At 59.6% G+C, this 91983-nt stretch carries 85 protein-coding genes and 2 pseudogenes (1 of these 87 running past the window's edge); 27 read left to right on the top strand and 60 right to left on the bottom strand.

All coding sequences use genetic code 11. The features are described 5' to 3' along the window. The first annotated feature begins 88 nt into the window (after positions 1-88). A complete protein-coding gene (locus tag VCA57_RS07320) occupies positions 89-532 on the top strand; it encodes an acyl-CoA thioesterase (RefSeq protein WP_411184310.1) in 444 nt (147 codons plus the stop codon). A 94-nt stretch (positions 533-626) separates the two neighbouring features. Here the strand turns inward: VCA57_RS07320 and VCA57_RS07315 are convergent, their stop codons facing one another. From VCA57_RS07315 to yrfG, 7 genes are all read right to left on the bottom strand, one after another. Continuing rightward, positions 627-1052 carry a glycine zipper domain-containing protein gene (locus VCA57_RS07315; RefSeq protein ID WP_411184309.1) on the bottom strand — a complete coding sequence of 142 codons (426 nt, stop codon included), beginning with the start codon at positions 1050-1052 and terminating at the stop codon, positions 627-629. Between the two features lie 144 nt (positions 1053-1196). Beyond that, positions 1197-3518, bottom strand: a complete 2322-nt coding sequence (locus VCA57_RS07310; protein ID WP_411184308.1) for an FdhF/YdeP family oxidoreductase — start codon at positions 3516-3518, stop codon at positions 1197-1199. Further along, complete coding sequence (gene fdhD, locus VCA57_RS07305; RefSeq protein ID WP_411184307.1) at positions 3515-4360, bottom strand: formate dehydrogenase accessory sulfurtransferase FdhD; 846 nt, start codon at positions 4358-4360, stop codon at positions 3515-3517. Before fdhD ends, VCA57_RS07310 begins: the two co-directional genes overlap by 4 nt. A gap of 124 nt (positions 4361-4484) precedes the next feature. Then, on the bottom strand, positions 4485-5378 hold the full coding sequence (locus tag VCA57_RS07300) for a LysR family transcriptional regulator (RefSeq protein WP_411184306.1): 894 nt from the start codon (positions 5376-5378) through the stop codon (positions 4485-4487). A 3-nt stretch (positions 5379-5381) separates the two neighbouring features. Then, positions 5382-6107: a hypothetical protein gene (locus VCA57_RS07295; protein WP_411184305.1), complete on the bottom strand. Its 726-nt coding sequence runs from the start codon at positions 6105-6107 to the stop codon at positions 5382-5384. Positions 6108-6121: 14 nt separating this feature from the next. After that, entirely contained in the window at positions 6122-6709 is a 588-nt protein-coding gene (locus tag VCA57_RS07290) for a biosynthetic peptidoglycan transglycosylase (protein WP_411184304.1), read from the bottom strand. A 1-nt stretch (position 6710) separates the two neighbouring features. Further along, a complete protein-coding gene (yrfG, locus tag VCA57_RS07285; RefSeq protein ID WP_411184303.1) occupies positions 6711-7415 on the bottom strand; it encodes a GMP/IMP nucleotidase in 705 nt (234 codons plus the stop codon). 133 nt (positions 7416-7548) lie between these two features. Here yrfG and nudE point away from each other — a divergent pair, with 133 nt between their 5' ends. Together nudE and cysQ are read left to right on the top strand one after the other, a co-directional pair. Next, a complete protein-coding gene (gene nudE / locus VCA57_RS07280; RefSeq protein WP_411184302.1) occupies positions 7549-8115 on the top strand; it encodes an ADP compounds hydrolase NudE in 567 nt (188 codons plus the stop codon). An 8-nt stretch (positions 8116-8123) separates the two neighbouring features. Next, entirely contained in the window at positions 8124-8957 is an 834-nt protein-coding gene (gene cysQ, locus VCA57_RS07275; RefSeq protein ID WP_411184301.1) for a 3'(2'),5'-bisphosphate nucleotidase CysQ, read from the top strand. A 288-nt stretch (positions 8958-9245) separates the two neighbouring features. Here cysQ and VCA57_RS07270 read toward each other — a convergent pair whose 3' ends face one another. Continuing rightward, complete coding sequence (locus VCA57_RS07270) at positions 9246-11177, bottom strand: beta-ketoacyl synthase (RefSeq protein WP_411184300.1); 1932 nt, start codon at positions 11175-11177, stop codon at positions 9246-9248. A 242-nt stretch (positions 11178-11419) separates the two neighbouring features. On the opposite strand from VCA57_RS07270, the gene VCA57_RS07265 reads away from it, so the two are divergent. The 5 genes from VCA57_RS07265 to gcvH all read left to right on the top strand — a co-directional run bounded on the left by VCA57_RS07265 (position 11420) and on the right by gcvH (position 17762). Further along, on the top strand, positions 11420-13066 hold the full coding sequence (locus tag VCA57_RS07265) for an acyl-CoA synthetase (RefSeq protein WP_411184299.1): 1647 nt from the start codon (positions 11420-11422) through the stop codon (positions 13064-13066). Between the two features lie 128 nt (positions 13067-13194). Further along, a complete protein-coding gene (locus tag VCA57_RS07260; protein WP_411184298.1) occupies positions 13195-14196 on the top strand; it encodes an extracellular solute-binding protein in 1002 nt (333 codons plus the stop codon). Positions 14197-14360: 164 nt separating this feature from the next. After that, a complete protein-coding gene (locus tag VCA57_RS07255; RefSeq protein ID WP_411184297.1) occupies positions 14361-15977 on the top strand; it encodes an ABC transporter permease in 1617 nt (538 codons plus the stop codon). Positions 15978-16147: 170 nt separating this feature from the next. Then, a complete protein-coding gene (gcvT, locus tag VCA57_RS07250) occupies positions 16148-17230 on the top strand; it encodes a glycine cleavage system aminomethyltransferase GcvT (protein WP_411184296.1) in 1083 nt (360 codons plus the stop codon). Positions 17231-17372: 142 nt separating this feature from the next. Beyond that, positions 17373-17762, top strand: a complete 390-nt coding sequence (gene gcvH, locus VCA57_RS07245; RefSeq protein ID WP_411184295.1) for a glycine cleavage system protein GcvH — start codon at positions 17373-17375, stop codon at positions 17760-17762. A gap of 66 nt (positions 17763-17828) precedes the next feature. On the opposite strand, the gene VCA57_RS07240 is transcribed toward gcvH, so the two are convergent. The 5 genes from VCA57_RS07240 to rpiA all read right to left on the bottom strand — a co-directional run bounded on the left by VCA57_RS07240 (position 17829) and on the right by rpiA (position 22607). Next, entirely contained in the window at positions 17829-18437 is a 609-nt protein-coding gene (locus tag VCA57_RS07240) for a GNAT family N-acetyltransferase (protein ID WP_411184294.1), read from the bottom strand. Further along, positions 18434-18883, bottom strand: a complete 450-nt coding sequence (locus VCA57_RS07235) for an NfeD family protein (protein ID WP_411184293.1) — start codon at positions 18881-18883, stop codon at positions 18434-18436. Before VCA57_RS07235 ends, VCA57_RS07240 begins: the two co-directional genes overlap by 4 nt. A gap of 3 nt (positions 18884-18886) precedes the next feature. Beyond that, a complete protein-coding gene (locus tag VCA57_RS07230) occupies positions 18887-19807 on the bottom strand; it encodes an SPFH domain-containing protein (RefSeq protein WP_411184292.1) in 921 nt (306 codons plus the stop codon). Positions 19808-20023: 216 nt separating this feature from the next. Then, complete coding sequence (locus tag VCA57_RS07225) at positions 20024-21808, bottom strand: GspE/PulE family protein (protein ID WP_411184291.1); 1785 nt, start codon at positions 21806-21808, stop codon at positions 20024-20026. Positions 21809-21932: 124 nt separating this feature from the next. Next, positions 21933-22607: a ribose-5-phosphate isomerase RpiA gene (gene rpiA / locus VCA57_RS07220; protein ID WP_411184290.1), complete on the bottom strand. Its 675-nt coding sequence runs from the start codon at positions 22605-22607 to the stop codon at positions 21933-21935. Between the two features lie 156 nt (positions 22608-22763). On the opposite strand from rpiA, the gene ilvA reads away from it, so the two are divergent. Beyond that, a complete protein-coding gene (gene ilvA, locus VCA57_RS07215; protein ID WP_411184289.1) occupies positions 22764-24278 on the top strand; it encodes a threonine ammonia-lyase, biosynthetic in 1515 nt (504 codons plus the stop codon). Positions 24279-24296: 18 nt separating this feature from the next. After that, the gene (locus VCA57_RS07210; protein WP_411184288.1) at positions 24297-24737 is read left to right on the top strand and encodes a DUF2269 family protein; all 441 of its coding nucleotides are present in this window, start codon (positions 24297-24299) and stop codon (positions 24735-24737) included. A 95-nt stretch (positions 24738-24832) separates the two neighbouring features. Here VCA57_RS07210 and VCA57_RS07205 read toward each other — a convergent pair whose 3' ends face one another. Continuing rightward, positions 24833-25486, bottom strand: coding sequence for an HAD family hydrolase (locus tag VCA57_RS07205; protein ID WP_411184287.1), 654 nt, complete (start codon positions 25484-25486; stop codon positions 24833-24835). Positions 25487-25761: 275 nt separating this feature from the next. Here VCA57_RS07205 and VCA57_RS07200 point away from each other — a divergent pair, with 275 nt between their 5' ends. Further along, entirely contained in the window at positions 25762-26241 is a 480-nt protein-coding gene (locus VCA57_RS07200) for an RNA pyrophosphohydrolase (protein ID WP_411184286.1), read from the top strand. Between the two features lie 18 nt (positions 26242-26259). Beyond that, positions 26260-28539 (top strand): phosphoenolpyruvate--protein phosphotransferase, encoded by a 2280-nt coding sequence (ptsP, locus tag VCA57_RS07195; RefSeq protein WP_411184285.1) that lies wholly within the window; start codon positions 26260-26262, stop codon positions 28537-28539. A 19-nt stretch (positions 28540-28558) separates the two neighbouring features. On the opposite strand, the gene VCA57_RS07190 is transcribed toward ptsP, so the two are convergent. Together VCA57_RS07190 and VCA57_RS07185 are read right to left on the bottom strand one after the other, a co-directional pair. Further along, entirely contained in the window at positions 28559-29305 is a 747-nt protein-coding gene (locus VCA57_RS07190) for an NRDE family protein (protein ID WP_411184284.1), read from the bottom strand. A gap of 3 nt (positions 29306-29308) precedes the next feature. Then, positions 29309-29677, bottom strand: a complete 369-nt coding sequence (locus VCA57_RS07185) for a hypothetical protein (protein ID WP_411184283.1) — start codon at positions 29675-29677, stop codon at positions 29309-29311. Positions 29678-29798: 121 nt separating this feature from the next. On the opposite strand from VCA57_RS07185, the gene VCA57_RS07180 reads away from it, so the two are divergent. From VCA57_RS07180 to VCA57_RS07165, 4 genes are all read left to right on the top strand, one after another. Next, the gene (locus VCA57_RS07180; RefSeq protein ID WP_411184282.1) at positions 29799-30581 is read left to right on the top strand and encodes a sulfite exporter TauE/SafE family protein; all 783 of its coding nucleotides are present in this window, start codon (positions 29799-29801) and stop codon (positions 30579-30581) included. A gap of 9 nt (positions 30582-30590) precedes the next feature. Further along, positions 30591-31391 (top strand): prolipoprotein diacylglyceryl transferase, encoded by an 801-nt coding sequence (lgt, locus tag VCA57_RS07175; protein ID WP_411184281.1) that lies wholly within the window; start codon positions 30591-30593, stop codon positions 31389-31391. Then, the gene (locus VCA57_RS07170) at positions 31388-32182 is read left to right on the top strand and encodes a thymidylate synthase (protein ID WP_411184280.1); all 795 of its coding nucleotides are present in this window, start codon (positions 31388-31390) and stop codon (positions 32180-32182) included. Before lgt ends, VCA57_RS07170 begins: the two co-directional genes overlap by 4 nt. A 113-nt stretch (positions 32183-32295) precedes the next feature. Continuing rightward, the gene (locus VCA57_RS07165) at positions 32296-32823 is read left to right on the top strand and encodes an REP-associated tyrosine transposase (protein ID WP_411184279.1); all 528 of its coding nucleotides are present in this window, start codon (positions 32296-32298) and stop codon (positions 32821-32823) included. A 58-nt stretch (positions 32824-32881) separates the two neighbouring features. Here VCA57_RS07165 and VCA57_RS07160 read toward each other — a convergent pair whose 3' ends face one another. Next, a complete protein-coding gene (locus tag VCA57_RS07160; protein ID WP_411184278.1) occupies positions 32882-33796 on the bottom strand; it encodes a LysR family transcriptional regulator in 915 nt (304 codons plus the stop codon). Positions 33797-33885: 89 nt separating this feature from the next. Between VCA57_RS07160 and VCA57_RS07155 the strand changes: the two genes are divergently transcribed. Beyond that, positions 33886-34767 (top strand): DMT family transporter, encoded by an 882-nt coding sequence (locus tag VCA57_RS07155; protein ID WP_411184277.1) that lies wholly within the window; start codon positions 33886-33888, stop codon positions 34765-34767. 61 nt (positions 34768-34828) lie between these two features. Here the strand turns inward: VCA57_RS07155 and VCA57_RS07150 are convergent, their stop codons facing one another. The 3 genes from VCA57_RS07150 to VCA57_RS07140 all read right to left on the bottom strand — a co-directional run bounded on the left by VCA57_RS07150 (position 34829) and on the right by VCA57_RS07140 (position 38406). Further along, complete coding sequence (locus VCA57_RS07150; protein WP_411184276.1) at positions 34829-35338, bottom strand: hypothetical protein; 510 nt, start codon at positions 35336-35338, stop codon at positions 34829-34831. Between the two features lie 161 nt (positions 35339-35499). After that, positions 35500-36879: a DUF3482 domain-containing protein gene (locus VCA57_RS07145; RefSeq protein WP_411184275.1), complete on the bottom strand. Its 1380-nt coding sequence runs from the start codon at positions 36877-36879 to the stop codon at positions 35500-35502. A 132-nt stretch (positions 36880-37011) separates the two neighbouring features. After that, entirely contained in the window at positions 37012-38406 is a 1395-nt protein-coding gene (locus tag VCA57_RS07140; protein WP_411184274.1) for a DUF2868 domain-containing protein, read from the bottom strand. 171 nt (positions 38407-38577) lie between these two features. On the opposite strand from VCA57_RS07140, the gene VCA57_RS07135 reads away from it, so the two are divergent. The 3 genes from VCA57_RS07135 to VCA57_RS07125 all read left to right on the top strand — a co-directional run bounded on the left by VCA57_RS07135 (position 38578) and on the right by VCA57_RS07125 (position 40548). Continuing rightward, positions 38578-39090: a dihydrofolate reductase gene (locus VCA57_RS07135; RefSeq protein ID WP_411184273.1), complete on the top strand. Its 513-nt coding sequence runs from the start codon at positions 38578-38580 to the stop codon at positions 39088-39090. A gap of 190 nt (positions 39091-39280) precedes the next feature. Further along, positions 39281-39919 carry a YitT family protein gene (locus VCA57_RS07130; protein WP_411184272.1) on the top strand — a complete coding sequence of 213 codons (639 nt, stop codon included), beginning with the start codon at positions 39281-39283 and terminating at the stop codon, positions 39917-39919. Positions 39920-39987: 68 nt separating this feature from the next. Then, positions 39988-40548, top strand: a complete 561-nt coding sequence (locus VCA57_RS07125; RefSeq protein ID WP_411184271.1) for a hypothetical protein — start codon at positions 39988-39990, stop codon at positions 40546-40548. Between the two features lie 76 nt (positions 40549-40624). Here VCA57_RS07125 and VCA57_RS07120 read toward each other — a convergent pair whose 3' ends face one another. After that, a complete protein-coding gene (locus VCA57_RS07120) occupies positions 40625-42001 on the bottom strand; it encodes a nucleobase:cation symporter-2 family protein (protein WP_411184270.1) in 1377 nt (458 codons plus the stop codon). Between the two features lie 139 nt (positions 42002-42140). On the opposite strand from VCA57_RS07120, the gene VCA57_RS07115 reads away from it, so the two are divergent. The 3 genes from VCA57_RS07115 (at position 42141) to VCA57_RS07105 (ending at position 46274) form a co-directional block, all read left to right on the top strand. Next, a complete protein-coding gene (locus VCA57_RS07115) occupies positions 42141-42680 on the top strand; it encodes an RNA polymerase sigma factor (protein ID WP_411184269.1) in 540 nt (179 codons plus the stop codon). Beyond that, positions 42677-43609 carry a FecR family protein gene (locus tag VCA57_RS07110; protein ID WP_411184268.1) on the top strand — a complete coding sequence of 311 codons (933 nt, stop codon included), beginning with the start codon at positions 42677-42679 and terminating at the stop codon, positions 43607-43609. The genes VCA57_RS07115 and VCA57_RS07110 overlap by 4 nt, the downstream gene beginning before the upstream one ends. A gap of 289 nt (positions 43610-43898) precedes the next feature. Next, positions 43899-46274: a TonB-dependent siderophore receptor gene (locus VCA57_RS07105; RefSeq protein ID WP_411184267.1), complete on the top strand. Its 2376-nt coding sequence runs from the start codon at positions 43899-43901 to the stop codon at positions 46272-46274. 150 nt (positions 46275-46424) lie between these two features. Here the strand turns inward: VCA57_RS07105 and gloA are convergent, their stop codons facing one another. The 35 genes and pseudogenes from gloA to VCA57_RS06930 form a co-directional block, all read right to left on the bottom strand. Beyond that, the gene (gene gloA, locus VCA57_RS07100) at positions 46425-46952 is read right to left on the bottom strand and encodes a lactoylglutathione lyase (RefSeq protein WP_411184266.1); all 528 of its coding nucleotides are present in this window, start codon (positions 46950-46952) and stop codon (positions 46425-46427) included. 266 nt (positions 46953-47218) lie between these two features. Further along, positions 47219-47677, bottom strand: coding sequence for a metallophosphoesterase family protein (locus VCA57_RS07095; RefSeq protein WP_411184314.1), 459 nt, complete (start codon positions 47675-47677; stop codon positions 47219-47221). A 193-nt stretch (positions 47678-47870) separates the two neighbouring features. Further along, the gene (locus tag VCA57_RS07090; protein ID WP_411184265.1) at positions 47871-51818 is read right to left on the bottom strand and encodes an NACHT domain-containing protein; all 3948 of its coding nucleotides are present in this window, start codon (positions 51816-51818) and stop codon (positions 47871-47873) included. A 110-nt stretch (positions 51819-51928) separates the two neighbouring features. Next, the gene (gene ilvD, locus VCA57_RS07085; RefSeq protein WP_411184264.1) at positions 51929-53767 is read right to left on the bottom strand and encodes a dihydroxy-acid dehydratase; all 1839 of its coding nucleotides are present in this window, start codon (positions 53765-53767) and stop codon (positions 51929-51931) included. Between the two features lie 615 nt (positions 53768-54382). After that, positions 54383-55441 carry a protein-glutamate methylesterase/protein-glutamine glutaminase gene (locus tag VCA57_RS07080; protein WP_411184263.1) on the bottom strand — a complete coding sequence of 353 codons (1059 nt, stop codon included), beginning with the start codon at positions 55439-55441 and terminating at the stop codon, positions 54383-54385. A 21-nt stretch (positions 55442-55462) separates the two neighbouring features. Further along, complete coding sequence (locus VCA57_RS07075) at positions 55463-55957, bottom strand: chemotaxis protein CheD (RefSeq protein ID WP_411184262.1); 495 nt, start codon at positions 55955-55957, stop codon at positions 55463-55465. Beyond that, a complete protein-coding gene (locus VCA57_RS07070) occupies positions 55950-56771 on the bottom strand; it encodes a CheR family methyltransferase (protein ID WP_411184261.1) in 822 nt (273 codons plus the stop codon). Before VCA57_RS07070 ends, VCA57_RS07075 begins: the two co-directional genes overlap by 8 nt. Before the next feature lies 1 nt (position 56772). After that, positions 56773-57300 carry a chemotaxis protein CheW gene (locus VCA57_RS07065; protein WP_411184260.1) on the bottom strand — a complete coding sequence of 176 codons (528 nt, stop codon included), beginning with the start codon at positions 57298-57300 and terminating at the stop codon, positions 56773-56775. Positions 57301-57303: 3 nt separating this feature from the next. After that, a complete protein-coding gene (locus VCA57_RS07060; RefSeq protein ID WP_411184259.1) occupies positions 57304-58959 on the bottom strand; it encodes a methyl-accepting chemotaxis protein in 1656 nt (551 codons plus the stop codon). Positions 58960-58994: 35 nt separating this feature from the next. Then, positions 58995-59543, bottom strand: coding sequence for a chemotaxis protein CheW (locus VCA57_RS07055; RefSeq protein WP_411184258.1), 549 nt, complete (start codon positions 59541-59543; stop codon positions 58995-58997). Between the two features lie 4 nt (positions 59544-59547). After that, the gene (locus VCA57_RS07050) at positions 59548-61719 is read right to left on the bottom strand and encodes a chemotaxis protein CheA (RefSeq protein ID WP_411184257.1); all 2172 of its coding nucleotides are present in this window, start codon (positions 61717-61719) and stop codon (positions 59548-59550) included. Between the two features lie 5 nt (positions 61720-61724). Next, entirely contained in the window at positions 61725-62045 is a 321-nt protein-coding gene (locus VCA57_RS07045; protein ID WP_411184256.1) for an STAS domain-containing protein, read from the bottom strand. A 10-nt stretch (positions 62046-62055) separates the two neighbouring features. Then, positions 62056-62424, bottom strand: coding sequence for a response regulator (locus VCA57_RS07040; protein ID WP_411184255.1), 369 nt, complete (start codon positions 62422-62424; stop codon positions 62056-62058). Between the two features lie 7 nt (positions 62425-62431). Next, entirely contained in the window at positions 62432-63142 is a 711-nt protein-coding gene (locus tag VCA57_RS07035) for a methyl-accepting chemotaxis protein (protein WP_411184313.1), read from the bottom strand. Between the two features lie 630 nt (positions 63143-63772). Continuing rightward, positions 63773-64411: a response regulator gene (locus VCA57_RS07030; protein WP_411184254.1), complete on the bottom strand. Its 639-nt coding sequence runs from the start codon at positions 64409-64411 to the stop codon at positions 63773-63775. Between the two features lie 10 nt (positions 64412-64421). Continuing rightward, on the bottom strand, positions 64422-65117 hold the full coding sequence (locus VCA57_RS07025) for a sensor histidine kinase (protein ID WP_411184253.1): 696 nt from the start codon (positions 65115-65117) through the stop codon (positions 64422-64424). 742 nt (positions 65118-65859) lie between these two features. After that, complete coding sequence (locus tag VCA57_RS07020) at positions 65860-66714, bottom strand: ABC transporter permease (RefSeq protein WP_411184252.1); 855 nt, start codon at positions 66712-66714, stop codon at positions 65860-65862. 133 nt (positions 66715-66847) lie between these two features. Next, on the bottom strand, positions 66848-68080 hold the full coding sequence (locus VCA57_RS07015; RefSeq protein ID WP_411184251.1) for an ABC transporter permease: 1233 nt from the start codon (positions 68078-68080) through the stop codon (positions 66848-66850). Between the two features lie 193 nt (positions 68081-68273). After that, the gene (locus VCA57_RS07010; protein WP_411184250.1) at positions 68274-69347 is read right to left on the bottom strand and encodes an ABC transporter substrate-binding protein; all 1074 of its coding nucleotides are present in this window, start codon (positions 69345-69347) and stop codon (positions 68274-68276) included. Between the two features lie 26 nt (positions 69348-69373). Then, a complete protein-coding gene (locus tag VCA57_RS07005; RefSeq protein WP_411184249.1) occupies positions 69374-70489 on the bottom strand; it encodes an ABC transporter ATP-binding protein in 1116 nt (371 codons plus the stop codon). A 434-nt stretch (positions 70490-70923) separates the two neighbouring features. Continuing rightward, positions 70924-71991 (bottom strand): protein-glutamate methylesterase/protein-glutamine glutaminase, encoded by a 1068-nt coding sequence (locus VCA57_RS07000; RefSeq protein ID WP_411184248.1) that lies wholly within the window; start codon positions 71989-71991, stop codon positions 70924-70926. Next, positions 71988-72500, bottom strand: a complete 513-nt coding sequence (locus tag VCA57_RS06995; RefSeq protein ID WP_411184247.1) for a chemotaxis protein CheD — start codon at positions 72498-72500, stop codon at positions 71988-71990. Before VCA57_RS06995 ends, VCA57_RS07000 begins: the two co-directional genes overlap by 4 nt. After that, positions 72493-73302, bottom strand: coding sequence for a CheR family methyltransferase (locus VCA57_RS06990; protein WP_411184246.1), 810 nt, complete (start codon positions 73300-73302; stop codon positions 72493-72495). Before VCA57_RS06990 ends, VCA57_RS06995 begins: the two co-directional genes overlap by 8 nt. A 17-nt stretch (positions 73303-73319) precedes the next feature. Further along, positions 73320-73832: a chemotaxis protein CheW gene (locus tag VCA57_RS06985; protein WP_411184245.1), complete on the bottom strand. Its 513-nt coding sequence runs from the start codon at positions 73830-73832 to the stop codon at positions 73320-73322. A gap of 60 nt (positions 73833-73892) precedes the next feature. Beyond that, positions 73893-75518, bottom strand: coding sequence for a methyl-accepting chemotaxis protein (locus tag VCA57_RS06980; protein ID WP_411184244.1), 1626 nt, complete (start codon positions 75516-75518; stop codon positions 73893-73895). Continuing rightward, positions 75515-76072 (bottom strand): chemotaxis protein CheW, encoded by a 558-nt coding sequence (locus tag VCA57_RS06975; RefSeq protein WP_411184243.1) that lies wholly within the window; start codon positions 76070-76072, stop codon positions 75515-75517. Before VCA57_RS06975 ends, VCA57_RS06980 begins: the two co-directional genes overlap by 4 nt. A 3-nt stretch (positions 76073-76075) precedes the next feature. Further along, positions 76076-76915: pseudogene (locus VCA57_RS06970) on the bottom strand (methyl-accepting chemotaxis protein); the annotation flags it as partial. Between the two features lie 18 nt (positions 76916-76933). Beyond that, positions 76934-77695: pseudogene (locus VCA57_RS06965) on the bottom strand (methyl-accepting chemotaxis protein); the annotation flags it as partial. Between the two features lie 323 nt (positions 77696-78018). After that, entirely contained in the window at positions 78019-80151 is a 2133-nt protein-coding gene (locus VCA57_RS06960) for a chemotaxis protein CheA (protein WP_411184242.1), read from the bottom strand. After that, positions 80151-80456, bottom strand: a complete 306-nt coding sequence (locus tag VCA57_RS06955) for a lipid asymmetry maintenance protein MlaB (RefSeq protein ID WP_411184241.1) — start codon at positions 80454-80456, stop codon at positions 80151-80153. The genes VCA57_RS06960 and VCA57_RS06955 overlap by 1 nt, the downstream gene beginning before the upstream one ends. 15 nt (positions 80457-80471) lie before the next feature. Further along, positions 80472-80840 (bottom strand): response regulator, encoded by a 369-nt coding sequence (locus tag VCA57_RS06950; RefSeq protein WP_411184240.1) that lies wholly within the window; start codon positions 80838-80840, stop codon positions 80472-80474. A 9-nt stretch (positions 80841-80849) separates the two neighbouring features. Continuing rightward, positions 80850-82037 (bottom strand): methyl-accepting chemotaxis protein, encoded by a 1188-nt coding sequence (locus tag VCA57_RS06945; protein ID WP_411184239.1) that lies wholly within the window; start codon positions 82035-82037, stop codon positions 80850-80852. A 105-nt stretch (positions 82038-82142) separates the two neighbouring features. Continuing rightward, positions 82143-82772, bottom strand: a complete 630-nt coding sequence (locus VCA57_RS06940) for a response regulator (RefSeq protein WP_411184238.1) — start codon at positions 82770-82772, stop codon at positions 82143-82145. Continuing rightward, a complete protein-coding gene (locus VCA57_RS06935; protein WP_411184237.1) occupies positions 82769-84574 on the bottom strand; it encodes a PAS domain-containing protein in 1806 nt (601 codons plus the stop codon). Before VCA57_RS06935 ends, VCA57_RS06940 begins: the two co-directional genes overlap by 4 nt. A 71-nt stretch (positions 84575-84645) precedes the next feature. After that, positions 84646-85842, bottom strand: a complete 1197-nt coding sequence (locus VCA57_RS06930) for a class I SAM-dependent rRNA methyltransferase (RefSeq protein ID WP_411184236.1) — start codon at positions 85840-85842, stop codon at positions 84646-84648. Positions 85843-86085: 243 nt separating this feature from the next. Between VCA57_RS06930 and VCA57_RS06925 the strand changes: the two genes are divergently transcribed. The 4 genes from VCA57_RS06925 (at position 86086) to VCA57_RS06910 (ending at position 88911) form a co-directional block, all read left to right on the top strand. Then, entirely contained in the window at positions 86086-86898 is an 813-nt protein-coding gene (locus tag VCA57_RS06925; RefSeq protein WP_411184312.1) for an HDOD domain-containing protein, read from the top strand. 141 nt (positions 86899-87039) lie between these two features. Beyond that, complete coding sequence (gene mutM, locus VCA57_RS06920) at positions 87040-87852, top strand: bifunctional DNA-formamidopyrimidine glycosylase/DNA-(apurinic or apyrimidinic site) lyase (protein ID WP_411184235.1); 813 nt, start codon at positions 87040-87042, stop codon at positions 87850-87852. A gap of 68 nt (positions 87853-87920) precedes the next feature. Further along, on the top strand, positions 87921-88499 hold the full coding sequence (locus tag VCA57_RS06915; RefSeq protein ID WP_411184234.1) for a lysophospholipid acyltransferase family protein: 579 nt from the start codon (positions 87921-87923) through the stop codon (positions 88497-88499). Positions 88500-88575: 76 nt separating this feature from the next. Continuing rightward, positions 88576-88911: a multidrug transporter gene (locus VCA57_RS06910; protein ID WP_411184233.1), complete on the top strand. Its 336-nt coding sequence runs from the start codon at positions 88576-88578 to the stop codon at positions 88909-88911. Positions 88912-88959: 48 nt separating this feature from the next. Here VCA57_RS06910 and ggt read toward each other — a convergent pair whose 3' ends face one another. From ggt to VCA57_RS06890, 4 genes are all read right to left on the bottom strand, one after another. Beyond that, positions 88960-90666 (bottom strand): gamma-glutamyltransferase, encoded by a 1707-nt coding sequence (ggt, locus tag VCA57_RS06905; protein WP_411184232.1) that lies wholly within the window; start codon positions 90664-90666, stop codon positions 88960-88962. An 83-nt stretch (positions 90667-90749) separates the two neighbouring features. Further along, complete coding sequence (locus VCA57_RS06900; RefSeq protein WP_411184231.1) at positions 90750-91001, bottom strand: YfhL family 4Fe-4S dicluster ferredoxin; 252 nt, start codon at positions 90999-91001, stop codon at positions 90750-90752. Positions 91002-91114: 113 nt separating this feature from the next. Next, the gene (gene coaD / locus VCA57_RS06895) at positions 91115-91594 is read right to left on the bottom strand and encodes a pantetheine-phosphate adenylyltransferase (protein ID WP_411184230.1); all 480 of its coding nucleotides are present in this window, start codon (positions 91592-91594) and stop codon (positions 91115-91117) included. 121 nt (positions 91595-91715) lie between these two features. Beyond that, a protein-coding gene (locus VCA57_RS06890) for a GMC family oxidoreductase N-terminal domain-containing protein (RefSeq protein WP_411184229.1) crosses the window boundary here: on the bottom strand, positions 91716-91983 show its end. Its footprint extends 1328 nt past the window's final position; 268 of the gene's 1596 nt are visible here — the last part of the coding sequence; the start codon falls outside the window, past its right edge; the stop codon is at positions 91716-91718.

The following is a 91983-nucleotide window of genomic DNA, read 5'->3' as shown; positions in this document are numbered from 1 at the left end:
CTAAAGCCCCTCCCACATGAAACCGGTGCCCGTGGGAGGGGCTTTAGCCGCGACGCTTGCCGATTGCTGTCCATTTCAAGGAGCTCCAATGAGCCAACCTCAACACTTGCGTGATGACTACCGGCACTTTCAGCCGATCACCACGCGCTGGCACGACAACGATATCTATGGCCATGTAAACAACGTCACCTACTACAGCTTCTTTGACAGTGCGGTGAACACCTACCTTATCGAAGTCGGCGGCCTTGATATCCATGACGGCAGTGTGGTGGGTTTTGTGGTCAGCTCCAGCTGCGACTATTTCGCGTCTATCGCCTTCCCCGAGCGAATCGAGATCGGTTTGCGTGTCGGCAAACTGGGTAACAGTTCGGTGCAATACGAGCTGGCGGTGTTTAAGGCGGGAGAGGATGAAGCCTGTGCGGCAGGGCGTTTCGTGCATGTATTTGTCGACCGCAGCAGCAACCGCCCGGTGAGCATTCCTGAGAATCTGCGGGCGGCGCTGACGGTGCTACTGATGCAGTCGGCTGCCTAAGCGGCGTTTGAGCGGCCAGTTTTCAAATTGCATCCCCTATTACACAGAGTGAAAAGCCGCTGATTAGCGGCTTTTCACTCTGTGTATATGGCGCTTAGTGGTGTTTGTGCTTTTTACGCTTCTTGTGTTTCTTGCCTTGGTAATGGCCGCTGTCGCGCGCACTGCCGCCGGCATATTCATTGGCCAGAGCGCCGCCGGCTGCACCGCCGAGGCCGGCACCGATGGTCGAACCCGTGCTGCCACCGACCTTATTACCCAGCACCGAGCCACCTGCGGCACCCAGGCCGCCGCCCAGTGCGGCTTGCGTTTTGTTGCCGTCACGCGCGGTAATCACCCCACCCGCTGCGCCGCCTAGGCCTGCGCCAATGGCTGCACCAGTGCTACCGCCGACTTGCTGACCGATTACATTGCCTAAGGCGCCGCCAACACCGCCACCAATGGCGACCTTACCCGTATCGCCAGCAACGGCCAGCGGGGAGACTAGGGCGCTGAATACCAGCGCAGAACATAATGTACGCATACGGCAGACCTTCTCGACTAAGTGGGATGCGAACCTAAGCCTTTGGTTTTAAAGGCTAAGTGCCGCACGTAGTCTTAGAGCCCAATGTAGGGAAAAATTCCCTGCCGCTGGTCGCCGTTGTGATCGTCGCCACACAACCCGAGATTAAAGAATGCGCGCCTCGGCATGATGCGCCTGCAGGCGGATCGCCACGTATTTCGAGGTTGGGGTAAAGCTACCTGTGCCGAAGCTCTGCAGGGGCACCAGCGGGTTAGCTTCCGGGTAGTAAGCAGCGGCCTGGCCGGCGGGAATATCGAAGGCCAGTAGGGTGAAGCCGGTTACCTTGCGCTCGATGCCGTCATCCCAGATGGATTGAATATCGACCTTCTGGCCCGGCTGATAACCCAGGCGCAGGATGTCGGCCTCGTTGACGAACAGCACCTGGCGCTGACCTTTGACCCCACGGTAGCGGTCATCCAGGCCGTAGATGGTGGTGTTGTACTGGTCGTGAGACCGCAGTGTCTGCAGGATCAGGTCCGGTGTTTGCCCAGTGCTGCGCACCTGCGGTGGCAGCAGGTCGGTGGGTAGCGGGTTGGCCTTGAAATTGGCCTTGTGGCTGGCGGTCAGCCAGCGGCGTTCAGCAGCAGCGTTGCCCAGGTAGAAGCCACCGGGGTGTTGCACGCGCTGGTTGAAGTCGGCAAAGCCAGGAATGGTATCGGCAATCAGGCTGCGAATGCCACTGTAGTCAGCAATCAGTGCATCCCACTCGACGGGATGGTTGCCCAGGGTGGCTTTAGCGATACCGGCAATGATCGCCGGCTCCGAGCGCATCTGCGCCGACAGCGGTTCGAGTTGGCCGTAGGAAGCGTGGATCATGCTGAATGAGTCCTCCACGGTCACGGCTTGCGGGCCGTTAGCCTGGTGGTCGATATCAGTACGGCCGAGACAGGGCAGAGTCAGCGCGTCGCCGCCGGTGGTCAGGTGGCTGCGGTTGAGCTTGGTGCTGATCTGCACGGTCAGTGCGCAGCGGCTTAGTGCTACATGGCTGCGCGGGCTGTCCGGGGTGGCTTGGGCGAAGTTACCGCCCAGGCCGATAAACACCTTGGCTTGGCCATCGAGCATGGCGTTGATCGCTTCAACCGTGTTGTGGCCCTGGGCGCGTGGCACCTGGAACTGAAAGCGTTGCTCCAGTGCATCGAGAAACGCCGCTGTTGGCCGCTCATTGATGCCCATGGTGCGGTCGCCCTGCACGTTGCTGTGGCCGCGCACCGGGCACAGGCCCGCACCGGGCCGTCCAAGGTTGCCGCGCAGCAGTTGCAGGTTGACGATTTCCTGGATGGTCGCCACCGAGTTGTGGTGCTGGGTGATGCCCATGGCCCAGCAGATGATCACCCGTTCAGCGCGGCGATAGAGCAGGGCGGCATGTTGCAAATCATCCAGGCTCAGGCCGGATTGCTCCACGAGGGATTCCCAGCTGCTGGCATCCAACAGCGCCAGGTAGTCATCCACGCCGTCGGTGTGTTCAGCGATAAAGGCCAGGTCGAATACCGCCGGCTCACCTTTGGCCAGCGCTTCGCGGTGCCATTGCAGGAGGAACTTGGCCATGCCGCGCAGGGCGGCTAAATCACCGCCCAGGGCTGGACGGAAGAATGCGGTGTTTAGCGGTTCAGAGCCATTGGTGAGCATTTCCAGGGCATGCTGCGGATGTTGGAAGCGTTCCAGGCCGCGCTCTTTTAGCGGGTTAAAGCACACCACCTGTGCGCCGCGTTTGACCGCCTCACGCAGCGGTTCGAGCATGCGTGGGTGGTTGGTGCCGGGGTTTTGCCCAAGTACAAAAATTGCGTCGCTGTGCTCGAAATCGTCGAAGGTCACGCTGCCTTTGCCCACACCCACGCTCTGGCCGAGGGCCACGCCGCTGGCCTCGTGACACATATTCGAGCAATCGGGGAAATTGTTGCTGCCAAAGGCGCGGACGAACAGTTGATACAGGTAAGCCGCTTCGTTACTGGCCCGCCCCGAGGTGTAGAACTCGGCCTGGTTGGGGCTTTCCAGTTGTTTCAGGTGCTCGGCGATCAGGGCAAAGGCAGCGTCCCAGCTGATTGGCAGGTAGTGATCACTGGTGGCGTCATAGCGCATCGGCTCGGTCAGGCGACCCTGGTATTCAAGCCAGTAATCGCTCTGCTCACGCAGCTGGCTGACGCTGTAGCGAGCGAAGAAGGCGGCATCCACACGGCGTTTGGTGGCTTCCCAGTTGACCGCTTTGGCGCCGTTCTCGCAGAACTTGATGTGGCCGTCTTCCGGCGAGTCGCCCCAGGCGCAGCCGGGGCAGTCGAAGCCGCCGTGCTGATTGGTTTTGAGCAAGGCGCGGAGGTTTTTGAACGGCTGCTTACTGTCCAGCCAGAAGTGCGTGACGCTGCGCAGCGCGCCCCAGCCAGCGGCGGCGCCTTTGTAGGGTTGATAGCGTGGGTTGATCGGTTGCAGGCTCATAAACGGGCGACTCCGGGCGCGGCTGCTGGGCTGTACACCCGTGGCGCGCTCTGCTGGGGAATATGGATCAGATTGAGGTTGTGCTGGCGTGCCCATTGCACGCTCAGGCTGGTCGGTGCCGACAGGCTGACCAGGGTGCCGATACCCGCGCGCAGTGCCTTGTGGATTAGTTCCAGGCTGCAGCGGCTGGTGACCACAGCAAAGCCCTGGCGCAGCTCTTCACCTTCGCGGTGCAGAGCGCCAAGCAGTTTGTCGAGGGCGTTATGCCGGCCGATGTCTTCGCGACATAGGCGGATCTGCCCTTGAGCATCGACAAACAACGCCGCGTGCACCGCGCCGCTGTGACGGGCCATGGTTTGTACGCTTTGAATGCGTTGACGCAGGCCCTGCAGGTGGGCCGGTGCGGGCAATGGGCTGGGCGGCAGGTCTTGCAGTTGCGGCAGCGCCTGCTCTAGCGCCTCGACCCCGCACAGGCCACAGCCGCTGTTGCCGGCCAAGGTGCGGCGTTGCTGCTTGAGCGCCCAGAAAGCGCGGTTGCTGACCTGCACCTCGGCGCTGATGGCGCTGTCATGCTGCTGGAGGCTGACGTCGTAGATCTCATCGAGCGAATCGATCAGGCCAGCGCTCAGGCTGAAACCGTAGATAAAGTCCTCAAGGTCGCTGGGCGAAACCATCATCACGCTATGGCTGATGCCGTTGTAGCTGATCGCCAGAGCGGTTTCGCTGGCCAATGCGGCTGCGCCATCCTGCTGCTCGGCTGCCAGTTCGACATAGCTGTAGGTCGGCGCAGGCACGAGTGCGGCAACGGAGTCCTTTGGGCTGAGCGGCACGTGGCGTGGCATGGGCAGGCCTTTTCGGCGACATAATAGTTGTTCTATCAGCCTAGGCCGCTCAGGTAGAGGCGTCTAATCGCTGTTGCCGATGTAGTGATCGATTTGCTCTATCGGTACGTCAAGCTCGCACCTTTTAGCGCACTGCTGGCAATAAAAGCTTATGCGCTTCGGCAAAACAGGCTTCGGCCAGCGCCGAACGGGGCGCACTGCGGCGCATGATCAAACCCAGCGGTGCGAGGGTGTGGGCGTCCTCAATGGGGGTTAGCGCCAGGTGTTCGGTGAATTCGGCCATGCCGCTGTTGAGCGGCATGATCGCGCAGCACAAGCCGGCGCTGACCGCTTGCAGCAATTGATGCACGGCATCGGTTTCCAGCCGTGGGCTGGGCGTCAGGCTGCGCGAGCGAAAGCTGTGATCGATTGATTGGCGAAAGTGCATGCCCGCCGAAAGCAGTCCGAGCGGTAAATCGATCAGGCTTTCCCAGCGCAGAGCTGCGCTGGCGAATTGGAAGTGGCGGCGGTCGTACAGCAGGCCCATGCGCGTTTCGGCCAGTTCTAGGCTGTCGAAGTGCTCAGGGTTGAGACGGTCAAGATAGGACAGACCGAGGTCGAGCTGGTTGCGTCCTAGGCGTTCGAGAATCTGCTCGCTGCTCAAGGCAAACAGCTGAAAGCGCAGCCCCGTATGCTGCTCGGCAAAAAACTGTACTAAACGCATGGGGTCGAAGCCCGCCAGCGGCACTACGCCCAAACGCAGGGTGCCGACCAGTTGGCCACGGCAGGCGGCCGCTTCGGCATATAGCCCGTCATGCGCGGCCATCAGGCTGCGCGCCCAGGCCAGAATGCGCTCACCTTCGGCGCTGAAACCCTCGAAACGCTGGCCGCGATGCACCAACTCCAGGCCCAGTTCTTCTTCTAACTGGCGCAGGCGCATCGACAGGGTCGGCTGGGTGATATGACAACGCGCAGCGGCCTGGCCAAAGTGGCGGGTTTCATCCAAGGCGATGAGGAACTTCAGCTGCTTGATATCCATGAATTACCAAGTGTCCGGGAGGGTTCTTGTCGCTAATAAAACCTTGTTTTTAGGTTGTAGTGTAGTAAGTGCTTTATTTAGGTTAGTCATAAGTTGCTTGCTAAAAGAACTCCAGTCTTTGTATATGCGCAGACTGCATTTTCTAAAAATTAATCTTTCATCCGAGGCGCTCAGTCGCCCTTTTAATGCCCAGAGTTTTTGAGATATATGTTTGCTGGTTTCGTATCTGTTTGGGATTTTATTTGGGTCGATAAATCCTTTCTGGATGCAGGTTGGTAGCCATCTGGTATTTTCCTTCCAATAAGATTCCTCTGTTGGATTGTTAGGTTTTGTTTTTCCTAGTGAGAATTCATCGGCCCATGTTTCGTAAGTTTCAACTAGGTTGTTGAATAGTTTTTCAGATATTACAGTTAGGTCTAAGTCGGACTGGGGTGTGAATAACTTCCCGAAGTCTGGATGTGGTGCCGGCGAAAAGCCTAATTTAGCACTCCCAATAGTAACAATTTCTGATGGGTTTACTTTTAGCTCCCGTGCGAGCCAAGATCTCATGGTTTCGTATATAAGTGGTTGTTTTTTAAAAATGAATGGTATGTTTTCTACATAGCGTGATCTTATGAATGCGGTGAGTTCTTCAGGGCTAAGTTTTTCTGAGATATCGATAAGAGTATATGGGGTCATGTATTCAAAAAAATAATCGCTTGGTATTTCTGTTACCTCAAATGGCTGCATTTATTTCTTCCCTATCAATTGGCGGTGGGTGTATTTTTTTCTATAAAGTCTGCTCTTCCAGATATTTTTTTTATTCTAGCTATGCTTGGGTTTCGGGGTTCCGGGTATCGTAATCTTGCAATAATTTCGGATGCTTGGCGAGTTGTGATCTTGTCGCTATTGAATTGTAGTCTTTTATATGCCTGGCTTAGGTTGTTCATTTGCCAGCCATAATAAGCAATGGTTATATAGCAATAAGCTATTTCTTTTTTAGAGAATTTTCTCTTTAGCGATGATGCTATGATTATTTCTTTTATTTTCCTCTTTAATGATATTTCGTAATTACCAGTTATAGTTCTGGTTAGTTGCTGTTCAATTGTACTTGCGCCTTCTATTCGGCTGTTTCTTAGGTTGTTTATAATCGCTCTGGCGATGGCTGTGAAGTCATAGCCGTTGTGTCGCATGAAGCGCCTATCCTCTCCAGTAATTAAAGCGCTCAATAGCGTCTCATGTACTGCTTTTTGGTAGTCATCAGTTAATAATGTTTTTGCGACTACATTGCGGGTTAGCTGAATTTCTTTTGGGGTGAAAATTTTCCCTGCCAGTAAAAATAAAATATGCATTCTAAATCTCATCGCCCACTCTTCGGTTCGTATGGTGAAAATCACCTATATCGACAATCAGCTCCTGATAATCCTCAACAGCCGCAAACTCTTCGGTGTCCTTCGGCCCGGCCTGGCTATCCGGCTGGCGCACGGCGAGCAGGTGGCCAACGCCAAAGTGCCCGGCGCTACGCAGAATCGGCAAGCTGTCATCAATAAACAAGCTGCGTGCCGGCGTGAACGGGCAATCCTGTTGCAGGGCTTGCCAGAACTGCTGGTCTTCCTTGGGGAAGCCATAGTCGTGAGAGCTGATCAGCCGATCGAAGTACGGTGCTAGCTCAATGCGTTCTAGCTTCAGCGACAGTGAATCGCGGTGCGCGTTGGTGATCAGCACCACCTGCTTACCGGCATCGCGAATGGCGCGGATAAAGGTGTCGGCATCCGGGCGTAGGGCGATCAGGTGCGCCACTTCGCGTTTAAGGTCGCGGATCGACAGCTTTAGCTCGCGGCTCCAGAAGTCCGTGCAGTACCAGTTCAGCGTGCCGGCGTGCTCGCGAAACAGCGGCAGCAATTCGGCATCGGCCAGCGCGCGGCTGATGCCGTGGTGTTCGGCATAACGCTGCGGCAGGTGTTGCAACCAGAAGTGGTTGTCGAAGTGCAGGTCGAGCAGGGTGCCGTCCATATCCAGCAGGACAGTATCGATGGTGTTCCAGGGCAAGGCGGGCATGCGCAGTTCTTCGGGCTGATGCGCAGAGGGTCGCGATTTACGCCTTCGGCGTGGTGATCGCGCAATCTCCTACGCTGATAATCGGAAAAGCCGCGTTATGATAACCCGCTATGTCCTGCCCAGGAGCCGCCCAATGCGTCAGAAACCCACCGTACTCGCTCGCGAAATTGTCGCCAGCAGCCACTTGTTCCGTGTTGAGGAACTGCAGTTGCGCTTCAGTAATGGCGTGGAACGCACCTATGAACGGCTGGTGGGCAAGGGCTCAGGTTATGGCGCGGTGATGGTGGTGGCGATGGCCGATGCCGAGCATGCCCTGCTGGTCGAGGAGTATTGCGGCGGTACCGATGACTACCAGTTGTCACTGCCCAAAGGGCTAATCGAACCGGGCGAAGATGTGCTGGACGCGGCCAATCGCGAGCTCAAGGAAGAAGCCGGTTTTGGCGCGCGCAAGCTTGAGTTGCTGGCCGAACTGAGCCTGTCGCCGGGTTATATGAGCCAGAAGATTCAGGTGGTGCTGGCCATGGACTTGTATGAAGAGCGCTTGCCCGGCGATGAGCCGGAGCCGATGCGGGTCGACAAGACCAGCCTGCGCGAACTGTCGAGCTTGATCCAGCATCCGCAATTCACCGAAGGGCGTGCCTTGGCGGCACTTTACCTGGCCCGCGATGTACTGACTCAGCGTGGGGTTTTCAAGGTATGAGCCAAACCATGAGCCAAGCCATAAGCCACCCACTGATTCCTGCGGTGATCGAGTTGGTGCGCCAGGCTGGCGCGGCGACGCTGCCTTTCTGGCGCGCCGATGTGAAGGTCAATGAAAAAGCCGATGCTTCGCCGGTCACTGCCGCTGACATGGCCGCCCACCATATTCTTAACGATGGCCTGCTGGCACTCGCCCCAGATATCCCGGTGCTTTCTGAAGAGGCTGCCGATATTGCCCTGAGCGAACGCGGACAATGGAGCCGCTGGTGGCTGGTCGATCCGCTGGATGGCACCAAAGAATTTATCGCCGGCACTGAAGAGTTCACCGTCAACGTCGCGCTGATTGAGCACGGTCGGGTGGTGTTTGGCGTGGTCGGCATTCCGGCCACAGGTCAATGCTATTACGGCGGTGCCGGCCTGGGGGCCTGGCGCGCCGATGCGGCGGGTATGGCTGAGTCGATCAGTGTGCGTCTGGCACCGCAGGAGGCGTTTACCCTGGTCGCCAGCCGGCGACATTCCAGCCCTGCGCAGGAAGCCTTGCTTGCAGGCTTGAGCGAGCGCTTTGGTGATCTGCAACTGGCGAGCGTCGGTAGCTCGCTGAAGTTCTGCCAGTTGGCCGAGGGCAAGGCCGATTGTTACCCACGCCTTGCACCTACTTCGCAGTGGGACACGGCAGCGGCGCAGGGCGTGCTGGAAGGAGCGGGCGGCGAGGTGCTGACGCTCAAGGGCGAGGCGTTGACCTATGAGGCTCGGGAGTCGCTGCTCAATCCCTACTTCCTGGCTTTACCGGCGGCTGCCGCCTGGCGTGATGAGCTAATCCAACTGGCCCGCGCGCTGGATTAAAGGCTTTGCTCGGTTGATGGGTATCGCTGCGCGCCACCTACGCGGCCCGACCCATCCGACGCGGCTGGCGTGAGTCGCGAATCTGCCGTTACCTGGCAGGCTCAATCGCGGCTAAAGCCCCTCCTACAAATCGCGGCGCATCTGCACAGACACATCCTGTGGGAGGCGCTTTAGCGGCGTAACCAGCAGCGGCAGGTTGGCCTTGAGCGCAAGCATGTAGGATGGGTTAGCCGCAAAGCGGCGTAACCCATCACTGCCCATAGCCCGGTAATTCGGCGCTGGCTCGGTTTACTCGAGCATGTCGCCGTAGCGCTCGTCCTTCTTGAACACCAGTGGCTGGGCAAAGCCCGGCACTTTGATCTGTTCGGGGCTGATCTCGATGTGCTGATCGTCGATCAGGTCGTGGCCAAAGTTGTAGATAATCCCCAACTCACCCAACAGAGCTTGCGCATCGTAGGCCTGGGCGGCGGCGCGGGTGGTCTCGCGGCGCTGCAGGTAGGCGGCAAACGCGGCTTCACCATGGCGCTTGCGCAGCATGCGTTCGGCCACGTGCGGTGCCAACAGCAAGGCGCTGGCGTTGTTGCCGCCAAAGCCTTTGGAGTTGATCACGCACATATCCAGCTGTTCTGGCGCACGGCTACGGTCAGCGGTGGCAAAGCTCAGGTGCTGTTGATGCACATCGCCGGCCACGGCATCGATGGTTTTGATCCCCGGAATAATCCCGTACTTGAATGTGCCCAACGCGGAGATCACCTGGTCGCCACTGGCGGTGGCCAGGGAGTGGCCGACAAAAGCCTTCACGGCAGTTACCGGCCATTGGTCGATAGCGAAGGCGCTGGCGATGCGGTCGAGAATGGCCGACTCGGTTGTGCGGTTAGCCGGGGTGCTGGAGCCGTGGGCGTGGACAAAGCTGCGCTCACGCACGGCATCGATACCCAATAGCTGCACGGCGCTGGCCACGGCCTTGGCAACCGTCAGGTAGTTGCCTGGGCCGGGGGCGGAAATGGATTTCTTGAAACCGTCGGCATTGATAAACACATCCGGCACTGCGCCGTGGATGTCCGCGCCCAGCTCTAGAGCCAGTTCGTCGTCCATCAACACCACGAACTGACAGGCTTCGGCCAGGGTGAAACCGCAGTTCTCGCCAAAGGGGCGGCTGGCGCGACGCCAGTCTACCTCGCTCTCGCTCTGGGCCACCTTGTCCTTGCCTTGGATCTGGCGCAGGCCCTCTTCGGTGGCCAGGGCGCCCATGGCACCGTAACCCTCAAGACATTCCTGATTTATCGGCGCTTCGCTGTTGCCGACGATGGCCACCCGCGCTTTGCCCGAACTGATCAGCTCGATGCCTTTTTGCAAGTTATACAGGAAGGTGGCGCAGGCCCCGGTGACGCTACCGGTGGTGCCGACGCTGCCCAGCACATAGGCGTTAATAAAGTCCGCCGGCATGGTGTTCAGGCCCAGGGCCAGCTGCTTGGCGGTAACGCGGCCGCCCTTGAGGCGTGACTGCATCAGGCCGCCGAAGCCGTTTTCATCGAGCTGACTCATGATGCTGCCGGCGAACACCGCGACTTCATCCGGTGCTACGCGCTGCATGATGGCCTGCCAGTCGATACCAGTAGCGCGCAATGCATCGGTGACGCCAACGATGGTCATGGCCAGGCCGCGCGGGTGGAAGCGGGCGTTGTACAGCTCGCTGGGCTCGAAGCCGGTAGGCAGCTGCCCGGCGGATTTCACCGGCAGGGCACGGTAGCTGTCGACCTTGAATTCGCAGTTGTCATGCAGGGTGACCAGCACTTCGCTGGCGTTCAGCTCGTCCACTGTCCAATCCGACGGCAGCGGGTCCGGCAGGTGCTTGCGCAGGGTGATAAAGCTTAGCGGTTGGCCGGCAGTGGCGCTGATGTCGATGGTCTTCTGCCAATGCGCAGCGTCTGGGTCGAGGTGCTGCTTCTCGATGCGCCGTACCAGGGTTGAGGCAAGAATCTGTGCGCTGAAGCGGCTGTCGATCTCGGTCAGGCTGAGTGGCTTGCCTTCGTCATCCTGGTAGCCGCCGTCGACCACCTTGACCAGTTTCATCATTACCGCCAGGCCGGCCAGGGTTTGCTGGCGCGCGGCGGTATCCATCGACTCGATTACGGTACGGCGGAAACCATGGTGGAAGGAGCTGCGCCCGGCCGCGTTATAGCCACCAAAACCAACGATCACAGGTAAACGTGAGGTCACTCGATAACTCCTTCAGAAAATGACGGCGGACAAGCTGAGATGACGCTGTAACTGCTTGTCATGCGGGCGGAGCGCTCTGCGGCGGGTAGTATGCCGCGATCAAGCGCCCAGCATGGCTGCACGGGTGCCTATGCTGACGTGATTACTGACTTGTAAGTCACTGTTTCGACCAAGGTAGCGCATCACTAAAACCCCACCACTGCTATGGTTTCTCCAGCCCAAGGTCCTGCTGGAGAACAATAATGCACAGCGTTAACCCTTACGAATACGGCATGCCGCGCGATGCGGCGAATTTTCAGGCACTCAGCCCACTGAGTTTTATTGAACGTGCGGCCAGTGTGTACCCACAACGCCTGGCGCTAATCAATGGCAGCCTGCGGCAGACCTGGGGTGAAACCTATACCCGCAGTATCCGGCTTGCTTCAGCCTTGGCCAAGCGCGGCATCGGCCTGGGCGATACCGTGGCGGTTATTGCGCCTAACGGTCCGGCAATGTTTGAAGCGCACTTCGGCGTACCGATGTGCGGCGCGGTGTTAAATGCCATCAACACGCGGCTGGATGCTGAGGCAGTGGCCTTTATCCTGCAGCATGGCGAAGCCAAGGTGCTGCTGGTAGACAAAGAGTTTGGTGAACTGGCGCAGCGCGTGGTCGGGCATTTGCCGCAACCGCCACTGGTGATCGGCATTGATGATCCGCAATATGCTGACGGCTTGCTGATTGGCCAGCTGGATTACGAAGCGCTGCTGGCCGAAGGCGACGCCGACTATGCCTGGCAGATGCCAGAAGACGAATGGCAGGCCATCTCCCTGAATTACACCTCCGGCACCACCGGCAACCCCAAAGGGGTGGTCTATCACCACCGGGGTGCACACCTGAACTCGCTGTCGAATGCCATGTGCTGGGACATGAGCCGCTTCCCGGTGTACCTGTGGACGCTGCCGATGTTCCATTGCAACGGCTGGTGCTTCCCCTGGGCGCTGGCAGCCTATGTGGGAGTCAATGTGTGCTTGCGGCATGTCCGCGCTGAGGCCATCTACCCGGCCATTGCCGAGCATGAGGTCGATCACTTCTGCGGTGCGCCTATCGTGCTGAATATGCTGGCCAATGCAGATGACTCGCTAAAAGCCCTGAAAACCCGACCGGTAAAAGTGCTGACCGCTGGTGCTGCGCCACCTGCGGCGGTGATCGAGGCGATGGAAGCGCTGGAGTTCCGTGTTACCCACGTTTACGGCCTGACCGAAACCTACGGCCCCAGTGTGGCGTGCGAGTGGAAGAGTGAATGGGACGGCGAAACGGCAGAGCAGCGTGCGCGCTTGAAATCCCGTCAGGGCGTGCGTGCGCCGCTGCTTGATGGCCTGATGGTGGCCAATCCAGATACTTTGCTGCCTGTGCCGAAAGATGGCCAGAGCATCGGCGAGATCATGATGCGCGGCAACGTGGTGATGAAGGGCTACCTGAAAAACCCCACCGCCACGGCTGAAGCCTTTGCCGGCGGCTGGTTCCACTCCGGCGACTTGGCCGTGTGGCACGCCGATGGTTACGTGGAGATCAAGGATCGCTCCAAGGACATCATCATTTCCGGTGGCGAAAACATTTCATCCATTGAGGTGGAAGACGTGTTGTATCGCCATCCGCTGATTCTCGAAGCCGCCGTGGTGGCCATGGCCCATGACAAATGGGGCGAGACGCCCTGCGCCTTTGTCACCCTCAAGCCAGGAGCCGAGCTGTCGGCCGAAGAGGTCATCGCCTTCTGTCAGCAGCGCATGGCGCGCTTCAAAGTGCCTGGTTGTGTGGTGTTCACTAACCTGCCCAAAACCAGCACCGGCAAAGTGCAGAAGTTTGTTCTGCGTGAGCAGGCTAGGCTGCTCGCGGCGCAGGCGGTGGCTTAATCAGCCCGGTTGCTGAAACCAAGGACTGAAGGCACTTGTTACAGGTTTACTTGGCTGGCGAGTTGAGAAGCTAAATGCCATTCACTACTATTTGGCACCTTAACTCGTCTACCCAAGAGGCAGTCTTCATGCAGGTAAGCAAGCGTCTACTCGCTGCATTCACTCTCACTGCGCTGGCCGGAGCCGCGCAGGCCGCAGACGAAGTAGTGGTCTATTCCTCACGCATTGATGAACTGATCAAGCCGGTGTTCGATGCCTACACCGCGAAAACCGGGGTCAAGGTAAGGTTTATCACCGACAAAGAAGCGCCACTGATGCAGCGCATCAAGGCCGAAGGCGAAAACGCGGTGGCCGATATGCTGATCACCGTTGATGCCGGCAACCTCTGGCAGGCTGAGCAGATGGGCATTCTGCAGCCGTTCACCTCGCCAACCATCGAGGCCAATATCCCTGCGCAGTATCGCTCCAGCAGCAACAGCTGGACTGGCCTGTCGCTGCGTGCGCGGACCATCTTCTACTCCACCGAGCGGGTTAACCCGAGCGAGCTGTCGACCTACGAAGCCTTGGCCGACAAAAACTGGGAAGGCCGCCTGTGCCTGCGTACCAGCAAGAAGGTCTACAACCAGTCACTGACCGCCACCCTGATCGAAACCCATGGCGCGGCAAAAACTGAAGAAATCATCAAGGGTTGGGTCAACAACCTGGCCACTGACGTGTTCGCCGATGACATCGCTGTGCTGCAGGCCATTGATGCCGGCCAATGCGATGTGGGCATCACCAATACCTACTATTACGGCCGTCTGCACCAGCAGCAGCCTGACCTGAAGGTGAAGCCGTTTTGGCCAAACCAGAACGACCGGGGTGTACACGTCAATCTGGCGGGTGCCGGTTTGACCAAGTACGCGCCGCATGCTGCTGAAGCGAAAAAACTGCTGGAGTGGATGACCTCTACGGAGGCGCAGAGCATCTTTGCCGGCGTTAACCAGGAGTATCCCGCTAATCCATCGGTAGCACCGTCCGCTGAGGTTGCTGCTTGGGGCACTTTCAAGGCCGACTCGATTGCCACCGAAGTGGCCGGCAAGCGTCAGGCTGAAGCCACCATGCTGATGGATCGCGCTGGCTGGAACTAAGCCTGCGCATGCCGTCAGTACGTAGGATGGGTTGAGCACAGCGATACCCATCGCGTTCTGGTGCGATGGGTATCGCCGCTACGCGCCTCAACCCATCCTACATCGTTATACTCGACGCCCCGGCTCAGTCCGGGGCGTTGTGTTTTTTGTTTTGAGGATTTTGCGTGGCCCATCCTGCCCAGCGTCGCTGGTACCCCATCGCCTTTGCCGCTGCCTTGTTGGTGCTGCTGCCGCTGAGCGTGCTGATGCTCAGTTGGCATGAGGTTGACCAGCAGATTTGGGCGCACTTGTGGCAAACCCAGTTGCCACGCTTGCTCGGCAACACCTTGGTGCTGGTACTGGGTGTTGGCGTTGGGGTGACGCTGCTTGGGGTCAGCTTGGCCTGGCTGACCAGCCTCTGCGAATTCCCCGGGCGGCGCTGGCTGGACTGGGCGCTGATGCTGCCGTTTGCCATTCCGGCTTATGTACTGGCGTTTGTGTTTGTCGGCCTGCTGGATTTTTCCGGTCCATTACAAAGCCTGCTGCGCGAGTGGTTCGGCAGCGCTGTGCGCTTCCCCCGCGTGCGTTCCACCGGCGGGGTGATTATCGTCCTGGTGCTGGTGTTCTACCCCTACGTCTATCTGCTGGCGCGCAATGCCTTCCTGGCTCAGGGCAAAGGCCTAATGGAAGCCGCGCGGGTGCTTGGCCTGAGCCCGTGGCGCGCCTTCTGGCGCGTTGCCCTGCCGATGGCGCGACCGGCGATTGGTGCCGGTCTGGCGCTGGCAATCATGGAAACCCTGGCGGATTTTGGCGCGGTGGCGGTGTTTAACTTCGACACCTTTACCACCGCTATCTACAAAACCTGGTACAGCTTCTACAGCCTGACCAGCGCCACCCAGTTGGCCAGCCTGCTGCTGCTGGCGGTGATGCTGGTGCTCTATGGTGAGCGCCGTGCCCGTGGTGCGGTACGCCCGGTAAATGAACGGCCGCGGAGCAAGGCGCTGTATCACCTGCGCGGGGGCAAGGCCTTGGCGGCCAGCGCCTGGTGTGGACTGGTATTCGCCTGCGGCTTTGTTATCCCGGTGCTGCAATTGATTGTTTGGTTCTGGCAGCGCGGCCGTTTCGACTTGGATGAGCGCTACACCGCGCTGATTCTGCACACCCTTTATCTGGGGGGGCTGGCGGCGCTGGTTACCGTTAGCGTGGCGCTGCTGCTGGCTTTTGCCCGGCGTTTGGCACCTACGCGGGTGATGCGTGGCGCGGTTGGTGTGGCCAATCTGGGTTATGCCTTACCGGGCTCAATGTTGGCGGTGGCGATCATGCTGGCGTTCAGCTACCTGGACCGCGAACTGGTGATTCCGCTGTCCAGCTGGCTCGGCGGGGCCGGCAAGCCGATGCTGCTCGGCAGCCTATCGGCATTGTTGCTGGCTTACATGATCCGCTTTATGGCGGTCGCTTATGGGCCGCTGGAAAACAGCCTGGCGCGCATTCGGCCATCGCTGCCAGAAGCCTCGCGCAGCCTGGGTGTTGGTGGTGTCGGCCTGTTCTTTAAGGTGTACCTGCCGTTGCTGCTGCCGGGGGCGTTGTCGGCGGCGCTGTTGGTGTTCGTTGATGTGCTCAAAGAAATGCCAGCCACACTGTTGATGCGGCCTTTTGGCTGGGACACCTTGTCCGTGCGGATATTTGAGATGACCAGCGAAGGCGAGTGGGCCCGCGCCGCATTGCCGGCCCTGACGCTGGTACTGGTGGGGCTGTTGCCGGTGATTCTGCTGATCCGCCGTTCGGCGCGTCGTCCAGGGTAGCTGGTCGGTTTGGCGCGACAGGCTGCCGCGTTGGGATGACCGCCCCCAGCGTTGCGGCTACAATGCGCGCCATTCGCAGCGGCCCGTCATTCTGATAGCCCGTGCCAGCGCCCGGTTTATCGGGCTCAGCCAGGTTGCCGCTGCACTGCCCAGCCCGCAAGGAGACACATATGGGACAGCGCACACCGCTCTACGATCTGCACCTCGCGTTGGGTGCCAAGATGGTCGATTTCGGCGGTTGGGACATGCCGTTGCACTATGGTTCGCAGGTCGAGGAACATCACGAGGTGCGCCGCGACTGTGGGGTTTTCGATGTGTCGCACATGACTGTAGTGGATGTCACGGGCAGCCAGGCCAAAGCCTACCTGCAGCACCTGCTGGCCAACGATGTTGAGCGTTTGCAGAGTGTAGGCAAAGCCCTCTACAGCGGCATGCTCAACGAGCAGGGCGGGGTGGTGGATGATTTGATTGTCTACCTAACGAGCTTTGGTTACCGCGTGGTGGTCAATGCCTCGACCCGTGACAAGGATCTCGCCTGGATGCGCTTGCAGAGCGTCGACTTCGACGTGCAATTGCACGAGCGTGCCGAGCTGGCCATGCTGGCCATTCAGGGGCCTCATGCACGCCTCAAGACGGCTGAGCTGGTCACTGCGTCGCGGGCCAGCCTGATTCAAAGCCTTAAGCCGTTTGAGGGCCAGCCGGATGGCGACTGGTTTATCGCCCGTACTGGTTACACCGGCGAGGATGGTTTGGAAATCATGCTGCCTGCCAGTGAAGTAGTGGCTTTTCTCAATGACCTGGTCGGTGCTGGTATTTCCCCCATTGGCCTCGGCGCGCGCGATACCCTGCGCCTGGAAGCCGGGATGAACTTATACGGCCAGGACATGGACGAAAGTGTTACCCCGCTGGTCGCCAATATGGCCTGGACCATAGCCTGGGAGCCTGCCAGTCGTGGTTTTGTCGGCCGCAGCGTATTGCATAAACAAAAAACCGAAGGTGTTAGCGCCAAGTTGGTTGGTCTGGTGCTGGAAGAGCGTGGCGTGCTGCGTGCTCACCAGGTGGTGCGGGTCGAGGGTGTTGGTGAGGGGGAAATCACCAGTGGCAGTTTTTCGCCAACTCTGGGTAAATCTATTGCCTTGGCGCGTGTGCCGGCGGCAACGGGTGAGCGGGCCGAAGTGGAAATTCGCGGTAAGTGGTACCCGGTGCGGGTGGTCAAACCGACCTTTGTGCGTAACGGCAAGCCCCTGATCTGAACCCTGAATTGATCATGGATGGTCGTAAGCGTGGCTGCCTGTGCGGCGCGCTAGGTTGTTTAAGACTTTCTTTCGGTATGGCCAAGGCCTGCTAAATTTCCATGACGGCGTAGTCGCCGTCATGTCAGATGAGGAGCGACACATGAGCAATATCCCCGCCGATCTGCGCTACGCCGCCAGCCATGAGTGGGCGCGACTGGAAGCCGATGGCAGCGTTACCGTAGGTATTTCCGACCACGCTCAGGAAGCCTTGGGCGATGTGGTGTTCATCGAGCTACCGGATGTGGGTAAAACCCTGACTGCTGGCCAGGAAGCGGGCGTAGTGGAGTCGGTCAAGGCCGCTTCCGACATCTACGCACCGGTTTCGGGTGAAGTGATTGCGATCAACGACGGCCTGGCCGACAGCCCGGAAAGCGTTAACAGCGACCCGTACGGCAGCTGGTTCTTCAAGCTCAAGCCAAGCGATGTCAGCGAGCTGGATAAGTTGCTTGATGCGAGCGCTTATAAGGCTGTTGCCGATAGCGACGCCTGATCGGCTCTCTGCTGAAGCAAAAGGCCCTGCAATGCAGGGCCTTTTGCTTTATGGGGCGTCAGTTGCCTATATCCAGATCTGCTGCAAGTAGTGCTGCAGCAGGCCTGGCAGCGCTAAGGTTGCTGCTGCTTGAAAACCATGGCGCTGATACAGCGCCAGATTGCGCGCCTCTCCCGTTTCCAAGGCTGCGCCTGGGGCTCCATGGTTGCGTAGCTGTGTCAGAGTGGCACTGAGCAGGGCGCTACCGATGCCCTGGCCCTGATGTCCGGGTGCCACGGCAATGAATTCGATGCACGCCAAGTCAGGTCGCTGCAGGCGCTGGTCGAAGGCAGCCAATAGCTGATCCAGGCGGGCCAGGCAGTCGGCACCGCAGTGCTGGCTAATATGCTGCCCTAGCGCATCGAGGCTGGCGCTATCGGTTATGTCGCTGCCTGAACTGAAAAAACTGAGCCCCAACAGCTCGTCGCCTCGCCAGGCCCCTAAGACTGGCAGGTTGTTGAGCTGATGAAAGTGCAGGTAACCCGTCAGATAGTCACGCCGGCGCTGTGCATAACCCGCGCGTTGGCTGAATAGATACCAGCCCAGGTTCGGGTCATGGGCAAAGGCCTGATCCAGCAGGTCCAGGCTGATTGAGGCGTGCGTCGAACTCAGCGGCACAACGCGCAGTGAGCTCACTGGCAGGCTTCAACCAACAGAATCACACCGTTCTGACCAACTACCCGTACCTGGCTGCCTGCCGGCAGATCCTGGCCGCTGACCAGCCATAACGAGTCGCCGGCTTTTATCTTGCCGCGCCCTTCATGGATGGCCTCGTGCAGGACGAACTGGCGGCCCTGCAATTCGCTGCCGCGCTGGTTCAGCCCCGGTTGGTCAGAGGGTTTGGCGGCGCTGCGCTGGCGCTGCCACCAGAACACCGCCGTCAATACCGAGAGCAGCCCGAACAGCACGAACTGGGCGGCCCAGGGTAGGCCCGGGAAAATCAGCGTCAGCAGGCCGACGCTGGCGGCGGCCAAACCAATCCACAGCAAGTAACCACCGGCACCGAAGACTTCGAGAATCAGCAGCAGCGTGCCGAATGCCAGCCAGTTCCAGTACGACAGGTGCTGTAAAAAGTCCCACATGGCTTAACCCTTGTGCTCGCCGAAGGTGGCTTTGACGATTTCGCCAATGCCGCCGACTGCGCCGATCACCTGGCTGGCTTCCAGCGGCATTAGGATCACTTTGCTGTTGTTGGCGCTGGCCAGTTGGCCGAGTGCTTCGATGTATTTCTGCGCGACGAAGTAGTTGACCGCTTGCACGTTGCCGCTGGCGATGGCTTCGGAAACCATGCGCGTGGCTTCAGCTTCCGCTTGGGCGGCACGTTCGCGGGCTTCTGCTTCGAGGAAGGCGGCCTGGCGTTGGCCTTCAGCTTTGAGAATATCGCCCTGCTTCTGCCCTTCAGCGGTGAGGATGGCGGCGGCGCGCAGGCCTTCTGCTTCGAGAATCTGGGCGCGTTTGATCCGTTCGGCTTTCATCTGGCCCGACATGGCGGCCATCAGGTCGGCGGGCGGGCTGATGTCCTTGATCTCGATGCGGGTGATCTTGATGCCCCACGGCGCGGTGGCTTCATCGACGGTGCGCAGCAGCCGCTCGTTGATCGCGTCGCGCTGGCCGAGCATGGCGTCCAGCTCCATGGAGCCGAGTACGGTACGGATATTGGTCATCACCAGGTTGCGAATGGCGTGTTCGAGGTTGTTCACCTCGTAAGCTGCCTGGGCCGAATTGATGATCTGGAAGAAGCAGATGGCGTCGATCTGCACCGTGGCGTTATCGGCGGTGATGACTTCTTGCGGCGGAATATCCAGCACGTTTTCCATCACGTTGAGCTTGCGACCAATCTTGTCCATCACCGGCACGATGATGTTCAGGCCTGGCTTGAGGGTGTTGGTGTAACGGCCGAAGCGCTCCACCGTCCACTCGAAGCCCTGCGGTACGACTTTGAAGCCCATAAAAACGATGGCGACGGCGAGGCCGACAAAGAGAAAGATGACGCTGCCGATTTCCATGTGGTGGTGTTCCTTGGCTGAGTGAGGTTTGCTGACTAATCATCTAAGCACAGTTGCTCGTGGCGCTGCTGTCGATGGTGTTGCAAGGTGCGCCGATCAACGGCATATGCAATAGCAGTTTAGGCTGCTGATGCCATCTTGCCGGCCGCGAGGATTTTGCCGCGCTGGATGGCATCACGTGGCTATGTGAGCGGATTGAGGGGTAGCCTGACGCAGCTATTTTTGCTCGCTTTGCGGGGTGACCCGCAGCACTTCCTCAACGGTGGTCAGGCCGGCCGCGACCTTTTGTGCGCCGGACAGGCGCAGGCTGCGCATGCCTTCTTTAAACGCATGCCGACGCAGGGCGACCAGGTCGGTGTCGGCGGTGATCAGCGGTTTCATCGCATCATTGATCAGCATGATTTCATACACCCCGGCGCGGCCGCGGTAGCCGGTATCACGGCATTCTAGGCAGCCCACGGCGCGACAAGCCTGAGTTGGCAGTGGCGCACTCCAGGGTTTGGTCAGGCTCTGCCAGCCGTCTTCGTCCAGCTCCTGCGGGGCCTTGCAGTGCGGGCATAGGGTGCGCACCAGGCGCTGTGCCATCACGCCAAGCAGTGTGGCCTTCAGCAAGTAGTGCGGTACACCCAGCTCGAGTAAGCGGGTGATGGCGCTGGGCGCGTCGTTGGTGTGCAGGGTGGAGAGCACCAAATGGCCGGTTAGCGCCGCCTGAATGGCCATTTCGGCGGTTTCCAGGTCGCGGATTTCGCCGACCATGATGATGTCCGGGTCTTGCCGCATCAGGGCACGTACGCCGCTGGCGAACGTCAGGTCGATATTGCTCTGCACCTGCATCTGGTTGAAGGCCCCTTCGATCATTTCAATCGGGTCTTCGATGGTGCAGACGTTGACCTCCTGAGTCGCCAGTTGCTTGAGCGTGGTGTACAGCGTGGTGGTCTTGCCTGAACCGGTGGGGCCGGTGACCAGAATGATGCCGTTGGGCTGGCTGGTCATGCTCTGCCAGCGTTTCAGGTCATCGGCGGAGAAGCCCAGCTGGTCGAAGCTTTTCAGCAGCACTTCCGGGTCAAAAATCCGCATCACCATCTTTTCGCCAAAGGCGGTGGGCAGGGTCGATAGGCGCAGTTCGACTTCACCGCCGTCCGGGGTTTTGGTCTTGATTCGGCCATCTTGCGGTTTGCGTTTTTCGGCGACGTTCATTCGCCCGAGGCTTTTCAGGCGGCTGACCACCGCCATGGTCACCTGTGGTGGGAACTGGTAGACGGTGTGCAGCACTCCGTCGATGCGAAAGCGCACGCTGCCCTGTTCGCGACGCGGCTCGATATGAATATCACTGGCGCGCTGGGTGAAGGCGTACTGGAACAACCAGTCGACGATATTAACGATGTGCGCATCGTTGGCATCGGGTTCCTGGTCTTGTGTGCCGAGGTTCAACAGTTGCTCGAAGTTGCCGACCCCGCTGATTTTGCTGTCGCCCGCCGAGGCACCGCTGACTGACTTGGCCAGGCGGTAAAACTCCACGGTGAAGCGCTGAATATCGCTCGGGCTGGCCACCACGCGCTTGATCGGGCGTTTGAGTACGTGGGTCAGGTTGGCTTCCCAGCTGTGCACCAGGGGTTGGCTGCTGGCGATGGTCACGCTGTCGTTATCCACGGCTACGGCAAGAATCTTGTGGCGCTGGGCGAAGGCGTAGGACATCAGTGGGGTGATGGCCGCGACATCGATCTTCAGCGGGTCGATGCGTAAAAAGGGTTGCCCGCATTGCTCGGCCAGCCAGCTGGTCAGCCCCTCCAGTTCGAGCTTCTTGCCGGGGTGTTTCTGGTCATCAAGTTGCTGAGCGGCGAGAAACTCCAGCGGATGCAGCTGGTTATTGACCGCGCTGCGGCGGATTGCCAGGCATTGCTCGGCACTGTCCTGATTAGTTCGGCCTTGGGCGACCAGCTCACGCAGCAGGTCGGCGAGCTCCAGCTGGTGGTCTTGGGCGGACGAGACGAATACGGACATAAAGCTCCCTGACGATCCTGAAAACTAAGGCAATGCCCAGCAGCATGACGCCAAGCAGCTAGGTTGTCTGCCGACTTGATTCATTTTTGCACAGCCGCTGTTTTTTGCTGCAGCGGCTGTTTACTCAGGCGCGCTTGAGGGTTTTTACCCCCTCGGCGGTGCCGAGCAGCAGCAGATCAGCTGGGCGTGCGGCGAACAGGCCATTGGTCACCACGCCGACGATGGCATTGATCTGGCTTTCCAGTTCTGCCGGATTGGTGATCGACAGATTAAACACGTCGAGGATGATATTGCCGTTGTCGGTCAGCACGCCTTCGCGGTACACCGGGTCGCCGCCCAGTTTGACCAGTTGCCGGGCCACATGGCTGCGGGCCATGGGGATCACTTCCACTGGCAGCGGGAAGGTGCCCAGCAATGGCACCAGTTTGCTGGCGTCGGCGATGCAAATAAAGGTTTGCGCCACTGCGGCCACGATCTTCTCGCGCGTCAGGGCTGCACCGCCGCCTTTGATCAGATTGAGGTGCTCATCGCTTTCATCGGCACCATCGACATAGAACTCCAGGTCGCTGACGCTATTCAGTTCATACACCGGAATGCCATGGCCCTTGAGGCGTGCGGCGGTGGCTTCGGAACTGGCCACAGCACCATCGAACTCCATCTTGTGCTTGGCTAGGGCATCAATAAAACAGTTAGCGGTGGAACCGGTGCCTACGCCAATCACACTCTTGGCGTCGAGCTTGGGGAGAATGAAATCGACGGCAGCCTGGGCGACGGCTTGCTTGAGTTGATCCTGATTCATCATGGTGCCTGGCGTGGGAGTGAGGAGGGCGCGGATTATAGCCTGCCTGGGCTGCCAACGGGCTTGGAGCCGGGAAAACCCCTCGTGTTATATGGTCGTTCAGCACGACGCTGGGGTAGACTCGCGGACTCTCTGAAAGCCGCCTGCGATCACGCCATGCTCGAACAGTACGTCAAAAAGATCCTCACCTCGCGCGTCTATGACGTTGCGGTGGAAACGCCGCTGCAAGCCGCCAACCAGCTTTCCGAGCGTCTGGGTAATCAGATTTTGCTCAAGCGCGAAGATTTGCAGCCGGTGTACTCGTTCAAGATTCGCGGCGCTTACAACAAGCTGGCGCAGCTGTCTGCTGAAGACCAGGCGCGTGGCGTGGTCACCGCATCAGCCGGCAACCATGCTCAGGGCCTGGCGCTGGCGGCCAAGGTATTGGGGGTTAAAGCCACTATAGTGATGCCCAAGACCACCCCTGAGATCAAGGTCCAGGGCGTGCGCTCACGTGGCGGCAAAGTGGTGCTGCACGGCGATAGCTTCCCCGAGGCGCTGGCCTATTCGCTGAAATTGGTCGACGAGAAGGGCTACATCTATATCCACCCTTACGATGACCCGCACACCATCGCCGGTCAGGGCACCGTGGCCATGGAAATTCTTCGCCAGCAGCCGGGCAAGCTCGACGCGATCTTCGTCCCGGTGGGCGGTGGCGGTCTGATTGCCGGTATTGCGGCTTACGTGAAATACCTGCGTCCAGAGATCAAAATCATCGGCGTCGAGCCCGACGACTCCAACTGCCTGCAAGCCGCCATGGCTGCCGGTGAGCGAGTTGTTCTGCCGACAGTTGGGCTGTTTGCCGATGGCGTGGCGGTGGCGCAAATTGGCCAGCACACCTTTGACGTATGCAAGGACTATGTCGACGAAGTAATCACCGTCAGCACTGACGAGATCTGTGCGGCGATCAAGGATATCTACGACGATACCCGCTCGATCACCGAGCCGGCCGGCGCACTCAGCGTCGCCGGGATCAAGAAGTATGTAGAGCGTGAAGGCTGCAGCGGCCAGGTACTGGTCGGCATCGACTCCGGGGCCAACGTCAACTTCGACCGCCTGCGCCACGTCGCCGAGCGTGCCGAGCTGGGCGAGAAGCGCGAAGCGATCATTGCCGTGACCATCCCCGAGCAGCCTGGCAGCTTCAAGGCCTTCTGCGAGGCTATCGGCAAACGCCAGATCACCGAATTCAACTACCGCTATCACCAAGATAAAGCCGCGCACATCTTCGTCGGCGTGCAGACCCACCCCGAGAACGACCCGCGCGCCGCGCTGGTGCAAGGCCTGCTTGAGCAAGGCTTCCCGGTGGTGGACCTGACCGATAATGAGCTGGCCAAGCTGCATATCCGCCATATGGTCGGTGGCCATGCGGCGGCGGTGCCGGATGAGTGCGTATTCCGCTTCGAATTCCCCGAGCGGCCGGGTGCGCTGTTTAATTTCTTACAAAAGCTTGGTGGCCGCTGGAACATCTCAATGTTCCACTACCGTAACCATGGCGCGGCCGATGGTCGTGTGGTGGCCGGCCTGCAGGTGCCCAGCAGCGAACGGCACCTCCTACCGGCAGCGCTTGAGTCCATCGGTTATCCCTATTGGGATGAGAGCGACAACCCGGCGTACAAACTCTTTTTAGGCTAATCGGCAGGAGCTGAATCAATGGAACATTACCTACTGCTGAAAATTCTCCACAGTGCACCTGGCGTGTTGCTGTTACTCGGTGTTGTGGCGCATGTGTTTATGTTGTGGAAAGCAGCGAATGGCGGCGATGCGACTGTGCTGCAGCGCAAGCTCAAACGCACTCGGTTGATCAGCCTGCCTGTCTTTGCGGTGCTCGCCCTGAGCTTGCCAGTCAGCGGCTGGTGGATGGTCAATCTGGCGGGCTTCTCGCTGGGGCAGACCTGGTTGCTGGCCAGCAGTGTGCTGTTTGCTGTGCTGGTGCTGCTTGGCCTGTTGCTCAATGGCCGTCTCGCCGCCTGGCAGGCCTTGGGCGATAGCCCGGCACCGGCCAACCTCATGCGTTTCTGCGCGGTGTATGCCGGCCTGATTGTGCTGCTGTTGCTGGTGATTATGGGGTTGATGGGGGCCAAGCCGGCCTGAGCAACCCGTTAAATAAGAACGCCGCCTGATCAGGCGGCGTTTTCGTTAGGGCTGTAGGATGGGTTGAGCAGAGTGATACCCATCAATCCAGCGTATCAGCGCAGCGAAATCACCGGCCAGCCGCGTTTCTCGGCTTCGGCGCGCAGGTTCGCGTCCGGGTCGACGGCAAATGGCCGCGTGACCTGTTCCAGCAGCGGCAGGTCGTTCATCGAGTCGCTATAAAAACTGCTGTCATCCAGGCTCAGGCCGGTCTCTCCGAGCCAGCGCTTGAGGCGGGTGACCTTGCCTTCCTTGAAGCACGGCACGTCCGTGGTACGGCCGGTATAGCGACCTTCCAGCATTTCGCATTCGGTGGCGAGCAGGGTGTCGACGCCCAGGCGCGCAGCAATCGGTGCGGTGACGAAGCGGTTGGTGGCGGTGATGATCAGCAACTTGTCGCCGGCTTCACGGTGCTCGGCAAGCAGGGCTTCGCCTTTGGCCAGAATGATCGGCTCAACGCAGTCATGCATAAAGTCGCGGTGCCACTGCTCAAGCTGGGCCATCTCCGTGCGGCCGAGGATTTCTAGGCTGAAGTTCAAGTAGTCGGTGATGTTCAGGCGGCCGGCCAGGTAGTCCTGGTAAAACGCATCGTTACGCGCCTTGTAGGCAATCCCGTCGAGAATGCCGCGCTCACACAGGTAATCGCCCCAAGCGTGATCACTGTCGCCGCCGAGCAGGGTGTTGTCGAGATCGAATAAAGCCAAACGCACGGGGCACCTATCTTCGTAAGGGTTGAGGGCGTGAGGATAACGACTTTTATAGGTCATTCCCATGAAGGGCTGTCTGCGCAGATTGCGGCGGCGAATCTCGTCATAGTCTGGCGACGTTCTGAATAGGTGGCTGAGGGGCGCAGTGATTGTCTTGCCTCGGTCTTCAACAGCGCGTGGCGGGATTTATCGCGCCAGTATCGGCATGCCACTCGCGTTGCCGCTGCTGCGACCTTTGTGGAACAATGCCGAAACATGCGTTTACGAGGTTGTGCGCCGTGATCGACTCTGATGGTTTTCGCCCTAATGTCGGCATCATTCTGACCAATGATGTTGGCCAGGTGCTGTGGGCGCGTCGGATAAACCAGGAGGCCTGGCAGTTCCCGCAAGGTGGGATCAATGACCATGAGTCGCCGGAAGAAGCGCTGTACCGCGAATTGAATGAAGAAGTTGGCCTGGAACAGCAGGATGTGAAAATTCTCGCCTGCACCCGGGGCTGGTTGCGTTATCGTCTGCCTCAACGTTTGGTGCGTACGCATAGTCAGCCGCTGTGCATCGGGCAGAAACAGAAGTGGTTTCTGCTGCGGTTGACTGGTACAGAGGACCGTGTACGCATGGACCTGACAGGCAAACCGGAATTCGATGGCTGGCGCTGGGTCAGTTACTGGTACCCGCTGGGCCAGGTGGTGACATTCAAGCGCGAGGTTTATCGTCGCGCCTTAAAAGAACTTGCCCCGCGTCTTCTGGCGCGGGACTGACACAGGCTAGAGCCACACATGCTCAATACGCTGCGCAAGATTGTCCAGGAAGTAAACGCCGCCAAGGACCTCAAGGCGGCGTTGGGCATTATCGTGCAGCGGGTGCGCGAGGCCATGGGTACCCAAGTGTGCTCGGTCTATCTGCTTGATCCAGAAACCAATCGTTTCGTGCTGATGGCCAGTGAGGGCCTGAACAAGAAGTCTATTGGCAAAGTCAGCATGGCACCCAACGAGGGTCTGGTCGGTTTGGTCGGGACCCGCGAAGAGCCACTCAACCTCGAACACGCCTCCGAACACCCGCGCTACCGCTACTTTGCCGAAACGGGCGAAGAACGTTATGCCTCCTTCCTCGGTTCACCGATTATTCACCACCGCCGGGTGATGGGCGTTCTGGTCGTCCAGCAGAAGGAACGACGCCAGTTCGACGAGGGCGAAGAAGCCTTCTTGGTGACCATGAGCGCGCAGCTTGCTGGGGTTATCGCTCACGCCGAGGCCACGGGCTCGATTCGCGGGCTCGGGCGGCAAGGCAAGGGGATTCAGGAAGCCAAGTTTGTCGGCGTGCCTGGCTCACCTGGCGCAGCGGTGGGTACTGCTGTGGTGGTGCTGCCCCCGGCTGATCTGGAAGTCGTGCCCGACAAAAGCGTCGATGATATTGCCGCCGAGCTGGAACTGTTTAACAACGCATTAGAATGTGTTCGTGCCGATATGCGCGCGCTTTCGGCGAAGATGGCTACTCAGCTGCGCAAGGAAGAGCGCGCCCTGTTTGATGTCTATCTGATGATGCTGGAAGACGCCGCGCTGGGTAACGAGGTGGTCAAGGTTATCCGTACGGGTCAGTGGGCGCAGGGTGCGCTACGGCAGGTGGTCGGTGAGCACATCAACCGTTTTGAACTGATGGACGACGCTTACCTGCGTGAGCGCGCCAGTGACGTTAAAGATCTCGGCCGCCGTTTGCTCGCCTATCTGCAGCAAGCGCGGCAGCAAGCGCTGGTGTACCCGGACAACTGCATTCTGGTCAGCGAAGAGCTATCGCCGGCAATGCTTGGTGAGGTGCCTGAAGGCAAGTTGGTCGGCCTAGTTTCGGTGCAGGGTTCCGGCAACTCGCATGTGGCGATCTTTGCCCGGGCCATGGGCATTCCTACGGTGATGGGCGCGGTCGATCTGCCGTATTCGAAGATTGATGGTATTCAACTGATCGTTGATGGTTACCACGGCGAGGTGTTCACCAACCCCAGCGAAGTGCTGCGTAAGCAGTACGCTGAGGTTGTGGAGGAAGAGCGGCAGATGGCGCAGGGGCTTGATGCCTTGCGCGCCTTACCGTGCGAAACCCTCGATGGCCATCGCATGCCGTTGTGGGTCAACACTGGCTTGCTCGCTGATGTGAAGCGTGCTCAAGAGCGCGGCGCAGAGGGCGTAGGCCTGTACCGCACCGAAGTGCCATTCATCATGAAGGAGCGCTTCCCCAGCGAGAAAGAACAGCTGGTGATCTATCGCGAGCAACTCGCAGCCTTCCACCCACTGCCGGTGACTATGCGCAGCCTGGATATCGGCGGTGACAAAGCGCTGAGCTATTTCCCGATCAAGGAAGACAATCCTTTCCTCGGTTGGCGCGGTATTCGCGTGACCCTCGATCACCCGGAAATTTTCCTGGTGCAGACCCGGGCCATGCTCAAGGCCAGCGAGGGGCTGAATAACCTGCGTATTTTGCTGCCGATGATCTCCGGGATTCAGGAGCTGGAAGAAGCGCTGCACCTGATTCACCGCGCTTGGGGCGAGGTGCGTGACGAGGGCACAGACGTACCGCTGCCGCCAATTGGCGTGATGATCGAAGTGCCCGCTGCGGTCTATCAGGTTCGTGAGCTGGCACGCCAGGTCGACTTCCTTTCGGTTGGCTCGAATGACCTGACGCAATATTTATTGGCGGTGGACCGCAACAATCCACGGGTTGCCGATCTGTATGACTTCCTGCATCCCGCCGTGCTGCAAGCTTTGCGCATTGTGGTGGCCGGCGCGCATGCCGAAGGCAAGCCGGTGAGTATTTGCGGCGAAATGGCCGGCGATCCGGCGAGCGCCGTGCTGCTGATGGCGATGGGTTTTGATGGATTGTCGATGAACGCGACTAACCTGCCCAAGGTTAAGTGGCTGTTGCGCCAGATCAGTATGGGCAAAGCCCAAGAGTTGCTGAGCCAGGTGATGACTATCGACAATCCGCAGGTGATCCACAGCACCTTGCAACTGGCCCTGCGCAACCTCGGCCTGGGCCGCATGATCAATCCGGCGTCGGATATTCAGGCCTAGCTGCTGGGCCTTCTCAGGCTTAGCAGTTCAGCGTCACGTCCCCTAAATACATGCCGTTTGCGCCGAAGCTGCGCTCGGTCAGCAGGCGGCTGCCATCCGCATTGACGATCAAGGCGCTGCTGGCGCGGGTGCCGTAACTCGGGCTGGCAATAAATATGCTCGATAGCAGCCGCTCGGTGGGCAGGCCAATGCCCGTGTCAGGTAAGTCGGCATCTGCGGCTGGCGTGGGGTCGGCCATCAGACGCAGGAGACTCTCTGCTTGCGGCGTCTGCAGGCTATTTAGCAAGGCCTGTTTGGCGCGTTGCAGCTTGGGCCAGGGCGTATTCAGGTCGGCATTTGACAGGCCATGCACGCCTTCGGTCAGTGCCGTTGTGCGCCCCGTCTGTGAGTTGAAGTGCCAGAGCTGTTGTACATCCCCCAGCAGCAGGTTGAAGCCGCTGTAGTGCTGGCGCTGTTCATGTAAACGCTGAACAAACGCCTCGGCACTCAGATCGCCGGCGAGAAAGGCTGACGGCAACTCACCCCGTGAGCGTGGGCCTTGAGGCAGGTTCAGGTCGCGAATATTGGTCAGCGCGGCGAAGCGTCCGCCGGGACCAGCGCCCAGCCAGGTGCCGCCGGCCTGCAAGTCACGTCCGGCAAATAGCCCCGGCGTATCCGTCCATTCACATAGCGCCTGGCTGGGGCGGGCATAGAATTCATCGCGGTTGGCCGCCACCACCAGCGGCTGTGCATGCCCAGGCCGCCAGGCCAGAACGATCAGGCACATACCCTAGCTCCTTAGTTTTGCCAGTACCCCGGCGTTATCCAGTTCTGCACCGAGGTGCAGGCGTACTTTGCGCGCGCCACAGCCGAGGCCGAGCTCAAGCAGGATGCGTTCTTCCACACCAGACAGGCCGCCTTCCAGGCGCTCCAGTGGCTGAATCAGCAACTGTGGCGGCCAGTAAAGTCGCATAAACCGCCGTGGTAACAGTTGATTGATAGCGCTTTGCAGCAGTTCCTGCGCGGCGACAAAGTCGGCCACCAGCAAGCGCTGATTGCTAAATGCCGGGTCGGCTTTAAGGTGCAACTCGCGGCCACTTTGCAGGTGGCTTAAGTGCATCTGGTTGCAACTCAGCTTGAGGTACAGGGTTGGGCGCACGTTGCTCTATTCCACGGTGGATGGAGGCACTTTACGCAAAGCGCATGCGCACATCCATCGGCCAAAGTAGAGTCAAAGGCTGTGCATCCGTTACCATGGCGGATTCTTTGCGGGTTTGTTTATGGAACTGCTGCTGTATTTGGTCTTGGGCGCGGCCGCCGGCACGCTGGCCGGCCTGTTTGGCGTGGGCGGCGGCATCATTATCGTACCGGCGCTGGTGCTGAGCTTTGCCGCTCAGGGTTTTGACCCCGCCGTGCTGACGCACCTGGCGGTAGGCACCTCGCTGGCGAGCATCATCTTCACCTCGATCAACTCGGTATTCGAGCACCATCGTAAAGGCGCGGTGCTGTGGTGGGTGTTCGCCTGGATGACCCTGGGCATTCTGCTTGGCGCAGGCATTGGTGCGAAAACCGCCACGGCTATTCAGGGGCCGATGTTGCAGAAGATCATCGGTGTGTTTGCCATCATCGTTTCTTTACAGATGGCTCTGGAGTTGAAACCCAAAGCCAGCAGTACTGTCCCAGGCAAGCCGGGGCTGACGCTGGCCGGTGGCGTGATTGGCTGGGCTTCGGCGATCTTTGGCATCGGCGGTGGTTCGTTGACGGTGCCCTTCCTGACGTGGCGCGGTGTGTCGATGCGCGAGGCGGTCGCGACCTCTTCAGCCTGTGGTTTGCCGATTGCATTCGCCAGTGCCCTGAGCTTTATCTGGTTGGGCTGGCACAACCCCGAATTGCCGGAGTGGAGCCTGGGCTTTGTCTACCTGCCAGCATTGGCGGGTATCGCGATTACCAGCATGTATTTTGCCCGTGTGGGCGCGCGCTTGGCGCACAAGCTGTCGCCGCTTCTGCTCAGGCGTCTGTTTGCCCTGCTGCTGTTCAGCGTAGGCCTAAGTTTTTTGATTTGAGGAACTGAAATGCTGCCTTACCCGAATATTAATCCGGTCGCTCTCGACCTGGGCGTCCTGCAGATTCACTGGTACGGCCTGATGTATCTGGTCGGCATCGGCGGAGCCTGGCTTCTCGCCTCGCGGCGCTTGAATACCTTTGATCCGACTTGGAGCAAGGAGAAACTCTCCGATCTGGTGTTTTGGGTGGCGATGGGGGTGATCCTCGGTGGTCGTTTGGGTTATGTGTTGTTTTACGATCTGCCGGCCTACATCGCCAGCCCGCTGCTGATCCTTGAAGTATGGAAAGGCGGCATGTCGTTCCACGGCGGTTTGATCGGCGTGATGCTGGCCACCTGGTGGTTCGGCAAGCGCAATGGCAAGAGCTTCTTCGAACTGATGGACTTTATTGCGCCGCTGGTGCCGATTGGCCTGGGCGCCGGGCGCATCGGCAACTTTATCAACGCTGAACTGTGGGGCAAGGTTACCGACGTGCCGTGGGCCATGGTCTTCCCCACCGGCGGGCCGGAGCCGCGTCACCCGTCGCAGCTGTATCAGTTTGCGCTGGAGGGTGTGGCGCTGTTCGTCATTCTCTGGTTCTACTCGCGTAAACCACGGCCGACCATGGCGGTCTCGGGGATGTTTGCGGTGTGCTACGGCATCTTCCGCTTCATCGTCGAATTCGTCCGCGTGCCCGATGCTCAGCTCGGCTACCTGGCTTGGGGCTGGCTGACCATGGGCCAGGTGCTGTGCGTACCGATGATCCTCGCCGGCCTGGGGCTGATCGCCTATGCCTACCAACGCCAAGCCGTCCAGGGAGTCGCGCAATGAAACAGTACCTCGACTTGATGCGCCACGTGCGTGAGAACGGCACCTTTAAGGCAGATCGCACCGGCACTGGCACTTACAGCGTGTTCGCCCACCAGATGCGCTTCAACCTGGCTGACGGCTTCCCGCTGGTGACCACCAAGAAGTGCCACCTCAAGTCGATCATTCATGAGTTGCTGTGGTTCCTCCAGGGTGACACCAACATCAAGTACCTGAGCGACAACGGTGTGCGCATCTGGGACGAGTGGGCCGACGAGAACGGCGACCTCGGCCCGGTGTACGGCTACCAGTGGCGCAACTGGCCGGCGCCGAACGGCGAGTCGATCGACCAGATCAGCAAGCTGATCGAGATGATCAAGAAGAACCCGGACTCGCGCCGCCTGATCGTCTCCGCCTGGAACCCCGCGCTGGTCGAGCAGATGGCCCTGCCGCCGTGCCATGCGTTGTTCCAGTTCTACGTGGCGGACGGCAAGCTCAGCTGCCAGCTGTATCAGCGCTCGGCGGACATCTTTCTCGGCGTGCCCTTCAACATCGCCAGCTATGCGCTGCTGACGCTGATGGTGGCGCAGGTCTGCGGCCTGCAACCGGGCGAGTTCATCTGGACCGGCGGCGACTGCCACCTGTACGCCAACCACATTGAACAGACCGACCTGCAACTGAGCCGCGAGCCGCTGCCGTTGCCGGTAATGAAGCTCAATCCCGACGTAACGGACCTGTTCGCCTTCCGTTTCGAGGATTTCGAGCTGGTCGGCTACGAAGCGCACCCGCATATCAAGGCGCCAGTTGCGGTCTGACAGATCCTGGGTATCGCTGCGGCTAACCCAAGCTACGTTAGGCGTGCAAAGTTGTAGGGTGGGCTTCAGCCCACCAGTTCTATCGGGATAACGATTCAGGCAAAGGATTGCTCATGTCGAACTATCGCCGCCACTGGCTTCCCGGTGGAACCTACTTCTTCACCGTCACCCTTGCAAATCGTCAGTCCACCCTGCTGGTGGATGCCATTTCTACATTGCGACAGGCTTATGCTGACGCAGGCAGGCGTCACCCCTTCGAGACCGTCGCTATCTGTGTGTTGCCAGATCACCTGCATGCCATCTGGACGTTGCCGGATGGCGACAGTGACTATTCGCAGCGCTGGGCGCTAATCAAGAGTGGGTTTTCCAGAACGCTGCCAGCGGCAACGACTATCAGTGTCAGCAAATCCCGGAAGCGTGAGAAAGGGATCTGGCAGAGACGTTTCTGGGAACACTGTATTCGCGATGATGCTGACCTTGAGCGGCATGTCGATTACATCCACCACAATCCGGTCAAGCACGGCTTGGTGAAACAGGCCATGGATTGGCCGTACTCCAGTTTTCACCGAGATGTGCAACGAGGAGTTTTGCCGTTGGCTTGGGGTGGGAAGGATGAGCGTGAAGGGGACTTTGGCGAGTAGCGAAATGAGAGTGGTGGGCTGAAGCCCACCCTACAGGGAGAGCAGCCACTGGCGATGCTTAGCGTGCCGCCAGCCCCTCAGCTAGGTGGTCGATCAGCACCCGTAGTTTCGGCGGCAGGTGGCGCGTGGGGTGGTAGAGAATCCACGCGGTGCCCTGGTAAGAGCCGGTGTAGCGCCACTGCGGTAGCACATGTACCAGATCGCCACTGGCCAGCGCGGCCGCGGCAGTGAAGTGCGGCAGGCAGGTGATGCCCAGGTGGTCGAGCGCTCCGCTCAGGCGCACTTCGCTGTGATTGCTGGCGAAGCGCCCGGATACACTCACCACACACTGCTCACTGTCGCTGCTGAAGTGCCATCGGTGGTCATCGCGCACTTCATCCAGATACAGGCAGGCGTGGCGCACCAACTCCTGCGGGTGTTGCGGGGTGCCATGAGCTTGCAGGTAAGTTGGGCTGGCGCACAGCACCTGGCGTACTTGGCACAGCGGTCGCCCGGCCAGCGCGGCGGGTGGTTGATCGGTGATGCACACCAGCAGGTCGAACTGGTCACTGATTAGATCCGGGCTGCGGTCGCTGAGGTTGAGGCTGATATCGACCTCGGGGTAGCGCTGCAGAAAGTCATTGATTAGTGGGGTGACCAGAAAACGGCCAAAGGCCTTTGGCACGCTCAAGCGTACTTGGCCGCGCGGATGGCTCATCAGCCGCTCGCCGACATTTAGTGCCGCCTGTGCCGCGCCGAGCATTTCCCGGCAGCGCTCGAACACCTCGGCACCGGCTTCGCTCAGTCGCAGGCGGCGGGTGGTGCGCTCCAGTAAGCGCAGGCCCAGGGCTTGTTCTAGCTGGGCGATCTGCCGGCTCACGGCCGATGCGGTCGAGCCCTGCTGGCGCGCGGCGGCAGAAAAACTTCCGGCTTCGACCACACGCACGAAGGTGGCCATGTAGGGCAGCAGGTGGCTGGTGCTATTTGTGCTCATGGTGAATAAGTCCTGTGCTTGGTTGCTGGATTATCGTTTTGAGGGACTCAATCAACAATGGCGTTCTTGTTCTTTCGGCCGGAGCCGCCATGACCACCCTAATTAGCCGTTCCCCTTCACGTTTGTTGCAGGCCAGCGACCTGCTCTTGCTGCTGGTCGCCCTGGTGTGGGGCACCAGTTACGGGGTGGCCAAGCAGGCGCTGGTGTTCTACCCGGTACTGGGTTTTCTCGCTGTGCGCTTCTGCCTGACCTTTCTGCTCCTGCTGCCGCAACTGCGCGGCGAGGGCCGCCAGGCCTGGGCTCCGGGTATTCCCCTGGGCGGGGTGATGCTGGCGATCTTCCTCTGCGAAACCTACGGCGTGCTGCACACTTCGGCGAGCAACGCGGCGTTTCTGATCAGCCTGTGCGTGGTCATCACACCCTTCGTCGAGTGGCTGATGTTCGAGCGCAAACCGGACTCGCGCATGCTGCCGGCGGTTGCGCTGTCGCTGCTCGGCACCTGGCTGCTTAGCGGTGGCGTCGACCTGCACTTCAATCTGGGTGATGGCCTGATGCTGATGGCGGCGCTGCTGCGCGCCGTGTTGGTCTGCCTGACCGGCAAGCTCACCGCGCATACGCAAGTGCCGGCGCTGGCGCTGACGGCGGTGCAGACCGGGGTGATCGGCGTCGGCTGCCTGCTGCTCGGCGTGTTCACCTTGCCGGGCGGATTGCCTGCCTTGCCGGTGCAGCCAGCGTTCTGGATCGGCACCCTGTATCTGGTGCTGTTCGCCACGCTGTTCGCCTTCTTCGTGCAGAACTTCGCCCTGCGCCGCAGCAGCCCCACGCGGGTATCGCTGCTGATGGGCAGCGAGCCGCTGTTCGGCGCACTGTTCGCCGTGCTCTGGCTCAGTGAGCAGTTGAGTATTCAGGCCTGGATCGGTGGCTTGCTGATCGTCGCGGCGACGCTGTGGACCAGTCTGCTCAGGCGTTGAGTGACGGGTAAGGCAATACTCGCTGATGGAGCCATCATCAGCGAGCCGGCACCCGTGACGATCAGCTCAGCAGCGAGGGCTGCTCTTCGTCTGCGTCTTGCCCGTTCATACCCTGGGCTGCCTGTAGTTCAGAGCGTTGCTTTATGAGGTCTGCGAGCTGTTCCTCAACTGCTTTCTGTTGTTCAGGTGGCATGGCTTCGAGTTCTTCCTCAGTGAGGCCTAGCTCTTTGAGCATGCTGTCGCGCAGTTTCTCGGCGGTGCTCATGTCCATGTAGTCCATAAACTGCTGAACCACATCATCACCGCTATCCGCTAGCTCTGCCTGGCGGCTTTCACTCTCGTCCGAGAGGAACCCCTCGAAGCGGGTTTGCATGTTTACCCGCAGCTTGGCGAAGGCTTCTTCGTAGGACTCTTCAGCGCGCGTGTCATAACGTGGCTTTTCACTGGCCGGGGCAGGGCTGCCCACGTTGGCCAGGCTGAATGAGCTGGAGCCGTCTTTGGCGTTGTCTTTGCTCTGTTGGCCGATCATGGCCAGCGGGTTGAATCCGCCTATGCCACCGATGCTGCTCATAAATCCTCCCGGGTCCGGTGATTACCGACTGGACAGTGGCAAATCGAGTGCCAACCTTGGGAAGGTCTTGTAGATCAACTGCTTAGGCTTCAAAGAGTAAGCGTGTGGGGTTGTGGATATGGCAACGGCTTACCTCAAGCGGCAAGCCGTTGCCGGCTGAGTCAGGCGGCGGGCTGACTGAGTTGCTCGGCCAGCAGGCTGACCTGCTCCTGACGTTCGTTGTCTTCCAGCTGTGCGACGGGGTTGAGTGATGACCATTCGGGGTGGGCGCGGGCTTTGCGCAGGGCGTCCGGCAGTTTGCCTTCGCGCCAGCTGGCGTCTTGCGGGGCGGTCAGGTTGATGGCTGTTACGGCGGCATGCCCGCGAGCCTCCAGCGCTTGCAGCAGCAATTGTTGGCGCAGGGCGAGCAGGCGCAGCACGGCGTCGTCGACGGTCAGTTCGCGCTGGCCTTTGAGTTTGCTCTTCAAGCGTGCGCCATAGCGCAGCACGGTTTGCGCGCTGCCGCCGACTAAGGCACCGACGGCGGCAGCCGCGCCGAGGGTGATGCCGCCGACCAGCAGGTCGACACCCAGGCCGGTGGCCGCGCCGGCTGCCATGCCGCCGCCGACGTTGACGCCTAGTTGTTTGAGGGTTTCCGGGTTGAACAGGTCGTCGCCCCAGCGGCCGTCGAGTAAGGGCAAATCGCCGGCTTGGGCGTCGTCCTGGCGGAAGGCATACAGGCGCAGCAATGCTTGCACACAGCGCTGTTCACGCTGGCGGATGTGCTGATGCAGCTCACGGATCGCGCCTTGTTCCAGCGTCTGTTGTGCGGCCACGCTGCGCCGGCAGGCGGCGCAGTCCAGCAGCAGGTCGGCAATCAGCCGCGCGGCGCTGCTACGGCGCAGTTGCCGTTGGGTTTGGTGGTCGTCGATCAGCCGTTGCAGTTGCGGGCGGGATTTTTCCTGCAGCAGCGCCAGGCTGTCGTACAGCCGGCGTTCGCCATCCAACGGCGGGGCAACGCTGTCGAAACACACCAGCGCATGCAGGCCGAGGCGGGCCAGGGCGTCGCGCCATTCCTGCTCGCGGTGCTGGCTGGCGCTGACGAAATTCAGCACCGGCAGCAGCGGCCTGCCGGCCATGCTCAGCACGGCCAGCTCGTCGCGGTATTTGGCCAGCACCGGCTCGCGGGCGTCGATCACATACAGGCCAGCGTCGGAGGTGAGCAGTTGGCGCAGCACCTTGGCTTCCTGCTCAAAACGCTGGCGCGCTTCGCTGCCGTCGAGAAAGCGCGCCAGGCGGGCTGGGCCATCCAGGCGTTCGCCGGGGCGGTCCAGGCGCTCCAGATAATCAAACAGGGCGATGGCATCTTCCAGGCCAGGCGTGTCGTACAGCTCCAGCAGCGCCTGGCCATCCACCGACAGGCGTGCGCCCTCGACGTGGCGCGTGGTGCTGGCGAGCGGCGATACCTCGCCAAAACCGACGTCGCGGGTGAGGGTGCGCAGCAAGGAGGTTTTGCCGACATTGGTGTGGCCGACCACGGCAAGTTTCAGTGGCTGGCTCATGGGGCGGTCTCGGTCGGGTAGCCCGGATGTAATCCGGGGAGAGGATCAGTCGCATTCGCGGATTGCCTCCGGGCTACGTCCGCTGTTGGGGCGTGCAGGGTTTGCTGTGCTGGGGAGAGGACAATCGATGCTTCAATCATGGCCCGTCTCCAGCCAGCTCAAGGGCAGCGTATTCGCATGGGTGAGGCCCAGCTTGCCGAGGGCTTGGTGCCAGTCGGCCAGGCGCTGGCTGTCCAGCGCTTCGCCGGGTGGCGGTGGCAGCAGCCAGATGCGCGTGCTGGCGGAGCTGCGGGCCAGTTCGCCGAGCAGCGCCAGGCTGCCACGGTCTGGCGAGCGGCGCGGGTCGCAGGCAAGCAGCAGGCGTGCCGGCGGGAAGCGGCTGAGTTGATCGAGCAGTTGCTTGCGCTGCTCGCGGCTGTCGATGATGCCGGCATTGCTCACGCTTTTAGGCAAGGCGGGCGGCCAGTGGCGTTGTGGGTCCAGCTCAATCGCCACCAACAGCGCGCCCTGTGTCTCTGCTGAATGGTTGCCGGCCTGCGGTTGATAGAGCTGCGCCGGCTCAGCATCACACACGCCGAGGCGTTCGCTGCTGGGTTGCAGGCGCTCGCGCAACAGGCTGTAGCCGGGCATGTTGAGGTCGAGAGCCAGGCGGGCCTGGCCAACCTGCCAGCGCCACAGGCAAAGCAGCCCGAGCAGTAGGCGCGGGAGGATGCCGAACACCAGCAGCACGCCGAGCAGCCAGCCGGCCCAGGCATGTCGTGCGGCTTCGTCGAGCAGGGCGGTATCGCCGCTGGCGCGAATGACCTCCGCGCTGGGTACGGCAAAGCCGAGTAGGGCCGGTAGTGCACCGAGGGCGTGAGTCAGGCCGACAAAGGTGTCGCTGCTGAGCAGGGTGGTTTCCCACACAAAGCCGTAGCGCCGGGTTGCCAACAGGGCGAGCGTGAGCAATAGCGCGCTGAGCAGGGCGAGCAGCCACAGGCCATGTACCAGCAGGCCGACTAACCAGCGATTGAGGCGCTGGCGTTGCAGCAAAAGCAGCAGGGCCGGGCCAAGCTGGGCGGCGCTGGCATCACGCGCGAGCTTCTCGCTGAGCCATAACCACAGCCGGCCGAGCGCGCCGGGGTGTTTGCCGGCCAGCAGCAGGTTGAGCAACCAGCCGAGCAGCAGCAGCAGGTGCATGCCGAGCAAACTGCCCAAAGCCCAGAACACATTGACCGGGCGTTGCCCGTCACCCAGCGCGCTGAATGCCAAGCCGGCACCACTGAGCACGGCCAGCAGCAGCAACAGGCCCAGGGCTAATCGTGCGCCGTGCAACCAGTGTTGCAAGGCCTGTGTTTGCCCGTCACGGTTGGCCAGCCATAGCGCCCGCGCTTCAATACGCGCCGGCAGGTCGCTGGCGCTGCGTTGGGCATGGCGGTTGGCTTCGTCATCGTCCAGCGGGCCGGCATGTTCTTCGCGCAGGCGCAGGGCTTCGCACAGCCACAGACGCTGCAGGCGATTGAGTGCTGGCTTGTCGAGTGGGCTCACGCGGTGTTCCGTTGGCAAGTGGAAGGCAGAGGATAACCGCAGCAGCCAACGGATGGCACCGCTGTGCGCGTGGCTGTTTGGCTAGGCTGGCTGCGACGGCGTTGGCATGGCCAGTGAACTGAACGGATGGAGGGCTTCAATGATCGCCAGTGAGTCGGTATTCTCGCCGCTATGAAAACATCCCTACCTCTCTGCATGATTGCTGCCCTCGCGGAAAACCGCGTGATTGGCCGCGACAATCGACTGCCCTGGCACCTGCCGGCGGACCTCAAGCATTTCAAAGCGCTGACCTTAGGTAAGCCGATCATCATGGGCCGCAAAACCTGGGATTCCCTGGGCCGGCCGTTGCCGGGTCGGCTCAATCTGGTGGTTAGCCGTCAGCCTGGTTTGCAACTGCAGGGCGCGGAAGTATTTGCCAGCCTGGATGCGGCGCTTGAGCGTGCCGAAGCCTGGGCTAAGGCAGAAGATGCCGATGAGCTAATGCTGATTGGCGGCGCGCAGTTGTATGAGTTGGCGCTGCCGCGTGCCGAGCGCCTGTACCTGACGCGCGTGGGTATCAGCCCGCAAGGCGATGCCTACTTCCCTGAGGTGGCCGAGGCGGATTGGCACCTGTCCTCCGCCATTGAGCACGCGGAGGGATTGGAAACCCCCGGTTATGTGTTCGAGGTATGGGATCGTAAATAGCCCGCCTGGGCTGATCCTTCCTGCGCTGCATTGACGTTCGCCAAGGCGGACGTTTTTTATGGCCAGCCAATCATGGCTGCTACTCTGCGGGCAGCGCACGGCGCGATGTTAAACAGCATCCAGGCGCTTTTTTGTGGGTCGTTGCACCGCTAGGCGGCGTACGTCCGTTCCTTGTCTACAGGTTACCTGCATGTCAAATATCGATACCGAGCCGAATAGCATTGCCGCGATTTTTACTCGTCATCCACTCTGGGAAGACGGGCTAGCCCTGGTGTTAGGTACGGCGATGGTGGCGCTTGGCATCAGCCTGTACAGCCAAGCTGGCTTGTTAACCGGGGGCACTGTCGGGTTGGCGTTTCTGCTCAAATACCTGCTGGGCTGGCCGTTCGGCTTGGTGTTCTTTCTGATCAATTTGCCGTTCTATGCCTTGGCCATCTGGCGTATGGGCTGGCCTTTTACTTTGCGAACCTTCTGCGCGGTGGGCATGGTTTCGCTGCTGGCGGAGCTGACCCCGCAGTGGATTGGTTTCAGCCATTTGAATGTGGTCTATGCCGCGCTGTTCGGTGGCTTTGCCATGGGTCTGGGGCTGCTGATGCTGTTCCGGCACCGCGCCAGCCTTGGCGGGGTGAACATCCTCGCGCTGTACCTGCAGGAGCGCTTCGGCATGCGCGCCGGCGCAGTGCAGATGGGCGTGGACGCTGCCATCGTGCTGGCGTCGATCTTCGTCGTCGCCCCGGAAAAGGTTGCGCTGTCGGTGCTTGGTGCGGTGGCACTGAACATGGTGCTGGCCATCAACCACCGCGCCGGGCGTTATATGGGCGTGAGCTAGGTGTGTGGCGCTGTAAAACGCAGAGGGCCGCTTATGCGGCCCCTTTCGTTTTTGTGGTGGCCGTACGTTTGTTGATATGTACTTTTGACGGATTTGTCGGTTTCGGGTCGCGTCGCAGCCAGGTCGAAGGGCGTGAGGAGGGCAGCAGCACCAACTGGTATAAGACCGAACGCGAGCTATGTGCCAAGTATCATCGCTTCTATGGGCGGGTTAACAAGGACGCGGCCTTCTACGAGAAGTGCGCCAACTACCTGAACAAGGTTGAGGAGCGTGGTCGCAAACCCACTGGCATGGTGCTGTGGGTCGCCACTATTTTCCTGGTCATCCTTGAGGCGTTCATCTTCGCCCTGGTCTTGTCGCCGTTCATTGCGACCAATATCTCCGCCAACCAGGCTGAGTTTTCCGCCATCATCGTTTCCCTGTTGATCGGTACCATCCTGGTGCCAGCCACCCACTTGATGGGCGCTGAAATCCACAAGAACGGCCTGGTCGCTGGTGAGGCCAAGGGCGCCTATCGTTCCGGCGATACTTTGCAGCGTCTGGAGCGTTTCTGGAGTGGCTATCTGCAGAGCTCCAATGCCAGCCTAATCAGCTTTGGCGCGCCACAGTTGACCGTCGATTTACGTTGACTGACTTCCCGCCGGCACACGTTTGCTACTGTGTCGGCGGGGAGTAAGAGTTTGACCCTGGGCGGCAGTCCAGGCGCTAATGTGGCTTGTGGCTATGCGGTGATTCCGGCAAAAACCAGTTCAGCAGCAGCGCACAGATGCCTCCGGTGGCCACGCCGGATTCCAGTGCGTTGCGCAGTGCCGCCGGCATATGGGCGAGGAACTCCGGTACCTGCGACACGCCAAGGCCGAGGGCCAGGGACGCGGCGATGATCAGCAGCGCGCGGCGATCCAGATCGATACCTGCCAGAATGTTGATGCCCGAGGCCGCCACGGCGCCGAACATCACCATAGCCGCACCGCCGAGCACCGGCTCCGGTACCGCCTGGATGACCCCGGCCACTGCCGGGAACAGGCCGAGAATCACCAGCATCAGGGTGATCCACACGCCGATGTGGCGGCTGGCGATACCGGTCAGCTGAATCACGCCGTTGTTCTGGGCGAAGATCGAGCTGGGGAAGGTGTTGAACAGGCCGGCCAGCAGCGAGTTGGCGCCGTTGACCAGTACGCCGCCTTTGATCCGCTGCATCCACAGCGGGCCTTCGACCGGCTGGTGCGACAGCTTGCTGGTGGCGGTGATGTCGCCGATGGCTTCCATCGAGGTCACCAGGTAGATCACCACCATTGGGATGAACAGGCTCCAGGAGAAACCGAGGCCGAAGTGCAGCGGCATCGGCACCTGGAACAGCTTGGCCTCATGCATGCCGGTGAAATCCAGGCGACCCAGGTAGGCGGCCAGGGCATAGCCGATGGCCAGGGCGATGATGATGGCGCAGCTGCGCAGCCACACCAGCGGCAGGCGGTTGAGCAGGATGATGGCGGCCAGTACCACGCCCGACAGCAGCAGGTTCTCGCCGTTGGCGAAGGTGCCGTTGCCCATCGCTGCGTAGCCGCCGCCCATGCTGATCAGGCCGACCTTGATCAGCGTCAGGCCGATCATCAGCACCACGATGCCGGTGACCAGCGGGCTGATCAGGCGCTTGATGAACGGCAGGATGCGCGACACGCTCATCTCGATGAACGAGCCGGCGATGACCACGCCGAAGATCGCCGCCATCACCGTTTCTACCGCCATGCCCTGGTTGACTAGCAGCACGCCACCAGCGATCAGCGGGCCGACGAAGTTGAAGCTGGTGCCCTGCACGATCAACATGCCGGCGCCGAACGGGCCGAAGCGGCGGCACTGCACGTAGGTGGCGATGCCGGAGATGACCAGGCTCATCGACACGATGATATTGGTGTCACGCGCCGACACCCCGATGGCCTGGCAGATCAGCAGGCTGGGAGTCACGATTGGGACGATGATCGCGAGCAGGTGCTGTAGGGTGGCGAGCAACGCGGCTAGCGGGCGTGGCTTGTCGTCCAGACCGTAGAGCAGCTCGTTGCGTGCTTCGGGGATTTGAGGGTTGTTCATGGCAGTCAACCCGGAAAAACCGGCGATTCTACCCGAGAGCACTGCGCAGGGGCATGGCGCTCGATAAGCTTCTATTGCGATTGATTCCCATCATCTGTTAGCGTGCGCGATCTTTTCCTCTGCGTCTCACGGTGCTCTCTTGTCGACCTGGAATGCACAGCTCGCTCGCCTGTTTCTCGAACAGAGAAAGGCGCTGGAGGCTTTTGTAGCCCGGCGCACTGGCAATCGGCAGGTTGCGGCAGACCTGACTCAGGAAGCGTTCTTGCGCCTGGCACGCATGCCCGGCGATGAGCGCATCGACAACCTGCGGGCCTTTCTCTTCACGGTGGCCGGTAATCTGGTGCTTGATCACCAGCGCCAGGCTGCCCGCCGTGGCCTGGTTGAAGGCGAACTGCCGGAGGACGAGCCGGCCTGTACCACGCCGGGGCTGCCCGAGCACCTGGCTGCCGAACAGGAACAGAGCCTGCTGCGTGACGCTATTGCCGCCTTGCCCGAACAGCGCCGACGCATCTTCCTGCTCTATCACGTCGAAGGGCTGGCGTATCGCGAGATCGCCGAGCGCGAGGCGACGACCGCGCGCAGCGTGGAATATCATCTGCGCCAGGCCCTGATCGGCTGCCGCAGCTTCGTCAAGGCACGCCTGCACTCGAAATCCCACCCAAGGACTCCCCAGCCATGACCGACGACGAGCTGTTTGCCCAGGCCAGTGCCTGGCATTTTCGTCTGCAGGCCGAGGATGCCAGCGACGAGGATCGCCTCGGCTTCGAAGCCTGGCTGGCGCAGGGTGATGCGCAGGCGCATGCCTGGGACGAGGCGCAACTACTGTTGGCGGCCTTGCAGCCCGCGGCTCGCCGTATGCAGCCGCAGGCGCCGCCGCGCCGTCGTCGTACGTTGCCCTGGGCCGCCGCCGCGCTGTTGCTGCTGGCCTTGGGTGTGGTCTGGCAAACGCCCTGGTCGGATCGCTTGCGCGCCGATCACTACACCGCTGTGGGCGAGAGCGAAGTCATCGAGTTGGCCGACGGTTCGCGTATCGAACTCAACACCGATGCAGCGGTGAGAGTCGAACTCACGGATAACGAGCGCCGGGTGCATCTGCTGCGTGGCGAGGCCTGGTTCGAAGTCGCACACAATGCGAATCGGCCGTTTGTGGTGCAGAGCGGGCATACCCGCGTGCGAGTGCTGGGTACTCGCTTCAGCGTGTCACGCCTGGGTGAACACACGCGCGTGCAACTGGCCGAAGGCCGCGTCGAGACCATGGTCGAGGGCAGTGGCAAGGCGATCCTGGCACCGGGGGAGGCTGTCGAGGCCGCGCCGGGCTACCTGAGTGCGGTGCAAACCTTCGAACCGGCCGCAGCGTTCGCCTGGCGCCAACGGCAACTGGTGTTCCGCCAACAGCCGCTGGGCGAGGTGGTTGCCGAGCTCAATCGCTACTGGCCGGGGTATGTGCTGATCTCCGACTCGACACTTGAGCGCAAGGCGGTTTCCGGCGTATTCGAGATCGACAAACCGGAAGCGGTGCTGCGGGCGTTGCAACTGACGCTCGGGCTGCGGGTGGATCGTTATTCGCCCTACCTGACGTTGCTGCGCGAGGCTGCTCCCCAGCCTTGAGTGCCGGCTCTCCAGCTTTGAACCTGTTCGAAGTCTGCTGCGCGCTGGTGCGACTACATCATCGTATTTCTTGCCGCAGCCACTCATGCGCTGCTAATGGTACTCCTTGATTTTCCGGATCTTTATCGCTGGCCGAAGGCGTGCCCGAAACTCCACTCACACAAGCCGAAAAATATTTTCAGGGTTTTCTGCAGGGCTGGCGTCCTTGGTTACTGAGGCGAAATAAAAAGCACTCGCAATAAGACGAGTGCAACGCCGAATACCGATTTCGATCACCGGGGAACCCACCATGCAACACGCTACTCGCGGCCTGCCGACTTTGTTGTCCCTTGCCATCGCCATGGCCATTTCCGCGCCACTCCTGGCCCAGGCCGCCGAACCTGCGCAGGCGCAGAGCAGCACCTACCGTTTCGACATCCCAGCGCAGACGCTCGATGGCGCCCTGGCTGGGTTCTCAGCCGTAACGCGCATCCAGGTACTGGTGCCGGCCGAGCTGACCCAGGGCATTCGTTCCCCCGGTCTGGCCGGTAGTCATGCGGCGAACGAGGCGCTGGCTCGTCTGCTGGCCGGTACCGGTCTGGCAGCCCGTTTCGTCGATGGCGATACGGTGACGTTGGAGCAATCGCAGGCGGGCAATGGTGCGCTGGAATTGGACGCGATGACCATTATCAGCAACCAGTTGGGGGCGATCACCGAGGGCTCGCAGAGCTACACGCCGGGCACCATCGCTACCGCCACGCGGCTGGTGCTGACGCCTCGGGAAACGCCGCAGTCGATCAGTGTGATAACCCGGCAGGAAATGGATGACTTCAACCTCACCTCCATTGATGACGTCATGCGTCGAACGCCTGGAGTCAGTGTTGCGACCCTGGATACCGAGCGCACTGACTATTACGCCCGTGGCTTTGCCATCAACAATTTTCAATACGATGGCATTCCCATGCAGCGCAGTATCGGTTACTCAGCGGGCAACACTCTGAGTGACATGGCCATTTATGACCGTGTCGAAGTACTCAAGGGTTCAACCGGCCTGCTGACTGGCAGTGGGGATCCCGGGGCTACGATCAACCTGATTCGTAAGAAGCCCACTTATGAGTTTCAGGGGCATGCATCTATCGGGGCGGGTACTTGGGATAATTACCGCAGTGAGTTGGATCTCGGTGGTCCGTTGAACGAAAGCGGTACTGTGCGGGGTCGTGCTGTTGCCGCCTATCAGGACAAGCAGTCGCACCTGGATCACTATCAGCGCAAAACCTCGGTGTTCTATGGCGTCCTGGAACTCGACCTATCGCCTGAAACCGTGCTGACCGCCGGTGCCGACTATCAGGATAACGAACCCAAGGGATCGACCTGGTTTGGCATCCCCGTTTACAACAGCAACGGCGAATTCAACAAGGTCTCTCGCTCGTTCAATCCGGCCGCAAACTGGAGCCAATGGGAGCAGTACACCCGGACGGTGTTTGCGACGCTGGAACACACCCTTGCCAGCGGTTGGGTAGCCAAGTTGCAGTTGAATCATCAGATCAATGGTTACGACCTACGAGCTGGCTCTGTGGGTGCAGGGTTCCCCAATCCAGCCGACGGAAGTGGTGCCAGTATCTGGAAGGGCAGTTATGTTGGTAAAACAACGAGCAATGCGGCAGATCTGTATGCCAGTGGGCCTTTCCAGCTGTTGGGGCGTGAGCACGAACTGGTCGTTGGCGGCAGTGTTTCCCGGCGCAAACTGACGAGCGAAGGGCAGTGGGCCGGAGCAAGCGTTATTGATGACTTCTACGGTTGGGATGGTGAATACCCTGAACCCAACTGGGCTCGAGTGGATGCAGCAGATCAGGTCGTTCGCGAGAATGGTGTCTATCTGGCCTCCCGCTTCAACCTGCGGGACGACTTGAAACTCCTGCTAGGTACACGCCTGGCTAATTACAGGAGCGACAACGCTACGGAGTCTGGTGTCGTTGTTCCATACGCCGGGCTGGTGTACGACTTGAACAGCGTATTGTCCGTTTACGGCAGCTATACCAGCATCTTCAAACCACAAACCAATCAAGATGAACAGGGCCGTACCCTTGACCCGCTGGAGGGTAACAATGCCGAGGTGGGTTTGAAACTAGCCCTTTTCGACGGTCGCCTGAATGCGAGCGCGGCATACTTCGAACTGAAACAGGACAACTTTGCCCAGAGCACTGGCAATCGAACGCCGAGTGGCAATACCGCCTACCGCGCAATCAGTGGTGTTGAGACGAAGGGTTATGAATTGGAGGTTTCTGGCCAGTTGACCCAGCAGTGGCAGATACATGCGGGTTTCAATCATCAGACTCCGCGTCGCAATGGTGAGCCCGTTGCGACACTGGCCCCCGAGAAGCAGTTCAGTCTGTATTCCAGCTATAAGTTGCAAGGTGCTCTGAGCGGGCTGACGCTGGGAGGTGGTGCCCGCTGGCAGGATACGACCTGGTATCCGATAAACCATCCAACTTTGGGCAAGGTCAACCACACCACTGGTAGCTACTGGTTGGTCGATGCCAGTGCCCGCTATGCGTTCGACGAGCATGTCTCGACCATGCTCACTGTTACCAACCTCTTGGACAAAAAGTACTACAGCCTCTTTGATAGCACTTATGCCTGGGGTGAGCCACGTAGCGTGACGGCCAGTCTGCGCTACGATTTTTGAACGATTGGATGGTTGGCACAGATGGATGAAAAGAGCGTCATTCACCCTACCTGTAGGGGCTAACCGGAATGAAAAGGGCTGCCCACGAGGCAGCCCTTTTACGTTGCGCAGGGTGGAAGACGCTGCATCCTTCCACCACCTCGGTGTGAATCAGTCTACTTCGGTGAACTGGATGATCTCCACCCAGTAGCCGTCCGGATCCTTGATGAAGGCGATGTCGCGCATGCGCCCGTCGGTCAGGCGCTTATGGAAGTCCACGCCGAGGTCTTCGAAGCGCTGGCAGGCGGCCTTGATATCCGGCACCGAGACGCACAGGTGGCCGAAGCCGCGCGGGTCGCTGTTGCCGCTATGGTAGGAAAATTCCGGGTCTTTTTCGGTACCGTAGTTGTAGGTCAGCTCCAGCACGCCGGGGATGGATTTGCGCCACTGGTGACGGGCTGCCGGGTCGGTCGGTATCTGCGACTTGTCGGCAATCAGCGCGAGGAAGTACAGGCTGAACTCGGCGTCGGGGAAGTCCTTCTTCTCTAGCAGGGTGAAGCCCAGCACGCGGGTGTAGAAATCCAGCGATTTGGTCAGATCCTTCACGCGGATCATGGTGTGGTTGTAGACGAAGTCGGCGGTGGCGACGTCGGGCTTGGCGGTCACGCCGGGCAGGGTGTTCAGTTCGTCGAGGGTCATGGGGTTCTCCATCAGGCGTGAAAAAGCAGTACCTGTCTAGGTGGACGCGGCGATGGCGTTTTTCAAGGCAGGTGATCGGGTTATAGGGCAGCGAGCGACTCGCATGGGTTCCCGGCAGGGTGGCAACTGGGCCACAGGCAGCGGGGTAGCGTAGGCGTGGTTGGGCGCAAAGCATCGCGGCTGAAGCCGCTCCTACAAAGTATGAGTGCGTAGGGTGGACAACGCTGTTTTTGTCCACCGTGGGCTGGCACGGCGGTGGACGGGTTTCAGACCCGCAGCGTGATCAGCTCGGCCCGTGCCCGGCCATCCTCGATATGCAGGAGGCCAACGCCGATGGGCAGCTTGAAGCGCCGTGGCCCGGCGCTGCCAGGGTTGAGGTAGAACACGCCGTTACGTTCCTCGTGTAACGGCTTGTGCGAATGGCCGGCGATCACCACGTCGATGCCCCGCTCAGCCGGGTCGATATCCAGTTGCTTGAGATCGTGCAATACATGCAGCGTGACGCCGCCAAACGTCAGCGTCAGACGTTCGGGGATGGCATCGACCCAGGCGTCCTGGTCGTTGTTGCCACGCACCACCGACAGCGGCGCGATGCGCTGCAGCTCGGCCAGGATATGCGGCCCGCCGATATCGCCGGCATGGATCAGGTGGTCGACGCCCTGCAACGCCGCCAGTGCCTCGGGGCGCAGCAGGTTGTGGGTGTCTGCGATCAGGCCGATGCGCATAGGCTGATAATCATTGGCACGCATTACATCCGCTCCGTGCAAATAAAGGCGGTAGAGCAGGGCTCTGTAGGTATTCACCCAGGCTATTTAGATCCAGCGCTAATGTACGTCAGGGCCAACTGACATCCAGCACGCGCACAAACACCTTTTTCTGCTCCTCCTCTGAAAGCTGGCTTTCCAATTGAGCTTTTAGCTAATTGGGTGTCGAGGGTTTTGGCTTCCTTGCTGGTGGGATTTTCAGTTCCTTGCTGTCGCCAAACCAAAGCACCAAATAGATTCCGTGGCCTGCAGACTTCGGTGCATGTGCATATTGGGTAATGAGTTGATCGTGCAGAGCTGTCCATAGCTTTTCGTGATCGTCACGCTTGATCTCAATTGGCAGTGCCAATTGGTTGCGGTAGTCGAGATGAAGATCGGCGCGCTTGTCGCCTGCATGGTCATATTCCGGAGCAATGCCAATGCCGTGCGCATCCAGGCGTGAGCGCAAGCGGGCCAATAGGACATCGCGGCATAGGTTCTCCCCGCGGCGGTTGCGCGGCTGCCTAGTGGGAATATTCCAGAACATCCGATAGCCGTCGTCATTGGCGTGGCGTAGTTCATGGGCGATGTCGTCTAGATGGCACAAGGTCAGGTGCATAAGATCGGTGACACTTGCTGGCGCCTGGTTGGCTAGCACATCGGCGACCGCTTCCAAACCAAGGAATTGGAATTCAGCTTCCCTCTTGCGTGCTTTCTGCTGCTCCAATGTGCTCCGAATACGGTAGTGCTGAGACGCCAGAATTGGGATATCAAGCAGGCGCTGAAGCTCATTGCGGGCTTCTGCCGTAGTTTGCGTACCCAACCAGTCGATCATCCCGCGCAGTTCCTCACTCAGATCCATCGCTGCAGTGACGAAGCCTCCTCGGCCCCGTTCCATATCAGCGTGCCGGATAAGTGTCTCGATCAAACGGCCCAGAATACGTTCGGGCTGGGAGGGGCGTAGGGCCTGTAGCTGAATACCTTGCATCAGGACTTCCACCGCTAGCTGCATGGCTACATCGGCCTCCTCTGCTTCGCCGAGGCGTTGCCAGAATTCCTCTGATTCGTCAGCGCTGCCAGTCAGAACCTGTAGCGCCAGCCACAGAAGGCGCTGTTCAGCATTGAGTTGTGGTGACTTCAACTTTTGCCGTGTCAGCGCAGCGAGACATTCTGGAGCAAAAATTAGAGCTGCTTTCAGCAACTGGCGCAGGTCATAGAGCTGCTGTGCAGTGGCTGTTTCTGGAAATTGCTGCAGCAATTCTGGGCTTGCTAACTGGGCGACCTGTGCATAAGCAACATCTTTGGCCAATAAGTACGCGATGCCTGCAGAGGTATTGCCAGCAGCGAAAGTACTAGTCGCATGCCGGATCAATACGTGGGAAAACAGTTTGGGCCTCTGCTGCGCGGTTTGTGCACACCAGGTGCGAAGATCATCCAGCCCGAAGTATGGTGTACAGAGATAGATGGCGAGCAGTAACTCAACTTGATCATCGGGTAACGCGACTACCTGCTCGGGTGTCTCTGTCCAGCTCAGTTGCAGGCCAAGCAGACACGGCAGGCTAATGTAATGACGCTTTCCGGCTTGATTCAGAGCGATGATCTCTGCTGCAGAGGGCAGGTTCGAGCGCTGTAGGCATCTTCGGAAACCAGACTCGGCTGCCTGCATGAGAGCATCACCCAGATCGCTGTAGCTGGAAAAACGGGCGCTGATAGTGTCCCCTTTAATATCCGAGAAGTGAGCTAGCCAAACCATCGCAAGGTGCTCTAGCAGGCTAGCCGAGGCTGTACCGGCGGCAATAACAGCCAGTTCGGGAGTAATTTTTTGAGTGCGCCGGTGGCGTTGCTCAGCCTGTTTCCTTTTGTAGCTGCGAGTGCGTGCAGCATCTTTCAAACGCCAACTTTCCTGCTCAAGATCACAGATCAACCAGTCGTTTAACCAGTGCGCTCGCTCTGGAAAATCCTGCGCCCACGTTTCAAGAGTCTCCAGCGATAGCCCCTCTGCGCCACGTTGTTGTACCAGTGCACCAACCGCGTTCTGAGCATGGATTTTGGCAATCGACTCCTCTGGCATGCCTGCCAGGTGGAGGTGCCAAAGTCCAATGTCTGCTGGTGGTGCGGCGTTATGCAAGTGGAGGGAGGGGATATGCCTACTATCGTTTGCAACAGCTTGGACACACTGCGTAAGTACGGCTTTGTATTTCTCAGGATGCTGTTCGAGCCAGCTCTGAACCTGTAATCGAGAGTCTTGCTCCCGGCTGAAATAGCCATGTTGATTAGCTCCAACCCCCAGCCAGTTGAAAAGCTGCTCACCCGTGGCGGACTCACCGAACTCCTTGAGAGTACGAACAAGTAATCGATCAACCGAACGGGAAAGCATCCCTTCGGTTCTATCCTCATCAAGAAAGTCGCTCTTGGTGCAGAGCCCATCCAGCAACGCCGGCAACTGATTTGTCGGCGCGCGTTCCGATAGTCCATGCTCCAAGAACATCCGGTAGCCTCCAATCAGATGCGTGTTCTTGGGCGGATGAAGGCAATCGAGCAGCTCTTCCGGCATCAAATAATCCGGATACATCCGATCTAGCAGTTGGCTTAGCAACTCGTCATCTTCGTCTTCAACATCACTGCTGCATATTTGTGACAGCAGGGATTTGCTTTCTGCTGGAGAGGCCATTTTCAGCCAAATACTGAGCGCGCTATTACGGAGCCGTGGCCAGAGCGAAGCGTCTTTGATTATCGCGAGCAGCGGCGCTGCCAAGGTGGCATCAGCATGCCCGTATTCGAGAATATCCAGCACACAGTCCATATGTGACTGGGTTGTATCATCGCGCTCGGAAGCCAGCAGAATGCGTTGAAAGTCCTCAAGCAGCGACTCGTCTGCCAAGGCTCTGAACCCAGACATGTCTTGCCAAAGGTGCCAGCGATATCCGGGGAATCTCTCCGCTTGCTGACGCAGGGCCTGCAGCAGGTAGCGCTTGTCTGCAGTGCTGAATGGGCCGACATCGCCATACAGCACGATGCCAAGAGGATCTGCTTCTATCAGGCGCCTACGTATTGATGTGCTTTGTTGCGCTAGCCATGCGAGTAGCCCCCGCAAGTCGGCGACTACTCCTCCGTCGAAGCCGAGTAACAGGTTGAGTAGCCGGCCATGGGGAAGACTCTCCCGATCCAGCTTGTCCGCCAGCCATCTTGCTGCCAGATATTCGGCGATGCTGCGGTGGTGAGGGATAAGATGATGGGCGTTGCCAGGGGCGGGGGTGAATAACGCGGACTGTAGTGCTTTTCTGGCTGCAGCAGGAATCTCTGGTTTGAACTGCTTAAGTTCTGGATAGTTATTGCCGCTGGAGTCTGCGTCGCTGGAAATGCCAGCCTTGCTCGATAGTAACTGCACAGCGAACAACTGCCCTGCCGCTTTCAACAAGGTGTCGTTATCGACCGCTTTGGCTTCACTGGTTTGTCGGTGGCGAACATTGTTTTCTTCCGCCAGTTTCTCGCAGGCGAGTCGATAGACCTCGTTGCGGTTTTCCGGCCATTTCTCACCGCTGACGGCCCTCGCCATCAGACCGAGCATCTGTGGGTTGCTCAGCAGCGCGGCAATACCGTGGCGCTCGGCTTGCTCGATAAAAGCTTTGGGGTCGATGACGTTGTAATTGCTGTGCAGGATTCGCTGAATGTCCTCGCTGCTCAGCGGGCACAGCTGCAATATCATCAATAGGCCATCGGGGCTGGCGCCTTGCAGATCAGCGATGTCGGTCGAGCCATACCAGTCAGCTGCGCGGCAGGAGAGTCGGAAAGCAGGTTTGCCAAGCTGCAGTAGTTGTTGGCGGATGCGTAGAGGTAGGCTGTCAGCACCTGCGGAGCGGGCCTCATCCAGTGCATCGATGAACAGGGTTTTCTCGCGCCACTCCTCTAGCGGCGGTGTCGTGTTTATAAGTTCGTTCACCGTGACATATACGCCCTCGACCTCCAGAGCGGCCTGCTTCAGGGCTTCACTCTTGCCTGCTCCGGGCTCGCCCAGCAGAACCCATGCAGGCGTCATGCGAAAGTTGGCGAGTGGTAACTCTTCTAGCCTCTGTTCTTTGTCCTGCGTTTCAGCAACTTTCTGCACTCGCCTGGCTACCAGCATCGTCCTTACCCCTCAAATCCTGCATGCCTAGCAGAATACAGGGCTGATCAGTGGCGCAGAAAGCAAAGCGCCCCGCTATTGCGGGGCGCTTTTTAAACTACTGAATAGGATCAACCGTCCAGCAACGCCTTGTCGCGCACCGCACCCTTGTCGGCGCTGGTGGCCAGCAGGGCGTAGGCCTTCAGCGCGGTGGTGACTTTGCGCGGACGCTTCTCTACCGGCTTCCAGCCTTTCTTGTCCTGCTCGACCCGGCGTGCAGCCAGTTCTTCATCGCTGATCAACAGGTTGATCGAGCGGTTGGGAATGTCGATCAGCACTTTGTCGCCGTTCTGTACCAAGCCAATCGCGCCACCAGCAGCGGCTTCCGGCGAAGCGTGGCCGATGGACAGGCCCGAGGTGCCGCCGGAGAAACGGCCGTCGGTCAGCAGGGCACAGGCTTTGCCCAGGCCTTTGGACTTCAGGTACGACGTCGGGTAGAGCATCTCTTGCATGCCCGGGCCGCCTTTCGGGCCTTCGTAGCGGATGATGACGATGTCGCCTTCTTTCACTTCATCGGCGAGGATGCCGCGCACGGCGCTGTCCTGGCTTTCGAAGATCTTGGCGTTGCCTTCGAACACGTGGATGGATTCATCCACACCGGCGGTTTTCACCACGCAGCCGTCGAGGGCGATGTTGCCGTAGAGCACGGCCAGGCCGCCTTCTTGTGAGTAAGCATGCTCGACACTGCGGATGCAGCCGTTTTCACGGTCGTCATCGAGGGTGTCCCAGCGGGTGCTCTGGCTGAATGCGGTCTGGGTCGGGATGCCTGCCGGGCCGGCCTTGAAGAAGTGGTGCACGGCTTCGTCGGTGGTCTGGGTGATGTCCCATTTGGCGATGGCTTCGGCCATGGAGGCGCTGTGTACAGTTGGCAGGTCGGTGTGCAGCAAACCGCCACGGGCCAGCGAGCCGAGGATGCTGAAGATGCCGCCGGCGCGGTGCACGTCTTCCATGTGGTACTTCTGGATATTCGGCGCGACCTTGCACAGTTGCGGTACACGGCGCGAAAGGCGGTCGATATCACGCAGGTCGAAATCGATCTCGGCTTCCTGGGCAGCGGCCAGCAAGTGCAGGATGGTGTTGGTGGAACCGCCCATGGCGATGTCCAGGGTCATGGCGTTTTCGAACGCTTTGAAGTTGGCGATATTGCGCGGCAACACCGATTCATCACCTTCGCCGTAGTAGCGTTTGCACAGCTCGACAGCGGTGCGGCCGGCCTGCAGGAACAACTGCTCGCGGTCGCTGTGGGTGGCCAGGGTGGAACCGTTGCCCGGCAAGGCCAGGCCCAGAGCTTCCACCAGGCAGTTCATCGAGTTGGCGGTGAACATGCCGGAGCACGAACCGCAGGTCGGGCAGGCGCTGCGCTCGTATTCCGCGACCTTCTCGTCAGAAGCGCTGGAATCGGCGGCGATGACCATGGCGTCGACCAGGTCGAGGCCGTGGGAGGCGAGTTTGGTCTTGCCGGCTTCCATCGGGCCGCCGGAGACGAAGATCACCGGCACATTCAGGCGCAGGGCGGCCATCAGCATGCCGGGGGTGATCTTGTCGCAGTTCGAGATGCACACGATGGCGTCGGCGCAGTGGGCGTTGACCATGTACTCGACGGAGTCGGCGATGATCTCGCGGCTCGGCAGCGAGTACAGCATGCCGTCGTGGCCCATGGCGATGCCGTCATCCACGGCGATGGTGTTGAATTCTTTGGCTACGCCGCCGGCACGCTCGATCTCGCGGGCGACCAGTTGGCCCAGGTCCTTCAGGTGCACGTGGCCGGGTACGAACTGGGTGAAGGAGTTGGCGATGGCGATGATCGGCTTTTTAAAGTCTTCGTCCTTCATCCCGGTAGCGCGCCACAGGGCGCGGGCGCCGGCCATGTTGCGGCCGTGGGTGGAGGTCTTCGAGCGGTAATCAGGCATGACGGATTCCTGCGGCTAATTCGGTTATGTGTGCGGTGAGCGTCTTGGCGCGACGATTAGCGCTCTGGCGAGGCGGCATGACGAAACGGGATCACCGTTCGTGCGGCCTGGGCTCACAGGCCCGCCGGAGGATGTCTGGCGGGAAATGAGTCGATTCTACGCCGCCGTAGGCAGCAAGGGAAAGGCTGGTGGGCGCGCTGTGCGAGGCGTCTCGCCACTGTCGATGCGCTGCGAGCTCGTGTGTACCGTCAGAAGGCGTATGCCAGTTGCGCCCATATGCGCGGCTGGTGCTCGGTGATGGCCCCACGCTCCAGAGTAGTAGTCCAGGCTAGGGCGCTCTGCGCCCGTTTGGGCTAGGCAGTGTTTAATATCGGAGGCAGAGCGTCCATGGAGGCATTCCCACGCTGAGCGTGAGGAGCGATCTGATATGGTTTTGTGCTGTTCCTGCACAAGCCACTGCTGCGTTATCCCCGGTAGTGACGCGATTGCCGGTTGCCCTGATGCGCTAGCCAATATTCTTCGCTGAAGCGCCTCCCAAGGCCCGACGCGGTTCTTGGCGGCGGGTAGCCACGATGGGGCGTTAGCCTTGCTGACGATTGAGCGGTTTCGCACTACTTACCCCGCAAGAATTGCCGCCGGTATGTGCGCCAGTGGTAGTTCGCGGTCTACCGCGCCGATTTTCATGGCTTCTTTGGGCATGCCGTAAACCACACAACTGGCTTCGTCCTGGCCCAATGTGCGTGCGCCGGCTTCGTGCATCTCGCGCAGACCACGGGCACCGTCGTCGCCCATGCCGGTCATGATGATGCCGGTGGCGTTGCCCCCAGCGGCGCGGGCGGTGGAGCGGAACAGCACATCCACCGAGGGTTTGTGGCGGCTTACCGGCGGGCCGTCTACCACTTCGACCAGGTATTGCGCACCGCTGCGTTTGAGCAGCATATGCCGGCCGCCGGGGGCGATTAGCGCGCGGCCAGGCATTACGCGGTCGCCGTGTCGGGCTTCGAGAACCTCCAGCTCGCACAGGCCATTGAGGCGTTCGGCAAAGGCGGCGGTAAAGCGCTCAGGCATGTGCTGAACGATGACGATGCCAGGGCAGACGCGGGGCAGGGCGGTGAGGATGTACTCTAGCGCCTGGGTGCCGCCGGTGGAGGTGCCGATGGCGACGATACGTTCGGTGGTACGGCTCATGGCGCTTTGGCCTGCAGGCATTACCGCATCTGCGCTGAGTTTGGCCGGTACGGCGAGGGGTTTGTCTTTGCCCAAGCGGCGGACGTTTGCCCGGGCGGCGGCCTTGACCGCGTTAACCAGGTCGTCGCTGGCATTGATCAGGAACTTGCTGAGGCTGGCCTGGGGTTTGGTGACGATGCTCACCGCGCCGGCTGCCAGTGCCTGCATGGTGGTGGCGGCACCTTTTTCGGTCAGGGTCGAGCAGATCACCACGGGTGTCGGGCGTTCGGCCATCAGTTTTTTCAGGAAGGTGATGCCGTCCATGCGTGGCATTTCCACGTCCAGCACGATGACGTCCGGCCAATCGCGCTGCATCTTATCTTGGGCGAACAGCGGGTCGGCGGCGGTGCCGATGACCTGGATCGCCGGGTCGGCGTCGAGTACCGAGGACAGCACCTGGCGAACCACGGCCGAGTCGTCGACGATCATGACTTTGATGGGTTTCATGGCAGTTGTATTCCCGAGGAGCTACCGGGGGGGCATGGCCGGTGGCGATTGTTTCAGGGCTATCTGACCGTTCCAAATATCGAAGATCAGGTTTCTGTGGCCGATGCCGCCCACGTGCTCGCCGTGGCAGACCAGCCCATGTTTGCTAATCAGTTCTCTGGCCATTTCTACATTTTGCAGGCCGATGTGGTTGCGTTTGCTGGCGAGCAGCGCCGGGAACATATGTCCGCCGCCGAAAATCCTCGCCTGGTATTCGCTGAAGCGGGTGCCGCTGGCGTCGATTTCTTCGCGCAACAAGCTCATGACCTCGTCGCCATAGCGCCCATCGGGGTGCGCGCGGGAACCGCTGCGCGCTGGCAGCATGAAGTGGCTCATGCCGCCCAAGTGTGCTCGCGGGTGCCAAAGCACCAGTGATACACAGGAGCCCAATAGTGTGCGGATACGGGTGTAAGGACCGCCGAAGTGGTAGTCGCCAGGGCGCAGGTAAACTTCGGCGATGGAGGGTCTGTTAGGCATCGGGTTTGCGGTATATCGACGGTTTGACGAGTTTGAGCGTGTCGTCAACGCCGTTGAGGCTTTCCGAGTGGCTGATGATAAAGAAACCGCCAGGCCGTAGGTGCTTAATCAGACGTGTGACCACTTGGCGCTTGGTTTCGGCGTTGAAGTAGATCATCACGTTGCGCAGGAAGATCGTGTCGAACAGGCCGTGGTCCGGCAGTGCGGCATTCAGGTTGATCTGTTCGAAGCGAATGCGCTTGCGTAGCGCCGGAGTGATCATCATGCGGCCCTGATTGTCGTCGACTCCGCGTAGGCAGTGTTTAATCCGGAGATGGGACGGGATGTGTTGGCTGTCTTCCAGGTCGTAGACGCCGGTGCGCGCGCGTTCGAGGATGCGCGTGCTGATATCCGAGGCAAGGATTTCCCAGGGCCGTTCGCCGAGCGTATCGGCCAGCAGCAGGGCCAGCGTGTAAGGCTCTTCGCCACTGGAACAGGCACCGCTCCAGATGCGCAGCGGCCGGCCATTTGGCACCGCACCCGGTTTAATCAGCTGTTCGCGGAGGAAGTCGAAGTGCTTGGGTTCGCGAAAAAAGTAGGTTTCATTGGTGGTTAGCAGGTCGACGCAGACCTGCAACTCGGCGGCGTCTTTGCTCAGGCGATGAAAGTACTCGCCGTAACTGGCCATGCCGAAGGTGCGCAGGCGTTTGTTCAGGCGGCCGGCCACCAGAGGCTTCTTGGCATCGGAAAGATGAATGCCGGCGATCTGGTGGATGAGCTGACGGAACTGGCCGAACTCTCGGTCAGAGAGTGCGGCGGGGCTGGTTTCATGCATATCAGTTCTGGCCGTCTTCTACGCCTTGCCGCCCAGCCTGGCCGAGCAGCGCCATCTCCTCAGCCGAGAGCACTTTGCCGACGTCGAGCATCACCACCAGACGTTCGTCCAGCTTGCCCATGCCGAGGATAAAGTCGGCACGGATGCGGCCACCGAAGCTCGGCGTCGGTTCGATTTCTGCGGCGGAAATCTCGCGTACTTCGTTGACCGCGTCGACCACCATGCCGATCACCTGGGTGACACCGTGCTGCTGGATTTCCAGGATCACGATGCAGGTGCGTGTACCGATGGTCGTGGCGTTGCCGCCAAAGCGCAGGCCTAGATCAATCACCGGCACCACAGCGCCGCGCAGGTTGATCACGCCGAGAATGCTTGGCGGCATCATCGGCACGCTGGTCAACTGGCCGTACTCGATAATTTCGCGTACGGCATGGATCTCAACGGCGAACAGTTCCTGAGTAAGCGTAAAGGTCAGGTACTGGCCCGCCGTTGCGGTGGCACCGGGCAGGCGCCGTGGTTCGGCACTCATGGCTCACTCCTGGAAACGCACATAACCGGCAGGCAGGCCAGCCATGTGAGTCGAGGAATTGCTATCGCTGTCTCGCGATGAGCGTGCCGGTTTGCTTGGGCGTTGGTTTTTGCTGTTGCTGCGTGGCGCGGTGGCCGAGTTGCTGCGTTCGCCGCTGCCTGTGAGCTGGAAGAAGTCCATGAGCTGTTGCAGCTGTTCGGCCTGGCTGCTCATTTCTTCAGAGGTGGCTGCCAGTTCTTCAGACGCCGAGGCGTTCTGCTGGGTGAGCTCGCTGAGCTGGTTCATGGCGGTGTTGATCTGGCTCACCCCGCTGCTTTGCTCTTCCGATGCTGCGGCAATTTCCTGGACCAGGTCAGATGTCTTGGCAATGGATGGGACGATCTCGTCGAGCAGGGAGCCTGCGCGCTCGGCCAGGGCCACGCTGTTTTTCGCCACTTCACCGATTTCCTGGGCGGCTATCTGGCTGCGCTCGGCCAGCTTGCGTACTTCTGCGGCAACCACGGCGAAGCCTTTGCCGTGTTCGCCGGCACGGGCAGCTTCGATGGCGGCGTTGAGGGCGAGCAGGTTGGTCTGGTAGGCGATGTCGTCGACGATGCCGATTTTGTCGGCAATGGTTTTCATTGCGCGCACGGTGTCCTTGACTGCCTGGCCGCCTTCGCCTGCTTCGGTGGATGCCTTGCTGGCCATGCCGTCGGTAACGCGGGCGTTTTCGGTGTTCTGCGAGATCGAGGCCGACATTTGCTCCATCGAGGCGCTGGTTTCTTCGACCGACGCGGCTTGTTCGGAGGCTGCCTGGCTCATGCTTTGCGCAGTTGAGGAAATTTCTTCCGAAGCGCTGGATAGCGAGTCGGCGGAGCTGCGCACCTCGGTGATGATTTGCGAAAGACGGGTGGACATGTTGTTGATCGAGGCCAGCATGCTGCTGGTGTCGTTGGGGTTGACCCGGACCTGAGTGCGCAGGTCGCCTTCGGCAATACGGGTTACCACTTCAGCCGCGTAGGCCGGCTCTCCGCCCAGTTGTTTGAGCAGGCTGCGGGTGATCAACCAGCCCAGCAGGACGGTAAGCAGCAAGGCGATACCGCCGATGATCAGCAACTGCAGGCGAGCACTCTCGTAGAGCTCGGTCGCTTCATCCGAACTGTTGAGCATAAGTTCGCTTTGGTACTTGATCAGTGCTTCAGCCGCTTCGAGCAGTTGGTTGTTGGCCGGGATCAGCTCGTTGAAAACATAGGCCTCGGCCCGGTCTTTATCACTCAACAGCTTGAACAACTCGTCATAGTGTTTGCCAACCTTGTCGCGTGCGGCATTGACGTCGGCGAGCTTTTCCTTACCGCCGGCGCTGGTAATCGACTGTGAAAGTTTTTCGGCTGCATCAGCGCGTTTTTCTCTGCTGGCGCTAATTAAATCGATGTTTTTCTGAGCGGTCGCAGAATCCTCAGACAGGATGATGTCGCGTATGTAGCGAGCCTGGTTGAGCGTTTCTATCTGGATGGTCATCGCCTGACGCACTTTGGGATAGTCATCCTCAACCATGATGGTCGAAGCATCATTAATGGTGCTCATGCGAGCAACACTCAGCGTAATGCAGACCAACAGCAGCAGCAGAACCGTGCCGAAGCCAAGGCCGAGTTTGGTGGACACACGAAGATCTTTGAACATGGCTCATTCCTCAAGGGGCTGGCTGTGGCACTTATTTAGGTCGGGACTGCTTGTTTTTCGTCTGGATTGGTCGACAGTTCGCGGATGGCGAGGGTGTTTGCGATGGTCAGTACGATGATGAAATCATCCTGTCGGCGAACCATGGCCTGGATAAAGTCGCTGCGTACGGGGTTGCCGAACGCGGGTGGCGGGTTCATTTCATGTGGCGCAACTTCCAGCACTTCGCTGACGGCATCTACCAGGATGCCCAGTGGCTGGGTGCTGTCATCGTCACTGACTTCCACGATGATGATGCAGGTACGGCGGTCTACACGGGTTTTCGCCTGGCCGAAACGCAGCCCCAGATCGATTACTGGCACCACCGCCCCCCGTAGATTGATAACCCCATGCACGCACGGATTGGCCATCGATATGCGGGTCGGGCGCTGGTATTGAATGATCTCTCTAACGCTCAAACCATCGATGGCGTAGCTGCGGCCATGCAGGTGGAAACTGAGGTATTGGTGACGGTTTTCCTCGGTGCGGGCAGGCTCCCGGACATCGTCGGAACGCCTGCTGTCATCAACAGTGGTCAAGTCGTTCATCTGTTTAGGCCTGCGCGGATTCAAAGGATGTTGTGCTGTCTGATGTGGCGAGCCGGGTCAGTAACCGAGGAATATCGAGGATTACGGCGACGGTGCCGTCGCCGAGGATGGTGAACCCGCCGAGTTCGCGGCAACCGGCGAATACCTTGCCGAGCGGCTTGATCACGGTTTGGAATTCCCCGACCAATTGATCAACCACCAGGCCCGCACGTAACCCGGCCTGCTGCACCACAACTACACTTTCGCGGCGTGACGGTTCACCGTCCTCGTCGAATAATTCACGCAGGCGTACGACTGGGAGCATTTCTCCGCGCAGCTCTAGGTGGCCGCGCTGCAGGGCGCTGTCGTTGTGTAACTCGATACATTCTTCGACCAGCTCAAGCGGAATCACATAACCGGCTTGGCCGACGTTAACCAGGAAACCGTCGATGATCGCTAGGGTCAGCGGCAGGCGAATGCGTACGCGCGTGCCTTGGCCGAGGGTGCTGTCCAGGTCGATGGTGCCGCGCAAGGCGGTGATGTTGCGCTTTACCACGTCCATGCCGACGCCACGGCCTGACAGGTTGCTGACTTGCTCGGCGGTAGAGAAGCCCGGCTCGAAGATGAGGTTGAAAACCTCCTTCTCGGTTAGCACTTGGCTTTCGCCAACCAGGCCGCGCTCACGGGCCTTGGCCAGAATTTTTTGCGGGTCGAGCCCGCCGCCGTCATCGGTCACTTCGAGAATGATGCTACCGGCGTCATGGTAAGCATTCAGGCATACGCTGCCTTGGGCAGGCTTGCCGCGTGCCTGGCGTGTTTCGAGCGGTTCGATGCCATGGTCCATGGCATTGCGCACCAGATGCGTGAGCGGGTCAGTGATGCGCTCGACCACGGTTTTATCCAGTTCGGTTTCACCGCCGCTGATGGACAGCGCGATGTCTTTACCGATCTCCCTGGACACGTCACGCACGACCCGCTGGAAGCGGTTGAAGGTCGCGCCGACCTGCACCATGCGCAGCGGCAGGGCGGAGTCGCGAACCTCTTCGACGAGACGCGAGAGCAGTTCGGTGGACTCCTGCATTTCGCTGTTACCGCACTTCTGTGCGGTCATGCGGGCACCGGCTCCGGCGATGATCAGCTCGCCTACCAGGTCAATCAGCTTGTCGAGCTTATTGGCGTCGACGCGGATAAGGCTGCTTTCGTTGCTGCGGTTTTCTTTGATTTGCTGCTGTTTCTGCAGGGCGGCGGCGATCACTGGCGGCTGTACCAGACTTTGTTCCATCAGCACCTGGCCGATGGGGCGTACCTCGTCGCGTTCCTGGCCTTGTACCTGGGTGTGCAATACGTCTTGCAGTTCAGCGGCGGTCAGGGTGCCGCAGCGCATGAGGATTTCCCCCAGGCGCATGTCTTCCTCGGGCAGCGTGCGGATCAGTTCAAGGTATTCGTCTGACTTACTGTGCGGCGGCAGAATGCGGATCAGGCTGTCCTCGCGGACGAACTCGAAGGCACCGTCGATCATGGCCTTGTCGGCATCACTGGCGAAGGCCAGTTCGAAGCCCAAGTAGCAGGTTTCCGGGTCCATTTCGCTCGCCGGTGGAATGCGGTCGAGCAATGGCACGATGCTGATGATGTTGCCGAACGTGTTCAGGTAGCGAAACAGTCCCAGTGGGTCCATGCCGTTGCGCAGTGTGTCCGGGCCGAAGCGCAGGGACAGATGCCAGTGGTCGGCGCTTAGGCCGGAGCCATTACCACGCTCGACCCGACCCTGTGGCGCGGGTACCGATTGGGCTTTAGGGGCTGGGGCCAGGTAATGACTGAGCTGCTTGCTTAATTGCTCGTGCGGTATCTGTATGTCCGCATCCAGTGCGTTTAGGTCGGTCCCGGCATCGACCAGGTCAATCAGGCGGGCGAGGTGATCACCCACTTGCAGGAAGAGTGCGGTCAGCTCTTCATCGAAATGCAGTTCACCGGTGCGCACGCGGTCGAGCACGCTTTCGGCGATATGGGTGAAGGCGACGATAACGTCCAGGCCAAATAGGCCGGCAGAGCCTTTGATCGTGTGCGCCGCACGGAAAATCGCATTGATGGTGTCTGCATCGCCGGGGCTGTGTTCCAGCTGTAGCAGGGCCTCTTCCATCTGCTGCAACAGTTCCTGGCTTTCCGCGATGAAGACCTTCAATACCTCTGCCATATCCATGGTCGTTACTCGCTTGTCGGCTTGATCAGGATGGGGTCGCCGAAGAAGGTGCCTAGGCCGCTCAGCTCGAAGGCTTCGATTACTGCCGGGCTATGGTTGCTCAGGCGCAGGTCGCAGCCCATGCGTCCGGCTTCTTGCTTGGCCAGTACCAGCAATTGCAAGCCGGCGCAGTCCAGCTCGTCGACTGCGGAAAGGTCCAGCTCTACTTCGGTGTTGGGCGCTAGCACTTGCATCAGCAAGCTCATGTGCTCCGTCGCGCTGTAAATGCTCAACCCACCTTCCAGCGGCAGGATGCGATATAGGTTGTCAGCAGTAGAGCCATTCATGGCCGCGGCCTCATGGCAGGATCAGCTTGGAAACGGCGGTCAGCATCTGCGCCGGCTGAAACGGTTTAACCACCCAGGCTTTGGCACCAGCTGCCCGGCCTTCTTCTTTTTTTGCCTCGCCTGCCTCGGTGGTGAGCATGATCACCGGGGTGAATTTGTAGGCAGGCATTTGCTTGACGTTTTTGACGAAGGTGATGCCGTCCATGTTCGGCATGTTTACGTCGCTGATGATCAGGTGGACCTTGCGGCCGTCGAGCTTGGTCAGGGCATCTTTGCCATCGCAACCTTCGATAACTTGGTAGCCGGCACCCTTGAGCGTGATGCTGACGACCTGTCGAATGGAAGCGGAGTCGTCGACGATAAGTACGGTCTTGCTCATGGGAACCTCAAAAAAACGTGATTTCGGAATCGTTATTCTTAGCCGTAGCGGCACCGTGATGAATGTTGTGCTGCTCGGGCATGGTGTAGGTCTGCGCCAGCTCTGCAAGCCAGCGCTCGGCGTCTAGGGCTGGCAGTGCCAAGCCCCGGCTGCGTTGTGCATTGCGCTCGAGGATATGCGCGAAGAGTTTGTCCAGGTCGCCACGTACATGGCAGAGCATCTGGCTGGTACGGTCCTGGAACTGCAGGGCAACCAGCACTTCGGCGATGTCCTGGGCGACGACTTCGCTTTGACTGCGCATCGCTTCGTTGTGACTAACAATGCCTCCAGCGCTCTGGTGGAAACGAGTGATAACGCCATTGATGACCTTGCTGGCGTTATCTAACGTCACGGCATCGGCCTTGGCGTATTCCTTAGAGATATCCAGGGTTTTGTGGATTGCTCTGTTGACGATGGTGATGGTTTCACCGATGCGCTGGCCGGTGTCGCCAGACATTGTCGATAGCTTGCGAACTTCGTCGGCGACCACGGCAAAACCACGGCCACTCTCACCCGCGCGTGCAGCTTCGATGGCGGCGTTGAGGGCCAGTAGGTTGGTTTGCTTTGCAATGTTGGCCACGTCTTGGGCCATTTCCTGCAATTGATCGGTAAAGCTGGAGAGCTCCATCACTTCCGTGAGCATGGACTCTTTGCTAGCCAGTGCTTCGCGCAGGGCCATGATGATCATGTCGAGTTCGTGCTGGCTGGTCGACAGCAGGGCGACCAGGCGATTACCCGCTTCTCGTTCCTGCCCACTGCCCAGGCTGTTCTGGATTCTTACCGCCAGGTTGGCGAAACGCTCGCTGAGTGCACTGATGGCCTCTTCTGTATGGTTGCGGGCTGTTTCGATCTGCTGTGACCAGAGCGGTAGCGTTTGCTCACAGAGGCTGTCGAGTTCGTCGCGGGTGGCGGTTTCGAATGCTTGGCCTATTTTTGGTATGGAGTCAGGTGTGCTTGCTGATGGGGGCGCGCGATGCATGTATACGACAATCACCGCGCCGCTCGCGAGTAGGCCAAGCACTGCCGGGAGCGTACCGAGAAGATCCTGGCCAACCAGCAGTACAGCTAAGGCTCCGGCGACCAATATCAGCAATGGGGCAATCAGGGGGAGGCGTTGATCGCGCACTTCTTTTTTGCTCCGCGACGGCGTGTTCAGGTTTCGCGGAACGGGTGTCAGGCTGGATGATTTCCTATGCAGCTGCCTGTACGTTCCATCGTCACAGTAGGTTGCACGAGGTTTCTCAGTGGCGGCATCGGATGTTGCTGGTTTATGACGTGTTTTTTTTCTTGCCTATTTCTAGGACTATTCCTAGGCGTAATCAGCTGTGCTTAGGCAGGACACGAACCTGACTAGGTCTGCAGTACTGTTAAACCCCATTTTTTCCATCAGATTTATCTTATGAGTACTCACGGTTTTGTTGCTGATCATCAGTTGTTCGGCAATCTCTTTGATGCTGGCACCCTCTGCGAGCAGCCGCATGATCTGGAACTCTCGATTGGTAAGGCTGTCCGTGCCGCTGCGCGAAGGGGATTTCAGGTTGCTCAGGGCGATCCGTTCGAGCAAGTCTGGATCGATGTAGCGTGCGCCGCCGCTGACTTTCTTCACCGCGTCGATCAAGTTTTCCGGTGACTGCTGTTTGGTCAAATAGCCCGCTGCACCCGCGCGCAATACGCGTGTGGCGATATGCGGGTCGTTATGCATGCTCAGTACCAGAATCGACTGTTTTGGATATTTGTGAAGGATTCTTGAAATCAGGGCCTCACCGCTGAGGCCCGGCATGCTGATGTCGAGCAGAAGTAGATCCACACGGGCGTTATGCAAGCATTCCAGTGCCTGCTGGCCGTTAGCCGCTTCTGCGACGATGAAGATGTCCTTATCCAGAGCGAACAGCCTTTTTAGCCCTTCGCGCATGATCGTATGGTCATCGACGATCATCATATGGATCATAAATATTCCTTCAAAGACTGATGTTGATGGGGAATATCGCTTGCACGATGGTTCCCTGGTCCGGATGGCTGAATATGACTACGGGGCCGCCCAGTTGCTTACCGCGCTCGCGCATGCCGGACAGGCCGGTGGTGTCCGGGAGGATGTCGCTCAGCGTGAAGCCGCAACCATCGTCGGAAATCTCCAGCACATAGTCGTTCTCACGCTGCTCCAGAGTCACTGCCGCGCGGCTGGCGTTGGCGTGACGCAGGATGTTGGTCAGCGACTCTTGGGCTACTCGGTACATGTGCGCTGCCCGATCAGCTTCCAGATTAATCGCCTGTGCGGGCAGCCTGCAGTGGCAGTTGATGCCTGATTGCAGCCTGAAATCCTCAATAAGGTTACGCAGGGCATTGGTCAGGTCATCAGTCAGAGGTTCTGTGGGGCCGCTGCTGTGGATGTCGCGTATCGCATCGATTGCCGTATGAGATATGCGCAACAAATGCTCTATCTGCTCGTTCAGTTCCGGGCGATCGCTCTCTAGGTGGATGCGTAATACGCCAAGCCCATGTTGCAGTGCAGTCAACTGCTGGCCCAGTTCGTCATGCAGTTCGCGGGCAATTCGCTTTCGCTCCTGGGTGCGCGCATTGGCGCATAAAACGGCCATTCTCGCGTGACAGACAGGGCAGTCGGTTTCTTCGCTGGATAGCATCGATGAGTCGTTCACGTTAGCTCTTGTCTCTTCTTGGTTTGGGAACGGGGTCGAGCACGCTACATATGGACTTTTTCGCCTTCGAATGCTGTTAGCAAAAATCACGAACGAAGCTTGCTGTTGGTCGTTGAGATGCTGAGCAGCTTTGCTGCGGTGCCATTCATTTTAAGTTCGGGATTTTTGTCTCAAGTACATGCGCTGATGGGGGGGCAAGGATAGGGATTGTGTTGCTCTGGGGTTTTATCTTTCGGCCACAAATTGTGGCTTGCACCTGATGGGCCAGTCGGAGGGGGCTTCGCACTATTGGGTCGAGACGACAGTGCGTAATGCAGGCGTATCTCTACTGCTTGTGTCATGTGTGCTGATTGTGTGTGAGTGTCTAGAGGCCGCATGAGCGTCATTGTCGAGGCGTAAATAAAAAATACGAACTCTGCGGCTTTTTTAGAGTGCACGAATGACGAACTAGATACATTGGCTTTGAAGGTCTCGAAGTTGTCGTAGAAACAGAGCAATTATGGCTCGAATTCCGCGCAGCTACAGACTAGCGTCTCGTACTCATCGCTCGTGGTTGCGCAGTTGCAAGGTGCAGGTGTGGATTGCTTTGCGCGTATACAAGCGGCGGAGGCATGCGTTACACGCGCTATACCGCTGGCTTCAGCTTGCATGAAAGCCAGTGCGCAACGCATAGCCTGGGTGGCGTACTGCAGCACCGCAGATGTTCACGGTTTATCGAATGGATGCTGCTGACCCAGGTTGATCAGTTTGGCAACTCAATACCGCGCATGCGCTCGGCGCGGCGGCGCAGCAGTTCGAGGGTGATCAGTAGGGCGATGGATACTAGGATCAGCAGGGTGGCGATGGCCAGGATGCTTGGGCTGATTTGCTCGCGTAGGCCCGAGAACATTTGCCGGGGAATGGTGCGTTGTTGCGGGCCGGCCATAAACAGGATCACCACCACCTCATCGAACGAGGTGATAAAGGCGAACAGCGCGCCGGAAATCACTCCGGGGCGGATCAGCGGCAGGATGATGTCGAAGAACACCCGCAGCGGTGTGGCGCCCAGGTTCAGCGCGGCGCGCGCCAGGCTGTAGTCGAAACCGGTCAGAGTGGCCGTTACGGTGATGATCACGAACGGCGTGCCAAGCGCGGCATGGGCGATGATCACGCCGAGGTAGTTACCGGCCAGGCCAAAGTCGGAATAAAAGAAGAACATGCCGGCGGCGGTGATGATCAGCGGCACGATCATCGGTGAGAGCAGCAGGGCGGTGATTAGGCGCCGCATTGGCATCTCGTCGCGGGCCAGGCCGACTGCCGCGCAGGTGCCGAGCGTAGTGGCCAGCAGGGTGGCGAAAAAGCCGATCATAAAGCTGTTCTTGATTGCCAGCAGCCACTTGTCATCGCTGAAGATGGCGCTATACCAGCGCAAGGAATAGGCCTCGGGCTGAAAGGTGAGCATGCCTTCGGTAAAGCTGAAAAACGGCTCAACGTTAAACGACAGCGGGATAATCACCAGGATTGGCAGGATCAGAAACAGCAGCACCAGCCATGAGCTGGTTTTCAGTAGCCAGCTGCCCAGGTGATGCCAAAAGCCGTAGTAGGCGGGAATCTTCATAAGCACGCGTCCAGGGTCAAACAGTCGGACGAAGGGGTAGCCCGGATGCAATCCGGGGCCGGTGTCGTGGCGAGGTGCGCGTCCCGGATTTCATCCGGGCTACGGTGCTCGCGGCAAAAGAATCTAAGCATGTTCATCCCAGTTTGATATTGCTGGCACCGACAAAGCGGTCGTAGAGCCAGTACAGCAGCAGGATCAGGGCGAGCAGTAAGGAGCCCAGCGCGGCTGCCAGTTCCCAGTTGTTCGAGCGCTGCATATGGAAGGCGATGATGTTGCTGATCATCTGCCCATCGGTGCCGCCGACCAGAGCCGGGGTGATGTAGTAACCCACGGAAATGATGAACACCAGCAAGGCCCCGGCGCTCAGCCCCGGTAGCGTCATCGGGAAGTAGATGCGGGCGAACGCCGGAATCGGCCGCGCACCGAGGGACATTGCCGCGCGCAGGTAGCTGGGATCGATGCCGCGCATCACGCTGTACAGCGGCAGGATCATGAACGGCAAGAGGATGTGAGTCATCGCCACCACCGTGGCGAACGAGGTGTAAAGCATCTCGATGGGTTCGCCAATGATGCCGAGGCTGAGCAAGAAAGAATTGATCACGCCGTTGGTCTGCAGCAGGGCAATCCAGGCGGTTGTGCGTACCAGCAGCGAGGTCCAGAACGGCAAGAGCACCAGCACCAGCAGCAAATTGGCGCGATTGGACGGCAGGTTGGCCAGGTAGTAGGCCAGTGGGTAGCCGAGCAGGGCGCAGAACAGGGTGATCACCAGCGCCATGTTCAGGGTCTTGGTGTAGAGCTGCAGGTAGATTTGCGTGTCTTCGCGCACCTGAATGCCTTGGTCGGGATGCAGTTCCAGGTCGAGTGCGGTCAGGTAGTAGTCATAGGTGTAGGGTTTGCCGGCGCGTTGGATGGCGTACCAGGTGTCCGGATTGCTCCATTTGCGGTGCGCCTTGAGCAGGGTACTGGCACCTTGCTGGGCAAGCTGCTCGCTATTTAGGCGTGAGACTTTCCGGGCGGTGGATTTGACCACGCTGGACATGCCGGCTGAGGCGCGGTTGATTTCTTCGGCCAGCTTGCCGGACTGGCGTTGTTTGGCCAGGCCATGCAGTTCATTCGCGAACACACTCAGGGTTTGTTCGTCGGGTATGGTTTTGCCGTCCCAGCGTTGTAGCTCGCTCAGGGTCAGCGGAATCAGGGCGGCCACCGTTGGGTGATGAACGCTGCGCCAGAGCATGCTGGCGATGGGTGCAACAAAGGTCAGCAGAATAAAAATCAGCAACGGCACGACAAACAGGAAGGCAGTCAGGCGCTTCTTGCGGCGACCGCTGGCGGCTTGATGGGCTTCAGTGCTGGTGAGAGAGGACAAGCGGACTTCTCCGGTCGGTTGTAGGGTGGGTCGGGCCGCGCAGAGCAATGACCTTGGCCGGCAAGGTCATTGCTCTGCGCGGCGTAACCCACCGAACGGAATCAGTGGTGCCTTACTGGTGGGTTACGGCGCACAAGTCCTGCGTGTATCGACAGGGTTGCACCATGCGCCTAACCCACCCTACGGACGGTTTTTACTTCAACAGCCACTCGTTGAATTTTTCGCCGAGCGATTCACCGTAGTCAGCCCAGAAATCCGAGCCGGCCTGGATGCCTTGATCCAGGTGCGCGGTAGGCAGGTGCGGTGCAGCGCTTTGATCAGCCAACGGCATGGATGATTTGCGGGTTGGGCCGTAGGCGACGTCGGGCATGCCAGCCAGTGGCTTGGAGCCGGTGGCGTAAGCGATGAACTTCAGCGCGAGGTCTTTCTTCTTCGAGCCTTTGACGATGGCCCAGGCGTCGAGGTCGTAGACGTGGCCGTCCCAGACGATGACGAAAGGCTTTTTCTCCTGGCGGATGGCGTCATAGAAACGCCCGTTGGCCGATTGCACCAGCACCGCACCGCCGTCGTTGAGCAGTTGTGGCGCTTGCGACCAAGAGTCGAACCAGACGATGTCCTGCTTGATGGTGTCCAGCTTGGCGAAGGCGCGAGCCTGGCCTTCTGGGGTGGAGAGCACGTCGTAGACTTCACCCGGTGCTACGCCATCCGCTAGCAGCGCCCACTCCATGTTCACTTGTGGGCGTTTGCGCATGGCGCGTTTGCCAGGGATTTTTTTGGTGTCGAAGAAGTCGCTGATGCTCGTGGCTTTGGTGCCACCGATGGTTTTCTCGTTGTAGGCGAAGACCACCGACCAGACGATGTTGCCGACGGCGCAGTCGCTGGCCAGAGCCTCGGGAATGAAGTCCTTCTCGGCCGGTACGCCGTCTACACCTGGCGGCAGGATGTCGCGCGGGATGCTTTCCAGCAGGCCTTCAGAACAGGCGCGCTCAAGATCGATTACTTCGAAGTCGACCACATCCCATTGAATGTTGCCGGACTCGACTTGGGCTTTGATCTCAGCCACGCCACCGGTGTAGTCCTCAAACAGGACCTTGTTGCCGGTGTCCTTCTGGAACGGATCAATCACGTGCTTTTGTTGGGCGGCGCCGTAGGCACCACCCCATGAAACAACGGTCAGGGTTTCCTCTGCGCTGGCGGCGAAACTTGCCGTACCCAGCGCGACGGCGAGGGCGAAGGTGGAAAAGCGGGTGGTCAGTGTTCTAGCCATTGCTGTGCTCCATTGCTTCTTATAGGTCAGGGTGTCGTGTTGACGGGACGATCCAAGGCTTGGCTGTCTTGCGGCAGCCAAGCCAGGGCGACTTCTTCCTTGGCACTGAGTTGCGGGGCGCTGCTGTCATTCATGTTCTTCACCACCAACTCGGTACCGTCGGCGGTCTCGAAGTGGTAGCGAATGTATTCACCGACGTAATGGCGGGTAACGAAGCGCGCCATCACTTGGTTGCCGGTGGTGCCGAGGCGGTCGGTAAAACTGAGTTTTTCCGGGCGTATGGAGACGGTGGTGGGCAGGCCGACTTCGCAGCAGTTGGCTTTCAGGGCGCTGACCAGCCCGCCATCCTCCAGGCGCACCTGCACGCTGTCTTCGCCAACGCTGGCAATCACGCCCTTGAGCTTGTTGCTCTCACCGATAAAGTCGGCGACGAACATGTTGGCCGGTCGCTCATAGAGCACATGGGGCGGCGCGCACTGCTGCACGATGCCGTTATTGAATACGGCGATGCGGTCACTCATGGTCAGGGCTTCGGTCTGGTCGTGGGTCACGTAGATCACGGTGAAGCCGAGTTGCTCGTGCAGGCGTTTGATCTCGAACTGCATTTGCTCGCGCAGTTTTTTGTCGAGCGCGCCGAGCGGTTCGTCCATCAGGACGATGTCGGGCGCGAAGATCAGCGCACGGGCCAGGGCCACGCGCTGGCGCTGACCACCGGAGAGTTGGCCGGGGAAGCGATTGCCGAAATCCAGCAGTTCGACCAGTGAGAGGTACTCGTCGACTTTGGCGCGAATCACCTCCTTGGGCTGCTTGCGGATCTTCAGTGGGTAGGCCAGGTTTTCGCGCAGGGTCATGTGCGGGAACAGCGCGTATTGCTGGAACACCATGCCGATATTGCGTTCATAGGGCGCGATGCTGGTGACCGACCGACCGTTGATGAGGATCTCGCCGCTGGTTACATCCTCGAACCCGGCGAGCATCATCAGGCAGGTGGTTTTACCCGAACCAGAAGGGCCGAGCAGGGTGATGAACTCTCCCTTGGCCACATCCAGGTTGAAGTCTTTGACCACCAGGTTTTTGTGGTCGTAGGTCTTCTTGACGTTGGTGAATTGTAGAAACGCCTTGTCTCCAGCCAGCTCAGCCATACCCCTCCCAAATACGTTGTGCGCAGATTGCAGCTTGTGGCCGTTATCTGAATGCCTAAGTCCTTTCGCACGCTGTTATGGCGTGGCGGAACTTATTTGAATGTTCAAGTTACGCAAGCACTGTGCCAGCCTACCGCCGCTAGGCGCGCGGCTTGCGATGTGAGGCTTAAGCCTAGTCCACTGGCACGGTTGCGCCAGACGGGTGTGGGGGGTGGTAACAGTGCGAGGTAAAAGGAAGCACTTGCCGAGGTGCGCTCTGCAGGTGCGGCTGCCGGCTGGTGGTTGATATTTTGGTGCGCCCGCTCTGGCGTGCTACGGACTTTAGCTAAGGGGCTGAGAGGCTGTTTATGTGGAGAAGCGTTTGCAGGCGTCGGCGGTATTTGAAGCTGCCTGCAGCTGAGCGTGCCGGGTGAGCGGCCCGGCACGCTGAGGATTTAACGTTCGTTACGCATGATGCAGGCCGGGATCTGTTCCAACGGCACTTCGCGGTTGACCGCGCCGAGTTTCCTCGCTTCTTTGGGCATGCCATAAACCACGCAACTGGCTTCGTCCTGGCCATAGGTGAAGGCTCCGGCGTCGAGCATCTCACGCAGGCCGCGAGCGCCGTCATCGCCCATGCCGGTCATGATGATGCCTGTAGCGTTAGCCCCGGCGGCCCGGGCGGTAGAGCGAAACAGCACATCTACCGAGGGCTTGTGCCGACAAACAGGTGGTCCGTCGATGATGTCGACGACGTATTGCGCACCGCTGCGTTTGAGCAGCATGTGCCGTCCGCCGGGGGCAATTAGCGCACGGCCGGGAATGACTCGGTCGCCATGGCGGGCTTCGAGCACTTCAATCTGACACAGGCCGTTGAGGCGTTCGGCGAAGGCGGCGGTGAAGCGCTCTGGCATGTGTTGGACGATGACCATGCCCGGACAGACTCGTGGCAGGGATGTCAGCACATACTCCAGCGCTTGAGTGCCGCCCGTGGAGGTGCCGATGGCGATGATGCGCTCGGTGGTGCGGGTCATCGCGCTGGCGCTGCTGGCGGGCAGGATCGCGTCGGCATTGAGTTTGGCCGCTACGGGTTGCGGTGCTGGTGCCGACAGTCGTTTTAGGCGGGCCACCGATGCAACTTTGATGGCGTTGACTAACTCCTCGGTAGCCTCGACCAGAAACTGTCGCAGGCCGCTTTGCGGCTTGGTGACGATGGCCACCGCGCCGGCCGCGAGCGCCTCCATGGTAGTGGCAGCGCCTTTTTCGGTCAGCGTCGAGCAGATCACCACGGGGGTCGGGCGCTCGGCCATCAGCTTTTTCAGAAAGGAGATGCCGTCCATGCGCGGCATTTCAACGTCCAGCACGATTACATCGGGCCAGTCGCGTTGCATTTTATCCATGGCAAATAGCGGGTCGGCAGCCGTGCCAATGACTTCGATGCCCGCGTATTCGGCCAGGCCAACGCTCAGTACCTGACGCACGACGGCGGAGTCGTCGACGATCATCACTTTGATTTTCTTCATGGTGTTTTAGCCTCGTACTGGCGGCTGGCAACTTGTTGGGGCGAGGGTTGGCGCAGTGAGACGTCGCCGCTGCAAACCTCGAAAATAAGATTGCGGTATCCCTCACCGCCGGCATGTTTGAAATGGCATTGCAGGCCGTGGGCCGCGAGTAGTTCTAAGCCGGCGTTAACATTCATTAGGCCGATGCTTTGCTGCGTCATCGCGCCAGCAAACATATTGCCGCCGCCAAACAGGCTGATGCGGTAGTCGTTCGGCTGGGTGCCGCTGTTACGGATTTCTTTGAGTAGCAGGTGCAGCGCCTCGTCGGCATAGCGGCCATCAAACTGGCCGTTGTGGTTACGCCTGCTAGGCAGCATGTAGTGGCACATGCCACCGAGGCACTCGGCTTTGTGCCAGAGCACCAGCGATACGCACGAACCAAGCAGCGTGCGAATGCGTGTGTAACGGTCACCGAAGTACAGTTCGCCTGGCTGCAGGAAAACGTCGATGACGCCATCTGGCTTATGCATTGGGCTTACGGTAAATCGAAGGGCGCAGTGGCTGCAGCTCGTCACTGATGCCGTTAAGGCTTTCTGAGTGGCTGACGAAGAAGTAGCCCCCCGGGCGCAGTCGTGCGCAGATGCGCTGCACGACCTGGCGCTTGGTCGGTTGATCGAAGTAGATCATCACGTTGCGCAAGAAGACCACATCAAACATGCCTACATCTGGCAGCGGGGTGTTCAGGTTGATCTGGCGGAAGCTGATTCGGCGTTTCAATGCGGGCTCCAAGGTGAAGAACCCGCTGTTGCTGCCGGTGCCTTCTAAACAGTGGCTATGCAGCAATTCCACTGGTATGCCGCTGGCGCCTTCTATGGGGTAAATGCCGCTGCGGGCCTTGTCGAGGATGCGCGTGCTGATGTCTGAGGCGAGAATTTCCCACGGCCGTGCGGGCAGGCAGTCGGCCAGCAGTAGCGCCAGGGTATAAGGCTCTTCGCCGCTGGAGCAGGCCGCACTCCAAATCCGCAGAGGCTGGCTGCCATTACGCAAGTCGTCCTGCAGGCGCTCGCGCAGAAAGTCGAAGTGTTTGGGCTCGCGAAAGAAATAGGTTTCGTTGGTGGTCAGCAGATCGACAGCATTCTGTAGTTCACCTTTGTCTTTCATCAGCATTTGGAAATAATCGCCGTAGCTGTTCATTTCGAAATGCTTCAGGCGCTTGCTTAAACGTCCCGCCACCAGTTGGCGCTTGGCGTCGCTCATAGCAATGCCAGCAATGTTGTAGATCATTTCGCGAAACTGCTGGAACTCGCGGTCACTAAGGCTAAGGGCATTCATTGTGGGCGCTCCATTGCTCAGGCTGACTCGGACAGGTTGTCGGCCGTGGCCAGCAGGCGCATGTCATCCAGTGACAGCACGCGGCCGATGTCGAGTAGTACCACCAGCTTGTCGTCTACCTTGGCAATGCCCAGGAGGAAGTCCGTGCGAACCTGGCCGCCGAAGCCAGGAGGGGGTTCGATATCCTGCAAGGGCACCTCCAGGACGGCGTTCACGGCCTCAACGACGATGCCGATAATCTGGTGAACCTCATCGCGTACCACCTCCAGGATGATGATGCAGGTGCGTCGGCCAATGGATGTTTGGCCTTCGCCGAAGCGTTGACGCAGATCCATGATGGGCACCACGCCGCCGCGCAGATTGATCACCCCGAGAATGCTGGATGGCATTAGCGGGACGGGTGTCAGGTGACCGAATTCAATGATTTCACGAACATTGCGCGTGCCGACGGCGAATATCTCGTCACCGAGGGTGAACGTCAGGTATTGCTGAGCTGTGTCGGGCGCTGTGCTCTGCTTGAAACTGTGCATGAGTCGCTCCAGGGGCACGTCAGGGTGCCCGGTTGCGAAAGTACGGATCGTGGCTGTGCGTCAGTGTTGGAAGCGGATAAAGCCGCTTGGGGTCGCTTTGTTGAACGGCTCATGCTCGGGCTCGCTGATCGCCATCCGCCGGTTAGCATGAGCCGGTTTGGCGAGGTCGCCGCGTCGGCTGGCACCGCCGTCTGCGATCTTGAAGAAGTCCATCAGTTGCTGCAGTTGTTCGGCCTGGCCGCTCATCTCCTCGGCGGTGGCTGCAAGCTCCTCTGAGGCGGAGGCTGATTGTTGAGTAATGTTGCTGAGTTGGTTCATCGCGGTATTGATCTGGCCAACACCGGCACTCTGCTCTTCGGAGGCTGCGGCTATTTCCTGTACCAGGTCCGAGGTTTTGCTGATTGAAGGCAACATTTGGTCTAGCAAGGTGCCGGCGCGCTCGGCCAGGGAGACGCTGTTTTTGGCTACCTCACTGATTTCTTGTGCTGCCACTTGGCTGCGTTCGGCCAGTTTGCGCACCTCAGCGGCGACCACGGCGAAGCCTTTACCATGTTCACCGGCGCGAGCGGCTTCGATGGCCGCATTGAGGGCCAGCAGGTTGGTTTGGTAGGCGATGTCATCGACGATGCCGATTTTATCGGCAATGGTCTTCATCGCTGCCGTGGTGTCGCGTACCGCTTGACCACCTTCGCCGGCTTCGCGCGAAGCCTTGCTGGCCATGCTGTCGGTGACCTTGGCGTTTTCGGTGTTCTGCGCGATTGAGGCCGACATCTGCTCCATCGCGGCGCTGGTTTCTTCGACCGAGGCGGCTTGTTCCGAGGCGCCCTGGCTCATGCTTTGGGCGGTGGAGGAAATCTGCCCGGACGCGCTGGTTAGCGCGTCGGCGTTGCTGCGGACATCGCTGATAATCTGCGCCAGTTTTTCACTCATGCTGCGGATTGCGGCCAGCATGCTGGTGGTGTCGCCCGTTTTGGTTGTCACGCTGGTGGTCAGGTCGCCAGCCGCAATGCGGCTAACAATTTCCATGGCATAAGCAGGCTCGCCGCCCAGCTGACGCAGCAGGTTGCGGGTAATGAAGGTGCCGATTATAGCGATGATGACTAAGGTGATCGCGGCCACAAGGATGGCGATCAGGGTGGCTTGTTGGAGGGCATCTTGTGCCTGGGTACTGCCGGTATTGGCGGCGTTAACGTTGTACTCAAGGTGTTTGCCCAGGTCTCCGCGCAGTACATCAATGACATCGTGCTGCAGAGCGATCATGTCGTCGCGGGCTAGTTCGTTTTCGTTTTTGCGCGAATGCTCGAGCACACTGTCTGCGCCACGTAGGAAGGCACTGATGCCCGTGCGATCGGCATCCAGCAACTGGCTGTCCTGCTCGTCGGAGAGCACCTTGGTGTATTCCTCAATGCTCTGGTTAATCTCGTCACGATTGCTCTTGATGCTTGTTTCGAGCGCTGCCATTGCCTGGTCGTCGGTGGTCAGAATGTGGCCATAGACCAGTTGGATCTGCACGTTGACGGCAGAGCGCAGCTTGTTCAGGGCAACGATACTCGGTACTGAGTTGATGTTGCCGTAGTTGGCCGCGTTGAAGACCTTGTTCATCTGCACATAGGACAAGCCGGATAGCACCAGAATGCCGAGCAAGGCAGAGAGAACAAGAAGGATCATTTTTTTGCTGATAGTCATTTGCTTGCTCCTGCGCGCTCGCGCATATCGGATGATTCATTACCTTGGCCGGCCATTGCGGCAATTTGCTCGACAGACAAAACCTGCTCAATGCGCAGGAGGGTGATGAAGTGGTCGTCCAGGCGCGCCATTTCTTCGATGAACTCAGCAGGAATGCGGCTGCCGAAGGCGGGGGCCTGGCGCATGGCATCTGGGCTGATCTCAACCACGGCGCTTACCGCATCGACTAACGCACCCATTAGGTGGGTTTCTTCTTCGTCAATGATCTCCACGATAACGATGCACGTACGTGCATCGAGTTGGGTCTGGCCGTGGCCGAAGCGCTCGGCCAAGTCGATGATTGGCACGATCAAACCACGCAGGTTGATCACCCCGCGTACCAAGCGGGGCATCATCGGTACGAGGGTGATCTGGCCGTACTCCAGGATTTCGCGCACGCAGTGAGTTGGCACGGCGTACATTTCCTGGTGCACGCGCAGCGTCAGGTACTGGCGCTGCTGTTCTGCCAGCGCCTCATTATTTGCGCTCATTGGCTGATCGAGAGGGCTTTGCATGGTTTAGCTCCTAAAGCGCACAAAACCGCTTTCGTCGTCACTCAGAGTGGGGGCCGGGCGGTGTTGCGGCGTCGCTTGCACTTTGCTGAGTGACACCACGCTGCTGGAGCCCATGCTGCCCAGCTGGAAGAACTGAATCAGCTCTTGCAGGTGAGCTGACTGACCATTCATTTCCTCGGCAGTGGCGGCCAGCTCTTCGGAGGCGGCGGCGTTCTGCTGGGTAATGTCGCTGAGCTGATTCATTGCCGAGGTGATTTGATTGACCCCGGTGCTTTGCTCTTCAGAGGCAGCAGTAATTTCCTGGACCAGGTCCGAGGTTTTGGCGATGGACGGCAGCATGTGGTCCAGCAGGCTGGCTGCGCGCTCTGCCAGCGACACGCTGTTTTTCGCCACTGCACTGATTTCCTGCGCAGCAACCTGGCTGCGCTCGGCTAGCTTGCGTACTTCGGCGGCTACCACGGCAAAGCCTTTGCCGTGCTCGCCGGCGCGGGCGGCTTCGATGGCCGCATTGAGGGCCAGCAGGTTGGTCTGGTAGGCAATGTCATCAACGATGCCGATTTTCTCGGCGATGGTCTTCATCGCTGCTGTGGTGTCGCGCACTGCTTGGCCACCTTCCCTGGCTTCGCAAGAGGCCTTGCCGGCCATGCCGTCGGTGATCTTGGCGTTCTCGGTGTTCTGCGCGATCGAGGCGGACATCTGCTCCATGGCGGCGCTGGTTTCCTCTACCGAGGCTGCCTGGCTGGAGGCTGCGTGGCTGAGGCTTTGCGCAGTGCTGGAGATTTCCTCGGCGGCACCGCTGAGCATGCTGGTGGACTGGTTCACTTGGCTGATGATGTCGCTAAGTTTGCTCAGGGTGGCGTTCAGCGACTGTTGCAGGTCGTGCATTTGACCTTGATAAGAGCCTTGCATGTTGCGGGTCAGGTCACCTTCGGCAAGCGCCGCGATGACGCTCATGGCTTCGCTCAACGGCACAACGATGGCCTCAAGCGTGGCGTTGATGCCATCGACGATGCGGCGGAAGTCACCCTGATGGCGGCTGGAGTCGGCGCGGGTATCAAGTCGGCCGCGCTGGGCGTCCTGGCTGAGCGTTTGGGTGTCCTCGATCAGGGCAAGAACGTTGGTGCGCAGTTGTTCGATGTTTTCGTTAATGAAGGCTTTTTTACCAGGGAACTGCTCCAGCGGTTGGTTCAGGTCGCCCTCACTGATGGCCTTAACGCAGGCCATGGCTTTTTTCTTGACGCTGATGTGCCCGGCGACCATGACGTTGATGCCACGGGCGATTTCGCCATAAGCCCCTTGGAAGCGCGCAGCATCAATCACCACGTCGATATCGCCCTTGTCGTGCTCTTCGGACATATGGCGCATTTCACTCATCAGGTTTGTCAGGTTGCTGCGCAGGGTCTCGATGGTCTCGTTGATGAAGGCCTTCTTGCCCGGGAACTGCTCCAGCGGTTGGTGCAGGTCGCCTTCACTGATGGCCTTGACGCAGGCCATGGCTTTTTTCTTAACGCTGATGTGGCTGGCGACCAGCTCATTGATGCCGTGAGCCAGTTCGCGGTAAACACCGGGGCGCTGGGCGTTGAGGGTCGCGTCGATATCGCCTTTGGCGTGCGCATCGGACATCTGCTGCAGGTCACTGAGCAGGCTGGCGACATGGGTAGTGGTCTGTAGCTGATGTGCTAACAGCGACCCAGGCTGTGCTTGGGGGCGGTTTTGGGTGAGCAGATTGCCTTCGGCCAGTTGGCTGGCGAGGCCTAGCAGTTGTTGCTCATCGGCACCGAGCAGGCTGTCGAGTTGGCTGTAGAGCAGCCATCCTTGTACGCCAATCGCGGCGGCGGCGACCAAGGCGATATAGATGCCATAGGCGGCCGACTGGGGGAGCAGGGCTAGCAGGATCAGCGCGATCAGCGCAGTTGCGACCAGGGCCGCGATACGGTTTTTTAGGTTCATTGCACGGTGCTCCTGATGTTACTGGATAGGGGGCGATTGCTGCTGTTGCGGGTGACCTGTGTGAGCAGGCCGGGAATGTCGAGAATCAGCGCCACTGCGCCGCTACCGAGGATGGTGAAGCCGCTCAGTGCCGGGACTTGGCAGAACACCTTGCCGAGCGGCTTGATCACTGTTTGGAACTCACCTAAGAGCTGGTCCACCACCAGGCCGGCGCGTACGCCGGCGTAGCTGACTACCACGACGTTTTCACGGCGTGGTGGCTGGCTGTGGTCCTCGAACAACTGGCGCAGGCGAATAAAGGGCAGAACGTCGCCGCGCAGGTCTAGGTGTTCCTGGCCGGCGAGTTGTTCAGTCGGTAATTCGATGCATTCCTCGACGATGTCCAGGGGGACGACATAGCTGGATTGGCCGACGCTGATGAGGAAACCGTCGATGATTGCCAGGGTCAGGGGCAGGCGAATGCGGACGCTGGTGCCCTGGCCTAGGCTGCTGTCCAGCTCGACAGTGCCGCGTAGGGCGGTGATGTTGCGTTTGACCACGTCCATGCCAACGCCGCGGCCGGAGAGGTTGCTCACCTGCTCTGCCGTGGAGAAGCCTGGCTCGAAGATCAGGTTGTAGATTTCTTTGTCACTGAGTTGCTGGCCTTCGCTGACCAGGCCACGCTGTATGGCCTTGTTGAGGATTTTTTGTGGGTTGAGGCCGCCGCCGTCATCGGACACTTCGATTACGATGCCGCCTGCTTCGTGGTGGGCGTTTAGGCGTACCACGCCCTGTAGCGGTTTACCGGCGGCACGGCGGGCTTCAGCCGATTCGATACCGTGGTCCATGGAGTTGCGTACCAGGTGGGTGAGGGGGTCACCGATTTTCTCCACCACGGTTTTGTCCAGCTCGGTATCGCCGCCGCTGATCTGCAGCACGATGTCTTTGCCGAGTTCTCGGGAAACGTCACGCACCACGCGCTGGAAGCGATTAAAGGTTGCACCGATTTGCACCATGCGCAGGGTTAAGGCGCTATCGCGCACATCCTCTACCAAGCGCGATAGGGTCTCGGTGGATTCGCACATCTCGAGTAGGCCGCTGCTCTGCGCAAGCATGCGGGTATTAGCACCGGCAATGATCAACTCGCCAACCAGATTGATCAGCTGGTCGAGTTTGCTGGCGTCCACCCGGATCAGGTTTGCCTCGTTGTTGGTGCGTGTGTTTTCTTTGGTGGCGCGTGCTGGGGCTTCTGCGGCGGCGTTAGTCGGTGCGGTTTCTTCTGGGCTGTTCTCCGGTTGCTGCGCCTGCTCAAACGCATCAAGCGCCAGGCTGCCACAACGCACCAGACGCTCGACCTGACAGTCGCCTTCGGCGGCCCGTTCTTCGATCAGTTCTCGGAAGGCGGATAGCGGCGCGCCGGGTGGCAGGATGCGAATGCTGCCCTCCTCGCGGACGAATTCAAATGCCCCTTCAATCGCGCTTTGCTCTGCCTGGGATGCAAATGCCACTTCCAGCCCGAGGTAGCAGCTCTCTGGGTCGAGAGCCTCAAGTGACGGCAGGTGGTCGAGCACCGGCTCAACATGCAGGATGCTGCCCAGGGTGCCGAGGTAGCGCAAAAAGGCCAGTGGGTCCATGCCGTTGCGCAGGGTGTCGGTGCCAAAGCGCAGTGACAGATGCCAATGGCCAGGCGCGCCGATGCTGTTGGACGTTGCTGGTTGCGCAGTGCTCGCCGCTGGCTGGCTGGCCGGTTGTTTATCGAGGTATTGGCTCAACTCTTGGATGAGTTCTGCCTCGGTCGCGCGGGTCGCCTCGGGCAGTCCGGCCAGGCCATTGCCATCGGCCAGTTGGTTGATGAGTCCGGCCAGGTGATCGCCAACATTGAGCATCAAGGCGATGAGGTCGCTGTTGAACCGCAGGTCGCCCGAACGCACCCGGTCGAGCACGCTTTCGGCAACGTGGGTGAAGGCGACGATGGAGTCGAAGCCGAATAAGCCCGCCGAGCCTTTGATGGTGTGCGCAGTGCGAAAAATCGCGTTGATCCGCTCGGGGTCGTCGGGTGCCTGCTCAATTTGCAACAGTGCGTCTTCCATCTGTTGCAGCAGTTCTCGGCTTTCGGCAATGAAGGTGCCGATTACGCTGTCGAGATCCATTAGTGCGCCTCCTGTGGCTGCAGTCGGTCGCTTAGGCCGCTCAGTTGCAGCAGCTCGGTAATGGGCGTACTGGCCCCGATGAACTGCAGGGGGATGTCCATGCGCTGTGCCTGCTCTTGGGTTGCCAGCAGCAGTTGCAGGCCGGCGCAGTCAAACTCTTCAATTTGGCTCAGGTCGATCTGCAGGGCGATGGCACCCTGTAAGGCGGCGCTCAGTTGCGGCTTGGTGTCGGCGGCGGTGTAGATGCTCAGGGCGCCTTCAAGTATCAGCTGGCGCGTGTCGTCAGGGAGCGAAGTAGCAGGCATGGTGTACCTCCTGGCTCAGGGCAGAATCAGTTTGGAGACGGCCGTCAGCATTTGCGCCGGCTGGAATGGTTTGACGACCCAGGCCTTGGCCCCGGCTGCCTGGCCTTCGCCTTTTTTGCCGTCGCCCGCTTCAGTGGTCAGCATGATCACCGGGGTGAATTTGTAGTTGGGCAGTTGCTTGACGTTCTTCAGGAAGGTGATGCCGTCCATGTTCGGCATGTTCACGTCGCTGATGATCAGGTGAACCTTGCGCCCGTCGAGCTTGGTCAGGGCGTCCTTGCCGTCGACACCTTCGATAACGTCGTAGCCGGCATTTTTTAGGGTCATACCGACTACCTGGCGGATGGAGGCGGAGTCGTCGACGATGAGAATGGTCTTGGCCATGATTGGTCCTCAGAAAAAAGTAATGTCGGAATCGCTGCTGGCGGCGGGACTGCTCTGGCCATGGTGGATGGCATGCTGTTCGGGCGTGGTGTAGGTGTGTGACAGGTCATCCAGCCAACCACGTGCGTCGATGTGGTTGTTGGGCTCGCTCAGGCGCAGGCCGAGTTTCTCGATGTCGTCGCGCATATGGCCGAGCATCTGGCTGACTCTGTCTTGGAACTGCAGCGCGACCAGAACTTCGGATATTTCGCCACCCACCTCCTGGTTTTGGCTGTGCAGCGCGTTGCCGTGCTCGACCAGACGGGTGACCCCGTTGCGGAAGTCTGCAATGACCTGGCGAATCACCTCGCTGGCGTTGCCTAGGGTGTTGGTGTCGCGGCTGGCGTGCTCGTTGGAGACCTGCAAGGTGCGTTCGATGGCGGAGCTGACGGTGCCGATGGTCTCGCCGATGCGCCGGCCAGTTTCTTCGGAAAGCGTGGAGAGCTTGCGCACTTCGTCGGCGACCACGGCGAAGCCACGCCCGGCTTCACCGGCCCGTGCGGCTTCGATGGCGGCATTTAGCGCGAGCAGGTTGGTTTGCTTGGCGACGTCGCCGACTTCTTTGGCCATGAACCTGAGCTGAGCGGTGTGGCTGTTGAGGCTGACAACCTCGGCGAGCAGGGTTTCTTTGCTGTTGAGGGCCAAGCGCAACTGGCTGACGATTTCTTCCAGCTCACGCTCACTACCGGCCAACAAGTTGAGCAGGGTGTCATTGTCGTATTGCGCGCCGGTGCCGACTGCCGCGCTGATGCGCTGAGCCAGGTGGGTGAAGCGTTCGCTGAGTGCATCGATGGCGGTCTGGGTGTGCTGGCGGGCGGCATCAATCTGTTGCGACCAGATGGGGGTGATCGCACGGCAGAGGTCAGGCAGGCCTGCAACGTGACGTTCGGCTTCTTCAGCTTGGCCCTGATTAATGCCTTGCTGTTGCGCCTGCAGCAAGGCTTGGGCCTGAATGGCGGCGGAGTGGCGCAGGCACAGGTAAACCAGCGCGCCAGGCAGCAGTGCACCGGCCAGCCAGTAGAAAGAGGGCACTTGTTCGGCCACCCAGAGCAGCAGCAAACAACTGCCGCTCGATATAGCGGTCGGTAGCCAGAGGGCTGTGGCAGAAGAGGTCGGGTTGGTCACGTTCGCACTCCATTGGACAACGGGACCGCGCATACAGGGCTGAGCGGCTGTTGTCAGAATGGAGTCAAGGGCCGGGGGGAAATATCGGGGGAGTCCGATGATGGCATCGGGACATTCTGCTTTTTTGTAGGGTTTTCCCTACTCGGCGAGTCCCTGTGCTACGGCGTATTTGATGATTTCGGCGTTGCAGCTGAAGCCCATCTTGTCCATCAGGCGGGCCTTGTGAGTGCTGACGGTCTTGTTGCTGATGACCAGGCGTTCGGCGATCTGGTTGACGCTTAGCCCCTTGGCGAGCATGCGCAGGATCTGGTATTCGCGGTCCGAGAGGTTCTTTAGCGCATCCTCTTCCGTGGACGTGCTGGAGAATGCCAGTTGTTCGGCGATGCGCGGGTCCAGATAGCGTCCGCCGGTAGCCATTCGGTGAATCACGGCGAGCAGCGTTTCCGGGTTGTGATCCTTGGTCAGGTAGCCACCGGCACCGGCCTTGAGTGCACGTTGGGCAATCTGCGGCTCGTTGTGCATGCTCAGTACCAGAATAGGTAGCTTGGCATGATGGGCATGCACGCGAGCGATGAGGTCTTCGCCACTCAAGCCAGGCATGCTCATATCCAGCAATAACAGGTCGACTGCTGTGTCGCGCAGCCGTTCGAGAACCTGGGCACCGTTTTCTGCCTCGGCCACCACCTGCAGGTGCTTATCGAACTCGATCAGTTGTTTGAGCCCGCCGCGCATGATGGCGTGGTCGTCAGCGATAAGAATTCGGATCACTTGGCCTCCTTAGGGCGCTCGGCGGGAAAGGTAGCTTGTACGGTGGTGCCTTGTCCTGGGTGACTGAAAATCACGACTTCTCCGCCTAAACTGATGCCCCGTTCGCGCATGCCGGCCAGCCCTAGTGAGCGTTTATTGACCAGGTCTATGTCGAATCCGCGTCCGTTGTCGGTGATGTCCAGTCTGTAAAGGTCGTCGAGTTGTTCAAGGCTGACCTCCACTCGGCTGGCCCCGGAATGCCGAGCAACGTTGTTTAGGGCTTCCTGTACAACACGGAAGGCTTTCGTTGCTTGCTCATCGGTGAGTGTTGGTTCGCCGCTATGGGTGGTGAACTCGCAGTCGATTTGGCTGTGCTGGCGGAACTCGCCAATCAACCACTCCAGCGCTGGATACAGCCCCATGTTGAGGGCTGCTGGGCGCAGGCTGGTGGCAATGGAGCGAACCACCTGAATCGTGCGGTCGCACAAGCCCATAAGTCGTTCTACCTTGTCCTCCAGGCCGGGTGCTTGTTCGCCAAACTGCAGGCGCAGCATCGAGATACCCATGCGCAGAGCGGTGAGATGCTGACCCAGTTCGTCATGGATCTCTTGGGCGATCAGCTTGCGTTCTTCCTCGCGGGCCGACTCGCGGCGGCTGGTCAGTTCGCGCAATTGCTGGTTACTTTCCGAGAGACGCCGCTCTGCCTTGCGGATGCCGGTGATATCGCGGCCCATCGACAGAACGCTAGTCACTTCTCCGCTGGTGTTGAATTCCGGGACCAGTTGCACGAGGTAATGATGTTGCTGGTCGGGCGGGCCATCTATCCCGTGGATTAGTTCCTCCTCCATTGAGGTGGCGCTGCTGGCAACTTCTCTTACCATGTCCGCGAGGATGTCTATTTGCGAGTTATCACCGAAGGCATCGCGTGCCGGGCGTCCGCGTGCCTCGACCAGCGGTAGCTGGCAGAGTGCTTCAAGGGCCGGGTTGGCGTAGATCAGGTGGAAGTCGGGAGTGAGACGGCCGATTGCATCGTGGGTGTTTTCGATCAGCGCGCGGAACTTGCGTTCGTTGTAGCGCAGGCTTGCTGCCATGCGCTGCTGGTCGGTGACATCGTGAATAAGCGCCAGGCTGTAGCCGCGCCGGTCATAGAGGAACCGGTTGAACTGTACCGAGACATGGTAGCGAGCCGTGTCGGCGGGGTGGACCAGCTCCAGGGAGAGTGCGCGTTGCATCTCGATGACCTCGCGCAGGTCTTCGTCACTGTGCAGGCCCAGCGGTGCCAGGGCCTGGCCAATGCCTTGGCCGAGCAAATACTGCCTGGCCTGACCGAGCAGGCGACTGGCAGCCTCGTTGATGTAGCGGATGCAGAGTTGATCATCCAGTAGCAGCACGCCGTCAGCGGTGTAATCCAAGGCAAAGCTGAGCAGGTAGACCTGTTCAGCGCGTTCGTGGGTGGTACGCGGTGGTTCCAGGCGGATCAGGTAGTGACTGATAGACGTATCGTCGATGGAGATTGGGCAGAGGCTGAGACGTGACCATAAATAGTCTCCGCCTTCGCGCTGTAAGCGAACCTCTCCGCAGGGGGTGTCTGCTTGCTGGCGTAAAGCCTGGTCCCGGGCATAGCGGCAGGCTCCCCGGTCTTGTGGGTGCAACAGCTCTTCCAGTGTCTTACCCAGCAGTGCTTGCTGTGAGCAGTGGAGTAACTGGGCCAGTGCCGGATTGGCTTGCTGCAGCCGACCGCTAAGGTCGATCAGCGCCATCCCTAACGGCGCTGATTCGAAGACCTTACTGAATAAAGCTTCATCCTGTTTGCAATCGCTCACGGCCACTCCCCTTGTCCCAAGCCTGTCCAGTATGGGTCAAGTTTTGCGAGGCTGCCGCTTTGCGCCGCTATCTAGCTATTGGGCAGCAGGCGCACCGTTAGGCTCTTGATGTAGCGAGTTTCGGCGATGGCTGGGTGTACCGGATGGTCCGGACCCTGGGCACCGCGTTCGAGCAACTGGATATTGCGGTCCAGGTGGCGGGCGCTGGTCAGCAGAATGTTTTGCAGGTCGTCTTCGGGCAGGTGCATGGAGCAGCTGGCGCTGATCAGGATGCCGTCCTTATTGAGCAGGCGCATGGCCTGTTCGTTGAGGCGGCGGTAAGCGCCTTCACCGTTCTTCAGGTCTTTCTTGCGTTTGATGAACGCGGGTGGGTCGGCGACGATCACGTCAAAGCGCTCTTCCGAGGCTTTGAGTTGTTTCAGTGCTTCGAAAACATCGCCCTCAACGCAGGCGACCTGGTCGGTCAGGCCGTTCAGTGCGGCATTACGCTCCACGCCGTCCAGAGCGAAGCTAGAGGCGTCCACACACATCACATCACTGGCACCAAAGGCCGCCGCTTGCACACCCCAGCCGCCGATGTAGCTGAACAGGTCGAGTACGCGCTTGCCCTTGACGTAAGGGGCCAGACGCGCACGGTTCATGCGGTGATCGTAGAACCAGCCGGTCTTCTGGCCTTCGATTACCGGTGCTTCGAACTTCACGCCGTTCTCTTCCAGGGCGACCCACTCAGGGACCACGCCAAATGGTGTTTCGACATAGCGCTCCAGGCCTTCGGCATCGCGCGCGGCCGAGTCATTCTTGAGCAGGATGCCGCTGGGTTTGCATACCTGAATCAAGGCCGCGAGCACGTCATCCTTGTGCCGCTCCATGGCCGCTGACGCCAGCTGCACCACGAGGATGTCAAAGAAGCGATCAACCACTAAGCCTGGTAGCAGGTCGGAGTCGCCGTACACCAGGCGGTAGCAGGGCTTGTCGAACAAGCGATCGCGCAGGCTCAGGGCGACATTGATGCGGTGTACCAGCAGCGATTTGTCCAGTACATGTTTGACGTCACGCGACAGCAGGCGCGCGCAGATCAGGTTATTCGGGCTCATCGCAACGATGCCCAGCGGTTTGCCACCTGTGGTTTCGAGGATGGCTTGGTCGCCCGCCGCGAAACCGTTAAGAGGGGTGGCGGCAACGTCGATTTCGTTGCTGTAGACCCACAGATGGCCGGCGCGCAGGCGTCGATCGGCGTTGGCTTTCAGGCGCAGGCTGGGCAGGGACATGCTGGGGGACTCCGAAAAAAGAGCGGAATTATAACGGGTATTAGGGGCTGTGGTGCTTCATCGCTGCAATGCGGCCGTGAACGAAGCGGCAACAGACCCTCGCGCTGCGGCGGTTTACAAAACTCACCTGTGGAAGTCCTGACACTTTAGCTAGACTGTCTATCACTTCACATTCTGGTCGTGTCCGTCATGCCTCAAGAGCTTTCCGCCGAATATATCCAGCAAGTGCTGCAGGGCATTAGCGTGCCGCCGCAGCCGCAAATCATGGTGGATTTGCAGATGGAGCAGGTGATGCCCAATCCGGACTTGCGTGCGATTGCCAAGCTCATCAGCCACGATCCGGGCTTGTCCGGGGCTTTGCTGAAGCTGGTTAACTCGCCGTTCTTTGGGCTGGCTAACCGCATCGCCTCGATTCAGCAGGCCGTCAACTTGCTCGGCTGCAACACGGTGATCAACCTGATTAATGCGCAGTCAATCCGCGGCGAGCTGACCGATGAGACCATCGTGACCCTCAACCGCTTCTGGGATACCGCGCAGGATGTGGCCATGACCTGCCTGACCCTAGCCAAGCGCATCGGCTACCACTCGCCGGATGAGGTCTACACCCTCGGCCTGTTTCACAATTGCGGCATTCCACTGATGGTAAAACGTTTCCCGGATTATATGACGGTGCTGGAAGAGGCCTATGCCTGTGCCACCGGTGATGTGCGCGTGGTGGATACCGAGAACCGCTTGCTTAACACCAACCATGCGGTGGTGGGGTATTACACGGCCAAATCGTGGAACTTGCCGCTGCACCTGTGTGAAGCGATAGCCAGTCACCATAACGCGCTGGCGATTTTCACTGAGGATTCCAGTCGCGATGCGCAACTGAAAACCCTGCTGGCGGTTTTGAAGATGGCCGAGCATATCTGTGCCACTCACAAGGTGCTTGGTAGTCAGGCGGTCGATCACGAATGGCAAAGTATTGAACAGCTGGTGCTGGAGTACGTTGGCTTATCCGAGTACGACTTTGAGAACCTCAAAGAAAGCATTCGCGATATGGGTGCGGGCTAGGGTCTGTTGCCGTTTCACTCGCTGCAACGCGGCTCGCGATGAAACGGCAACAGGCCTTGCCGCCCACTTGCCTTACTCGTCGCTAGGGGGCATTCCTGCTAAGGTGAGCGCCCGTTTGGACTGCTCAGCCCGATTACTGCCATGCCAGAACTTCCTGAAGTAGAAACCACGCGTCGCGGCATCGCCCCTTACCTTGAGGGGCAGCGCGTCAGCCGGGTGATTGTGCGCGAGCGCCGGTTGCGCTGGCCGATCCCTGAAGACCTGGATATCCGGCTTTCCGGGCAACGTATCGAGGGTGTCGAGCGGCGTGCCAAGTACCTGCTGATCAAGGCCGAGACTGGCACCTTAATCAGTCATTTGGGTATGTCTGGCAGCCTACGGCTGGTTGAGTGTGGTCTGCCAGCGGCCAAGCACGAACACGTTGATATCGAGCTGGAGTCGGGGCTGGCGCTGCGCTATACCGATCCGCGCCGGTTCGGCGCGCTGCTCTGGAGTGTCGATCCTCTGCAGCATGTGTTGCTGAGCAAACTAGGGCCGGAGCCTTTGACCGAGCTGTTCGATGGCGATCGTTTGTTCAAGCTGTCTCGCGGTCGGGGCATGGCGATCAAACCCTTCATTATGGATAACGCGGTAGTCGTGGGCGTGGGCAATATCTATGCGAGCGAGGCGCTATTTGCTGCAGGTATCGACCCGCGCCGTGAGGCGGGGACGGTGTCACGAGCGCGTTATCTGAAACTGGCGGATGAGATCAAACGAATCTTGGCGCATGCCATTGAGCGTGGCGGCACCACCTTGCGCGACTTTGTGGGCGGCGATGGGCAGCCGGGTTATTTCCAGCAGGAACTGTTTGTTTATGGGCGTGGCGGCGAGTTCTGCAAGAACTGCGGCAACACCCTGCGCGAGATAAAGCTGGGCCAGCGCGCCAGCGTTTATTGCCCGCGTTGCCAGCGCTAGCCGCGCGGCATCCGGTTGGCGGCCGGCGTGAGCTGAATATATAAAAATAAGACACTACCGAGGTGTTGATGTCCGGTAACTATTTGCCCCGTAACCCACTGGCGCAGTGGGTTGGTCGGGTAACGCTCCAGTTGATGGGATGGCGTGTCGAAGGCGAACTGCCAAAGCTCGATAAGTTTGTCGTGATTGGCGCGCACCACACGTCCAATTGGGATTTCGTGATTTTTATCGCCGTGAAATTCGTCCTGCGCCTGAATGCCCGCTGGTTTGGTAAACACACGATCTTTCGCTGGCCGTTTGGCGCGCTGATGCGTCTGTGGGGTGGCATCGCCATTCGTCGCGAGCGCCAGGTTAATACCGTCGAGCAAGCCGTGCGTGCTTTCGCTGAACATGAGCAGTTCATGCTAATTTTGTCGCCGGAAGGCACACGCAAGAAGGTCGAGCGCTGGAAGATGGGCTTCTATCACATCGCCCTAGGAGCCGGCGTGCCGATTGTGCTGGGAGCTCTGGATTATTCGCGGCGCTGTGTCTGTATTGGTCCGACCTTTATGCCGACGGGAGATGAGACGGCTGATCTCCAGGCGATGCTGGCGTTTTACCGACCGTTCATTCCGAAAAAACCTGAATATGCCTTTTATGGCGATTGACGTCCGTCACGCTGACAATTGCCAATGCACTGTTATAGTTAGCTCCACCGCCTCCTAATAGCTGAAGGATCGCCCCATGAAACTGTTCCGTTCCACCGCTGCTGCTTTGGCACTGACCACTGGCTTACTGGCCCTGCCGGCTTACGCTGAGGTGGCGGATAACACCAGCGGTGACCCTCTTTACACGGCTAATGCACCTAAAGCCTTTTCGATGATTGGTGATTTGCTGATTGCGCGGCCGCTGCTTATCGGGGCAACCGCCATTGGTGCTGTGGCATTTGTTGTGAGCCTGCCGTTCACGGCTGCAGGCGGCAATATTGGCGAGGCCGGCAAGGCGCTGGTTGTTGAGCCAGGTAAAGAGGCGTTCGTACGCTGCCTGGGCTGCACCACCAGTGGCTATCGCAAGGACTGATAGTTCTTTTGTTCTGCCTGCGCTGCTGCCTTTTGGTCAGCAGCTGAATTATTGCGGTGCGGCCGGTGTGACTACTGCCGTACCGATGCCGCGGCGGTCGCTAGCGGCTTCAACCTTGCCATCTTGCTTGTTCCACAACAGCACCTGCTGATTGCCGTATGGCCGCCCGGTCGACTTCAGTTGATGCCCTAGCGCTTGTAACGCTGCGATTTCTACTGGGGTAAACGTGTCGGGCTCATGCTCAATCACATCAGGACGGTATTGGTGGTGGAAGCGAGCACGGTTTGGCCAGCGCTCGATGGGTTGTTTATCCAGGTATTCCAGCATCGCCAGCAGCACCATGCTGGGAATCCGGCTGCCGCCTGGCGTGCCGAAGCTGGTGAACGCTTCAGGGCTTTCAATAAAGCTCGGGCTCATGCTCGACAGCGGTCGTTTGCCGGCGGCGATGCTGTTGGCTTGGCTGCCGCTCAGGCCATAGGCGTTGGCACCTTGCACGTCGGCGGCAAAATCATCCATCTCATTGTTTAGCAGTACGCCAGTGCCCGGCACGGTAAAGGCCGCGCCAAAGGGCAGGTTGACCGATAACGTGGCCGCTACCGCATTGCCTTCGGCATCGAGCACCGAAAAATGGGTGGTGTGGTCGCCTTCATGCCAGGGCGCGGCCGGCGGTAGGCTGTCGCTCGGTGTGGCGTGTTGTGGGTCAATGCTGGTCGCCAATTGCTTCAGGTAGTCAGGTGCTAGCAGCTGGTTCAGCGGATTAGTGACAAAATCGGGGTCGCCCAGCAGGCCGCGGTCGCGGTACACGCGGCGCAGTGTTTCGACTATCAGGTGGGTGCGCAGGACGGAGTCGGCTTGTTGCCAAGGCAGTTGCTGCAGCATCAGTAAGCTTTGCCCCAGTGCGACACCACCAGCGGAGGGTGGCGGCGCGCTGATCAGTTCGCGGCCATGCTCAAGCTGCACGCGCAGTGGTTGGCGTTCGACAATGCGGTAGTCGGCGAGGTCTTTGAGTGACCAAATGCCGCCGGCATCACGCACTGATTTGACCAGCTTTTGCGCCATGCTCCCGCCATAGAAGCCTTGTGGGCCCTCTGCGGCCAGTTGCTCAAGCGTGTGGGCCAGTTCAGGTTGGCGCAGCAGGCCGAACTCTGCGGGAATCTCTCCCTTGTCGAGGAAGAGGCGTGCAGTCTCCGCATCATTGCGCATGGCCTCGATGCGCCAGCCGGCGCGCTCGCGATAAACCCGGTCAATGCTGACGCCGCTGCGTGCCAGGCGAATGGCTGGGGCGAGCGAGTCGCGCAGCGGCAGACGGCCGAAGCGCTCTGCCAGTTGCACCAAGGCCGCCGGTAGACCGGGGATGGCGGCAGCAAGCGCACCATCGAGTGACAGGCGCGGCTGTACTTCGCCATCAACCTTGTAGAGGTCGGCATTGGCAGCCAGCGGTGCTCGCTCTCGGGCATCAAGAAAACGGAAGGTGGGTGTTTCGCCGGCTTCGCGCAGGAGAAAGAAGCCGCCGCCGCCAAGCCCGGAGCCATAGGGCTCGACCACGGCCAACGCGGCGCTGATGGCCACTGCGGCATCGAAGGCATTGCCGCCCAGCGCCAGGATTTCCTGTCCGGCCACGGTGGCCGCCGGGTGCGCGGTGGCGATAGCTATGCGTTCGGGGCGCGCCGTTGCATGTAGATCAAGGGCGCAGAATAGGGCAAGCACACCGGCCAGGGTTCGCCAGATTAGGCGGTTGCGGATCTGCAGGCTCATGGTTTGGCAGGCCTTTGGATAGTGTTGCGAGCGGAGGCTAGGCGCGGTGAAATCAGCGAGAGCAGTAGCTCTCTACCGATCTTTTAAGCCTTGCCGGTGATGATCATGTACTTCTGCATCAGCTCATCCTTGCTCTCGACATTGTTCTCATCGAGCGGGATGCAATCCACTGGGCAGACCTGCTGGCACTGGGGTTCGTCATAGTGACCAACGCATTCGGTGCACAGGTTGGGATCGATTTCATAAATTTCTTCGCCCTGGGAAATTGCAGCATTAGGGCATTCAGGTTCGCAGACGTCGCAGTTGATGCAGTCGTCGGTGATGATCAGGGACATGACAGAACCACTCCTGCTGCAGCCCCGGGGCGCAGCCTAGATGTGCACAGATAACGATGGTGCAAAGTGTGCCGTATCAGGGCCGCGTATGCACGCGGCCTGGCTGTAATGGCTTAGCGCTTGAACCGTTCGGTCAGTGCAGCGGCCACGGCAGGGTGTACGAAATTGGTGATATCACCACCCAGCGCGGCGATTTCACGCACCAGTGTCGAGGAGATAAACGAATATTTTTCCGACGGCGTGAGAAACAGGCTTTCCACATCGGGCGCCAGCTGGCGATTCATGTTGGCGAGCTGGAATTCGTATTCAAAATCAGACACCGCGCGCAGGCCGCGCAGAAATACATTCGCGCCTTGCTCTTTGGCAAAGTGTGCGAGCAGGGTCGAGAACCCCACCACTTCGACATTCGGCAGGTGCTTGGTAACTTCGCGTGCCAGCTCGACACGTTGCTCCAGGCTGAACAGCGGATTCTTTTTCGGGCTGGCAGCCACTGCAATGATCACGCTGTCAAACAGCCGCGCGGCCCGTTCGACCAGATCGCCGTGCCCCTTGGTGATGGGGTCGAAGGTGCCTGGGTATAACACTCGATTCATCGTGACGTCCTGGCGGGTCCGTTGGGAGGCGGATGGTAGCGCAGCGCTTCCTTGCGGCCAAGTCGGTCACCGATTAACAAGGGCATTCATGGGCCTAGCACGCCTCGTGAATGCCCCGCTATCAGGCGTTTTTGAGGCGTTCAGCGAGTTTGCTCGCGAGTTTGGCGGTTAAGCCATAGATCGACAGTTGAGGGTTGGCGCCGATGCTGGTGGGGAACAGCGAGCCGTCATGGATCGACAGGTTGCTCAGTTGATGATGGCGGCCCAGGCTGTCTGTTACCGCATGCTGTGGGTCTTCGCCCATGGCACAACCGCCCATCACATGGGCGCTACCGAGGCGGGTGCGGTATAGCTCCAGACTAAGGCTGTCGATCAGGCTTTTCGCTTCG

The sequence above is a fragment of the Pseudomonas sp. genome (assembly GCF_046581935.1).
GTDB lineage: Bacteria > Pseudomonadota > Gammaproteobacteria > Pseudomonadales > Pseudomonadaceae > Aquipseudomonas.
This window is presented reverse-complemented; position numbering and strand designations above follow the sequence as displayed.

Excerpts from the sequence above, each read along its gene's own strand:
- VCA57_RS07145 (WP_411184275.1), bottom strand. The coding sequence starts at position 36,879 with ATGAGCCAGCCACTGAAACTTGCCGTGGTCGGCCACACCAATGTCGGC.
- gloA (WP_411184266.1), bottom strand. The coding sequence starts at position 46,952 with ATGACCCTCGACGAACTGAACACCCTGCCCGGCGTGACCGCCAAGCCC.
- VCA57_RS07095 (WP_411184314.1), bottom strand. The coding sequence starts at position 47,677 with ATGCGCATCGGCCTGATCGCAGACACCCACAACCTGCTGCGCCCCGAG.
- VCA57_RS07265 (WP_411184299.1), top strand. The coding sequence starts at position 11,420 with ATGCACAGCGTTAACCCTTACGAATACGGCATGCCGCGCGATGCGGCG.
- cysQ (WP_411184301.1), top strand. The coding sequence starts at position 8,124 with ATGAGCCAAGCCATAAGCCACCCACTGATTCCTGCGGTGATCGAGTTG.
- VCA57_RS06900 (WP_411184231.1), bottom strand. The coding sequence starts at position 91,001 with ATGTCCCTGATCATCACCGACGACTGCATCAACTGCGACGTCTGCGAA.
- VCA57_RS07260 (WP_411184298.1), top strand. The coding sequence starts at position 13,195 with ATGCAGGTAAGCAAGCGTCTACTCGCTGCATTCACTCTCACTGCGCTG.
- VCA57_RS07130 (WP_411184272.1), top strand. The coding sequence starts at position 39,281 with ATGTCAAATATCGATACCGAGCCGAATAGCATTGCCGCGATTTTTACT.
- VCA57_RS07135 (WP_411184273.1), top strand. The coding sequence starts at position 38,578 with ATGAAAACATCCCTACCTCTCTGCATGATTGCTGCCCTCGCGGAAAAC.
- VCA57_RS07310 (WP_411184308.1), bottom strand. The coding sequence starts at position 3,518 with ATGAGCCTGCAACCGATCAACCCACGCTATCAACCCTACAAAGGCGCC.
- gcvH (WP_411184295.1), top strand. The coding sequence starts at position 17,373 with ATGAGCAATATCCCCGCCGATCTGCGCTACGCCGCCAGCCATGAGTGG.
- gcvT (WP_411184296.1), top strand. The coding sequence starts at position 16,148 with ATGGGACAGCGCACACCGCTCTACGATCTGCACCTCGCGTTGGGTGCC.
- VCA57_RS07075 (WP_411184262.1), bottom strand. The coding sequence starts at position 55,957 with ATGCCTAACAGACCCTCCATCGCCGAAGTTTACCTGCGCCCTGGCGAC.
- nudE (WP_411184302.1), top strand. The coding sequence starts at position 7,549 with ATGCGTCAGAAACCCACCGTACTCGCTCGCGAAATTGTCGCCAGCAGC.
- VCA57_RS07165 (WP_411184279.1), top strand. The coding sequence starts at position 32,296 with ATGTCGAACTATCGCCGCCACTGGCTTCCCGGTGGAACCTACTTCTTC.
- VCA57_RS07170 (WP_411184280.1), top strand. The coding sequence starts at position 31,388 with ATGAAACAGTACCTCGACTTGATGCGCCACGTGCGTGAGAACGGCACC.
- VCA57_RS06975 (WP_411184243.1), bottom strand. The coding sequence starts at position 76,072 with ATGCAAAGCCCTCTCGATCAGCCAATGAGCGCAAATAATGAGGCGCTG.
- VCA57_RS07050 (WP_411184257.1), bottom strand. The coding sequence starts at position 61,719 with ATGGATATGGCAGAGGTATTGAAGGTCTTCATCGCGGAAAGCCAGGAA.
- VCA57_RS07080 (WP_411184263.1), bottom strand. The coding sequence starts at position 55,441 with ATGAAACCCATCAAAGTCATGATCGTCGACGACTCGGCCGTGGTTCGC.
- VCA57_RS07090 (WP_411184265.1), bottom strand. The coding sequence starts at position 51,818 with ATGCTGGTAGCCAGGCGAGTGCAGAAAGTTGCTGAAACGCAGGACAAA.
- VCA57_RS07070 (WP_411184261.1), bottom strand. The coding sequence starts at position 56,771 with ATGCATGAAACCAGCCCCGCCGCACTCTCTGACCGAGAGTTCGGCCAG.
- VCA57_RS07300 (WP_411184306.1), bottom strand. The coding sequence starts at position 5,378 with ATGGATATCAAGCAGCTGAAGTTCCTCATCGCCTTGGATGAAACCCGC.
- VCA57_RS07320 (WP_411184310.1), top strand. The coding sequence starts at position 89 with ATGAGCCAACCTCAACACTTGCGTGATGACTACCGGCACTTTCAGCCG.
- VCA57_RS07190 (WP_411184284.1), bottom strand. The coding sequence starts at position 29,305 with ATGTGCCTGATCGTTCTGGCCTGGCGGCCTGGGCATGCACAGCCGCTG.
- VCA57_RS06945 (WP_411184239.1), bottom strand. The coding sequence starts at position 82,037 with ATGCGCGGTCCCGTTGTCCAATGGAGTGCGAACGTGACCAACCCGACC.
- VCA57_RS07120 (WP_411184270.1), bottom strand. The coding sequence starts at position 42,001 with ATGAACAACCCTCAAATCCCCGAAGCACGCAACGAGCTGCTCTACGGT.
- VCA57_RS07225 (WP_411184291.1), bottom strand. The coding sequence starts at position 21,808 with ATGTCCGTATTCGTCTCGTCCGCCCAAGACCACCAGCTGGAGCTCGCC.
- ptsP (WP_411184285.1), top strand. The coding sequence starts at position 26,260 with ATGCTCAATACGCTGCGCAAGATTGTCCAGGAAGTAAACGCCGCCAAG.
- VCA57_RS07055 (WP_411184258.1), bottom strand. The coding sequence starts at position 59,543 with ATGAACGACTTGACCACTGTTGATGACAGCAGGCGTTCCGACGATGTC.
- VCA57_RS06980 (WP_411184244.1), bottom strand. The coding sequence starts at position 75,518 with ATGACTATCAGCAAAAAAATGATCCTTCTTGTTCTCTCTGCCTTGCTC.
- VCA57_RS07295 (WP_411184305.1), bottom strand. The coding sequence starts at position 6,107 with ATGCAGCCATTTGAGGTAACAGAAATACCAAGCGATTATTTTTTTGAA.
- VCA57_RS06910 (WP_411184233.1), top strand. The coding sequence starts at position 88,576 with ATGAAACTGTTCCGTTCCACCGCTGCTGCTTTGGCACTGACCACTGGC.
- VCA57_RS06960 (WP_411184242.1), bottom strand. The coding sequence starts at position 80,151 with ATGGATCTCGACAGCGTAATCGGCACCTTCATTGCCGAAAGCCGAGAA.
- VCA57_RS06915 (WP_411184234.1), top strand. The coding sequence starts at position 87,921 with ATGTCCGGTAACTATTTGCCCCGTAACCCACTGGCGCAGTGGGTTGGT.
- VCA57_RS07315 (WP_411184309.1), bottom strand. The coding sequence starts at position 1,052 with ATGCGTACATTATGTTCTGCGCTGGTATTCAGCGCCCTAGTCTCCCCG.
- VCA57_RS06950 (WP_411184240.1), bottom strand. The coding sequence starts at position 80,840 with ATGGCCAAGACCATTCTCATCGTCGACGACTCCGCCTCCATCCGCCAG.
- fdhD (WP_411184307.1), bottom strand. The coding sequence starts at position 4,360 with ATGCCACGCCACGTGCCGCTCAGCCCAAAGGACTCCGTTGCCGCACTC.
- VCA57_RS07020 (WP_411184252.1), bottom strand. The coding sequence starts at position 66,714 with ATGAAGATTCCCGCCTACTACGGCTTTTGGCATCACCTGGGCAGCTGG.
- rpiA (WP_411184290.1), bottom strand. The coding sequence starts at position 22,607 with ATGAATCAGGATCAACTCAAGCAAGCCGTCGCCCAGGCTGCCGTCGAT.
- mutM (WP_411184235.1), top strand. The coding sequence starts at position 87,040 with ATGCCAGAACTTCCTGAAGTAGAAACCACGCGTCGCGGCATCGCCCCT.
- VCA57_RS07065 (WP_411184260.1), bottom strand. The coding sequence starts at position 57,300 with ATGAGTGCCGAACCACGGCGCCTGCCCGGTGCCACCGCAACGGCGGGC.
- VCA57_RS07235 (WP_411184293.1), bottom strand. The coding sequence starts at position 18,883 with ATGTGGGACTTTTTACAGCACCTGTCGTACTGGAACTGGCTGGCATTC.
- VCA57_RS07010 (WP_411184250.1), bottom strand. The coding sequence starts at position 69,347 with ATGGCTAGAACACTGACCACCCGCTTTTCCACCTTCGCCCTCGCCGTC.
- VCA57_RS07000 (WP_411184248.1), bottom strand. The coding sequence starts at position 71,991 with ATGAAGAAAATCAAAGTGATGATCGTCGACGACTCCGCCGTCGTGCGT.
- VCA57_RS07155 (WP_411184277.1), top strand. The coding sequence starts at position 33,886 with ATGACCACCCTAATTAGCCGTTCCCCTTCACGTTTGTTGCAGGCCAGC.
- VCA57_RS06930 (WP_411184236.1), bottom strand. The coding sequence starts at position 85,842 with ATGTCCCTGCCCAGCCTGCGCCTGAAAGCCAACGCCGATCGACGCCTG.
- VCA57_RS07005 (WP_411184249.1), bottom strand. The coding sequence starts at position 70,489 with ATGGCTGAGCTGGCTGGAGACAAGGCGTTTCTACAATTCACCAACGTC.
- VCA57_RS06990 (WP_411184246.1), bottom strand. The coding sequence starts at position 73,302 with ATGAATGCCCTTAGCCTTAGTGACCGCGAGTTCCAGCAGTTTCGCGAA.
- yrfG (WP_411184303.1), bottom strand. The coding sequence starts at position 7,415 with ATGCCCGCCTTGCCCTGGAACACCATCGATACTGTCCTGCTGGATATG.
- VCA57_RS07160 (WP_411184278.1), bottom strand. The coding sequence starts at position 33,796 with ATGAGCACAAATAGCACCAGCCACCTGCTGCCCTACATGGCCACCTTC.
- VCA57_RS07180 (WP_411184282.1), top strand. The coding sequence starts at position 29,799 with ATGGAACTGCTGCTGTATTTGGTCTTGGGCGCGGCCGCCGGCACGCTG.
- VCA57_RS07110 (WP_411184268.1), top strand. The coding sequence starts at position 42,677 with ATGACCGACGACGAGCTGTTTGCCCAGGCCAGTGCCTGGCATTTTCGT.
- VCA57_RS07045 (WP_411184256.1), bottom strand. The coding sequence starts at position 62,045 with ATGAATGGCTCTACTGCTGACAACCTATATCGCATCCTGCCGCTGGAA.
- VCA57_RS07040 (WP_411184255.1), bottom strand. The coding sequence starts at position 62,424 with ATGAGCAAGACCGTACTTATCGTCGACGACTCCGCTTCCATTCGACAG.
- ilvD (WP_411184264.1), bottom strand. The coding sequence starts at position 53,767 with ATGCCTGATTACCGCTCGAAGACCTCCACCCACGGCCGCAACATGGCC.
- VCA57_RS07030 (WP_411184254.1), bottom strand. The coding sequence starts at position 64,411 with ATGATCCATATGATGATCGTCGATGACCATACGATCATGCGCGAAGGG.
- VCA57_RS07230 (WP_411184292.1), bottom strand. The coding sequence starts at position 19,807 with ATGGAAATCGGCAGCGTCATCTTTCTCTTTGTCGGCCTCGCCGTCGCC.
- coaD (WP_411184230.1), bottom strand. The coding sequence starts at position 91,594 with ATGAATCGAGTGTTATACCCAGGCACCTTCGACCCCATCACCAAGGGG.
- VCA57_RS06955 (WP_411184241.1), bottom strand. The coding sequence starts at position 80,456 with ATGCCTGCTACTTCGCTCCCTGACGACACGCGCCAGCTGATACTTGAA.
- VCA57_RS07290 (WP_411184304.1), bottom strand. The coding sequence starts at position 6,709 with ATGCATATTTTATTTTTACTGGCAGGGAAAATTTTCACCCCAAAAGAA.
- VCA57_RS07035 (WP_411184313.1), bottom strand. The coding sequence starts at position 63,142 with ATGGCCCTGCGCGAAGCACTGGCTAGCAAAGAGTCCATGCTCACGGAA.
- ilvA (WP_411184289.1), top strand. The coding sequence starts at position 22,764 with ATGCTCGAACAGTACGTCAAAAAGATCCTCACCTCGCGCGTCTATGAC.
- VCA57_RS06985 (WP_411184245.1), bottom strand. The coding sequence starts at position 73,832 with ATGCACAGTTTCAAGCAGAGCACAGCGCCCGACACAGCTCAGCAATAC.
- VCA57_RS07210 (WP_411184288.1), top strand. The coding sequence starts at position 24,297 with ATGGAACATTACCTACTGCTGAAAATTCTCCACAGTGCACCTGGCGTG.
- VCA57_RS07060 (WP_411184259.1), bottom strand. The coding sequence starts at position 58,959 with ATGTTCAAAGATCTTCGTGTGTCCACCAAACTCGGCCTTGGCTTCGGC.
- VCA57_RS06995 (WP_411184247.1), bottom strand. The coding sequence starts at position 72,500 with ATGCATAAGCCAGATGGCGTCATCGACGTTTTCCTGCAGCCAGGCGAA.
- VCA57_RS07105 (WP_411184267.1), top strand. The coding sequence starts at position 43,899 with ATGCAACACGCTACTCGCGGCCTGCCGACTTTGTTGTCCCTTGCCATC.
- VCA57_RS07150 (WP_411184276.1), bottom strand. The coding sequence starts at position 35,338 with ATGAGCAGCATCGGTGGCATAGGCGGATTCAACCCGCTGGCCATGATC.
- lgt (WP_411184281.1), top strand. The coding sequence starts at position 30,591 with ATGCTGCCTTACCCGAATATTAATCCGGTCGCTCTCGACCTGGGCGTC.
- ggt (WP_411184232.1), bottom strand. The coding sequence starts at position 90,666 with ATGAGCCTGCAGATCCGCAACCGCCTAATCTGGCGAACCCTGGCCGGT.